The sequence below is a fragment of the Rhodococcus sp. LMD genome (genome assembly GCF_056108245.1).
In genome coordinates this window covers 1,993,293-2,107,328 of record NZ_CM148557.1, presented here as the reverse complement: position 1 = coordinate 2,107,328, position 114,036 = coordinate 1,993,293, and the positions used below count along the sequence as shown (strand labels likewise).

Annotated in this window: 104 protein-coding genes, 2 tRNA genes and 1 pseudogene (2 of these 107 running past the window's edge); 42 read left to right on the top strand and 65 right to left on the bottom strand. The window is 70.5% G+C overall.

What is annotated here, in order from left to right:
- The 7 genes from ACWPQI_RS09875 to ACWPQI_RS09845 all read right to left on the bottom strand — a co-directional run.
- Positions 1-390: the start of an ammonium transporter gene (locus tag ACWPQI_RS09875; RefSeq protein WP_010592763.1), read on the bottom strand. The gene continues 918 nt to the left of window position 1, outside the view; the window shows 390 of its 1,308 coding nt (coding positions 1-390); it begins with the start codon at positions 388-390; the stop codon falls past the left edge of the window.
- A gap of 457 nt (positions 391-847) precedes the next feature.
- The gene (gene ftsY, locus ACWPQI_RS09870; RefSeq protein ID WP_017680545.1) at positions 848-2,455 is read right to left on the bottom strand and encodes a signal recognition particle-docking protein FtsY; all 1,608 of its coding nucleotides are present in this window, start codon (positions 2,453-2,455) and stop codon (positions 848-850) included.
- Positions 2,452-6,087 (bottom strand): chromosome segregation protein SMC, encoded by a 3,636-nt coding sequence (smc, locus tag ACWPQI_RS09865; protein WP_119699707.1) that lies wholly within the window; start codon positions 6,085-6,087, stop codon positions 2,452-2,454. Before smc ends, ftsY begins: the two co-directional genes overlap by 4 nt.
- A 25-nt stretch (positions 6,088-6,112) precedes the next feature.
- Entirely contained in the window at positions 6,113-6,400 is a 288-nt protein-coding gene (locus tag ACWPQI_RS09860) for an acylphosphatase (RefSeq protein WP_003939033.1), read from the bottom strand.
- Positions 6,400-7,326, bottom strand: coding sequence for an SMP-30/gluconolactonase/LRE family protein (locus ACWPQI_RS09855; protein ID WP_017680543.1), 927 nt, complete (start codon positions 7,324-7,326; stop codon positions 6,400-6,402). Before ACWPQI_RS09855 ends, ACWPQI_RS09860 begins: the two co-directional genes overlap by 1 nt.
- 26 nt (positions 7,327-7,352) lie before the next feature.
- Positions 7,353-7,790: an OsmC family protein gene (locus ACWPQI_RS09850; RefSeq protein WP_017680542.1), complete on the bottom strand. Its 438-nt coding sequence runs from the start codon at positions 7,788-7,790 to the stop codon at positions 7,353-7,355.
- A 19-nt stretch (positions 7,791-7,809) separates the two neighbouring features.
- The gene (locus ACWPQI_RS09845) at positions 7,810-8,757 is read right to left on the bottom strand and encodes a LysR substrate-binding domain-containing protein (protein WP_017680541.1); all 948 of its coding nucleotides are present in this window, start codon (positions 8,755-8,757) and stop codon (positions 7,810-7,812) included.
- 114 nt (positions 8,758-8,871) lie between these two features.
- On the opposite strand from ACWPQI_RS09845, the gene pcaH reads away from it, so the two are divergent.
- The 9 genes from pcaH to ACWPQI_RS09800 all read left to right on the top strand — a co-directional run bounded on the left by pcaH (position 8,872) and on the right by ACWPQI_RS09800 (position 17,113).
- Positions 8,872-9,624, top strand: coding sequence for a protocatechuate 3,4-dioxygenase subunit beta (gene pcaH, locus ACWPQI_RS09840; RefSeq protein ID WP_017680540.1), 753 nt, complete (start codon positions 8,872-8,874; stop codon positions 9,622-9,624).
- Entirely contained in the window at positions 9,621-10,301 is a 681-nt protein-coding gene (gene pcaG / locus ACWPQI_RS09835; protein ID WP_102030775.1) for a protocatechuate 3,4-dioxygenase subunit alpha, read from the top strand. The genes pcaH and pcaG overlap by 4 nt, the downstream gene beginning before the upstream one ends.
- A 147-nt stretch (positions 10,302-10,448) precedes the next feature.
- A complete protein-coding gene (locus ACWPQI_RS09830; RefSeq protein WP_017680538.1) occupies positions 10,449-11,645 on the top strand; it encodes a cation:proton antiporter in 1,197 nt (398 codons plus the stop codon).
- A 76-nt stretch (positions 11,646-11,721) separates the two neighbouring features.
- Positions 11,722-12,426, top strand: coding sequence for a TetR/AcrR family transcriptional regulator (locus ACWPQI_RS09825; RefSeq protein WP_017680537.1), 705 nt, complete (start codon positions 11,722-11,724; stop codon positions 12,424-12,426).
- Positions 12,427-12,457: 31 nt separating this feature from the next.
- Positions 12,458-13,372 (top strand): ABC transporter ATP-binding protein, encoded by a 915-nt coding sequence (locus tag ACWPQI_RS09820; RefSeq protein WP_010592776.1) that lies wholly within the window; start codon positions 12,458-12,460, stop codon positions 13,370-13,372.
- Positions 13,369-14,970 carry an ABC transporter permease gene (locus ACWPQI_RS09815; protein WP_099527962.1) on the top strand — a complete coding sequence of 534 codons (1,602 nt, stop codon included), beginning with the start codon at positions 13,369-13,371 and terminating at the stop codon, positions 14,968-14,970. Before ACWPQI_RS09820 ends, ACWPQI_RS09815 begins: the two co-directional genes overlap by 4 nt.
- Positions 14,971-15,027: 57 nt before the next feature.
- Positions 15,028-15,606: a TetR/AcrR family transcriptional regulator gene (locus ACWPQI_RS09810; protein ID WP_017680535.1), complete on the top strand. Its 579-nt coding sequence runs from the start codon at positions 15,028-15,030 to the stop codon at positions 15,604-15,606.
- Positions 15,603-16,337, top strand: coding sequence for an ABC transporter ATP-binding protein (locus ACWPQI_RS09805; RefSeq protein ID WP_017680534.1), 735 nt, complete (start codon positions 15,603-15,605; stop codon positions 16,335-16,337). Before ACWPQI_RS09810 ends, ACWPQI_RS09805 begins: the two co-directional genes overlap by 4 nt.
- Positions 16,334-17,113, top strand: a complete 780-nt coding sequence (locus ACWPQI_RS09800; protein ID WP_017680533.1) for an ABC transporter permease — start codon at positions 16,334-16,336, stop codon at positions 17,111-17,113. The genes ACWPQI_RS09805 and ACWPQI_RS09800 overlap by 4 nt, the downstream gene beginning before the upstream one ends.
- Before the next feature lie 83 nt (positions 17,114-17,196).
- Here ACWPQI_RS09800 and ACWPQI_RS09795 read toward each other — a convergent pair whose 3' ends face one another.
- The 3 genes from ACWPQI_RS09795 to nhaA form a co-directional block, all read right to left on the bottom strand.
- Entirely contained in the window at positions 17,197-17,343 is a 147-nt protein-coding gene (locus ACWPQI_RS09795; RefSeq protein ID WP_017680532.1) for a hypothetical protein, read from the bottom strand.
- Positions 17,344-17,369: 26 nt separating this feature from the next.
- Complete coding sequence (locus ACWPQI_RS09790) at positions 17,370-20,372, bottom strand: UPF0182 family protein (RefSeq protein ID WP_140188530.1); 3,003 nt, start codon at positions 20,370-20,372, stop codon at positions 17,370-17,372.
- 139 nt (positions 20,373-20,511) lie between these two features.
- Entirely contained in the window at positions 20,512-21,738 is a 1,227-nt protein-coding gene (gene nhaA, locus ACWPQI_RS09785) for a Na+/H+ antiporter NhaA (protein ID WP_304434051.1), read from the bottom strand.
- A gap of 590 nt (positions 21,739-22,328) precedes the next feature.
- Between nhaA and ACWPQI_RS09780 the strand changes: the two genes are divergently transcribed.
- Both ACWPQI_RS09780 and ACWPQI_RS09775 read left to right on the top strand, forming a co-directional pair.
- Entirely contained in the window at positions 22,329-22,604 is a 276-nt protein-coding gene (locus tag ACWPQI_RS09780) for a hypothetical protein (protein ID WP_301915268.1), read from the top strand.
- Positions 22,601-23,455 (top strand): SDR family oxidoreductase, encoded by an 855-nt coding sequence (locus ACWPQI_RS09775; RefSeq protein WP_474738782.1) that lies wholly within the window; start codon positions 22,601-22,603, stop codon positions 23,453-23,455. Before ACWPQI_RS09780 ends, ACWPQI_RS09775 begins: the two co-directional genes overlap by 4 nt.
- A gap of 9 nt (positions 23,456-23,464) precedes the next feature.
- Here ACWPQI_RS09775 and ACWPQI_RS09770 read toward each other — a convergent pair whose 3' ends face one another.
- The 11 genes from ACWPQI_RS09770 to ACWPQI_RS09720 form a co-directional block, all read right to left on the bottom strand.
- On the bottom strand, positions 23,465-23,935 hold the full coding sequence (locus tag ACWPQI_RS09770; RefSeq protein WP_230831617.1) for a hypothetical protein: 471 nt from the start codon (positions 23,933-23,935) through the stop codon (positions 23,465-23,467).
- Positions 23,936-24,028: 93 nt separating this feature from the next.
- Positions 24,029-24,898 carry a bifunctional DNA-formamidopyrimidine glycosylase/DNA-(apurinic or apyrimidinic site) lyase gene (gene mutM, locus ACWPQI_RS09765; RefSeq protein ID WP_017680528.1) on the bottom strand — a complete coding sequence of 290 codons (870 nt, stop codon included), beginning with the start codon at positions 24,896-24,898 and terminating at the stop codon, positions 24,029-24,031.
- A 6-nt stretch (positions 24,899-24,904) separates the two neighbouring features.
- Positions 24,905-25,666 (bottom strand): ribonuclease III, encoded by a 762-nt coding sequence (gene rnc, locus ACWPQI_RS09760; RefSeq protein WP_010592787.1) that lies wholly within the window; start codon positions 25,664-25,666, stop codon positions 24,905-24,907.
- A gap of 20 nt (positions 25,667-25,686) precedes the next feature.
- On the bottom strand, positions 25,687-25,869 hold the full coding sequence (rpmF, locus tag ACWPQI_RS09755) for a 50S ribosomal protein L32 (RefSeq protein ID WP_003939052.1): 183 nt from the start codon (positions 25,867-25,869) through the stop codon (positions 25,687-25,689).
- Between the two features lie 2 nt (positions 25,870-25,871).
- The gene (locus ACWPQI_RS09750) at positions 25,872-26,486 is read right to left on the bottom strand and encodes a YceD family protein (protein WP_017680526.1); all 615 of its coding nucleotides are present in this window, start codon (positions 26,484-26,486) and stop codon (positions 25,872-25,874) included.
- A 117-nt stretch (positions 26,487-26,603) separates the two neighbouring features.
- A complete protein-coding gene (locus ACWPQI_RS09745) occupies positions 26,604-27,365 on the bottom strand; it encodes a DivIVA domain-containing protein (RefSeq protein ID WP_010592789.1) in 762 nt (253 codons plus the stop codon).
- Positions 27,366-27,532: 167 nt separating this feature from the next.
- A complete protein-coding gene (coaD, locus tag ACWPQI_RS09740) occupies positions 27,533-28,027 on the bottom strand; it encodes a pantetheine-phosphate adenylyltransferase (protein WP_003939055.1) in 495 nt (164 codons plus the stop codon).
- Positions 28,024-28,587, bottom strand: coding sequence for a 16S rRNA (guanine(966)-N(2))-methyltransferase RsmD (gene rsmD / locus ACWPQI_RS09735; protein ID WP_010592790.1), 564 nt, complete (start codon positions 28,585-28,587; stop codon positions 28,024-28,026). Before rsmD ends, coaD begins: the two co-directional genes overlap by 4 nt.
- A gap of 25 nt (positions 28,588-28,612) precedes the next feature.
- A complete protein-coding gene (locus ACWPQI_RS09730) occupies positions 28,613-32,014 on the bottom strand; it encodes a pyruvate carboxylase (RefSeq protein WP_010592791.1) in 3,402 nt (1,133 codons plus the stop codon).
- A 184-nt stretch (positions 32,015-32,198) separates the two neighbouring features.
- Complete coding sequence (gene recG, locus ACWPQI_RS09725; protein ID WP_010592792.1) at positions 32,199-34,502, bottom strand: ATP-dependent DNA helicase RecG; 2,304 nt, start codon at positions 34,500-34,502, stop codon at positions 32,199-32,201.
- A 59-nt stretch (positions 34,503-34,561) separates the two neighbouring features.
- Entirely contained in the window at positions 34,562-36,199 is a 1,638-nt protein-coding gene (locus ACWPQI_RS09720) for a DAK2 domain-containing protein (protein WP_017680525.1), read from the bottom strand.
- Between the two features lie 197 nt (positions 36,200-36,396).
- Here ACWPQI_RS09720 and rpmB point away from each other — a divergent pair, with 197 nt between their 5' ends.
- Positions 36,397-36,588 carry a 50S ribosomal protein L28 gene (gene rpmB / locus ACWPQI_RS09715; protein ID WP_003939060.1) on the top strand — a complete coding sequence of 64 codons (192 nt, stop codon included), beginning with the start codon at positions 36,397-36,399 and terminating at the stop codon, positions 36,586-36,588.
- 156 nt (positions 36,589-36,744) lie between these two features.
- Positions 36,745-37,536 (top strand): enoyl-CoA hydratase-related protein, encoded by a 792-nt coding sequence (locus ACWPQI_RS09710; protein ID WP_010592795.1) that lies wholly within the window; start codon positions 36,745-36,747, stop codon positions 37,534-37,536.
- A gap of 40 nt (positions 37,537-37,576) precedes the next feature.
- On the opposite strand, the gene ACWPQI_RS09705 is transcribed toward ACWPQI_RS09710, so the two are convergent.
- From ACWPQI_RS09705 to ACWPQI_RS09695, 3 genes are read right to left on the bottom strand one after another with little or no spacing between them, the layout of a single operon-like run.
- Positions 37,577-38,254, bottom strand: a complete 678-nt coding sequence (locus ACWPQI_RS09705) for a uracil-DNA glycosylase (protein WP_010592796.1) — start codon at positions 38,252-38,254, stop codon at positions 37,577-37,579.
- A gap of 18 nt (positions 38,255-38,272) precedes the next feature.
- Entirely contained in the window at positions 38,273-38,794 is a 522-nt protein-coding gene (locus tag ACWPQI_RS09700) for a gamma carbonic anhydrase family protein (RefSeq protein WP_474738781.1), read from the bottom strand.
- Positions 38,795-38,804: 10 nt separating this feature from the next.
- On the bottom strand, positions 38,805-39,716 hold the full coding sequence (locus tag ACWPQI_RS09695) for a thiamine-phosphate kinase (RefSeq protein ID WP_026137703.1): 912 nt from the start codon (positions 39,714-39,716) through the stop codon (positions 38,805-38,807).
- Positions 39,717-39,860: 144 nt separating this feature from the next.
- Here ACWPQI_RS09695 and ACWPQI_RS09690 point away from each other — a divergent pair, with 144 nt between their 5' ends.
- Complete coding sequence (locus tag ACWPQI_RS09690; protein WP_010592799.1) at positions 39,861-40,457, top strand: DUF3515 domain-containing protein; 597 nt, start codon at positions 39,861-39,863, stop codon at positions 40,455-40,457.
- Between the two features lie 23 nt (positions 40,458-40,480).
- Here the strand turns inward: ACWPQI_RS09690 and ACWPQI_RS09685 are convergent, their stop codons facing one another.
- The gene (locus tag ACWPQI_RS09685; RefSeq protein ID WP_474738780.1) at positions 40,481-42,034 is read right to left on the bottom strand and encodes an acetyl-CoA hydrolase/transferase family protein; all 1,554 of its coding nucleotides are present in this window, start codon (positions 42,032-42,034) and stop codon (positions 40,481-40,483) included.
- 404 nt (positions 42,035-42,438) lie between these two features.
- On the opposite strand from ACWPQI_RS09685, the gene ACWPQI_RS09680 reads away from it, so the two are divergent.
- From ACWPQI_RS09680 to ACWPQI_RS09655, 6 genes are all read left to right on the top strand, one after another.
- Positions 42,439-44,541: a RecQ family ATP-dependent DNA helicase gene (locus tag ACWPQI_RS09680; protein ID WP_026137702.1), complete on the top strand. Its 2,103-nt coding sequence runs from the start codon at positions 42,439-42,441 to the stop codon at positions 44,539-44,541.
- Positions 44,542-44,682: 141 nt separating this feature from the next.
- A complete protein-coding gene (gene ectA, locus ACWPQI_RS09675) occupies positions 44,683-45,222 on the top strand; it encodes a diaminobutyrate acetyltransferase (RefSeq protein ID WP_026137701.1) in 540 nt (179 codons plus the stop codon).
- Between the two features lie 43 nt (positions 45,223-45,265).
- Complete coding sequence (gene ectB, locus ACWPQI_RS09670; RefSeq protein WP_010592803.1) at positions 45,266-46,546, top strand: diaminobutyrate--2-oxoglutarate transaminase; 1,281 nt, start codon at positions 45,266-45,268, stop codon at positions 46,544-46,546.
- Between the two features lie 55 nt (positions 46,547-46,601).
- On the top strand, positions 46,602-46,997 hold the full coding sequence (locus ACWPQI_RS09665) for an ectoine synthase (protein WP_010592804.1): 396 nt from the start codon (positions 46,602-46,604) through the stop codon (positions 46,995-46,997).
- A gap of 49 nt (positions 46,998-47,046) precedes the next feature.
- On the top strand, positions 47,047-47,982 hold the full coding sequence (locus ACWPQI_RS09660) for a D-isomer specific 2-hydroxyacid dehydrogenase family protein (RefSeq protein WP_017680520.1): 936 nt from the start codon (positions 47,047-47,049) through the stop codon (positions 47,980-47,982).
- Positions 47,983-48,003: 21 nt separating this feature from the next.
- Positions 48,004-48,837, top strand: a complete 834-nt coding sequence (locus ACWPQI_RS09655; RefSeq protein ID WP_064066182.1) for an NAD-dependent protein deacetylase — start codon at positions 48,004-48,006, stop codon at positions 48,835-48,837.
- Positions 48,838-48,847: 10 nt separating this feature from the next.
- Here ACWPQI_RS09655 and proB read toward each other — a convergent pair whose 3' ends face one another.
- From proB to ACWPQI_RS09610, 9 genes are all read right to left on the bottom strand, one after another.
- A complete protein-coding gene (gene proB / locus ACWPQI_RS09650; protein ID WP_010592807.1) occupies positions 48,848-49,948 on the bottom strand; it encodes a glutamate 5-kinase in 1,101 nt (366 codons plus the stop codon).
- Between the two features lie 26 nt (positions 49,949-49,974).
- Complete coding sequence (obgE, locus tag ACWPQI_RS09645; protein ID WP_010592808.1) at positions 49,975-51,429, bottom strand: GTPase ObgE; 1,455 nt, start codon at positions 51,427-51,429, stop codon at positions 49,975-49,977.
- 200 nt (positions 51,430-51,629) lie between these two features.
- Positions 51,630-51,893, bottom strand: a complete 264-nt coding sequence (gene rpmA, locus ACWPQI_RS09640; RefSeq protein WP_003939075.1) for a 50S ribosomal protein L27 — start codon at positions 51,891-51,893, stop codon at positions 51,630-51,632.
- A gap of 36 nt (positions 51,894-51,929) precedes the next feature.
- Entirely contained in the window at positions 51,930-52,241 is a 312-nt protein-coding gene (rplU, locus tag ACWPQI_RS09635) for a 50S ribosomal protein L21 (RefSeq protein ID WP_003939076.1), read from the bottom strand.
- 202 nt (positions 52,242-52,443) lie between these two features.
- Positions 52,444-55,653 carry a translation initiation factor IF-2 N-terminal domain-containing protein gene (locus tag ACWPQI_RS09630; protein WP_474738779.1) on the bottom strand — a complete coding sequence of 1,070 codons (3,210 nt, stop codon included), beginning with the start codon at positions 55,651-55,653 and terminating at the stop codon, positions 52,444-52,446.
- Positions 55,654-56,041: 388 nt separating this feature from the next.
- Positions 56,042-56,461 (bottom strand): nucleoside-diphosphate kinase, encoded by a 420-nt coding sequence (gene ndk / locus ACWPQI_RS09625; protein ID WP_006937234.1) that lies wholly within the window; start codon positions 56,459-56,461, stop codon positions 56,042-56,044.
- A gap of 16 nt (positions 56,462-56,477) precedes the next feature.
- Positions 56,478-56,903, bottom strand: a complete 426-nt coding sequence (locus ACWPQI_RS09620) for a DUF4233 domain-containing protein (RefSeq protein WP_010592810.1) — start codon at positions 56,901-56,903, stop codon at positions 56,478-56,480.
- Entirely contained in the window at positions 56,900-58,333 is a 1,434-nt protein-coding gene (gene folC, locus ACWPQI_RS09615; RefSeq protein ID WP_474738778.1) for a bifunctional tetrahydrofolate synthase/dihydrofolate synthase, read from the bottom strand. Before folC ends, ACWPQI_RS09620 begins: the two co-directional genes overlap by 4 nt.
- Positions 58,330-61,005, bottom strand: a complete 2,676-nt coding sequence (locus ACWPQI_RS09610; RefSeq protein WP_010592812.1) for a valine--tRNA ligase — start codon at positions 61,003-61,005, stop codon at positions 58,330-58,332. The genes folC and ACWPQI_RS09610 overlap by 4 nt, the downstream gene beginning before the upstream one ends.
- Positions 61,006-61,106: 101 nt before the next feature.
- On the opposite strand from ACWPQI_RS09610, the gene ACWPQI_RS09605 reads away from it, so the two are divergent.
- Entirely contained in the window at positions 61,107-62,057 is a 951-nt protein-coding gene (locus ACWPQI_RS09605; protein ID WP_040271716.1) for a TIGR03621 family F420-dependent LLM class oxidoreductase, read from the top strand.
- 59 nt (positions 62,058-62,116) lie between these two features.
- On the opposite strand, the gene ACWPQI_RS09600 is transcribed toward ACWPQI_RS09605, so the two are convergent.
- From ACWPQI_RS09600 to ACWPQI_RS09585, 4 genes are all read right to left on the bottom strand, one after another.
- Positions 62,117-64,120 (bottom strand): S9 family peptidase, encoded by a 2,004-nt coding sequence (locus tag ACWPQI_RS09600; protein ID WP_010592814.1) that lies wholly within the window; start codon positions 64,118-64,120, stop codon positions 62,117-62,119.
- Between the two features lie 168 nt (positions 64,121-64,288).
- Positions 64,289-64,915: a maleylpyruvate isomerase N-terminal domain-containing protein gene (locus tag ACWPQI_RS09595; RefSeq protein WP_010592815.1), complete on the bottom strand. Its 627-nt coding sequence runs from the start codon at positions 64,913-64,915 to the stop codon at positions 64,289-64,291.
- Between the two features lie 17 nt (positions 64,916-64,932).
- Positions 64,933-65,349 (bottom strand): toxin-antitoxin system YwqK family antitoxin, encoded by a 417-nt coding sequence (locus ACWPQI_RS09590; protein ID WP_017680513.1) that lies wholly within the window; start codon positions 65,347-65,349, stop codon positions 64,933-64,935.
- Positions 65,350-65,474: 125 nt separating this feature from the next.
- On the bottom strand, positions 65,475-66,089 hold the full coding sequence (locus ACWPQI_RS09585) for a GNAT family N-acetyltransferase (protein WP_010592817.1): 615 nt from the start codon (positions 66,087-66,089) through the stop codon (positions 65,475-65,477).
- A gap of 149 nt (positions 66,090-66,238) precedes the next feature.
- On the opposite strand from ACWPQI_RS09585, the gene ACWPQI_RS09580 reads away from it, so the two are divergent.
- The gene (locus ACWPQI_RS09580) at positions 66,239-67,429 is read left to right on the top strand and encodes an NAD(P)/FAD-dependent oxidoreductase (protein WP_010592818.1); all 1,191 of its coding nucleotides are present in this window, start codon (positions 66,239-66,241) and stop codon (positions 67,427-67,429) included.
- 97 nt (positions 67,430-67,526) lie between these two features.
- Positions 67,527-69,537 (top strand): annotated as a pseudogene (locus ACWPQI_RS09575) (SpoIIE family protein phosphatase).
- Positions 69,538-69,578: 41 nt separating this feature from the next.
- On the opposite strand, the gene ACWPQI_RS09570 reads toward ACWPQI_RS09575, so the two are convergent.
- The 8 genes from ACWPQI_RS09570 to ACWPQI_RS09535 all read right to left on the bottom strand — a co-directional run bounded on the left by ACWPQI_RS09570 (position 69,579) and on the right by ACWPQI_RS09535 (position 75,837).
- Positions 69,579-69,818: a WhiB family transcriptional regulator gene (locus ACWPQI_RS09570; RefSeq protein ID WP_017680511.1), complete on the bottom strand. Its 240-nt coding sequence runs from the start codon at positions 69,816-69,818 to the stop codon at positions 69,579-69,581.
- A 377-nt stretch (positions 69,819-70,195) separates the two neighbouring features.
- Positions 70,196-71,362 (bottom strand): lycopene cyclase family protein, encoded by a 1,167-nt coding sequence (locus ACWPQI_RS09565; RefSeq protein ID WP_124258816.1) that lies wholly within the window; start codon positions 71,360-71,362, stop codon positions 70,196-70,198.
- Between the two features lie 70 nt (positions 71,363-71,432).
- Positions 71,433-72,440: a heme-dependent oxidative N-demethylase family protein gene (locus ACWPQI_RS09560; RefSeq protein WP_010592821.1), complete on the bottom strand. Its 1,008-nt coding sequence runs from the start codon at positions 72,438-72,440 to the stop codon at positions 71,433-71,435.
- Between the two features lie 24 nt (positions 72,441-72,464).
- Positions 72,465-72,941, bottom strand: coding sequence for a dimethylamine monooxygenase subunit DmmA family protein (locus ACWPQI_RS09555; RefSeq protein ID WP_010592822.1), 477 nt, complete (start codon positions 72,939-72,941; stop codon positions 72,465-72,467).
- Positions 72,938-73,945 carry a heme-dependent oxidative N-demethylase family protein gene (locus tag ACWPQI_RS09550; protein WP_017680509.1) on the bottom strand — a complete coding sequence of 336 codons (1,008 nt, stop codon included), beginning with the start codon at positions 73,943-73,945 and terminating at the stop codon, positions 72,938-72,940. The genes ACWPQI_RS09555 and ACWPQI_RS09550 overlap by 4 nt, the downstream gene beginning before the upstream one ends.
- Positions 73,942-74,937 (bottom strand): PDR/VanB family oxidoreductase, encoded by a 996-nt coding sequence (locus ACWPQI_RS09545; protein ID WP_010592824.1) that lies wholly within the window; start codon positions 74,935-74,937, stop codon positions 73,942-73,944. The genes ACWPQI_RS09550 and ACWPQI_RS09545 overlap by 4 nt, the downstream gene beginning before the upstream one ends.
- The gene (locus tag ACWPQI_RS09540; protein WP_225222742.1) at positions 74,937-75,449 is read right to left on the bottom strand and encodes a 50S ribosomal protein L32; all 513 of its coding nucleotides are present in this window, start codon (positions 75,447-75,449) and stop codon (positions 74,937-74,939) included. The genes ACWPQI_RS09545 and ACWPQI_RS09540 overlap by 1 nt, the downstream gene beginning before the upstream one ends.
- 10 nt (positions 75,450-75,459) lie before the next feature.
- Positions 75,460-75,837 carry a cupin domain-containing protein gene (locus ACWPQI_RS09535; RefSeq protein WP_006937276.1) on the bottom strand — a complete coding sequence of 126 codons (378 nt, stop codon included), beginning with the start codon at positions 75,835-75,837 and terminating at the stop codon, positions 75,460-75,462.
- A 301-nt stretch (positions 75,838-76,138) separates the two neighbouring features.
- Here ACWPQI_RS09535 and glnT point away from each other — a divergent pair, with 301 nt between their 5' ends.
- The 5 genes from glnT to ACWPQI_RS09510 all read left to right on the top strand — a co-directional run bounded on the left by glnT (position 76,139) and on the right by ACWPQI_RS09510 (position 81,389).
- Positions 76,139-77,515 (top strand): type III glutamate--ammonia ligase, encoded by a 1,377-nt coding sequence (gene glnT, locus ACWPQI_RS09530; protein WP_010592825.1) that lies wholly within the window; start codon positions 76,139-76,141, stop codon positions 77,513-77,515.
- A 56-nt stretch (positions 77,516-77,571) separates the two neighbouring features.
- Positions 77,572-78,459 carry a class II glutamine amidotransferase domain-containing protein gene (locus ACWPQI_RS09525; RefSeq protein ID WP_006937281.1) on the top strand — a complete coding sequence of 296 codons (888 nt, stop codon included), beginning with the start codon at positions 77,572-77,574 and terminating at the stop codon, positions 78,457-78,459.
- Positions 78,460-78,560: 101 nt separating this feature from the next.
- Complete coding sequence (locus tag ACWPQI_RS09520) at positions 78,561-79,247, top strand: GltB/FmdC/FwdC-like GXGXG domain-containing protein (RefSeq protein ID WP_029539893.1); 687 nt, start codon at positions 78,561-78,563, stop codon at positions 79,245-79,247.
- 34 nt (positions 79,248-79,281) lie between these two features.
- Positions 79,282-80,607, top strand: coding sequence for an FMN-binding glutamate synthase family protein (locus ACWPQI_RS09515; RefSeq protein ID WP_006937284.1), 1,326 nt, complete (start codon positions 79,282-79,284; stop codon positions 80,605-80,607).
- Positions 80,608-80,741: 134 nt separating this feature from the next.
- Positions 80,742-81,389 carry a helix-turn-helix domain-containing protein gene (locus ACWPQI_RS09510; RefSeq protein WP_010592827.1) on the top strand — a complete coding sequence of 216 codons (648 nt, stop codon included), beginning with the start codon at positions 80,742-80,744 and terminating at the stop codon, positions 81,387-81,389.
- A 166-nt stretch (positions 81,390-81,555) separates the two neighbouring features.
- On the opposite strand, the gene ACWPQI_RS09505 is transcribed toward ACWPQI_RS09510, so the two are convergent.
- Complete coding sequence (locus ACWPQI_RS09505) at positions 81,556-82,908, bottom strand: ammonium transporter (protein WP_010592828.1); 1,353 nt, start codon at positions 82,906-82,908, stop codon at positions 81,556-81,558.
- A 238-nt stretch (positions 82,909-83,146) separates the two neighbouring features.
- Between ACWPQI_RS09505 and ACWPQI_RS09500 the strand changes: the two genes are divergently transcribed.
- Entirely contained in the window at positions 83,147-85,456 is a 2,310-nt protein-coding gene (locus ACWPQI_RS09500) for an FdhF/YdeP family oxidoreductase (protein ID WP_017680502.1), read from the top strand.
- Entirely contained in the window at positions 85,456-86,268 is an 813-nt protein-coding gene (gene fdhD, locus ACWPQI_RS09495) for a formate dehydrogenase accessory sulfurtransferase FdhD (RefSeq protein ID WP_017680501.1), read from the top strand. The genes ACWPQI_RS09500 and fdhD overlap by 1 nt, the downstream gene beginning before the upstream one ends.
- A gap of 16 nt (positions 86,269-86,284) precedes the next feature.
- Here the strand turns inward: fdhD and ACWPQI_RS09490 are convergent, their stop codons facing one another.
- Positions 86,285-87,460, bottom strand: coding sequence for an alpha/beta hydrolase family protein (locus ACWPQI_RS09490; RefSeq protein ID WP_040271701.1), 1,176 nt, complete (start codon positions 87,458-87,460; stop codon positions 86,285-86,287).
- A 63-nt stretch (positions 87,461-87,523) separates the two neighbouring features.
- Between ACWPQI_RS09490 and ACWPQI_RS09485 the strand changes: the two genes are divergently transcribed.
- Entirely contained in the window at positions 87,524-88,165 is a 642-nt protein-coding gene (locus tag ACWPQI_RS09485) for a TetR/AcrR family transcriptional regulator (protein WP_225222741.1), read from the top strand.
- Between the two features lie 31 nt (positions 88,166-88,196).
- On the opposite strand, the gene ACWPQI_RS09480 is transcribed toward ACWPQI_RS09485, so the two are convergent.
- Positions 88,197-89,069, bottom strand: a complete 873-nt coding sequence (locus tag ACWPQI_RS09480; RefSeq protein WP_040271699.1) for a shikimate dehydrogenase — start codon at positions 89,067-89,069, stop codon at positions 88,197-88,199.
- A 101-nt stretch (positions 89,070-89,170) separates the two neighbouring features.
- On the opposite strand from ACWPQI_RS09480, the gene ACWPQI_RS09475 reads away from it, so the two are divergent.
- On the top strand, positions 89,171-89,821 hold the full coding sequence (locus tag ACWPQI_RS09475; RefSeq protein ID WP_474738777.1) for a TetR/AcrR family transcriptional regulator: 651 nt from the start codon (positions 89,171-89,173) through the stop codon (positions 89,819-89,821).
- Between the two features lie 166 nt (positions 89,822-89,987).
- Positions 89,988-91,331 (top strand): MFS transporter, encoded by a 1,344-nt coding sequence (locus tag ACWPQI_RS09470; protein ID WP_010592835.1) that lies wholly within the window; start codon positions 89,988-89,990, stop codon positions 91,329-91,331.
- Between the two features lie 133 nt (positions 91,332-91,464).
- On the opposite strand, the gene clpX is transcribed toward ACWPQI_RS09470, so the two are convergent.
- The 5 genes from clpX to ACWPQI_RS09445 form a co-directional block, all read right to left on the bottom strand.
- Positions 91,465-92,742 (bottom strand): ATP-dependent Clp protease ATP-binding subunit ClpX, encoded by a 1,278-nt coding sequence (gene clpX, locus ACWPQI_RS09465; protein WP_003938129.1) that lies wholly within the window; start codon positions 92,740-92,742, stop codon positions 91,465-91,467.
- Positions 92,743-92,970: 228 nt separating this feature from the next.
- Entirely contained in the window at positions 92,971-93,657 is a 687-nt protein-coding gene (locus ACWPQI_RS09460; RefSeq protein WP_003938128.1) for an ATP-dependent Clp protease proteolytic subunit, read from the bottom strand.
- Positions 93,658-93,706: 49 nt separating this feature from the next.
- Entirely contained in the window at positions 93,707-94,294 is a 588-nt protein-coding gene (locus tag ACWPQI_RS09455) for an ATP-dependent Clp protease proteolytic subunit (protein ID WP_017680497.1), read from the bottom strand.
- 220 nt (positions 94,295-94,514) lie between these two features.
- Complete coding sequence (tig, locus tag ACWPQI_RS09450; RefSeq protein ID WP_474738776.1) at positions 94,515-95,891, bottom strand: trigger factor; 1,377 nt, start codon at positions 95,889-95,891, stop codon at positions 94,515-94,517.
- Between the two features lie 101 nt (positions 95,892-95,992).
- Positions 95,993-96,069, bottom strand: a tRNA-Pro gene (locus tag ACWPQI_RS09445).
- A gap of 137 nt (positions 96,070-96,206) precedes the next feature.
- On the opposite strand from ACWPQI_RS09445, the gene ACWPQI_RS09440 reads away from it, so the two are divergent.
- A tRNA-Gly gene (locus ACWPQI_RS09440) sits at positions 96,207-96,280 on the top strand.
- A gap of 8 nt (positions 96,281-96,288) precedes the next feature.
- On the opposite strand, the gene ACWPQI_RS09435 is transcribed toward ACWPQI_RS09440, so the two are convergent.
- From ACWPQI_RS09435 to ACWPQI_RS09415, 5 genes are all read right to left on the bottom strand, one after another.
- Positions 96,289-96,657, bottom strand: a complete 369-nt coding sequence (locus ACWPQI_RS09435) for a carboxymuconolactone decarboxylase family protein (protein ID WP_010592839.1) — start codon at positions 96,655-96,657, stop codon at positions 96,289-96,291.
- 59 nt (positions 96,658-96,716) lie between these two features.
- Positions 96,717-98,108, bottom strand: coding sequence for a wax ester/triacylglycerol synthase family O-acyltransferase (locus ACWPQI_RS09430; RefSeq protein WP_228287164.1), 1,392 nt, complete (start codon positions 98,106-98,108; stop codon positions 96,717-96,719).
- A 169-nt stretch (positions 98,109-98,277) separates the two neighbouring features.
- Positions 98,278-98,448, bottom strand: coding sequence for a hypothetical protein (locus ACWPQI_RS09425; RefSeq protein WP_474738775.1), 171 nt, complete (start codon positions 98,446-98,448; stop codon positions 98,278-98,280).
- Positions 98,449-98,478: 30 nt separating this feature from the next.
- On the bottom strand, positions 98,479-98,853 hold the full coding sequence (trxA, locus tag ACWPQI_RS09420; RefSeq protein WP_010592841.1) for a thioredoxin: 375 nt from the start codon (positions 98,851-98,853) through the stop codon (positions 98,479-98,481).
- Between the two features lie 32 nt (positions 98,854-98,885).
- Positions 98,886-100,265, bottom strand: coding sequence for an MBL fold metallo-hydrolase (locus tag ACWPQI_RS09415; protein ID WP_102030781.1), 1,380 nt, complete (start codon positions 100,263-100,265; stop codon positions 98,886-98,888).
- Between the two features lie 257 nt (positions 100,266-100,522).
- Between ACWPQI_RS09415 and ACWPQI_RS09410 the strand changes: the two genes are divergently transcribed.
- From ACWPQI_RS09410 to ACWPQI_RS09395, 4 genes are all read left to right on the top strand, one after another.
- A complete protein-coding gene (locus tag ACWPQI_RS09410) occupies positions 100,523-101,122 on the top strand; it encodes a rhodanese-like domain-containing protein (protein WP_010596415.1) in 600 nt (199 codons plus the stop codon).
- A gap of 2 nt (positions 101,123-101,124) precedes the next feature.
- The gene (locus ACWPQI_RS09405; RefSeq protein WP_017682004.1) at positions 101,125-102,003 is read left to right on the top strand and encodes a sulfite exporter TauE/SafE family protein; all 879 of its coding nucleotides are present in this window, start codon (positions 101,125-101,127) and stop codon (positions 102,001-102,003) included.
- A 167-nt stretch (positions 102,004-102,170) separates the two neighbouring features.
- Complete coding sequence (locus ACWPQI_RS09400) at positions 102,171-103,544, top strand: wax ester/triacylglycerol synthase domain-containing protein (protein WP_010596412.1); 1,374 nt, start codon at positions 102,171-102,173, stop codon at positions 103,542-103,544.
- Between the two features lie 50 nt (positions 103,545-103,594).
- Positions 103,595-104,386, top strand: a complete 792-nt coding sequence (locus ACWPQI_RS09395; protein ID WP_010596411.1) for a hypothetical protein — start codon at positions 103,595-103,597, stop codon at positions 104,384-104,386.
- On the opposite strand, the gene ACWPQI_RS09390 is transcribed toward ACWPQI_RS09395, so the two are convergent.
- The 3 genes from ACWPQI_RS09390 to ACWPQI_RS09380 form a co-directional block, all read right to left on the bottom strand.
- A complete protein-coding gene (locus ACWPQI_RS09390; RefSeq protein WP_210062791.1) occupies positions 104,383-105,180 on the bottom strand; it encodes an Fpg/Nei family DNA glycosylase in 798 nt (265 codons plus the stop codon). The two genes, ACWPQI_RS09395 and ACWPQI_RS09390, sit on opposite strands and share 4 nt — an antisense overlap.
- Positions 105,181-105,200: 20 nt before the next feature.
- Entirely contained in the window at positions 105,201-105,680 is a 480-nt protein-coding gene (locus ACWPQI_RS09385; RefSeq protein ID WP_010596409.1) for a ribose-5-phosphate isomerase, read from the bottom strand.
- An 84-nt stretch (positions 105,681-105,764) separates the two neighbouring features.
- The gene (locus ACWPQI_RS09380) at positions 105,765-106,385 is read right to left on the bottom strand and encodes a mycothiol-dependent nitroreductase Rv2466c family protein (RefSeq protein WP_059174766.1); all 621 of its coding nucleotides are present in this window, start codon (positions 106,383-106,385) and stop codon (positions 105,765-105,767) included.
- A gap of 139 nt (positions 106,386-106,524) precedes the next feature.
- On the opposite strand from ACWPQI_RS09380, the gene ACWPQI_RS09375 reads away from it, so the two are divergent.
- Both ACWPQI_RS09375 and pepN read left to right on the top strand, forming a co-directional pair.
- Positions 106,525-107,769 carry an NAD(P)/FAD-dependent oxidoreductase gene (locus tag ACWPQI_RS09375; RefSeq protein ID WP_474738774.1) on the top strand — a complete coding sequence of 415 codons (1,245 nt, stop codon included), beginning with the start codon at positions 106,525-106,527 and terminating at the stop codon, positions 107,767-107,769.
- A 62-nt stretch (positions 107,770-107,831) separates the two neighbouring features.
- A complete protein-coding gene (gene pepN, locus ACWPQI_RS09370; RefSeq protein ID WP_203011688.1) occupies positions 107,832-110,414 on the top strand; it encodes an aminopeptidase N in 2,583 nt (860 codons plus the stop codon).
- An 82-nt stretch (positions 110,415-110,496) separates the two neighbouring features.
- Here the strand turns inward: pepN and ACWPQI_RS09365 are convergent, their stop codons facing one another.
- From ACWPQI_RS09365 to ACWPQI_RS09355, 3 genes are all read right to left on the bottom strand, one after another.
- Positions 110,497-110,973, bottom strand: a complete 477-nt coding sequence (locus ACWPQI_RS09365; RefSeq protein WP_026138056.1) for a DUF5130 family protein — start codon at positions 110,971-110,973, stop codon at positions 110,497-110,499.
- Positions 110,960-111,223, bottom strand: coding sequence for an aa3-type cytochrome oxidase subunit CtaJ (gene ctaJ, locus ACWPQI_RS09360; RefSeq protein ID WP_003937126.1), 264 nt, complete (start codon positions 111,221-111,223; stop codon positions 110,960-110,962). The genes ACWPQI_RS09365 and ctaJ overlap by 14 nt, the downstream gene beginning before the upstream one ends.
- A gap of 64 nt (positions 111,224-111,287) precedes the next feature.
- Positions 111,288-111,911, bottom strand: coding sequence for an HNH endonuclease (locus tag ACWPQI_RS09355; RefSeq protein ID WP_010596404.1), 624 nt, complete (start codon positions 111,909-111,911; stop codon positions 111,288-111,290).
- Between the two features lie 174 nt (positions 111,912-112,085).
- Between ACWPQI_RS09355 and ACWPQI_RS09350 the strand changes: the two genes are divergently transcribed.
- Both ACWPQI_RS09350 and ACWPQI_RS09345 read left to right on the top strand, forming a co-directional pair.
- On the top strand, positions 112,086-112,478 hold the full coding sequence (locus ACWPQI_RS09350) for a globin (protein WP_124259071.1): 393 nt from the start codon (positions 112,086-112,088) through the stop codon (positions 112,476-112,478).
- Between the two features lie 64 nt (positions 112,479-112,542).
- Positions 112,543-114,036 carry the 5' portion of a glycoside hydrolase family 13 protein gene (locus ACWPQI_RS09345; protein WP_017681997.1) on the top strand. Its footprint extends 96 nt past the window's final position, so only the first 1,494 of its 1,590 coding nucleotides appear in the window; its start codon is at positions 112,543-112,545; the stop codon falls past the right edge of the window.

Genomic DNA, 114,036 nt, shown 5'->3' with positions numbered 1-114,036 from the left:
GCGTTCGGCGAGGGCACCGCTGATCAGGGCGGTGGTGACGACCGCGAAGGTCACCTGGAAGGCGATGTCGATGATCTGCGGATAGTCGCCGAGACCGGGCAGGAACTCACCGGCGTCGTCGTAGATGGCGCCCTGCAGACCGAACATCTGGAACGGGTTGGCGAAGATGCCCCCGATGTCCTCGGTGCCGTAGGACATCGACCAGCCCCACAGCACGTAGATCACCGCGATGACCGCCATCGCCCCGAAGGACATCATCATCATGTTCAGGACGGCCTTCGTGCGCGACATGCCACCGTAGAAGAACGCCAGACCGGGCGTCATCAACAGCACCAGGGACGCCGATATCAGCATCCATGCCGCGTCGCCGGTGTTCACCACTTCCTCCACTTGCAACCTCCCTGTTGGCCGCGCCGGTCAGCGCGTCGTCGAGAGAAGAATGCTGTGGTGATGTTTCGGTGGGAGCGCCGCGCTGTTTCAGCGCAGTGAACGCAAATCGGACATGTGTTTCGTTCGTGTTTCGCCGCGAACCCGGCCGCCGTGGACCGTCCTCCGCGTCTCCCCGACGGTGGTCGCGGGAGGCGACGGCGGCGGGTCGGCGGGACTCGGGCCGGACGGATCCGGCGGGACCGGGTGGCCAGCGCGGCGAGCTCCCGCAGGAGCCTCTCGTCGCTGCTTCCCCGTCGCCACCCGCTCCCGCGGGATCCGTCCGGCACCTGTTTCTACCGAACCCGAGTGGCAGATGGGAACCGAGTGACGATTTGTTATCTTTCCGTGACAAAAACCGGCCACCCGGTCGGAGGCCGGGTGGCCGGGGTCGGTCGCGAGGCGGCGGGGTGCCGGGGCGTCAGCCCAGCAGGGCGTCGACGAATGCCCCCGGCTCGAACGGCGCGAGATCGTCCGCGCCCTCCCCGAGTCCGACGAGCTTCACCGGGACCCCGAGTTCGTGCTGGACCTGGAACACGATTCCGCCCTTGGCGGTGCCGTCGAGCTTGGTCAACACCACGCCGGTGATGTCGACGACCTCGGCGAACACGCGCGCCTGCATCAGGCCGTTCTGCCCGATCGTCGCGTCGAGCACCAACAGCACCTCGTCGACCGCGGCCTTCTTCTCCACGACCCTCTTGACCTTGCCGAGCTCGTCCATCAGACCGGTCTTGGTGTGCAGGCGGCCGGCGGTGTCGACGAGCACGGCGTCCACGCCCTGCTCGGTACCCCGGGCGACGGCGTCGAAGGCGATCGCGGCCGGGTCGGCCCCCTCCTTGCCGCGCACGACCTCGGCCCCGACCCGCTCGGCCCACGTCTGCAACTGGTCGGCGGCCGCCGCCCGGAAGGTGTCGGCGGCGCCCAGCAGGACGCGGCGGCCGTCGGCGACGAGGACCCGGGCGAGCTTGCCGGTGGTGGTGGTCTTCCCGGTGCCGTTGACCCCGACGACCAGCAGCACCGCCGGGTGATCCTGGTGCGGCAGGGCCCGGATCGACCGGTCCAGCTCCGGGTGCAGCGCCTCGACCAGCACGTCCCGCAGGACGGCCCGGGCCTCGGCCTCGGTGCGCACGCTGCGGGCGGCCATCTGCACGCGCAGCCGCTCGACGATCTGCGTCGTGGTCGCGGCGCCGAGGTCGGCGATCAGCAGGGTGTCCTCGATCTCCTCCCACGAGTCCTCGTCGAGGTCGCCACCGCCGAGCAGACCGAGCAGGCTCTTGCCCACGGCCGACTGCGACCGCGCGAGCCGGCCACGCAGCCGGTCCAGCCGGCCCTCGGTCGGGGCGATCTCCTCGATCGGCGGCACCTGCGGGACCGGCGCAACCTCGGGCTCGACGGCCGGTGGCGCGATGACCTCGGGTTCGGCGGCGGGAGCCGGCGGGGCTTCCTCCACCGGCGGGGCCTCCTCCACCGGCGGGGCCTCCTCCACCGGCGGGGCCTCCTCCACCGGCGCGGCTTCCTCCACCGGTGCGGTCTCCTCGACCGGCGGGACGACCTCGGACGGTGCCGGCGCCGTCTGCGGCTCGACGCCGGGGACGGGCTCGACCCGGGGTGCCGGTTCGACGGTGGGGGCGGCGCCGGCTTCCGGAGCCTGCTCGGGTTCGACCGTCGGTGCCGGAGCCTCCGAGACCTCCGCCGGCAGTGGCACGACCTTCGGTTCCGGGAGCACCGTGGATTCCGGAGCGACCGGCGGTTTGGGGGACGCCGGCGGTTCCGGGATCACCGGAGGTGTGGGGGCCGGCCGCTCGACCGGCTGCGGTGGCGCCGTCGCGGTCGCACCCTGACTGAAGCTGAATCCGCCCGCAGCCTTGTAGCCGCCGGATCGGTCCTTCTGCTCGGTGCTTTCGAGCTGCGGTGTCTGCTGCGCTGTCAGCGACACCTGCCGCCTCCGGTACAGCGTCAAGCCGACGACGAGCGCGACGAGGAGGACGGCAAGCGCCGCCGCGATGGCTATCCAGGCTCCGGTACTCACGCCCCCATACTGTCAGGCGCGGCGGCGGCGTTCAGCTCTGGGCGAGAAAGATCCTGACCGCGCATCCGCTGGGAGATGACACGGGTGATGCCGTCACCGCGCATGCTGACTCCGTACAGGGCGTCGGCGATCTCCATCGTCGGCTTCTGGTGGGTGATGACGATGAGCTGGGACTTTTCCCGCAGCTGCTCGAACAACCCGATCAGCCGGCGCAGGTTCGTGTCGTCGAGGGCGGCCTCCACCTCGTCCATCACGTAGAACGGCGACGGCCGGGCCCGGAAGATCGCCACGAGCATCGCCACCGCGGTCAGCGACTTCTCGCCTCCGGAGAGCAGCGACAGCCGCTTGACCTTCTTGCCCGGCGGCCGGGCCTCGACCTCGATGCCGGTGGTGAGCATGTCCGACGGATCCGTCAGCACGAGGCGGCCCTCGCCGCCGGGGAAGAGCTTGGCGAACACCTGCTCGAACTCGCGCTCGACGTCCGCATAGGCCTCGGTGAACACCTGCAGGATGCGGGCGTCGACGTCGGCGACCACGCCGAGCAGGTCCTTGCGGGCGTTCTTGACGTCCTCGAGCTGCGTGGCGAGAAAGTTGTACCGCTCCTCGAGGGCGGCGAACTCCTCGAGCGCCAACGGGTTGACCTTTCCCAGGGTCGCCAGGTCCTTCTCCGCGCGCTTGGCGCGCCGCTCCTGGGTGGCACGGTCGTACGGCTGCGGCTGCGGCGCGACGACCTGCTCGCCGCGCTCGCGCGCCTGCTCGAACTCGGCGATCTCGAGTTCGCTGGGCGGCAGCGGCACGTCGGGGCCGTACTCGGCGACCAGGTCGTCGGGTGCTATGGCGAACTGCTCGACGACGGCCTGCTCGAGCTGCTCGATCCGCAGCGCCGCCTGCGCGCGGGCGACCTCGTCCCGGTGTACCGCGTCGGTGAGCTGGGCGCGCTGCGCGCCGAGGTCGCGTACCCGTTCCTTGACCCGGTCGAGTTGTTCGGCGCGCTCGGCGCGCTGACGGGTCAGCTCGTCGCGGTGGGCCGATGCGGCGGCGATCACCTCGTCCAGGTGGGCGGCGACCCGGGCTCCGGACTCGGCCACGGCCGCGGCGACGGTCGCGGCCTGCCTGCGGGCCCGCTGCGCCCGCTCGGCGCGGGCCCGCGCCTCCCGTTCGGCCCGGGCGGCACGGCGCAGCGAGTCCGCCTTGCCGCGCAGCGCCTGGGCGCGTTCCTCCGCGGTGCGGGCCGCAAGCCTCGCCTCCATCTCCACCGCCCGGACCTCGGCGAGGGCGGCCGCGGCGACCTCCCGGTCGAGGGCCGTCGCGTCCGTGCCGGGGTCGGCGCCGTCGTCGCCCTGCTCCTGCTCGGCCAGCCGCAGCCGCTCCTCGAGCTCGACGACCTCCCGGCGGGCCGTGTCCCGTTCCGTCTCGGCGCGGGTGCGCTGCGCGGCGAGCCGCTCGGACTCGGCGTGGGCGGCGCGCGCGGCCTGCCCGAGCCGGCCCAGTTGCTCGTACACCGCGGACATCGCGGCGTCGGATTCGTTGAGGGCCGCGAGGGTCTGTTCGGCCACCTCGGCACGTGCCGCCTGCTCGGCCAGGGCCCCGGCGAGGGCCGCCGAGAGTTCCTCGGAGCGCCGCACCGCGCGGTCGAGGTCGGTGCGGGACGCGTCGATCGCGGCCTGCACCTCGAGCGTGCTCGGCGCGCGCCCGGAGCCGCCGACGACCCAGCCGGAGCCCGCGAGATCACCGCTGCGGGTCACGGCCCGCAGGTCGGGACGCACGTGGCACAGTTCGATCGCGGAGGGCAGGTCGTCCACGACGACGGTGCGCGCGAGCAACGCGTCGAGTCCGCCGCGCAGTTCCGGCGGGCAGTCGATCACGCCCCGCACCCAGCGTGCCCCGGCCGGCAGGCTCGCCGGCTCGGACGGTGCGGTGGTGCCGCCGGCGACGAACGCGACCCGGCCCTGGTCGGCGTCCACCAGCGCGGCGACGGCCGCGGCGGCCGCCGGGACGGAGTCCGCGGCGAGCGCATCGGCGGCCGGGCCCATCGCCGCTGCGACGGCGACCTCGTATCCGGCCTCGACGCGGACGCGTTCCGCGAGCGGCCCCGCCAGTCCGAGATCGGGACGGTGCTCGAGGAGCCAGGCGGCGCCGTCCTTGCGTTCGAGGCCCATCGACAGCGCCTCGATGCGCGCCCCGAGGGAGGCGACCTCCTTGCCCGCCGCGCGCTCGGCGTCCTGCAGTTCCTGCACGCGCGCGTCGGCGAGCCGCAGGGCCTCGAGGGCGCGTTCGTGCTGGGCGTCGGCGTCGATCTCGCCGGCGTCGAGGTCGTCGATGCGGGCCTGGGCCGTCTCGAACTCGGCCTGGGCGGCGACACCCCGCAGCCGGGCCTCCTCGATGGCGACGGTCAGCCGGGTGACCTCCGCGTCGATGGACTCGGCGCGCGTGCGCACGGTCTCGACCTGTCCGGCCAGGCGCGCGAGTCCCTCCCGCCGGTCGGCGACGGCCCGCACCGCGGCCAGGTGCGCCCGCTCGGCGGCCGCGGCGGCCTCCTCCTGGGCGGCGAGTTGCTCCTTCGCGGCTTCGAGGGTGCCGTGGGCGATCTCGACCGCCTCGAGCAGGTCGGCCTCCTCTTCGGCGATCCGGTCGGCGCGGGCCTCCATCTCGTCCGGGTCCTGGCCGTCGCGGGCCGCCGGGGCGGTGTCGAGGTGGCGGGCGCGTTCCTGGGCGATGCGCACGGTGGCACCGAGGCGTTCGGCGAGCGCGGACAGGCGGAACCAGGTCTGCGACGCGGCCTCGGCGCCGGGGGTGAGCCGAGCGACCGCCTCCTCGTGGCGTGCGAGTTCGGCGTTGGCGTCGTCCAGCTCCGCAGCGACGTGGTCGAGTCGTTCGCGCAGGACGCGTTCCTGCTCGTCCTGATCGGCGAATTCGGCGCGCCGGGTGACGAGGTCGTCGGCGGCGAGCCGCAGGCGGGCGTCGCGCAGGTCGGCCTGGATGGTCTGGGCGCGGCGCGCCACCTCGGCCTGACGGCCGAGCGGTTTGAGCTGGCGGCGCAGCTCGGCGGTGAGGTCGGTCAGGCGCGCCAGGTTGGCCTGCATCGCGTCGAGCTTGCGGACCGCCTTCTCCTTGCGCTTGCGGTGTTTGAGGACACCGGCAGCCTCCTCGATGAAGGCACGGCGGTCCTCCGGCCGGGACTCGAGGATGGCGGAGAGGCGGCCCTGACCGACGATGACGTGCATCTCCCGGCCGATGCCGGAGTCGGACAACAGTTCCTGCACGTCCATCAACCGGCACGAGGTCCCGTTGATCTCGTATTCCCCCGCGCCGTCGCGGAACATCCGCCGGGTGATGGACACCTCGGAGTACTCGATGGGCAGCGCGCCGTCGGAGTTGTCGATGGTGAGGGTGACCTCGGCCCGGCCCAGGGGCTGCCGGCCGGCGGTGCCGGCGAAGATGACGTCCTGCATCTTGCCGCCGCGCAGCGCCTTGGCGCCCTGCTCGCCCATCACCCAGGTGAGGGCGTCGACGACGTTGGACTTGCCGGAACCGTTCGGCCCCACGACACACGTGATGCCCGGTTCGAACCGCAGAGTCGTCGCGGACGCGAAAGACTTGAAGCCCTTGAGCGTCAGACCCTTCAAATACATGTGCGAGAACCTTACCGGCGGGCCGTCACCGCTCGACGAAGCCGGTCAGGTCGCCGCGCGCCGGCTCCCAGCTCTCCACCACCAGCCGCACCGTGCCCGGTGTCTCGCCCGAGCGCAGCGCGGCGAGCAGGCGTTCGAGGGCGTCGCGGGGGCCCTCGGCGATGACGAGCACGCGTCCGTCGGGGTGGTTGGTGGCGTGACCGACGACGCCGAGTTCGAGGGCGCGCGAGCGGGTCCACCAGCGGAATCCCACACCTTGGACGTACCCGTGCACCCAGGCGGTGAGCCGGACCGCATCCGGCGACGACTGCATCACGACGGCTCCCCGGCATCGCGGACCGGACGCACGGCGTGGACGGAGCCGTCGAATCCGGTGGTGTAGAGGACGTCCGGGTCCCAGCCGGGACCGTCGCCGAACGCGACGGCGGAGACGAAGGGGACCCCGGTGGCGATCGTGCAGCCGGCGCCGGTCACCGGGTCGACGCGCAGGATCCTGCCGGCGACGTTGAGCGGGACGTACAGCGCACCGTCGGGCCCCACGTCGAGGTCGTCGGCGGTTTCGAGGGGGCCGGGACCGGACGGATCCAGAGTCCGGGCCGGGCCGTCGAGATCGTCGGCGTCGAGCGCATGAATCCGGGTGGTCGGATCGAATGTTGTTGCTGCATACACGGTTTTGCCTTCGATCGCGAGTCCGTTGACGGAACCGAGGTCGGTGCGGAGCGTCTCCGGAGCGCGGCCGTCGACCGGGACGCGGGTCAGGCCCGGGGGGCTGCCCAGATTCCGACTGACGAGGAAGTCCCCGCCGGGGAGGCGGACGAGGCCGTTGGGCATCGTGAGGCCCGCCGCGACGGTGCGGCGCGCCCCGGTGCCGAGGTCGACGGCCTCCAGGGTGCCGTCGGTGCGGCCGAGCAGCCCGGAGACGGTGCCGTTGCCCGTCGTGAAGAACGCGGTGCCCTCGTCGACGACGATGCCGCCGGGCGCCGGGACCTCGGCCACCACGGTGTCGGCCCGCCCGTCGGGGGTGAGGGTCAGCAGCGACCCGCCGCCCGCCGGGGTGGACGCCGAGGCCAGCAGTCCGCCCCGACCGTCGAAGGCGAGGTTCTCGAGGATGCCGAGCCCGGACGCGACGACGTCCACCCGCCACGGCGTGCAGCTCGTCGGGGCGGACGCGGCCGCCGCCGGCGCTCCGCCCGCGAGGAGCCCGACGGCGAGCGCGAGTCCGGCCGCTTTGCGATCCATCCGCCCTCCCTGCCGATATCCGCCGCTCACGCGTCCCGAACGATGTTCAACGTCACCTTGGTGCCGGCCTCGAGGGTACGGCCGACGGTGCACACCTTGTCGACGGATCGCTCCACGAGCGCGACAAGACGCCGTTGCGCCTCCTCGTCCAGCTCGCTGAGGTCCAGCACCATCTCCTCGACGAGGTGCGGGTACACCTCGTTCTCCCGGTCCGCAGCGCCGGAGACCCGGATCGTGGCGTCGTAGTCGTCGCCGAGCCGGCGCGAGAGCGGGAAGTCCGAGCTCATCCCCGAGCAGGCCGCCAGCGCGATCTTCAGCAGCTCGCCGGGGGTGAAGACGCCGTCGACGGTCTCCGATCCGATCAGCACCTCGGCACCGCGGGAGCTGCGACCGGTGTAGCGGCGGGTGCCGGTGCGCTCGACCCACAGCTCGGTCGTCGGGGTGTCGGAAGTCTGTTCAGCCATGCGGGAGATCCTGCCATGATCACCCGACGGCCAGTTCGCGCAGGATCGCGACGAGCTCCTCGGCGGCGACGGGCGTGTCGGCGCTGGTGCGGCGCAGCAGCCCGACGGGTTCGGCGGTGCCGGGCGTGGGCACCGGCAGCCGCACGAGCGTGCCGTCGTCCAAATCGCCCTGCGGGACCCGCTCGGGGGTCAGCCACACGGCGTCGCCGGTGCGCACCAGCCCGCGCGCGACCGAGACATCGAGGGTCTCGATGATGCCGGACGGCAGCCGCAGCCCGTGCCGGGCGAGGAAGCCCTCGGTGTGGTGCCGCGGCACCGTGCCGGCGGTGGCGACGACGAGAGGATGATCCAGCACCGCCGGCACCGACACCGGACCCTCGGCCAGCGGATGATCCGGGCGCACGACCAGGGCCAGCGACTCGGCGTACAGAAGTTCGAACGAGAGCCCCCGCATGGTCTCCGGGTCGGCCGTCCGGCCGAGGACGAAGTCGAGTTCGCCCGCGCGCACCGCGCCGAGGAGGGCGGTGTTCGGGCCCGTGCGGATCTGTACGCCGACGTGTGGGCGCCGGTCCCGAAACCGGGTGATCGCGCCGGGCAGCAGGGTGCTCGCGACGGTGGGCAGGGCGCCGACCCGCACCGGGGCAACGGCCGGTTGTCCCGTTCCGGCCAGCACGCCTGCGGCGGATGCCAGCGCATCCGTGACCTCGACGGCACGACTCAGGAATTCCTCCCCGGCCCGCGTGAGCCGGGCGCCGTGCCGTCCCCGGTCCACGAGGCGCGCGCCGGAGAGCGCTTCGAGCTCGTTGAGGGTCTTGGTGACCGCCGGCTGGCTCAGGTGCAGCCGGGCGGCAGCCCGGCCGAGGTTGCCCTCCTGGGCGACGGCGACGAAACACGTCAGGTGACGTAACCGGATGCGATCGAGAAGCCGCGATGCCCGGTCACCCGGTGGGACGCCCTCACTTTGCATCACTGAAAGTTATGCAAGATCGCCGAAATCGTCAATTTACATGACTCTTGCTCACCCATAGCGTGATGCACATCCCGTCCGTCGCAGTGCGACAGTTCCCAGGAGTACCGCCTCATGATCATCGCCGCCCCCGGCGCCGCGTCCGGCGAGTTCGTCGAACGCGACCACACCCAGCACCCGCCCGCGCTGACCCCCGGATACCGCACATCGGTGTTGCGTTCCCCACGCAATGCACTGATCGCACCGCGCCCCACGCTCTCGGAAACGACCGGGCCGGTGTTCGACCCGCGCGAGCTCGGCGAGAAGGACAACGACCTCATCCTCAACTTCGCCAAGGACGGCCTGCCGATCGGTGAGCGCCTGATCGTGCACGGCTACGTACGCGACGAGTTCGGCAACCCGGTGAAGGGCGCCCTGGTCGAGGCCTGGCAGGCCAACGCCGGCGGCCGCTACCGCCACAAAAAGGACCGCTACCTCGCGCCGATCGACCCGAATTTCGGCGGTTGCGGCCGCATGATCACCGACGAGAACGGCTACTACTTCTTCCGCACCATCAAGCCCGGGCCGTACCCGTGGGCCAACAGCACCAACGCCTGGCGGCCCGCGCACATCCACTTCTCGATCAACGGCACCGGCTGGGCACAGCGCCTGATCACCCAGATGTACTTCGAGGGCGACCCGCTCATCGAGCGCTGCCCCATCGCGAAGACCGTTCCGACGCTGGACCAGCTGCGCAGCCTGATCGCACAGGAGGATCCCGCCAACAACGCTCCCTTCGACGCGCGTACCTACCGCTTCGACCTCACCCTGCGCGGCCGCCGCGCCACCTTCTTCGACAACATCACCCTTCCCGGAGCCCCCCGATGAGCCTTTCCCCGCACAGCATGATCGCGCGCCGCCCGGAGACCCCCTCGCAGACCGGCGGCCCGTACGTCCACATCGGGCTCGCGCCGCAGCAGGCCGGGTTCGACATCTTCGACCACAACTTCGGCAACGTCCTCACCACGCCGGAGACGAAGGGCGAGCACATCACCCTCGAGGGCCGCGTGTTCGACGGCACCGGCACCCCCGTGCGCGACGTGCTGATCGAGATCTGGCAGGCCAACGCCGCCGGCAGGTACGCCCACCCCGGCGATTCCCAGGACGGCCACACCCAGGGCGGCCGTACCCAGGCTCGGGAGATCGATCCGACCTTCCGCGGCTGGGGCCGCACGGGCGGCGACTTCGACACCGGCGTCTACACCTTCGAGACGATCAAGCCGGGGCCGGTGCCGGCGAACGACGGCGGGACCCAGGCCCCGCACATCCTTATGGTGCTGTTCGCCCGGGGCATCAACCTCGGCCTGCACACCCGGGTCTACTTCGACGACGAGGCCGACGCCAACGCCGCCGACCCCGTCCTGACCGGGATCGAGTGGGAGACCCGCCGCGACACGCTGATCGCGACACGCTCCGAACGCGACGGCAAGGTGATCTACACCTTCGACGTGTACCTGCAGGACACCCCGGCGGGCGGCCACGAGACCGTGTTCTTCGACATCTGAGCGGGATCCACGGGCGAGGGCGCGCGTTTCGGGGAGTGGCCGCGTGGGCATCCTTGCGCCGACCACATCGCAGCGAACGAAGGCCCGGCACTGGACACCGCGATCATCTACGTCTCCGCCGGGCTCGCGCTGCTCTTCGCCGTCACCGTGCCTCGGCTCTTCCACAACCGCGCGATCTCGGCACCCATGATCGTGCTGGTGGCCGGCGCGTTGCTCGGGCTGCTGTTCGACAATGTCGAAGCCGTCACCCCCGGCTGGCACCCGGCCGTGGCGGAGTACCTCAGCGAGGTCTGCGTGATCGTCGCGCTCATGGGAGTCGGCCTCGCGATCGACCGCCCGCTCGGGTGGCGGTCGTGGAAGTCCACCCGGCGGCTGCTGCTGGTCGCGATGCCCCTCGGCATCGTGGCCGTCGCGGTGCTGGGCTGGTGGGCCGCGGCGCTGACTCCCGCGGCCGCCGTGCTGCTCGGGGCCGCCCTCGCCCCGACCGATCCCGTCCTCGCGTCCGACGTGCAGGTCGAGGGGCCCACGTCCGGGGAGGGTTCCCACCGCGAGGACGACGAGGTGCGGTTCGCGCTCACGTCCGAGGCCGGCCTCAACGATGCGCTGGCGTTCCCCTTCGTCTACCTCGCCCTCTTCCTGTTCACGAAGGGCCCGATCGAGGACTGGATCGTGTCCTGGGTCCTGTGGGAGCTACTCGGCAAGATCGTCCTGGGCGCCGTGGTGGGCGCGCTGGCGGGCCATCTCGTCGGGCGGGCGGTGTTCCACTTCCCCGTCGCACACGTGCGGCTGGCCGACCGGGGTGAACCGATTGTCGCGCTCGCGGCCACCTTCGCGGTGTACGGAATCGCCGAACTGGTCGGCGGCTACGGCTTCCTCGCCGTCTTCGTGTGTGCGGTCGCCATGCGGCGCATCGAACGCGCACACGAGTACCACGCGGAGATGCACAGCCTCGTCGAGCAGCTCGAGCACGTCCTCACGCTTGCGGTCCTGCTCCTGCTGGGGGCCGGCCTCACCACCGGCCTGCTCGCCGAGTTGTCGTGGGGTTCGGTTCTCGTCGGGGCCGCCCTGGTCCTGGTGATCCGGCCCGTGGTCGGCTGGCTCTCGCTCCTGGGCTGTGACGAGATGGACGTCCGCGAACGCCGCGTCACGGCCTTCTTCGGCGTGCGCGGCATCGGCTCCGTCTACTACCTCGCGTACGCCGCGGCGGAGCTCGACATCGCGCAGGAGCAGGAGCTGTGGGCCGCCGTCGCCTTCACCGTCGTCTTCTCCGTTCTCGTGCACGGAGTGAGCGCGACGAGGGTGATGCGCATGCTCGACGACGCGCGCGCGCAGGGCCCGCCGTAGGCGCTCCTCGTCCTCGACAGGCGGGTTAAGCGCTCCCCTCTTGTCAGCGACTGAACACGCGTTTAACATACTGATCATGAGTTCAACGCCGGGTCGGCTCTCGGCGGCCGAGCGCCGGGATCTCACGTCCGCCGCGCGCATCCGGGAGGCCGCAATCCTCCGTTTCGCCCGCGACGGGTTCGGCGCGTCCCTGCGGACCATCGCCGCGGACGCGGGCGTGAGCGGGGCGTTGATCGTGCACCACTTCGGATCCAAGAAGGATCTGCGACGGGCGTGCGACGCGTGGGTCCTGGAACAGATCCGCGACTCCAAGCGGACGACGCTCGCGGACGGCGACTCCGGCCCGTGGCCGGCCCAACTCGGCCGGGCCGAGCGGTACGCTCCGCTCGCCGTCTACGTCGCCCGTACCTTTCAGGCCGGCGGCGAGAGCGCGGCCGAGTTCTTCGACCACTTGGTCGACGACGCGGTCGACTACCTCGCCGAGGGCGAACGCAGCGGCCTGATCCGGCCGTCCCGGGACAACCGCGCCCGGGCCCGCCTGCTCACCGCCATGAACGTGGGGTCGATGCTGCTGCAGATGACCCTGCACCCGGATCTCCTGCGGGGCGGGGACTTCACCGGGTTCTTCCGGCACCTGACCGAGACCGTCACCGCCCCGGCCCTCGAACTGTATTCCGAGGGCCTGCTCACCAGCCGCAAGCTGCTCGACGACTACCTGATGTACGTCCCGGACCCACCGGCGGGCGCCGGGGGCGGCGAATCCGCCGCTCCCCCTTCCTGATCCGGAACCCGCCTACCCTCAGGACACAGTCATGAACACGATCGTCGAGGTCCACGACCTCACCAAGACGTTCGGCGCCACGACCGCGCTGGACGGTCTCAGCTTTCAGGTCGGCCGCGGTGAGGTGGCCGGCTTCCTCGGCCCCAACGGTGCCGGCAAGTCCACGACCATCCGGATTCTGCTGGGGCTCCTGCGCGCCGACGGCGGCTCCGCAACCGTGCTCGGGTTCGATCCGTGGCGCGATGCCGTCGAGTTGCACCGGCACCTCGCGTACGTCCCGGGCGAGGTGAACCTGTGGCCGTCGCTCACCGGCGGCGAGGCCATCGACTTCCTGTGCCGACTGCGGGGAGGGGCCGACCGCGCACGTCGCACCGAGCTGGTCGAACGCTTCGAACTCGACCCTCGCAAGAAGTGCCGCGCCTATTCCAAGGGCAACCGCCAGAAGGTGGCGCTGATCTCGGCACTCGCCTCGGACGTGGATCTCCTCGTCCTCGACGAGCCGACGTCCGGCCTCGACCCGTTGATGGAGCGGGTGTTCCAGGACTGTGTTGCCGAAGCGACCCAGCGCGGGTCGTCGGTGTTGCTGTCGAGTCACATCCTCGCCGAGGTGGAAAAGCTCTGCGACACCGTGACGATCATCCGGGACGGACGGACCGTGGAATCCGGGTCGCTGGCCCAGCTGCGGCATCTCACCCGGTCGACGATCACGGTCCGCACCGACCTCGACGCGTCCGGACTGGCGCAGGTCGAAGGCGTACACGAGCTGCGAAACGAGCACGGGCACACCGTGTTCGAGGTCGACAACGGTCACCTCGAGGAGGTGGTCCGCCGGCTCGCGGAGTACGGCGTCCGCAGCCTCGAGAGCGCACCGCCGTCGCTCGAGGAGCTGTTCCTGCGCCACTACGGCAGCGATCGACAGGTCGCCGGCGTGGGCGGCGGACGATGAACGCCTTCGCCGGGACCGCCTTCCTGGTCCGCTTCGACCTGCGCCGGGACCGGATCCGGCTGCCGCTGTGGGTGATCGGCATCTCGGCCCTGGCGGCGTACTTCGTCGCGGCCCTGCGGCTGGCGTACCCGGACACCGAGGACCTCCGCAGCGTGGCCGGTTTCGCCGACAATCCAGCGGGGGTGATGATGTCGGGTCCCGGCTACGGCATGGACGACCCCACGCTCGAGGCATTCGTGGCGAACCAGTACGGGCTGTACCTGCTGGTCGCCGCCGGGTTCATGAATATCCTCCTCGTCGTCCGGCACACCCGGGGCGAGGAGGAGAACGGTCGCACCGAACTCGTCCTGGCGGGTCAGGTGGGCCGGCGCGCCCCGCTGACCGCGGCCCTGGTCACCGCGCTCGTCGCGAACGCCGCCCTCGTCGTGGCCGGCGGCGCGGCAATGACGGCGGCCGGGGTGGACGCCGGCGGGGCGGTGCTGTTCGCCGCCGGGTTCGCGGCGCTGGGGCTGTTCTTCGCCGCACTCACCGCCCTGGTGTGCCAGGTGTGCGAACACGCGCGCACCGCCACAGGACTGGCTGCAGCGGCACTGGGAACGGCCTTCGTCGTGCGGGGCGTCGGCGACGTCCTGGAGCGGCACGGCAGCGCGGTGTCCTGGCTGTCCCCCATCGCCTGGTCTCAGCAGACGCGAGCATTCGTCGATCCGCGATGGGGACCGCTGGCCTTGTCGTTCGGGTTCGCGGCGGTCGCCGCAGCGGCCGCGTACCGGGTCGTGGACCGTCGCGACCTCGGCGCCGGACTGGTGCCCCCGCGGCCGGGCCGCGACGAGGCGGCACCGGCGCTGGCGACCCCGTTCGCGCTGGCGCTACGGTTACAGCGCCGCAGCATCGCCGGGTGGGGCACGGGCCTGGCACTGACGGGATTGTTCTACGGCTCCCTGACCGGCTCGATCGCCGAGAGCTTCGCGAACCTGCCCGAGGACATTCTTGTGCTCATGGGTGGTTCGACCGCGAATCTCGTCGACGGCTTCCTGGGCCTGACCGGGTACACGATGGCCTTCCTCGCCTCCTGCTTCGCGATCCTGTCCGTCCGTCGCTTGCGGAGCGAGGAGCAGTCGGGCCAAATCGAGCCCGTCTTGGCGACCGCGACGGGCCGGGCCGGATGGATGGCAGCGGGGCTGTCCGTGACCGCCCTGGGCGTGGTGGCGCTCCTCGCACTCGCCGGCCTGGGGACCGGGCTGGGGGCTGCGGCGTCCACCGGCGAGCCGATCCGGGTGGCCGCGTCGGTATGGGCGCTTCTCGGCTACGTTCCCGCCGTGCTCGGTGTCGCGGCGATCGCAGCGGCGCTGTTCGGTCTCGTCCCTCGCGCCTTCGATCTGGTCTGGGTGCTGGTCGTCTACGGCTACCTGGTGGGCAGTTTCGGACCGATCCTGGATCTGCCCGGCAGCGCCGGCGCTCTCTCCCCGCTGAACCATGTACGGCAGATGCCGCTCGAACCGTTCGCCGCGGGTTCCTTCGTCGCACTCGTCGTTCTTGCCGCGCTCGTCACGGCGGCCGGGCTGGCCGCGTTCCGGCGGCGCGACCTCCGGAGCGCATGACCCACCCGCGGCGGACTCTCCTTGCCCCTCCGTAATGTTAGTAGCTAACATTATGGGGTGTCCAAGTCCGCGCGAACCCGTCAGCGCATCCAGGCGACGGCGGTGCACCTGTTCACCGAGGACGGCTACGACGCCGTCACCGTGGACCGGATCGCCTCCGCCGCCGGGGTGTCGCACATGACGTTCTTCCGGCACTTTCCGTCCAAGGATGCGGTCCTGCTCGACGACCCCTACGATCCGGTCATCGCGGAGGCCGTGGCCGCGCAACCGGCGGACCGGAGCCCGCTGGAACGGGCGTGCCGGGGGATCCTCGAGGCCTGGGCGCAGATTCCCGAGAGCGACCTCGGGGACGTGCGCACCCGCCTGAGAATCGTCGCGACGCATCCCCGGCTGCGCGCGCGGATGTGGGAGAACACGCTGCGCACCCAGGAGGCCGTCGCCGCCGCGCTCGCCGAACCGGGCACCCGACGACTCGAAGCCGCCGTCGCCGCCGGGGCCTGCATGGGCGCCCTCATGGCGGCGCTGACGGACTGGGCAGAGACCGGCGACGGGACGCTCGGCAACCGCATCGCGTCGGCCCTGCGCCAGCTCGTACCGCAGGCCCATCCCTCGCGGCAGTCGCGGGAGACGTCATGACGACGGTCGGCGACGTCGTGCTCGAGTGCCGCGACGTGTGCACACGCTACGGCTCCACGACGGTGCTCGAGAACGTCTCCACCGAGGTGCGTGCGGGCGAGGTGCACGCCTTCGTGGGCCTCAACGGGGCGGGCAAGACGACCCTGATGCGCCTGTTCCTCGGCATGATCGAGCCCGACGACGGAATCGTGCGCGTCCGGGGCCTGGCACCGGCGTCGATGCCGGCTCGGCACTGGACGGGGGTCGGGCACCTCGTCGAAACACCGCTTCTCTACCCCGAACTCACCGTCGTGCAGAACCTGCGCATCGCGGGGCGTCTCGCCGGCCTGTCCGCGGCGGGCGCCACCGCCGCGGCCGACCGGTGGATCGAGGAACTCGTCCTGGCCCGGTGGGCGCGGACCGGTGCCCGGAAACTGTCCCTCGGCAACCGGCAGCGACTGGGGCTGGCCGCGGCACTGATCGCGGACCCGGATGTGCTGATCCTGGACGAGCCGACCAATGCGCTGGATCCGGCCGGGATCATGCTGTTGCGCACGCTGCTGCAGCGCAGCCGGGAGCGTGGCACGGCGACGCTGGTGTCGAGTCACCACCTCGACGAGGTCGCCCGCGTGGCCGACCGCATCACAGTCGTGAACGAGGGGCGCACCGTCGGCGCCCTCGACCCTCGCGGCATCGATCTCGAGCGGCAGTTCTTCGACCTGGTGTACCGCGACAGCGAGGCGCGCCGATGACCACGTCCGAGCAGGTCCGGGCCGCACTGGCGGTGGAATGGGCCAAGTTCCGGCGGGCGCGTCCCGTGTGGGTCACCACCGTCCTCCTCACGACGGGGGTGGTGGCCATGTGCGTGCTGACCCTGCGATCCGTGCACGGCGCCGACGCCACGATGGCGGGCAAGGCGCAGGCGATCGTCGAGGACGGCGGCCGTGCGGGGCTGTTCGCCGCAGCCGATACCATCGTCTCGGTGGGCGGGCTTCTCGGGTTCGGTGTGGTCGTCGGCTGGGTCTTCGGCCGCGAGTTCACCGACGGGGCGATCAGCGGGCTGTGGGCCGCCCCGGTCTCCCGCCCGGCCGTCGCTGCAGCGAAACTGCTGATCCTGCTGACCTGGTCCGTCGCCGTCAGCGTCGCGACGGGCGCCGCGCTTGCGGTCGCGGGAACGTTCGTCGACGACGATCCCCTCGACCCCGGGACGGCTGCGCTCGTCGGCCGATTCCTCGCCGTAGCCCTGCTCACCGCGGGGCTCGCCGTTCCCTGCGCCTGGGTCGCCACCGTGGCACGGGGATACCTGCCCGCGATCGGGACGATCATCGCCGTGGTGATCGCCGCCCAGATGGCGGTCATGACGGGAGCCGGCGGCTGGTTCCCGTTCTCCGCTCCGGGTCTGTGGGCGGCGGGACCGCAGGCCGGTTCCGTGACCGCTCCGCAGCTCGTGCTGGCCCTCACCGTTCCGGTCGTCTCGGCGGGCCTGACCCTGTGGTCGTGGCGTCGGCTCAGCCTCGTGCACCAGTGACTTCAGGCGGGACCGAGGCTCCCTCGATCCGGGCCTGATGCCCGGAGTGCCGGGAAATCCGGTCGGCGATCGGTGCTCGCATTTCACGACCAGGGAGGCACCATGGGCCGTGCCGCGGTGGACGTGCCGCCCGGGACGACGTCCCGCCGTCCGAGATCGTGGTCGTCGACACCGATCCGTTGATGCGCGAGGTCGCCGCCCACGGCAGCCACGATTGCGAGCGGCTCCACGACACCGGCATCGGCCGCGGTGAACCTCAGTTGGGGCTTCCCCCGGCCGCCAGGAAGTTGTCGACGGCGCGTTGGAGCCGGTCGAGCGCGGCGCCGTACGACGTGAAGTCGCCCGTGCGCTGAGCCTCGCGCAGATCCGCCAGGGCGCTGTTCAGTTCGACGACGGCGGCGGTCAGCTGCTCCGGGGTCGGCTCCGCGGCCGGCGGGGGCGCGGTGGTCGGCGGCACCGCGGCGCCGTCCTCGGGCGGCGGCGCGGTCGCAGGATCCGGCGAGGTCGCGGCGTCTCCTCCGGGCGCGGTCGCCACCCGGCCCGTTCCCGCCCCGAAGACCTGGTCGAGGGCCTCGGCGAGGGTGGGCGCGTACCCGACACGGACGCCGCCGGCGCTGGGTTCGCGATAGCTGACCAGCACCCGCGACAACTGCGGGAACGTCGAACCGTCGGCGGTGCTCGTGAGACGTTCGGTGAACAGGGGCTCGACGTAGAGCACCCCGCCGTCCGCTATCGGCAGCGTCAGCAGATTGCCGTAGTGGATCCGGTTTGACCGCTCGAGCAGGGTGCGTTCGGAGGCCACCCGGGTGTCGGAGATCATCGAGTTCTGGGTCTGCTGCGGACCCTGGGTCTGCGTGTCGGTCGGCAGCTGCAGCACCTCCATCCGGCCGTAGTTGTCCGGGTCGGAGTCCACCGAGATGTAGGCGGAGAGGAATTCTCGGTTGAACCCCACCATCGCGCTGGCCAGACGGAAGGACGGTTCCGCGCTCTCGCGGTCACCGACCAGCACGTAGTACGGCGGCTGAGACCCCACGGCCTCGGAGGTGGGGTCGCTGGGAACGGACCAGAACGCATTGTTGGTGAAGAATTCCCGTGGGTCGTCGACGTGGTACTTCGCGAGCCGGTCCCGTTGGAGACCGAAGAGGTCCTCCGGGTAACGGAAGTGGGAGCGCAGTTCCGGGCTGATCGATTCCGGCGGTTGCACGGCGTCGGGGAAGGCGCCCATCCACGCCGCGAGGACCGGGTCGTTCGTGTCCACCTGGTAGAGGGTGACGGTGCCATCGTAGGCGTCCACCGTGGCCTTGACCGAGTTCCTGATGTAGGAGACGGCCTCACCCGGCAACAGCCGGCCGGTCTCGGTGACGCCGGCGCCGGGCAGCGCGCCGGCCTGGGAGTACGGGTAGTGCGCGAGGGTGGTGTAGCCGTCGACGATCCAGACGATCCGGCCGGCCACGACCGCCGGGTACGGGTTGCCGTCGGTGCGCAGCCACGGCGCGACCCGCTCCACGCGGGTTTTCGGATCACGATCGAAGATGATCTTCGAATCCGCCCCGATGGCGCCGGAGAACAGGATGTTGCGCTCGCCGTAGCGCACCGCGAAGGCCAGCCGGTTGATCCAGCTCCCGATCGGCACTCCCCCGCTTCCGGTGTAGGTGTACTGGGAGGTGTCCGTGTCGTACTCGCGCGGCGCCGCACCGGCGGGCCCGCCGACGATCGCGTAGTCCGGGTCCGACGCCGCGATCAGCTCACCGAAGTAGATGCGCGGTTGCTCGACCGGGATCAGTTGCCGGCCGGAGGCCTGGGAAGCGATGTCGCTGACGGTGTAGATGGGGTAACCGCTGTCGCTTCCGCTGCCGGCCGCGGCCGCGTCCCGGACGGCGGCGTTGACCCGGTTCGCCGGCGCCGCCACGAATCCGTTGCCGTGGGTGTAGACGGTGTGCCGGTTGATCCACTGGGTCTGGTTGCCGCTCAGACTGTCCGGGGAGAGTTCCCGGGCGGCGACGATGTAGTCACCGACCTTCCCGTCGATGGTGTACCGGTCGATGTCCAGCTGCGGAGTGAACCCGTAGAAGTTCTTCAGCTGCTGTTGCTGGGTGAAGGTCCTGGAGAGCACGTTCGGGTCCAGCAGCCGGGCATTGGCGATCGTGGTGACGTCGGCCGGGATCTCCCGCGGCGGCCGGGTTCCGACCCCGGGATAGTCGAGGTACTCGACGCGATCGGCCTCGATCTCGTACGCCTGCCTGGTCGCGGCGATGTTGCGCTCGATGTACGGGCTCTCGCGATCGGCCGCATTCGGGCGCACCGAGAACTGCTCCGTGAGCGCCGGGAAGACACCGCCGACGACGATCGACGACAGGACCAGGAGCGCGGTCGCCATCAACGGCACCCGCAGGTCGTCCAGCAGTATCGAGGCGAAGAACGCCGCCGCGCAGAGCACGGCGATCGCCACCAGGATCAGGCGCGCCGGCAGGACCGCGTTGATGTCGGTGAACCCGGCCCCGGTGAACGTCGGTTCCTTCCGGCCGCTCCACAACAACTCGTACCGGTCGAACCAGTACGCGACCGCCTTGAGCGCGACGAAGCTCCCGGCGAGAACCGCGATCTGGATCCGGGCCGCGCGCGTCGTCGCGCCGGTGGTACCGCGTCGGGTCTCGGAGCCGGTCGTGAAGGGCACCCGGAGTCCACCGAAGAGGTAGTGGGTAGCCGCGCAGAGCACGAGTGCCAGGAACAGCGCGACGAACGCCCACGTCAGCAGGAGCCGGTAGAAGGGCAGGTCGAAGACGTAGAACCCGATATCGTGCCCGAACTCGGCGTCGGAGCTACCGAATGCTCCGCCGTGGAGGAAGAGCTGCACTCTGGCCCACTGGCTCTGTGCGCTCAGGCCGAAGAACAGTCCCAGCAGCAGCGGGATGCCGATCGCGTACAGTTTCGGGCGCCGCAGCACCATGATCCGGTATCGCTCGATCGGATCGTCTGGACCGGTGGCGAACAGAGGGCGCGATCGGTACGCCCACACCGTCGCTCCGAAGAGCAGCCCCGTCACCACCAGCGTCACCACGGCGAACAGCACCAGCCGGGTCACGAGGACGGTGCCCCACACGTCTCGGTAGCCGACTTCCCCGAACCAGAGCCAGTCCGTGTACACCGCCACCAGCCGAGGTCCCACGACGAGCAGAGCGAAGAGGACCAGAAACGCGACGAGCGCCCGATACGCCCGGCGGGGTAGCACACGCGCGGGTTCGGAGGGATGCACGTCCACCTCCGATCACCCGCGTACACCGCGGTGGCCGGGGCGGCGCGGGATCGGGTGCCGCCGCGATGTCCGTCCGTCCATTCTAGGCGGGGTCGATCGCCTCGCCCAGGAATCGCCGATCCCTGTCACGCGACCCGGCGGAGCCTCAGCGCTGGTAGACGTCCGGGATGCCGTCGTGATCCGCGTCGACGGTCTCGAGTTCGGCGATCCTGCGGTAGGCCCGGTTCCGGGAGCGGAGCACGACCGAGGCGGCGAGCGCCGCCGTGAGGGAGCCGACGAGGACGGCGACCTTGACGTGGTCGGCCGCGACCGTGCCGGCGCCGTACGCGAGATCCCCGATGAGCAGGGAGACGGTGAAGCCGATGCCGCCGAGCAGCGCGACCCCGAGCACGTCCAGCCAGCTCAGACCCTCGTCCAGGTGGGCGCGGGTGAACCGGGCCATCAGGTAGGTGACGCCGAAGATTCCGACGACCTTGCCGAGCACGAGGCCCGCGACGACACCGATCGAGATCGGGTCGCGGAGCGCCTCACCCAGGCCGTCGAGGCCACCGATCGTCACGCCGGCGGCGAAGAACGCGAAGATCGGGACAGCCACGCCGGCCGACAGTGGCCGGAGGCGATGTTCGAACTGCTCGGCCATGGCTTCCGTGCCGGTGCGTGTCCGGCGGGCGACCGGCACGGTGAACCCGAGCAGGACGCCGGCCACGGTGGCGTGCACGCCCGATTCGTGGACGAGGAACCACGTGAGCGCCGCCAGCGGCACCAGCAGCCACCAGAACCGGATGCCTCGCTGCACCGCGAGCGCGAAGGCGAGCAGTGGCAGCAGCGCCAGTCCGAGGTATACGAAGTCGAGGTCGTCGGTGTAGAACACCGCGATCACGGTGACGGCGAGCAGGTCGTCGACGACGGCGAGCGTCAGCAGGAAGGTACGCAGGGCGGCCGGGAGGTGCGTCCCGATGACGGCGAGGATGGCCACGGCGAAGGCGATGTCGGTGGCGGTGGGCACGGCCCATCCCGCCAGGGCGTCCCCTCCGCCACGCAGATTCACCGCGACGAACACCAAGGCGGGAACCGCCATTCCCCCTACCGCGGCGGTGATCGGCACCGCGGCGCGCCGTAGATCGCGCAGGTCGCCGGCGACGAATTCGCGCTTGAGTTCCAGGCCGACGACGAAGAAGAAAATGGCCAGCAGACCGTCGGCCGCCCACGTCCCGAGAGACAGGTCCAGATGCAGGGCGGACGGGCCCACCGTCGTGTCGCGGAGGCTGTGGTAGGCGTCGGACCACGGCGTGTTGGCCCAGATCAGGGCCGCGAGCGCGCCGATGAGCAGCAGGATGCCGCCGACCGTCTCCTTACGGAGAATCTCGGTCACCCGCTTGGATTCCTCCCACGATCCACGTGAGAGCAACGGCAGGCGGGAGAAGGGTGTCGTCATCGATCGTCCTCGGATTTCGCGCAGCGGTCATCGTTTGCCGACCAGACTTCCCGGCGCACCGAGTCCACCGTATCCCACCCGGCGCCCCCGATCCGAGCCGAGAGCACCGAAGGCGACATCGCCACGCAGACGGCAATGCGGGTCTTCGGCGTCGACGATGCGGTGCACACCGGGCGTCCGCGCGAAACGCCGGACGGTCTTCCCGTCGCCCTGGCATCGCCCCCGTACCGGACCCGGCAGCTCGAGCGAGGCATTCTGCAAGCAGACGCGCGAGTGCGTGGGTCCCCGATCGCCGCGAATCAGAATGCATGCCGCACGAACGGGATACGCTCCGGAAGGTGTTCACCGTCTCCGAGGTCGAGACATATTCGAAGCCTGCCCACTTCGCCCCCCGCGCCCCTGGGGTCGTGGACGTACTGCGATGTGACCGGTGTCGCCATCCGGTACCGCACAGATCCGCAGGCCCGACGCGTCACGTCCCGGGGGGCTTCGAGATCACCGAAGCGGTCGTCGAGATCGGATACGCGATGAACCGCGGCGTGGGGTCGATGGCCGGCGGCGGCCACATCCCACACATCGGCAGGCCCGGCACGGCCCTGAGCCACCCGACGCTGTACCCGATCGATCTCACCTACACGCAGGAGGGGCAAGCGGAGGGAACGATCGACCGGCATTTGCTCACCTGGGAGGAGAACCCCACCCAGAGGCACGTCGCCGACGCTCCGGCCGGATTGCCGATCGACGACGTCACGCGCGGCCACCAGGCCCTCCAGGTCGCCTCGGCACGGAGGTTGTGGACATGAGCGGGCATTTCGAAGGAGGGGTGTGCGTCGTCACGGGCGGGGCCTCGGGGATCGGCCGCGCCGTCGGCGAGGCGCTCGCGCGCGCGGGCGCGGTCGTCGTGCTCGCCGACCGCGACTCGGAGCGGCTCGCCGCGGCACGTGAGTCCCTCGTCGAGCACGCCGGCCGCGTCGAGTGCGCAACCGTGGACGTGATGCGGCAGCAGGAGGTCCAGCACCTGATCGAGGAGGCGGCCTCCCGCCACGGCCGCCTCGACATCCTGTTCAACAACGCGGGGGTAGGCGGCACGTTGCCGATCGGTGAGGCGACGCTCGAACAGTGGCGGCGCATCGTGGATCTGAACCTGTGGGGTGTGATCTACGGGATCCATGCCGCCCTGCCGATCATGCGGAGGCAGGGCGGCGGTCACCTCGTCAACACCGCATCGGTCGCGGGGCTGGTGCCGTTCCCATATCAATCGCTCTACTGCACAACGAAATTCGGGATCGTAGGGTTGAGCGAAGCATTGCGGTACGAACTTGCCGCCGACGGCATCCGGGTCTCGGTGGTGTGCCCCGGCAACGTTGCCACCCGGATCTTCGAGACCTCGCTCATGGGAGATCCCGTCGCGGGCCGAGCCCCCGACGACTCGATCACCGCCGACGAGGCCGCGCGGACGATCCTGGACGCCGTCGCCGCGGGGGAAGGGATCATCGCCTTCCCCGAGGGCCCGAAACACCTTTGGGACGTCTACCGCACAGCCCCCGAGCAGGTCGCCGAATACATGCTGGGCCTGGCGGATCAACGCCGGTCCGCCTACGCGACGGACGACGCCGAGGCGCTGTTCCGCCCACGCCGGCTCGGAGACGGCTGAGCAGCGCCGCTACGGAGACGGATAGGTACTGATCGAGATCAGCGTCCCGTCACCACCCGACGAGACCGAGATGGAGGCGCCCTCCCCCGTCTTCCTGATCGTGAGACTCGTGCTGTACGGAGTGACACTTTCGGAGACCGTCTGCCACCCCTCCCGGCCCACGAAGTCGAGGTAGAAGGCGCCGACCTGTTCGATCGGGTCGGAGGTCGTCAGGACGGTCGAGCCGATCGATCGGCTGACGAGTGTCGACGGCTGATAGGCCGGGATCCCACCCGTCGCTTCGGTGACCTGCGGCTCGGTGCCCGGCTGCCCGGGTTCGGACCCGGCCGTCCCGGTCGGTGGGGTCGTCTCCGGGGCTGTCTCGGTGGTCGTCTGCGCCGACTCGCTCGGGTACGTGTCGTCGGTGCCGCAGCCGCCGACCGCGAGTGCCACCGCCAGCGCTGCCGCAGCCACGGGTACGGCCGTCCTCGATGTTCGCATGTGCGTCCTCCTCCGCCGCTCCCACTGTGCCTGCCCGGAGCGGGATCGTGAGGCGGATTCGCCGCTTCGACGGTTTCGGAGGTGGGCGGAAGCTCAGACTCGCCGCGCGCTCCGGGGCGGCGGCTGACAGGTCGGGCAACTGAACGACGAGCGGTTCATGAACTTCTCGCGCCGGACCGGCGTACCGCACCGTGGGCACGGCAGGTTCTCCTGGCCGTAGACGTTCAGCGACCGATCGAAGTATCCGGACTCGCCGTTGACGTTGACGTAGAGGGCATCGAACGAGGTGCCACCCTGCGCGAGTGCCTCGCCCATCACGTCGCGGGCCGCGTCGAGGAGCCGGCGCAGGGTCGGTCCCCCGAGCCGGTCGGCGGCACGGTTGCCGTGCACGCCGGCCCGCCACAGCGATTCGTCGGCGTAGATGTTGCCGATGCCCGACACGACGGTCTGGTCGAGGAGGAGGCGCTTGATCTCGGAGTGCTTGCCGCGCAGCACCTTCACCACGGCGGCCGCGTCGAACGCGGGGTCCAGGGGGTCGCGGGCGATGTGCGCGACGGGTTCCGGCAGGACGGCACCGTCGACCTCGACGAGCGGGGCGAGGGCCCAGCCGCCGAAGGTGCGCTGATCCACGAACCGCAGATCGGTGCCGTTGTCGAGAACGGCACGGATGCGCAGGTGTTTCTCGTCCGGCACCGCAGGCGGCTGGACCAGCATCTGTCCGCTCATCCCGAGATGCACGACCAGCGCGACGTCGGCGGGCTCGAGGACGAGCCACAGGTACTTGCCGCGACGCTGGACCGCGGCGACGGCCTGCCCGGTCAGCCGCAACGCGAGATCCCGCGGACCGGGTTCGTGCCGGCGCACCGCACGCGGATGCAGCACCTGGACGGACTCGATGGTGGCGCCCCGGACGTGCGCGTCCAGGCCGCGGCGGACGACCTCGACCTCGGGCAGTTCGGGCACGTCGGGTCAGTTCTGGTCGGCGGCGGCGCCGGTGGGGGCGGCGTCGCTGTCGGACAGGCTCTGCCAGGCCGCGGCGGCGGCCTTCTGCTCGGCTTCCTTCTTCGTGCGTCCCACGCCGACGCCACGGGCGTCGCCCGCGACGATCACGGTCGCGGTGAATTCCTTGTCGTGGTCCGGGCCGGTGGCGGTGATCTCGTACGCGGGCACGCCCACGCCGCGTTCCGCGGTCAGTTCCTGCAGGCTCGTCTTCCAGTCGAGGCCGGCGCCGAGGCGCGGGCCCCGCTCCAGGAGTTCGGCGAACAGGCGCAGCACGACGGTGCGTGCGACGTCGATGCCGTGCTGCAGGTGGACGGCACCGAGCAGCGACTCCATGCCGTCCGCGAGGATGCTGGGCTTGTCACGGCCCCCGGTGAGTTCCTCACCCTTGCCGAGCAGCAGGTGCGGACCGAGGCCCCCCTCCCCGAGGGAGCGCGCGACCTCGGCGAGGGCGTGCATGTTCACCACCGAAGCGCGGATCTTCGCGAGTTCACCCTCGGACTTGTCCGGGTGTGACAGGTACAGCTTCTCGGTGACGGTGAGGCCCAGGACGGCGTCACCGAGGAACTCGAGACGCTCGTTGGTCGGCAGGCCGCCGTTCTCGTAGGCGTAGGAGCGGTGCGTGAGCGCAAGCGTCAGCAGCTCCGGATCCACATCGACACCGAGGGCGGCGAGAAGGGACACGTGTTCCCCTTCGCCGCCCTCGGATGCGGTGGTCGAATCGCTCGTCACGATGTCTCAGAATTCGAGAACTAGACGGCGGCGGTCACCTGACGGCCGTTGTAGGTGCCGCACGACGGGCACGCCACGTGGGGCAGCTTCTTCTCACCGCAGCCACGGTTCGGGCAGGTGACGAGCGTCGGCGCAGTGGTGTTCCACTGGCTCCGCCGCGACCGGGTGTTCGAACGCGACATTCTGCGCTTGGGGACGGCCACGTCTACTTCTCCTCGTTGTTCTTGCTGTCGGGTGCACTGCTGGGTTCTTCGGAGCCTGCGCCGAAAGCGGCTGCCAACCCAGCCCAGCGAGGATCCATTCTCTCATGCCCGTGCCCGGATTCCGCAATCGCCAGGCGAATGCCGCATTCGGGGCACAGTCCCGCGCAGTCGTCACTACACAACGGCCGCAGCGGAAGTTCCAGTCCGACGGTGTCGACGATGACCGGCTCGAGGTCGATCGTGTCGTCCACCAGGCGGTGGACCTCGTCCTCGTCGGTGGTCTGCTCCGTGACGCTGTTCGGGTAGGCGAACAGCTCCGTCAGGTACAACTCCACCGAGTCCTCGAAGGGTTCGAGGCAGCGCGAGCACTCGCCGACTGTATCGGCACGCACGGTCCCGGTGACGAGGACCCCCTCCGAGACCGCTTCCAACCGGAGGTCGAGTTCCACATCCGTGCCTTCCGCGATCGCGATCGCGTCGAGTCCGATCCGCACCGGCGCGGGTACCACTTCGTGGACGGTGCGCATGGAGCCCGGACGGCGGCCGAGCGAGAGTACGTCCAGCACGAGACCCGAATCCCGGGCGGGATGCTGGGAGCTGTGACGGCGGGCAGACACGGGAATGCTTCTTCCTCTTTCCAGGTGGCGGATGCCGCGGGGCGGCTGGGCAACCACTCCACGATACGCGACGGACCCGGGCTCGGCGAAATCGCCCCCGCGCGGACGCCGGTGGCGTCAGCGGCGCCGCTCGGACCGGCGTTCGGCCTCCGTGTAGTCGGGCACCCCGGCGCCTGTTCGCAACTGCTGCCGGCCGCGGCCCACCGACCGCAGGGTCGTGCCGAGCACGTCCTCGAACTCGGCGAGCTTGGAGTCGACGTACTCGTCGCATTCCGACCGCAACCGATCCGACTCGGCGTGTGCGGCGTCGATGACCCGGGCCGACTCGGCGTGCGCGGCCTGGACGACCTCCGTCTGCGACACCAGCCGGGCCTGCTCGGCCTCGCCGTCGGCGACCGACCGCTCGTACGAGGCCTTGCCTGCCTCGATCATGCGGTCGGCCTCGGCCTGCGCGCGGGCCGTCACGGACTCGTACTGGTCCTTGGCGTCGGCGATCGTGTCGTCGGCTTCGGCCTGGGCGTCGCGCAGCAGATCGTCGGCGTGGGCGCGGGCCTCCTGCACCATCCGGTCCGCCTGCGCCTTCGCGTCGGCGAGCATGCGATCCGCGTCCGCGCGGGCGTTGTCGAGAGTCTCGCGGGCCTCCGCGTCGGCATCCGCGACCGTCTTGTCGGCCTGAGTCCGCGCGTCCCCGATGAGCTTGTCGCGATGGTCCAAAACGTCCTGCGCGTCGTCCAGTTCCGCCGGCAGCGCGTCGCGGACGTCGTCGAGCAGATCCAGTACGTCGCCGCGCGGGACCACGCAGCTCGCGGTCATCGGGACACTGCGTGCTTCCTCGACGATCGCGACCAGCTCGTCGAGTGCCTCGAATACGCGGTACACGCCCAACCCCAATCGTCGTCCCGGCGCGGCCGGTGCGACCGGCGCCGGATGCAAGTCTGCCGCAGGTACCGTCCGAGTCGCGCATCGCGCACCCGGTGTGTCGGCAATCGAACGGGCCGCGCCGACCCGCCCGTCGGATCCGATCAGTGCTGCGCGGCTGGGTCCGATCAGCGCTGCGCGGCTGTCCGCTCCGCGATCCGCGCCAGGAGCCGCTTGTGCACCGTTGCCGGAAGCATGTCGGCGACGTCGCCGCCGTAGGTGGCGACCTCCTTGACGAGAGAGCTCGACAGGTAGCTGTAGGCCGGGTTGGTCGCGACGAAGAGGGTGTCGACGCCGGTGAGCTTGTGGTTCATCTGCGCCATCTGCAGCTCGTAGTCGAAGTCGTTGGCCCCGCGCAGGCCCTTGACGATGGCGGTGATCCCGTGGGCGCGTGCGTAGTCCACCAGCAGGCCCTGCCAGGAGTCGACGCGCACGTTGCCGAGATGGGCGGTGGCTTCGGTGAGCATCTCGATGCGCTCGGGGACCGTGAACATTCCCTGCTTGTTGGGGTTGATCACGACGGTCACCGTCACTTCGTCGAACTGCACGGCAGTCCGCGAGATGACGTCGAGGTGGCCGTTGGTCACGGGATCGAACGAACCGGGGCAGACCGCACTGCTCATGAGTCCGAACCGTAGCAGGTGGCGATCTCGATCCGGGTCTCACCGTACTTGCGGACGCGTTCCGGTTCGAGGGCGTCCGGCCAGACCGTCTCCGGCGAGCGGGAAGAACGCTCGAGCACCACCACCGAGCCCTCCCCCACCCAGCCCCCGTCGACCAAAACGGTGAGCATCGCGGACACCGCCTGCTCGGTCACCGCATACGGCGGATCTGCGAGCACGAGGTCGTAGACCCGGTCCGGGGCACCGCCGAGCACCGCGGCCACCGGCGCCGCCCGCAGCACCGCAGGCAGCCCGAGTTCGCGGATGTTCCGGCGAATCACCGCGGCGGCCTGCGCGTCGGACTCGACGAGCAGGGCGTGGGCAGCGCCCCGGGACAACGCCTCGAGCCCGAGCGCGCCGGAGCCGGCGTACAGGTCCAGCACCGACGCGCCGTCGAGCTCCATCCGGGCCGTGAGCGAGCTGAACAGCGCCTCGCGGACCCGCTCGGAGGTGGGGCGGGTCCCGCGGGGCGGCACCTTCAGGCGCCGCCCCCCGGCCCGGCCGGCCACGATCCGGGTCATCGCACCGTCCCGGAGAACCGTCCGATCACTCCGCGCTCTCCTCGGTGGACACGACGACCAGCAGGTCACCGCCCTCCACCTGGGACACCCCGGCGAGGGCGACGCGAGTGACCACGCCGCCGCGCGGAGCGGTGATCGCGGCCTCCATCTTCATCGCCTCGATGGTGGCGACGGTGTCGCCGGCGGCGACCCGGTCACCCTCGGCGACCAGGAGGGTCACGGCGCCGGCGAAGGGCGCGGCGACGTGCCCGGGGTTGGCGCGATCGGCCTTCTCCGCGGCCGGAACCTCGCTGGCGACGGACTTGTCGCGCACCGACACCGGGCGCAGCTGCCCGTTGAGGATGCACATCACGGTCCGGAAGCCGCGCTCGTCCGGCTCGGAGATCGCCTCGAGCCCGATCAGCAGCTCGACGCCCTTGTCCAGGCGCACCCGGTGTTCCTCCCCGCGCCGCAGCCCGTAGAAGAACTGGTTGGCCGACAGCTCCGAGGTGTCGCCGTAGCGGTCCCGGTGCTCGAGGAACGCCTGGGTCGGGCCGGGGAACAGCAGCCGGTTCAAGGTGGCGCGGCGCTCGGTGGAGGTGTCGTCGAGGGCCTTCTCCTCCTCGGACGTCAGCGGCACCTCGGCCTTGGGGGCGCCCCGGCCCTCGAGGGCCTTCGAGCGGAACGGCTCGGGCCACCCGCCGGGCGGAGTGCCGAGCTCGCCGCGGAGGAATCCGATCACCGAGTCCGGGATGTCGAAGCGGGACGGATCGGCCGCGAACTCCTCGCTGGCGACGCCGGAGCCCACCAGGTGCAGAGCCAGGTCACCGACGACCTTCGACGAGGGGGTGACCTTGACCAGCCGGCCGAGCATCCGGTCGGCGGCGGCGTACTTTGCCTCGACCTCCTCGAACCGGTCACCCAGGCCCAGCGCGATGGCCTGCTGCCGCAGATTCGACAGCTGCCCGCCGGGGATCTCGTGGGTGTAGACGCGGCCCGTGGGTGCGGGCAGGCCCGACTCGAACGGCGCGTACACCTTGCGCAGCGCCTCCCAGTACGGTTCGAGGTCGCACACGGCCTGCAGGTCGAGGCCGGTGTCGTGCTCCGAGTGGGCCGCCGCGGCGACGATCGCCGACAGCGCGGGCTGACTGGTGGTGCCGGCCAGCGCGGCGGACGCCCCGTCGACGGCGTCGGCGCCGGCCTGCCACGCCGCGAGGTACGTCGCGAGCTGGCCGCCGGGGGTGTCGTGGGTGTGCACGTGCACCGGCAGGTCGAAGTTGCTGCGCAGCGCCGAGACCAGGGTGGCGGCCGCGGGGGCGCGCAGCAGTCCGGCCATGTCCTTGATCGCCAGCACGTGGGCCCCGGCCTCGACGATCTGCTCCGCCAGGCGCAGGTAGTAGTCGAGGGTGTAGAGCGTCTCTCCGGGATTCGACAGGTCCCCGGTGTAGGACATCGCGACCTCGGCCAGGGCGGTCCCGGTCTCGCGGACCGCGTCGATCGCCGGCCGCATCTGGTCGACGTTGTTCAGCGCGTCGAAGATGCGGAAGATGTCGATGCCGGTGTCGGTGGCCTCACGGACGAACGCGCGGGTGACCACCTCCGGGTACGGGGTGTAGCCGACCGTGTTCCGGCCGCGCAGCAGCATCTGCAGGTTGATGTTGGGGATGGCCTCGCGCAACGCCGCAAGACGCTCCCACGGATCCTCGTGCAGGAACCGCAGCGCGACGTCGTAGGTGGCGCCGCCCCACGCCTCGATCGACAGCAGTTGCGGGGTCATCCGCGCGACGTGACCGGCGACGGTGAGCAGGTCCTTGCTGCGCACGCGGGTCGCGAGCAGCGACTGGTGCGCGTCGCGGAAGGTGGTGTCGGTGACGGCGAGGGCCTTCTGTTCGCGCAGCGCCTTCGCGAAGCCGTCCGGGCCGAGGGCGAGCAGCCGCTGCCGCGAGCCTGCCGGCGGGGCGACGTCGAGGTCGATCTTCGGCAGCTTGTCGTGCGGGTACACCGTCGTCGGGCGCTCGCCGTGCGGCTTGTTCACCGTCACGTCGGCCAGGTACTCGACGATCTTGGTGCCGCGGTCCGCGGACGTCTTGGCGGTCAGCAACTGGGGTCGCTCGTCGATGAACGACGTGGTGACGTTGCCGGCCCGGAAGTCCGGGTCGTCGAGCACGGCCTGCAGGAAGGGGATGTTCGTCGACACGCCGCGGATGCGGAACTCGGTGACCGCGCGGCGGGCGCGGGCGACGGCGGTGGGCAGGTCGCGGCCGCGGGCCGTGAGCTTGACCAGCATCGAGTCGAAGTGGGCGGAGACCTCGGCGCCGACGGAGGTGCCGCCGTCGAGGCGGATGCCGGCGCCGCCGGGCGTGCGGTAGGCACTGATGCGGCCGGTGTCGGGCCGGAAGCCGTTGGCCGGATCCTCGGTGGTGATGCGGCACTGCAGCGCCGCGCCGCGGATGGCGACCTTGTCCTGCGACAGGCCCAGGTCGGTCAGCGACTCGCCGGAGGCGATGCGCAGCTGCGCCTGCACCAGGTCGACGTCGGTGATCTCCTCGGTGACCGTGTGCTCGACCTGGATGCGCGGGTTCATCTCGATGAAGACGTGGTTGCCGCGGGAGTCGAGGAGGAATTCGACGGTGCCGGCGCAGCTGTAGCCGATCTGCTTCGCGAACGCGACGGCGTCCGCGCAGATCCGCTCGCGCAGCTCGGGCGCGAGGTTCGGTGCCGGGGCCAGCTCGATGACCTTCTGGTGGCGGCGCTGCAGCGAGCAGTCCCGCTCGAACAGGTGCATGACGTTGCCCTGGCCGTCGGCCAGGATCTGCACCTCGATGTGCCGGGGATCGACCACGGCCTGCTCGAGGAACACCGTGGGATCGCCGAACGCCGCGTCCGCCTCTCGGGACGCCGCCTCGATCGCCTCGCGCAGCTGGCTGCGCTCGGCGACGCGCCGCATGCCGCGTCCGCCGCCGCCGGCGACGGCCTTGACGAAGATCGGGAACTCCATCGACTCGGCCGCCTCGAGCAGCTCCTCGAGGTCGGCCGACGGCTCGGACGACGCCAGCACCGGCAGGCCCGCCGCCTTCGCCGCGGCGATCGCCCGGGCCTTGTTCCCGGTCAGCTCCAGCACGTGCGCCGACGGACCGATGAAGGTGATGCCTTCCGCCGCACACGCCGCCGCCAGATCCGGGTTCTCGGACAGGAAGCCGTAGCCGGGGTAGACCGCGTCGGCCCCGGCCTTCTTGGCGGCGGCGACGATCTCAGCCACGGACAGGTACGCGCGGACCGGATGCCCCTGCTCCCCGATCTGGTAGGCCTCGTCGGCCTTGAGCCGGTGCAGGGAATTGCGGTCCTCGTACGGAAACACCGCGACGGTACCGGCACCCAGTTCGTAGGCGGCACGGAACGCGCGGATCGCGATCTCGCCTCGGTTGGCGACAAGCACTTTGGAGAACATTGGACGACGGTACCGCGACGTAACACTCCGTTCGGCGCCTGCATCCCAGATCGTGGGACGAACGGCAGTCTTCGGCCGACTGAAACGATGCAGGTCGAGAGATCTTTAACGCGCCGGAAACACGGAGGAGGCGTCCGCCGTCACCTCACGCGGGCGCCGCACCCGACGTGCGCGAAACGTAACCTCACGACTTCTCGAGGTACGCGACCCGTTCGGTGTCGAGCGCGGCCGAGACCATGCGGGCCAGACCGGGGTGGTCCTCGAGCCGCGGATCACGGTCGGTCACCGCACGGGCGAAGGCCTGCGCGGCCGAGATGACCTCGACGTCGTCGACGAGCGAGAGCATCCGCAGCGTCGACGTGGTGCCCGACTGGGCGACGCCGAGCACGTCCCCCTCGCGGCGCTGCTGCAGGTCCAGCTGGGCGAGCGCGAATCCGTCGGTCGTCGCGGCGACGGCCTCGAGGCGGGCCATGGCGGGCGCGCCCGGTTTTGAATCGGTCACGAGCAGGCAGAGCCCCGCATGCCCGCCCCGGCCCACCCGGCCGCGCAGCTGATGCAGCTGGCTGACCCCGAAGCGATCGGCATCCACGATGACCATCACCGTCGCGTTGGGCACATCCACGCCCACTTCGACGACGGTGGTGCACACCAGCACGTCGATGTCGCCCGCGGCGAAGTCGCGCATCACCGCGTCCTTCTCGTCGGCGGGCAGGCGCCCGTGCAGCAGCCCGACCCGCAGATGGGCGAGCGGCCCCCCGGCGAGCTCCTCGAACTGCTGGAGAACCGACTTCGTCTCGGGAGGCGTGCCCTTTCCCCTGCGCCCGCCGGTCGTCTCCGCCTCGTCGACGTCGACGTCGACGAGGTCGGCGTCCTCGTCGCTGTCGCCGTCGCCGATGCGCGAGCACACCACATACGCCTGCCGGCCCGCCGCGACCTCCTCGCCGATGCGTTCCCAGGCGCGCGTCACCCAGCTCGGATGCACCTTCGCCGCCACGACCCGGCTGGTGATGGGCGACCGGCCGCGGGGCAGTTCCCGCAATGTGGACACCTCGAGGTCGCCGAGGACGGTCATCGCGATGGTGCGCGGGATCGGTGTCGCCGTCATCACCAGCACGTGCGGGCTGGCACCGTCGCGGCCGCGGTTGCGCAGCACGTCGCGCTGCTCCACCCCGAAGCGGTGTTGTTCGTCGACGACGACGAGCCCGAGGTCGTGGAACTCGACGCCCTGCTGGATCAGCGCGTGGGTGCCGATCACGAGCCCCGAGTCGCCGCTCACGATGTCGAGCAGGGCCTGCCGCTTGCGGGCCGTGCCCATCGATCCCGTCACGAGGGTGACCTTCGTGGCCAGTTCGTGGGCACCGAGTTCGCCCGCCTCGGCGAGGTCGCCGAGCATCCTCGTCAGCGACCGCGCATGCTGGGCGGCGAGAACTTCGGTCGGGGCGAGCAGCGCGCACTGGTGCCCCGCGTCGATGACCTGCAGCATGGCCCGCAGCGCCACGATCGTCTTGCCCGAACCGACCTCGCCCTGCAGCAACCGATTCATCGGATGCTCGCCGGCGAGGTCGGCCGCGATCTCGCCCGCGACGGCGAGCTGGCCGGCGGTCAGTTCGAACGGCAGCCTCCGATCGAACTCGTCGGCGATACCGCCGCTGCGGCGCGGGCACGCCGGGGCGGTGCGCACCGCGACGTCGTGTCGGCGCCGGGCGAGCACGAGCTGCACCGCCGCGGCCTCGTCGAACCGCAGGCGCTCGCGGGCGGCGGTGACGTCGTCCCGGTCGTCGGGCAGGTGGATGCGGCGCAGCGCCTCGTCCAGCCCGATCAGGCCGTGCTCGCGACGCACCCAGTCGGGCAGCGGGTCGTCGACGGTCTCGAGCTGGTCGAGGATCTGCCGCACGCATCGCATCACGGTCCACGATTCGACGTCGCGGGTGGCGGGATACATCGGGATGAGGGCCCGGTCGAAGATCGACATGTCGATGCCGCCGTCGCCCTGGGCACTGCGGGCCATCCCGGCGAGGGCGCCGGCGCCACGTACCCGGGCGGGCCGGGGGGCCGCGCCGCCGATCTCGGGGCCGCGGGGCTCGGGCAGGATGATGTAGCTCGGGTGGGCCAGGCTCCACTTGTCACGGAAGTACTTGACAGTGCCGGAGAACATGCCGCGCACCCCGGGCTTGATGTTGTACTTGACCTTGTGCGGGTTGAAGAAGGTCACGTCGATCTTCTGCCGGTCCGATTCGAGCACGACAGCGAGACGGGTACCGGGGCGGCTCTTCATCCGCACCTCGTCGGCCTTGGCCACCCGCGCGATGATCGTCACGTGCTGGCCCTCGGCCGGTTGCGAGTCGCCGAGCTCGGCGCCCTGGGTGGCGTACCGGTGGGGGTAGTGGCGCAGCAGGTCCTCGACGGTGGTCATGCCGAACGACTCGGCGAGTGCCTCCGCGGTCTTGCGGCCGAGAAGATGATCGAGTCGGTCCGCGAGTGTCGCCACTGCCGTCCTCTCCGCTCCGATCGACACCGGTATCCGGCGTCCGACTGTTCCTGTGCCGGCTATTCCACGCCGAGCTGCAGCAGGTCGCTGCGCTGCCCTCCGTGGTACACCAGCACCTCCACCTCGGGGTGGCGGTCGTTGACGTGCCGGGTCAGCTGCTCGGCGAGTCCGTCGGGGGCGTCGAGACCGACGAGCATCGTCACGAGCTCTCCGCCCGCGGCGAGCACCTTGTCGAGCAGCGACGCTCCCGCCGTCACGAGATCATGCTCGATGACTACGACATCGTGACCCGACAGGCCCAGGCTGTGCCCCGGCTCGCAGGTTCCCACCCAGGTCAGGGCGCGTTCGTTCGCGATGCGCAACGAGCCCCACCGCGTCGCGGCGGCCGCCTCCGACATGGCGAAGGCGTCGTCGGCGGAATCGCGGCTCGGGTCGTGCACCGCGAGCGACGCCAGCCCCTGCACCATCGACGAACAGGGCAGGAACATCACCTCACGCCGGTGGTCGCGGGCCGCCGCACCCACGGCGACGAGTTCCTGGGCGGGCAGCGCACCGTTGGGCAGAACCATCACGTCGCGGCTGCCCAGCCGGCGGATCGCGTCGAGCAGATGCCGGCGGGTGATCGGATGGTCCGCTCGCACGATCGCGGCACCCTCGGCTTCGAACAGTTCCGCCGCTCCGTCGCCGGCCACGACGGCGAGCACCGAGCGAGTTCCGGCACCGGAACCGACCGGATCGACGCCGCTCCGCTGCCGAGCCTCCAGCGCGAAGCAGGTGACGCTGACCTGGTGCAGCCTCCCGGCCTCCAGGCCGGCCTCGACGGCGGCTCCCGCGTCGCAGCAGTGCACGTGCACGGACCAGGTGCCGGCGCCGTCACCGACGACGGCAACCGAGTCCCCCAGCGCGTCGAGACGGGCACGCAGGACGTCCATGCGGGTGGTGTCGGAGCCTTCCACGAAGTACATGACCTCGAAGTCCTGGCCGTCGTCGCGGAGGCCGCGCCCGTCGTGCCCGACATGCCGGACGGGGGCGCCGGGCCGCGACGTCGCGATCGGCGCCCGGTCCGGACGCCGGCCGGAAACCGTCTCGACGAACGCGTCCAGCAGCAGGAGCAGACCGAGTCCACCGGCATCGACGACCCCAGCCTCGGCCAGCACGTCGAGCTGTGCCGTGGTGCGTTGCACGGCCTCGGCGGCGGCATCGGCCGCCGCGGTCGCCACCGCCACGAGCGAACCGGATCCGCCGGCCGCGTGCGCGCCGTCGGCGGCCGCGTGCAGCACACTGACGATCGTGCCCTCGGCGGGGCAGCTCAGGGCGCGGGTGACGAGGTCGGCGGCATGACACCAGGCGCGCCCGAGTTCGGCGCCGTCGACCACGACGGCACCGTCGAGCGCATCGGCCAGGCCACGCAGCATCTGGGCGAGGATGACCCCGGAGTTGCCGCGGGCGCCGTGGAAGGCGCCGCGCGCCAGGGCGCCGACGATCGTGGCGACATCGTCGGCGTCGGCCGCGGAGGTGTCGAGTTCCGCTGCCGCGGAGCGCAGGGTGACGAGCAGGTTGGTGCCGGTATCGCCGTCGGGGACGGGGAAGACGTTGAGGCTGTTGATCTCGTCGCGGCGCTCGGCGAGGACCCGCAACCCGAGATCCACCCATCTGCGCAGGGCGGTCCCGTCGACTGCTTCCCCGACCTCGAGCACCTGCTTCCCCCTCTTCGCCCACCACGCAACCGGTGACGCAAGGGTAACGGTGTGCCCGCAGGCCGGCCGGTTTGGCCATTGCCACACCCACCCGCTACGCTTGCAGGGTTGCCTCGCACGGGTGGCGGACGCCTTCCCGTGTTCGCAGGCCGACGAAGACACGAAAATATCCACTACTCACCAAGGAGTTCGCGACTATGGCTGCCGTCTGCGACGTATGCGCCAAGGGCCCCGGCTTCGGTAAGTCGGTCTCGCACTCGCACCGGCGTACCAACCGTCGTTGGAACCCGAACATCCAGAGCGTTCGCGCTCAGGTTGCCCCGGGCAACACGCGCAAGGTCAACGTGTGCACCTCCTGCCTCAAGGCAGGCAAGGTCGTCCGCGGCTGATATCCGGTTCGACGAGGCCCCGGCGTTGCGACGCCGGGGCCTCGTCGTGTCCGGTCCCCCTCGCGAGGGACTCGCAACCACCCGTCACAAGAGGCTCGCCCGGACGGTAGCGACGGCCTCGCACCGACCGTCGGGGCACCCGGTAGGGTGCCCCGGGTGACCGAATCAGTACTGTCCCACGTCCGTATCGAGGACGGCGTGCTGCGCATCGCCGTGGCGACCGCCGAGCGTGGCACCTCCCTCTCCCCCGCGGGCATGGCCCAGGGGATCGAGGCCCTGCGATCCGCCGGCGCCGGGGTCGGCGCCGTTCTGCTCGTCGGTGAAGGCGCCAACTTCTGCGCGGGCGGCGACGTCCGTGCGTTCGCCGCCGCGCCGGACCGCGGCGAGTTCGTCGGCGACGTCGCACGCCTGTTCCACGACTTCGTCCGTGCCCTCGACGCGGCTCGCATGCCCGTGGTGGCCGCGGTCCAGGGCTGGGCGGCGGGCGCGGGCATGAGCATCGTGCTGCACGCAGACATCGCGCTCGGCGGTCCCTCGACGAAGCTGCGCCCGGCGTACCCGTCGATCGGGTTCACACCCGACGGCGGGATGTCGTGGACCTTGCCGCGCGTCGTGGGGGTCGCCCGCGCGCGGGAGATCATCCTGACCGACTGTGTCCTGAACGCCGACGAGGCCGTGCGGCTCGGGGTGCTCAGCCGTCTCGTGGCCGACGACGAGGTGCAGGGCGAGGCGATGCGGGTGGCTCGCACCCTCGCGAACGGTCCCACCGCCGCCTACGCCGGCATCCGGCGACTGGTGGCCGAGTCCACGGGACGGTCGTTGTCCGAGCAGCTCGACGCGGAGGCCGAGGCGATCGCCGCGGCGGCCACCACCCCCACGGGCATCGAGGGTGTCGACGCGTTCGTAGAGAAGCGGCGCCCCGACTTCGAGTCGATCGACCGGGGCTGAGCGACTGCGGCTGAGCGACCGGGGCTCAGCCGCACCCGGTTCAGGCCAGGCGCCAGTCCACCGGGTTCCCGCCCTGATCGGCCAGCAACGCGTTCGCTCGGCTGAAGGGGCGGGAACCGAAGAACCCGCGGGAGGCCGACAGCGGCGACGGGTGCGCCGACTTCACGGTGGGCACGTCGCCGAGCATCGGCTCGAGCGTGGCCGCGTCCCGACCCCACAGGATCGCGACGAGCGGTGCCGTGCGCGCGACGAGCGCTCGGATCGCCTGCTCGGTCACGCGCTCCCAGCCCTTGCCGCGGTGCGACGCGGGCTGGCCGGGCTGCACCGTCAGGACGCGGTTGAGCAGCAGCACCCCCTGCGCCGACCACGGCGTGAGGTCGCCGTTCGGTGGTGTCGGCAGGCCGAGGTCGTCGCTGTACTCGCGGTAGATGTTGGCCAGGCTGCGCGGCACCGGACGTACGTCCGGTGCGACCGAGAAGCTCAGCCCGACGGCATGACCCGGCGTCGGGTACGGGTCCTGGCCGACGATGAGCACCTTCACCCGGTCGAACGGCTCGGTGAAGGCCCGCAGCACGTTCGCGCCGGCGGGCAGGTAGCCACGTCCGGCGGCGTTCTCGGCGCGCAGGAAATCACCCATCGCGGCGATGTCGTCGGCGACGGGGGCCAGTGCCCGCGCCCAGCCCTCCTCGACGATCTCCGGCAAGGGTCGTACAGCCATCGGTGGTGCCCGGTCCTTCTAGTCGATCCGCCGCAGCGCGCCGCGGTAGTACTCGGCGTTCGCCGCGTACATCTTGGCGTTGGCGTCGATGTGCCCCTCCGGCACCTCGTATCCCTCCCGGACCTTCGCCGGGACACCCATCGCCATCGAGCGCGGCGGGACCTGGAAGCGGGGAGCCACGAGCGCACCGGCCGCGACGATCGCCCCGTCGCCGACGACGGAGCCGTTGAGCACGAGGGAGCCGGAACCGATCAGGCAGCCGTCGCCGATGGTGGAGCCCTCGATGTGGGCGTTGTGGCCGACGACGGTTCCGTCGCCGATGACGGTGGCGTCCACGGCGGTGCAGTGGATGATCGTCCCGTCCTGGATGTTGCTCTCGGCGCCGACGACGATCCGGCCGTAGTCGCCGCGCAGGACCGCGGTGGGCCACACCGAGGCGCGGGCACCGAGGGTGACGTCGCCGATGACCACCGCATCGGGATGGACCCAGGCGTCGGGATGAATATCGGGCACACGGTCGCCGAGCGCATACACAGCCATGTCCTGAAACCTATCTCGAGAAGCTCTGCCAGCCTCCGGGGCCCGGCCGGTCGTGACCGTCGACGGTGACGCCGCGGCCCTCACGCACCGTGCCGACGGGACGCCAGCCGGCGGGTAGCGACGCGTCCGGGGGAAAGCAGGCGGCCAGGGCGTGGTCCTCGCCGCCGGTGAGCACCCACTCCCACACGTCGACACCGAGTTCCGCGGCGGCGGACCGCAGCCCGGGTCCGGGCTCGAGCAGCTCGTGCGAGACGTCGATCGCGACGCCGGACGCGGCGGCGATGTGCCCGAGGTCGGCGAGCAGGCCGTCGGAGATGTCGGTTGCGGCGTGGGCCCCGGCGGCGGCCGCGGCGGGGCCCGCGGCGTACGGGGGCGACGGCACCTTGTGGGCGGCCACCAGATCCGGGTGACCGGCGAGTCCGGCGGTGAGCACGGCCAGTCCGGCGGCGGAACGCCCGGTCGGACCGGCCAGCGCGACGATGTCGCCGGGCCGGGCCGCGGACCGCAGGAGAGGCGGGTTCCCGCCGAGGTCGCCGAGGACGGTCACCGCCACGACCAGTTGCGACGCCTGCACCAGGTCGCCGCCGACGACGCCGGCGCCGAGCGCCTCGGCGGCCTCCCCGATCCCGGCGGAGACGCCGTCGAGCACGCCGACCGGGGTGTCGGGCGGGCAGCCGAGCCCGACGAGGAAGGCGGTGGGGCGAGCGCCCATCGCCGCGACGTCGGCACCGTTCTGGGCGACGGCCTTGCGCCCGACCTCGTGCGGGGTGGACCAGTCGAGGCGGAAGTGCCGGCCCTCGACGAGCATGTCGGTGGAGACGGCGACCCGTCCGTCGGCGGCGGCGACGAGAGCCGCGTCGTGCCCCGGTCCGACGAGGGTGGTGGGGGGCTGGCGGCGTCCGGCGACCGCGCGGTCGATCACGGGGAACTCGCCGAGGTCGGCGACGGTGGGGCCGGGGCGGTCGGGCGCGGTGATGCGATCCTCCCGTTCGTGGGTCGATGCGGGGCGGGCGGTGGCGGACACGGTAGTTTCGACCACGCTACCGTTCCCCGACTCCGAGAGATCATGACCGAGCCGACAGTCTCCCCCGACCCCGATCCCGACGGCACGTCCGGCGACGACGAGCACCGCCGCAGCCCCGCCCTCGTCGCCACGGCCGTCGCGCTGCCGGTGGCGTTGCTGATCGGCATCGTGGTGGCGGCGGTGCTGGCGAACCGCACCCCGGAACTGGCGCCCGTGGCGCTGGGACCGGTGGTGGCGCCGCAGGCCGAGTCACCGGAGTGCGCGGCCCTGCTGGGAGCGTTGCCCGAGGAGGTCGGCGACCTGCGCCGCGCGGAGCTGACGGACCCGGCCCCCGCGGGCGCCGCGGCGTGGCAGCCCGTCGAGGGCGAGCCGGTGGTGCTGCGGTGCGGACTGGAGCGGCCCGCGGAGTTCGATCGCGCGGCGGCGCTGCAGGTGGTCGACGGCGTCCAGTGGTTCGAGGTGTCCGGCGCCGCGGAGGGCATCGACGCGAGCACGTGGTTCGTCGTGGACCGGCCGGTGTACGTGGCGCTGACGGTGCCGAACGGTTCGGGTCCGACTCCGCTGCAGACGGTGTCGGCGGCGGTCACGCAGTCGCTGCCCCAGCAGCCGATCGATCCCGCGCCGGTCGCCGGCGGCTGACGCCGGTCGGCGACCCGCGGGATTCACTGCGCCAGCATGGATCCCGTCTCCAGGAAACGCTGGTGGAAGGACAGGGCCTCGCCGAGCAGATGCGGGGTGTGTCCCGCATCCGGCACGGCCTCGGCCCGGTCGACGTAGTCGTGCAACATGTCCCGGTAGTCCGGGTGGGCGCAGTTGTCGACGACGACCCGCGCCCGGCGCCGCGGCGACAGCCCGCGCAGGTCCGCAAGTCCCTGTTCGGTGACCAGGACCTGCACGTCGTGTTCGGTGTGGTCGACGTGCGGCACCATCGGCACGATCGACGAGATGCTCCCGCCCTTCGCGGTGGACGGACTCAGGAACATCGACAGGTAGCCGTTGCGCGCGAAGTCGCCGGATCCCCCGATCCCGTTCATGATCTTGGTGCCCATGACGTGGGTGGAGTTGACGTTGCCGTAGATGTCGGCCTCGAGCATGCCGTTCATGGCGATGATGCCGAGGCGGCGCACGATCTCGGGATGGTTGCTGATCTCCTGCGGACGCAGCACGATGTGCTCGCGGTAGAAGTCGATGTTGGACACCAGCTCGTCGATCCCGGCCTCGCTCAACGCCAGCGACGTGGCGGACGCGAAGCGGACGGTGCCGTGCTTGATCAGGTGCAGCATCCCGTCCTGGATGACCTCGGAGTAGCAGGTCAGCCCCTTGTGGGGTCCGGCGTCGAGACCCTGGAGGACCGCGTTGGCCACGTTGCCGATGCCGGACTGGAGCGGCAGGAGCGAATCCGCGGGCAGCCGTCCGCGGGAGACCTCGTGCTCGAAGAAGTCGAGCACGTGCGCGGCGATCGCCCGGCTCACCGCGTCCGGCGGGGTCAGCGGGCTGGCGCTGTCGCGGGCATGGGTCTCGACGACCGCGACGACCTTGCCGGGGTCGACGCGGAACGTGCTCTGGCCGATGCGGTCCTCGACGTCGGTGAGCATGATCGGCTTGCGGTGCGGCGGCAGCGCGGTGCCGTAGTACACGTCGTGGATGCCCGTCATCGCGGCCGGAACCCACGAGTTGACCTCGAGGATCACCTTCTCGGCGACGTCGAGCCAGGTCTTGTTGTTGCCGATCGACGCGGACGGGATCAGTTCCCCGGTCTCGGTCACGCCGGAGACCTCGACGACCGCGACGTCGACGTGTCCGTAGTAGCCCTCCCAGACCTGCTGGGCGACGTGGGACAGGTGGATGTCGACGTAGTCCATCCGGCCGTTGTTGATGTTGCGGCGGGCGGTGGGTTCGGCCTGGTACGGCATCCGCAGGGAGATGCCGGCCACCTCGGACAGCATCCGCTCGGTCTCGGCGGAGACCGACGCGCCGGTGAGGAGGTTGACCGTGAAGTCGGTGCCGGCCGCGCGGGCCGCCCCGATGCGTTCCGCGAGCGCGGGGGTGATCGCCTTCGGCGTGCCGGCGCTGGCGAAGCCGCTGATGGCGACGGTGTGGCCGGGCTGGATCCAGCGGACGGCTTCCTCCGCGGAGACGACCTTCTGCCGGAACGCCGGGTGGTCGATTCGGCTCGGGGAAGAGTCGGATGCGGGGCGGAGGAACTGCGTCTGCATAGCGAACAGGGTACGAGCATGCCCGGCGGTCGACGAAGTCTCCGTCACAGCGATCGGCCGGTTGGGGCGCGGACCACTCCCCCGCCGCAGGCCACCCCACCGGATCCACGCGGCCGCACGCCGCCCCCGCGACGGTGCCCGAAAGTGCCTGTGCGGCAGCCGGTCCTACCATCGCGACTGCACCGCTCCCGGCTCCGGGCGGCTGGGACGCCGACGGTCCCGACGCGAACGGCGTCCCGCGTCCACGCGGGGACGGGACGCGGCATCCCGACCGGCCCGACGGGTCGTTCGCCGCCGGAACGACCCCGTTCGTCGCGGAACCGGGCACGTTCGTCCCCGAAGCGGACACCACCGCCGGCCTCGCCGGCGCCCCGATGTCGTCACCGTCCGGCACGATGGGTCCCATGAGCACCGCCACCACGGATCTACGCGACGACGCCGAACGACTGCTCCGCGATCTCGCCGGACCCGGGGCCCGGTTGCGCGAGGACCAGTGGAACGCCATCGAGGCACTGGTGGTGCATCGCCGGCGAGCGCTGGTCGTCCAGCGCACGGGGTGGGGCAAGTCGGCGGTCTACTTCATCTCCGCCAAGTTGCTCCGTGCCCGCGGGCACGGGCCGACCGTGATCGTCTCCCCCCTTTTGGCCCTGATGCGCAACCAGGTGGAGGCGGCGCGGCGCGCGGGTGTCCATGCCGCCACGATCAACTCCGGCAACGTCACCGAGTGGGAAGAGATCCATCGGCAGGTCGCCGACGGCGCGGTGGACGTGCTGCTCGTCAGCCCGGAGCGACTGAACAATCCGGACTTCCGCGACCAGGTGCTGCCGTCGCTCGCCCGCGACGCCGGGCTGGTGGTGGTCGACGAGGCGCACTGCGTCTCGGACTGGGGCCACGACTTCCGCCCGGACTACCGGCGTATCCGCACCCTCGTCGCCGACCTCGGCGAGGGCATCCCGGTGCTCGCGACCACCGCGACCGCGAACGACCGCGTCGTCGCGGACGTGGCGGCACAACTCGGCGTCGGGGAGGGCCGGGGCGAGACCCTCGTACTGCGCGGGGGCCTCGACCGGCCGTCGCTGCACTTGTCGGTCCTGCGGATCGACGAGCCCGCCCGCCGGGCGGCGTGGCTCGCCCAGCACCTCGACGAGCTGCCCGGGTCCGGGATCGTCTACACCCTCACCGTGTCGGCCGCGCACGACCTGGCCGCGCTGCTGTCCGAGCACGGTCACACCGTCGCGGCATACACCGGGCAGTCGGACCCCACCGAGCGGGAACAGCTCGAGGCGGACCTGCTCGGCGACCGGGTCAAGGCGCTGATCGCCACCTCGGCCCTGGGCATGGGCTTCGACAAACCGGATCTCGGGTTCGTCGTGCACCTGGGAGCCCCGTCGTCGCCGATTTCCTACTACCAGCAGGTCGGGCGCGCGGGGCGCGCGACCGAGCGCGCGGAGGTGATTCTGCTTCCGGGTCCCGAGGACCGGCAGATCTGGAGCTGGTTCGCGTCGGTGGCCTTCCCGCGGGAGGAGGTGGTGCGGCGGGTGATCGAGGTGCTCGAGCCGGAGCGGCCGCAGTCCACGCAGGCCCTCGAGCCGCTGGTCGACCTCACCCGGTCCCGGCTGGAGATGGTGCTCAAGGTGCTCGACGTGGACGGTGCGGTGCGCCGGGTCAAGGGCGGCTGGATCGCCACCGGTGCGCCGTGGGAGTACGACGCCGACCGGTACGCCAAGCTCGAGCAGGCGCGTGCGGCCGAGCAGGAGGCGATGCTCGAGTACGAGCGGACCACCGGGTGCCGGATGGTGTTCCTGCGCACCCAGCTCGACGATCCCGGCCTGACATCCGAGACCGCGGGCTGCGGTCGGTGCGACAACTGCTGCGGGGCCCGGTGGTCGGCGGACGTCGACGACACCGAACTGGGCCGGGTGCGGGCCCGGTTGGATCGGCCGGGGGTGGACCTACCGCCGCGGCGGCAGTGGCCGACCGGAATGGCCAAGCTCGGCGTGGCGCTGTCCGGAAAGATCACCGACGGACCCGAGCCGGGGCGGGTCCTCGGCCGGCTGTCGGACCTGGGATGGGGGCCGCGGCTGCGGGCGCTGCTGGACGGCCCGGACGCGCCGGTGCCCGATGCGGTCGTGCAGGCCGCCGTGGACGTGCTCCGAGCATGGGACTGGGCGCAGCGGCCGACCGCGGTGATGGCCCTGGAGTCGGCGACCCGGCCCCTGCTGGTCGGTTCCCTCGCGACGCGCCTGGCGCAGCTGGGCCGGCTCGAGGATCTCGGCGTGCTGCGTGCCCGGCCCGGCCGGCCCGCGGTGACGGCAGCGAACTCGGCGTACCGGATCGCCGGCCTCGTGGACGCGTGGGAGAGCCCCGACCTCCACGGAAACTCTGGGCCGATCCTGCTCGTCGACGCGGTCACCGACACCGGCTGGACGCTGACGATGGCGGCCCGGACCCTGCTCCGCGCGGGTGCGTCCGCGGTGCTCCCGCTGGCTCTCGCGAGCCCGAAATAATCGCCGCGACCGGTCCGGGCGCTACATCGAGTGATCCTTCTCACACCCGCGTCTCACCTGCACGGAGGCGGGGTATCCGGTGACGGATTCCGACAAGGCGGGTGAATCCCGCCCGCGAAGTTGTTAGGTTCGAGACCGCTTATGACGCCTGTGACACCGAGAAGTACCCCGCCCACCGCGCCTGCCGAAACGGTGAACGCACCTGCCGAGCCGAATTTCCGCGCACCGCGCATTTCCGACGGAATTCGCATGTGGCAGATCGCGCGCGATTCGAAAGTGCTCGACGTCAATTCCAGTTACGCGTACGTGCTGTGGTGCCGCGACTTCGCGGCGACCTCGGTGGTCGCCACCGCTGGTGACGACGAGGCGGTCGGTTTCGTCAGCGGCTACCGCCGTCCGGAGGCACCGGACACGCTGTTCGTCTGGCAGGTGGCCGTGGACCAGGACCAACGGGGCCGCGGCGTCGCGGGCCGGATGCTCGACAGCCTGTGGGACCGACTCACCGACGCCGGTGTGACCCGGCTCGAGACGACGGTCAGCCCGGACAACGAGGCATCGATCGCGATGTTCACCGCGCTCGCCCGGCGACGCGGACTGCGCATCACCCGGAGCGAATTGTTCACCCCTTCGGATTTTCCCGATTCACACATGGCCGAGGATCTCTACACGATCGGCGAATGAATACACGACCGGCGAAAACGAATTCGCCGCAGGAGGACGAGGAATGACCATCCTGGAGCACCCCGAAACCCCCGCCAAGCACAGCATTTTCGATCACCTCGAATCCGAGGTGCGCAGCTACAGCCGTGGCTGGCCGGCCGTGTTCGAAACGGCATCCGGATCGTGGATCCGCGACGAGAACGGCAAGGACTACCTCGACTTCTTCGCCGGTGCGGGAGCCCTCAACTACGGGCACAACAACCCGATTCTGAAGACCGCGCTCGTGGACTACATCATGGGCGACGGCATCACCCACGGCCTGGACATGGCCACCCCCGCCAAGCGGGAACTGCTGGAGTCGATCGAGAGCCACATCCTGGCTCCGCGCGGCCTCGACTACAAGGTCCAGTTCCCCGGCCCCACGGGCACCAACTCGGTCGAGGCGGCCCTCAAGCTCGCCCGCAAGGTCACCGGTCGCGAGTCGATCATCAACTTCACCAACGCGTTCCACGGGATGACGCTGGGTGCGCTGTCGGTGACGGGCAACTCGATGAAGCGGGCCGGGGCCGGCGTGCCGCTGGTGCATGCCACCCCCATGCCGTTCGACAACTACTTCGACGGCGTCACCGAGGACTTCCACTGGTTCTCCCGCGTGCTCGACGACTCCGGCAGCGGCCTGAACCGCCCGGCGGCGGTCATCGTCGAGACCGTGCAGGGCGAGGGTGGCGTGAACGTCGCCCGTCCCGAGTGGCTGCGAGCCCTCGCGGACCTGTGCGCCGAGCGCGACATCCTGCTCATCGTCGACGACGTGCAGATGGGCTGCGGCCGCACCGGCCCGTTCTTCTCGTTCGAGGTCGCCGGGATCACCCCGGACATCGTGACCCTGTCGAAGTCGATCGGCGGGTACGGCCTGCCGCTCGCGCTGACGCTGTTCAAGCGTGAACTCGACGTGTGGGGCCCGGGCGAGCACAACGGCACGTTCCGCGGCAACAACCCGGCGTTCGTCACCGCGGCGAAGGCGCTGCAGCACTACTGGGCCGACGACCGTCTCGAGCGCGACACGCTGCGCAAGGGCGAGCGGATCCGGCAGACCTTCATGAACCTGTCCGACATGTTCGACGGCGTCTCCACCCGCGGCCGCGGCATGGTTCAGGGCCTGGTGTTCGACGAGCCGAGCGACGCGCAGAAGGTGTGTGCCCTGGCGTTCGAGCAGGGCCTGCTCGCGGAGACCTCCGGCCCCTCCGACGAAGTCGTCAAGCTGCTCCCGCCGCTGACGATCAGCGACGACGAGCTCGAGCACGGCCTGAACATCCTGTGCGAGGCCACCTCGGTGGTCCGGGCCTGAGCCCCGGCCACCGTCGAACCCCGCACGCGAAGACGAGCACCGGAAGGACCTGCCCATGATCGTCCGTACCACCGAAGAAATCACCGGCACCGACCGCGACATCACGTCGGACAACGGCAACTGGCGCAGCAAGCGCATCGTGCTCGGCGGCGACAAGGTCGGTTTCTCGTTCCACGAGACCACGATCGAGGCCGGCACCGTCAACGAGTTCCACTACGCCAACCACGTCGAGGCCGTGTGGCTCATCGAGGGCACCGGCACGCTCACCGACCTCGAGACCGGCACCGTGTACCCGCTCGCGCCCGGCACGATGTACCTGCTCGACGGCCACGAGCGGCACCGGGTCGAGCCCGACACCCGGATGCGCATGTTCTGCGTGTTCAACCCGCCGGTCACCGGCCGGGAGGTCCACGACGAGAACGGCGTGTACCCCCTCGTCGAGGTCGTCTGAGCGCCCGCAGCGTGTGACCGGCCGGCCCTTCGCGCCTAGAGTCGGATCCATGACCTACGAGCGACAGCCACGGATCGCCGTCGGCCCCGCCCCGGACATCGTGTTCGACCGGGCGATCGGGGCCGGCGGCGGTCGCGTATGCGGGTTCGACGACCACCCGGACGCGGTGGTCTGGACCGGCGGATCGGACGAGTTCCCCGCGGCGTTGCCGACGTCGGTGCGATGGGTCCAGCTACCCGCCGCCGGCGTGGAGGACTGGCTCGACGCCGGCATCATCCGCGCTCACCCCCAGGTGACGTGGACGTCGGCTGCCGGGGCGTTCGCCGCGACGGTCGCCGAGCATGCGCTCATGCTGCTGCTCGCCGGGGTGCGGGCGCTGCCCGACCATCTGGCCGCGACGTCGTGGACGCCGGGCGTGTTCTACCCCCAGCTGGGAACCCTGCGCGGCGCCACCGTCGGCATCATCGGCGCCGGGGGCATCGGCCGGGCCCTGATCCCCATGCTCGGCGCGCTGGGCGCGCAGGCGCTCGCGGTCACCCGTAGCGGCCGTCCGGTCCCGGGCGCCGTGGAGACCGTCCCCGTCGCACGGATCGACGAAGTATGGTCCCGCGCAGATCATTTCGTAATCGCCGCCCCGGCCACGGCTGAGACCGAGCAGCTGGTGGGGGCCGACGAACTCGCCGCGATGAAGCCCACCGCGTGGGTGATCAACGTTGCCCGCGGCAGCCTCGTCGACACCGACGCGCTGGTGGATGCTCTCAGCCGCCGTGTCATCGCGGGCGCCGGTCTGGACGTCACGGATCCCGAACCGCTGCCGGACGGGCACCCCCTGTGGTCCCTGCGCAATGCCATGATCACGCCACACGATTCCAATCCCCCGGCGCTGCGCATCCCCGCGTTCGCCGAGCACGTCACCGAGAACGTCACGCGCTTCGCGGCCGGCCTCGACCTCGCCGCGGTCGTCGACCCGAGCGCCGGGTACTGACGCACCGCTATCCTGGGCGGGGTGATCGAACCGCTGCACCACCTGCTCGACGGCCGGCGGTTGTGCGTGCTCACCGGCGCCGGGATCTCCACCGATTCCGGCATCCCGGACTACCGCAGTCCCGGCGCGCCACCCCGCAACCCGATGACCTACCAGCAGTTCGTGGGCGATCCCGAGTTCCGGCGCCGCTACTGGGCGCGCAACCACGTCGGGTGGCGGCACATGGACTCCGCGCGGCCCAACGCCGGGCACCGTGCCCTCGCCGCGCTCGAACGGCGCGGCGTCGTCCTCGGTGTCCTCACCCAGAACGTGGACCTGCTGCACACCAAGGCCGGCAGCCGGCGGGTGATCGACCTGCACGGCTGCTACGCGCAGGTGCGCTGTCTGGCGTGCAACCACCGGCTCTCGCGGTTCACCCTCGCCGAGCAACTCGCCGCCGCGAATCCGGGCTTCCTCGACCGGGTCCGGGGGACGACGGGCCTCGAGGTGGCCCCGGACGCCGATGCGGTCGTCGACGACACCGACAGCTTCCGCCCGGTGGACTGCGAGCGGTGCGGGGGAATGCTCAAACCGGACATCGTGTACTTCGGTGAATCGGTGCCTCGCGAACGTGTCGAGCGCGCGTTCGCGCTCGTCGACGAGGCGGATGCGCTGCTCGTGGTCGGCAGCTCGCTCACCGTGATGTCCGGACTGCGCTTCGTGCGGCACGCCGCGAAACTCGGCAAGCCCGTGGGCATCGTCAACCGGGGCACCACCCGGGGCGATGCGCTGGCCACGGTGAAGGTCGACGCCGGGTGCTCGGAGGTGCTCACGGCCCTCGCTGCCGGATCGCCGGCTGCCGCACCGGTCCGGTGAGCGCCCGCCTCTACAGCGTCACGAGGTCGTCGGCGTGCACCACCGGCCGCTGCAGGTCCGCCGGCAGCTGCCGGGTGGAGAACCCGATCATCCAGTCCAGTTCGGCCGCGTCGTAGGCCACTACTCCGCGCCCCACCGTCCGACCGTCGGGACCGACCAGCGCCACCACGTCCCCGCCGTGGAAGCGACCGCTCATGCCGGTGATGCCCGCCGCGAGCAGCGAACGGCGCCGTTCGACCACTGCCCGCACCGCGCCCGCGTCCAGGTGCAGGGTGCCGTGGGTGTCGGCAGCGTGCCGCACCCAGAATCGCCGCGCGGACATCCGGTCGGGCCGGGGGGCGAACGCGGTCCCCACATCCGCGGCACCGAGGGCGCGGTCGGCCTGGGACGCGGCGGTGAGCAGCACCGGCACCCCCGAGTCGGCGGCCAGTCGCGCCGCGGACAGCTTCGAGGCCATCCCGCCCGTGCCGAGGGCGCCCCCGGACCCCGCGACGACGCCGTCGAGGTCCTCCGGGCTCGTCACCTCCGCGATGAGGTGCGCATCGCCCTTGCGGGGATCGCCGTCGTAGAGGCCGTCGACATCGGAGAGCAGGATCAGCGCGTCCGCCCCGACGAGGTGCGCGACGAGCGCGGCGAGACGGTCGTTGTCACCGAAGCGCAGTTCGGCGGTCGCGACGGTGTCGTTCTCGTTGACCACCGGCACGGCGTGCAGCGCGCGCAGCCGGTCGAGGGTGCGCTGGGCGTTGCGATGCTGGGTGCGTCGCGCGATGTCGTCGGCAGTGAGCAGCACCTGCCCGACGGTGCGGCCGTACCGCGCGAAGGAGGTACCCCACGCGTGGGCGAGGGCGAGCTGCCCGACGCTGGCCGCGGCCTGCTTGGTGGCCAGGTCACGGGGCCGGACGGTCAGGCCGAGCGGGGCGAGTCCGGCACCGACCGCACCGGAGGACACCACCACGACGTCCGAGCCGCCGCGCATGCGCCCCTCGAGCGCGTCGACGAGACGGTCGAGTCGGTCCCGGTCCAGTCCGCCGACCAGGCTGGTGATGGCGGACGAGCCGATCTTCACCACGACGCGGCGTGCGCCGGCGACGGCCTCCCGGGTATCGCTCACGATCTCCTGCTTCTGGTTCGAGGTGGTCAGAACTCGTCGTCGGTCGCGAGACCGCGTCGCACCTTCTTGGCGTGGCGACGTTCGGCCGCCCCGACGCGATCGACCTGGTCGAGGCGGGCGTCGGTGCCGCGTCCGGTGGGCACGACGTCCACGCCGGCCTGCGTCTGCGGCTCCCACTCGAAGGAGACGTCGCCGATCGTGACGGACGCGCCCGGTTCGGCGCCCTGCTTGACGAGTTCGTCCTCGACACCGAGGCGGGCCAGCCGGTCCGCGAGGTAGCCGACGGCCTCGTCGTTGTCGAATGCGGTCTGCCGCACCCAGCGTTCGGGCCGGGTGCCGCGCACGATGAAGCCGCCCGGCGTCTCGGGATCGGCAACGACGCTGAACCCGGTCTCGTCGACGGCGACGGGCCGGATGACGGGCCGTCGCGGCGCCGCCGGCGGATGCGCCTTCCGGTACTCCTCCACCATTCGCGCCAGCGCGAACGTCAGTGGCCGCAACCCCTCCCGGCTGACGGCGGAGATCCTGAACACCGGCCAGCCCCGCTCCTCGAGATCCGGGGTGACGAAGTCCGCGAGTTCGGCGGCGTCGGGCACGTCGACCTTGTTCAGGATGACGATGCGGGGACGGTCGGCGAGATCACCCAGGCTGCTGTCGCCGGACAGCGCCGGCCGGTAGGCGGCCAGCTCGGCCTCGAGCGCATCGATGTCGGAGATCGGGTCGCGGCCCGGCTCGAGCGTGGCGCAGTCGACGACGTGGGCCAGCACAGCGCACCGCTCGAGGTGGCGCAGGAAGTCCAGGCCGAGCCCGCGGCCCTCGCTGGCACCGGGAATCAGGCCCGGCACGTCGGCGACGGTGAACGTGGTGTCGCCCGACTGCACGACCCCGAGGTTGGGGACGAGGGTGGTGAACGGGTAGTCGGCGATCTTCGGCTTGGCCGCGGACAGCACCGACACCAGGGACGATTTGCCCGCCGACGGGAAACCGACCAGCCCGACGTCCGCGACGGACTTGAGTTCGAGGACGAGGTCGCGCTCCTCCCCCTCCTCGCCGAGCAGGGCGAAGCCGGGGGCCTTGCGGGCCTTCGACGCCAGGGCCGCGTTGCCGAGACCTCCGCGGCCGCCGTGCGCGGCGACGAAGCGGGTGCCGGAGCCGACCAGGTCGGCCAGGATCCGGCCGTCCTTGTCGAGCACGACGGTACCGTCGGGCACCTTCAGCACGAGGTCGCCGCCGTTGGCGCCGTCGCGGTTGCTGCCCGCGCCCTGGGTGCCGTTCGTGGCCTTCGCGTGCTGGTGGAAGTGGAAGTCGAGGAGGGTGTGGACACCCTCGTCCACCTCGAGCACGACGTTGCCGCCGTTTCCGCCGTTACCCCCGTCGGGGCCGCCGAGCGGCTTGAACTTCTCCCGGTGGACGGAGGCGCAGCCGTTACCACCCTTGCCGGCGGTGACGTGCAGCACCACCCGGTCGATGAAGCGGGACATGGGTGGACCTCCGTCGAATGGTGGAACTGTTGTGTCGGCCGGTGCTCCCGCTGTGCCGGGATCACCGGAGTCGTGCCGGGACCACCGCGCTGCCGATGGTCCGAAAACAGTAGGGGCGGACCCGGGTGTGCGACCCTGGTCCGCCCCTACTGGGAGTATGTGCGAAGGAGACCTTCGCGGTGTCCGATTCGGACGGCAGATCAGGCGTCTGCCGCGACCGGAACGATGTTGACCGTCTTGCGACCACGCTTGGTGCCGAACTCGACGGCACCGGCAGCAAGCGCGAAGAGCGTGTCGTCGCCGCCACGACCGACGTTCACGCCGGGGTGGAAGTGGGTGCCACGCTGGCGCACCAGGATCTCACCGGCGCTGACGGCCTGGCCGCCGAAGCGCTTGACGCCGAGACGCTTGGCGTTCGAATCGCGACCGTTGCGGGAGCTGGATGCACCCTTCTTGTGTGCCATGACGAACCCTCCTGGGGTTTGAAGCGGAAGCCCGAATTACTTGATGCCGGTGACCTTCAGGACCGTCAGCTTCTGACGGTGACCCTGGCGCTTGTGGTAGCCGGTCTTGTTCTTGAACTTGTGGATGCGGATCTTCGGGCCCTTGGTGTGCTCGACGATCTCGCCGGTGACCGTGACCTGCGCCAGCTTGTCGGCGTCGGTGGTCAGCTCGGCTCCGTCGACGACGAGGACCGGAGCAAGCGAGACAGCAGTGCCGGGCTCACCCTCGATCTTCTCGACCTTGACGAGATCGCCCTCAGCGACCTTGTACTGCTTACCGCCGGTCTTGACGATCGCGTACGTTGCCATCGGACGGCTACCCCTTGCTAGTTCGAACGTGCTCGCGCCACGGTGTGCAACGCGACTGGTCTGGTGGTTGCTGACTCGGGGCCGCCACAATCCCGCATCGGGCGCAGCAGGGCCGTATCGCCGAGTAGCGACTGACCAAGATTACGGGAAGGTGACTGCCAGGGTCAAACCGGGCCCGGCCGCGGTCGGGCCCGGTTCGACCTCATGCCTGCGCTTCGACCGGCGGGCCGGCAGGCCGGCCGGCGGCCCGGCGACGACGTGGCCGTCGAACGGTCACCGGTTCGGCGCTGTCACCGTCCGAAACCGCCGCGGTGGTCACCGGCTCCGGGGCCGGAGCGGTGGCCACGGGCTCCGGGGTCGGAGCGGTGGCCACGGGCTCCGGGGCCGGAGCCGGCACCACGAAGACGGTGCCGGTGCCGTCGCCCGTCGGAGCCGAAGGAGCCCGCGAGACCCGGCGACGGCGACGGGCCGCCGGCTCGGCGGCCTGCTTACCGGCCTCCGGTGCTTCTGCCGGTTGCGCCTCGCCCGATTCGGCCGGCGCCTCGCGCGATTCGACCGGGCGCGCCTCGCGGGGTTCTGTCACCGGTGCCGACGCGGCTTCGGTGGGCGTCTGCGCGGGCGCTGCCTCCGCCGGCTCGGCACCGGACTCGGTCGGGTGCTCGTCGTGGTTGTCGTGGTGCGCGGCCATCGCCAGAGCGACCGGGTGGGCGCGCTTGACCGTCGCGTCCACCACCGGCGCCTCGGGGGCCGGCTGGGGTGCGGCCGTCTCGGTCGTCGCCGGTTCCGGCTGGGTGCCCCGATCACGGCCGCGGCGGCGACGGGAGCCGCTCTCGCTGCGCGCGGGCCGGCCACCGTCCTCGGCGGCGGCGACCTCGACGGGTTCGCTGTGCACGAGGATGCCGCGGCCGTGGCAGTGCTCGCAGGTGGTGGAGAACGCCTCCACGAGCCCCGTCCCGAGCCGCTTGCGCGTCATCTGCACGAGTCCCAGCGAGGTCACCTCGGAGACCTGGTGACGGGTGCGATCCCGGCCGAGCGCCTCGGTCAGGCGTCGCAGCACGAGGTCCCGGTTCGACTCGAGCACCATGTCGATGAAGTCGACGACGATCATGCCGCCGATGTCGCGCAGCCGCATCTGCCGCACGATCTCCTCGGCTGCCTCGAGGTTGTTGCGCGTGACGGTCTCTTCGAGGTTGCCTCCGGCGCCGGTGAACTTGCCGGTGTTGACGTCGACGACCGTCATCGCCTCGGTGCGATCGATGACGAGAGTGCCACCGGACGGCAGCCACACCTTGCGGTCGAGCGCCTTGGCGAGTTGCTCGTCGATGCGGTGTACGGCGAACACGTCACGCGCGCCCGACTCGGAATCGTGCCGCTCCACGCGGGGCAGCATGTCCGGGGCGACGGTCCGGATGTAGTTCTCGACAGTGTTCCAGGCGTTCTCACCCTCGATGACGAGCTTGGAGAAGTCCTCGTTGAACAGGTCGCGAATCACCTTGACCAGCAGGTCGGGCTCTTCGTAGAGGGTCTTCGGCTGTCCCGAACCGTCGGCCTCGAGCTTGGCGGCCTGCTCCTCGATCGAGGCCCACTGCGTCTGCAGGCGCTGTACGTCGCGGGCGAGTTCGTCCTCGCTCACGCCCTCCGCCGCAGTACGGATGATCACACCGGCCTCGGCCGGGACGACCTCACGCAGGATCTCCTTGAGCCGCTTGCGCTCGGTGTCGGGCAGCTTGCGGCTGATGCCGGTGGACGAGCCGCCCGGCACGTACACCAGGAATCGGCCGGCGAGACTGATCTGCGTGGTGAGCCGGGCGCCCTTGTGCCCCACCGGGTCCTTGCTGACCTGCACGAGCACCCGGTCGCCCGGCTTGAGGGCCTGCTCGATCTTGCGCGAGTTGCCACCGAGCCCGGCGGCGTCCCAGTTGACCTCGCCGGCGTAGAGGACGCCGTTGCGACCCCTGCCGATGTCGATGAACGCCGCCTCCATCGAGGGAAGCACGTTCTGGACGCGGCCGAGGAAGATGTTGCCGACCATCGAACCGGAGCCGGCGCTGGTCACGAAATGCTCGACGAGGACGCCGTCCTCGAGGACCGCGACCTGGGTGATGTTCCCGGGGTTCGCGGTGTCACCGGTCTTCTCCCGCACCACCATGACGCGGTCGACGGACTCGCGGCGGGCGAGGAACTCCGACTCCGTGAGGATCGGGGGCCGACGGCGGCCTGCGTCCCGGCCGTCGCGGCGGCGCTGGCGCTTGGCTTCGAGCCGGGTGGAACCGGTGATGCCCTGAACCTCGTCCTTGGGGGCGCGCGTCTTGGATCGCGGCTCACGTTCGTGGACGACAGTGGGGACCGAGTCGTCCTCGACGGCGGTGTCGGCTCCGTCCGCACTGCCCTTGCGACGACGACGACGACGGCGACGACGGGAAGACCCTTCCCCGGACTCGTCCTCGCCCGGCCCGGACTCCTTCTGCTCGGGCTCCGTCTGTCCGGACTCCTTCTGCCCGGACTCCTTCTGCTCGCCTTCGGCCTGGTCCGCGCTCGGCTCGGCGGTCGCGACCTCTTCCGTCGCCGGCTCCTCGGGCTTTGCTTCCGGGCCCTCGCCCTTCTCCGGCGCAGCGCCCTTCTCCGGAGCGGCGCCCTCCTCGGCAGCAGTCTCCGTGGGGGACGTCTCCTCGGCGGTGGTCTCCTCCGACGTCTCGGATTGCTCGCCACGTCCACGGCCCCGGCCGCGTCGACCACGACGGCGACGGCGCGGCTCCTCCTCGGCGGACTCCTCACCCGGCTCCGCCGCAGCGGTCTCCTCGGTGACCTCCTCGGCGACTTCCTCGACGACGGTGGGCTCGGGCGCCTCGGCCGCCCGGCGGGAACGGCGGCGGCGCGGTGCCGCCTCGGCGGGGGCGGTGACTTCCGGCTGCAGGAACAGTGGCGCGCTGACGACGGGTTCGACGGCGCCCGGTTCCGGCGCGGTGAACGCCGGGGTCTCCTGTTCCATGCCGGTGAACAGGGTCGGAGCCGCAGGTGCCGCGGTGGGTTCCTGAGCGGTGGTGTCCTCGACCGCGGTCTCCGGCTCGGCGGCCGGTTCCCCGGCGGGCCCCTCGGCGCCGGCCGGTTCTCCGAGGGGAGCCTCGGCGGTCTCGGCGGCGGGCACCTCGGGTACCTCACCCACCGGTTCCGGTGCGGCTTCCGTCCCGGTCTCGGCGGGCGCACCGAGAGCGGCGCGGATCTGTTCGGCGAGGTCGCGCTGCAGGCTCGAGTGGGCACTGCGCAATTCGGTGCCGAGGTCGGCGGCTTTGGCCATGACCTGCTTGCTCGTGAGACCGAGCAGTTTGGCGAGTGCGTGCACGCGCATCTTCGGCGGCAGCACCACGGTGCCCTCATCGATGGAAGTGTCGTTCGGCGGCGCTTGTTCGGCCACGTAGGTCTCCTCGGGCCCCCGGGCGCGTCCATCCTCGATCTCGAGCGATGTGACGCGGCCACGCGGGGGCGCTGTCTGTGTGGGCTCGCACCGGGAGGCGCGAGATGTGCGGTCTCGCATCGCACGGTCGTCCGGTGCCCGTTTTCACTGCACGGCCGAGCGGTGCCTGGCTGGATCGCGGATCGAGCGCCGGTGCATCCAGCGTGCCACCGGGCGAGGTGTCTCCTGCGTCCCGGTCACAGCGATGTCGGGCATCGATCCGTGATGTCGTTCGGTCGTTCCGCAACACTCCGAAGCGGGGCGACCTACCTCAGTATCCCACACAGAGGTCCGTGAATACGCCAACGGCGCCCCGAAGGGCGCCGTGGCACGTAGGTCGACGGACGGATCAGGACCCGGCGAGGGCCGGGAACCACAGCGCGATTTCACGCTCGGCCGACTCCACCGAGTCGGAACCGTGCACCAGGTTCTCGCCGGCGTCGAGCCCGAGATCACCGCGAATCGAGCCGGGTACGGCCTTCTCGACGGGGTCGGTGCCGCCCGCGAGCTGGCGGAATGCGGCGATGGCGCGGGGCCCTTCGAGGACCGCCGCGACCAGCGGCCGCGAGGTGATGAACTCGATCAGGCCGGGATAGAAGGGTTTGCCCTCGTGCTCGGCATAGTGGGCGGCGGCCACCTCCTCGGTGGCGGTGCGCAGCTCGAGTGCCACGATGTCGAGTCCCTTGCGCTCGATGCGCGAGAGGATCTCGCCGACATGACGACGGGCCACGCCGTCGGGCTTGATCAGTACCAGGGTCCGCTCAGTCACGCGCACAGCGTAGTGGTCAGCCCCGCTGGCCCGGTAGCAGGCCCCGCGCCTCGCGGTCCTTCATGTCCTTGCGCAGGTACAGGATGTAGCCCCACACCGCACTGAAGATCACGCCGACGATGCCGAGCGCGAGGTCGACGAAGAAGCCCAGCAGTGTCAGCACCTGCAGCGCGAGGTTGTACCGGAGCGCCCAGGGCCGGCCCTGCAGCCCGGCGCCCGCGATCATCGCGACGGCGAGGAACACGATGTAGCCACCCGAGAGCCACGTGAGTCCCCCGCCGACGACCGCGACAACCGGTAGCACCAGCAGGACCACGATGGCTTCGAGGACGAGCGTGCCGGCCATGACGCCTCGCAGCCCCTTCCACGGGTCCTTCGCGGGGGGCCGGACGGCGGAGTCCCGGTCCGGCGATGCGGCGGAGTTGTCAGCTGCCTCGCTCACGCGGGGTCCTTTCCGAAGAGAGTGCGGGCGGCGCCGGCGGTCACCACCGAGCCGGTGACCACGACACCCGCCCCCGATACTGCCTCACCCGGCTCGGCGACCTCCTCGGCGATGGCGACGGCGGTCTCGAGGGCGTCGGGCAGTGTCGGCGCGACGACCACGCGTTCGTCGCCGAACCGCGCCACGGCCAGGTCTGAGAGCTCGTCGACGTCCATCGCCCGCGGCGAGCCGTTGTGGGTCACGACGATCTCGTCGAACACCGGCTCGAGGGCGTCGAGCAGACCGGGCACGTCCTTGTCGGCCATCACCGACACCACTCCGACCAGCTTGCGGAAGTCGAACTCGTCGGCGAGGGCCGCAGCGAGAGCCTTCGCCCCGTGGGGGTTGTGGGCGGCGTCGAGGAACACCGTCGGAGCACTACGCACCCGTTCGAGCCGGCCCGGGTTGAGCACCGAGGCGAACGCCGCGCGCACCGCGTCGGCGTCGAGCTGCTGGTCGGCGCCGGCCCCGAAGAACGCCTCCACGGCGGCGAGCGCGAGCGCGGCGTTACGGGCCTGGTGCTCGCCGTGCAGCGGCAGGAAGATGTCGGTGTACACCCCGCCGAGGCCTTGCAGCTCGAGTTGCTGCCCGCCCACGGCGATGCGCCGGGCCAGGACCTGGAACTCTGCGCCTTCGCGTGCGACGGCGGCGTCCGCTTCGACGGCCCGGCGCAGCAGCACCTCCATCACCTCGGGTTCCTGCTGGGCCAGGATTGCGACGGTGTCGCGGGGCACGAGCCCGTCGTCGGGTGCCTTCTTGATGATCCCGGCCTTCTCCCCCGCGATCGTCGCGAGATCGGGACCGAGGTATTCGGTGTGGTCGAGCCCGATCGGGGTGACGACCGCGACCTGCGCGTCGACGACGTTGGTGGCGTCCCAGGTGCCACCGAGTCCCACCTCGACGACGGCGACGTCGACGGGGGCCTCGGCGAACGCGGCGAATGCCATGGCCGTGGTCACCTCGAACTTGCTCATCGCCGGGCCGCCCGCGGCCTGCGACTGCGCGTCGATCATCGCGACGTACGGCTCGAGTTCGCGATAGGTGTCGACGTAGGTGCGCGGGGAGACCGGCGCCCCGTCGATGCTGATCCGCTCCGTGGCCAGCTGCAGGTGCGGGCTCGTGGTGCGGCCGGTGCGCCGGTGCAACCGGGTCAGCAGGGCGTCGATCATGCGGCTCACCGACGTCTTACCGTTCGTGCCGGCGATCTGGATGGACGGATAGCTGCGCTGGGGGGATCCGAGCAGATCCATCAGCGCCGCGATCCGGGTCAGCGAAGGCTCGATCTTCGTTTCGGGCCAGCGCTTGTCGAGTTCGGCCTCGACCAGGGTCAGCTCGGCCAGGTCGACCGGCGACGGCGTCGCCGGGCCGGCCGCGGACCGGTCCTCGCTCACGCCGACCCCAGTTCCTGCAGGCGCGCGGTGATCCGGGCGATCTCCTCCTCCGCGATCTGCCTGCGGGCGGTGATCTTCTCCACGACCGCCGCGGGCGCCTTGGCGAGGAACGCCTCGTTGCCGAGCTTGGCGGACGTGCCCGCGAGCTCCTTCTCGGCGACCGCGAGGTCCTTGCCGAGACGGGCGCGCTCGGCCGCCACGTCGACGGTGCCGGAGGTGTCCAGTTCCACGGTGACGGTGGCACGGGACAGGCGCACCTCGATGGCGGCGGTGGCGGCGAACTCCTCCGCAGGCTCGGTCAGCCGCGCCAGGGACCGTACGGCCGGCACCTGCGCAACCAGGTCGGCGGCGTCGATCTCGGTGAGGCGTGCGGCGACCTTCTGCGACGGCTTGAGGCCCTGGTCGCTGCGGAAACGGCGGACCTCGGTCACGAGCTTCTGCAGATCCTCGACGCGACGCGCGGAGTCGGCGTCGGGCTCGGTGCCGGTGGCGTTCGGCCAGGACGCGACGACCACGGACTCGCCGCCGGTGAGGACCTTCCAGAGGGTTTCGGTGACGAACGGGATCACCGGATGCAGCAGGCGGAGCAGCTGGTCGAGGACGTTGCCGAGGACCGCCTTGGTGCCCTGCGCGTACTCGCTGCCGTCGGCCAGCTGCACCTTGGCGAGCTCGAGATACCAGTCGCACACCTCGTCCCATGCGAAGTGGTAGAGCGCCTCGCACGCCTTGGAGAACTCGAACCGCTCGAACGCCTCGTCGACTTCGGCGCGGACCTGCTCGAGCCGGTCGAGGATCCACCGGTCCGCGTCGGTGAGGGCGGTGCGCGCCGGGAGCTCGGTGACGACCGCGCCGTTCATCAGGGCGAACTTGGTCGCGTTGAACAGCTTGTTGGCGAAGTTGCGGGAGGACTGCGCGTGGTCCTCGCCCACGGCGAGGTCGCTACCCGGGTTGGCGCCGCGGGCCAGGGTGAAGCGCAGCGCGTCGGCGCCGTACCGCTCCACCCAGTCCAGCGGATCGATGCCGTTGCCGCGCGACTTGGACATCTTCTTGCCGAACTGGTCGCGCACGAGGCCGTGCAGGAACAGGTCCTTGAACGGCACCTGGACGCCGGACTTCCCGCCGGCGGTGATCGCCTCGTCGTTCGCGACGTACAGGCCGAACATCATCATCCGGGCCACCCAGAAGAACAGGATGTCGTATCCGGTGACGAGAACGCTGGTGGGATAGAACTTCTCGAGCTCCGGCGTCCTGTCCGGCCAGCCCATCGTGGAGAACGGCCACAGACCCGAGGAGAACCAGGTGTCGAGGACGTCGGGATCCTGCTCCCAGCCCTCGGGCGCGGTCTCGTCCGGTCCGAAGCACGCGACCTCGCCGTCCGGGCCGTACCAGATCGGGATGCGGTGACCCCACCACAGCTGCCGCGAGATGCACCAGTCGTGCATGTCGTCGACCCACGCGAACCAGCGCGGCTCCTGGCTGGCCGGGTGGATCACGGTGTCGCCGTTGCGGACCGCGTCGCCCGCGGCCTTGGCGAGCGCATCGACCTTGACCCACCACTGCATCGACAGCCGGGGCTCGATCGTCTCGCCGCTGCGCTCGGAATGACCGACGCTGTGCAGGTAGGGACGCTTCTCGGCGACGACCCGGCCCTGCTCGGCCAGCGCCTCGCGCACCCGGACCCGCGCCTCGAACCGGTCCATGCCGTCGAATCGTGTTCCGGTGTCGGCGATCCTGCCGGCCTTGTCCATGATGGTGGGCATCGGCAGGTTGTGCCGCACGCCCATCTCGAAGTCGTTGGGATCGTGGGCGGGGGTGATCTTCACGGCGCCGGTGCCGAATTCGGGGTCGACGTATTCGTCGGCGATCACGGGGATACGCCGGCCGGTGAGGGGATGCTCGAGGGTGGTGCCGACCAGGTGCTGGTAGCGCTCGTCGTCCGGGTGCACCGCGACGGCGGTGTCACCGAGCATGGTCTCGACCCGGGTGGTGGCGACGATCACGTGCGGCTCGTCGTCGTCCAGAGAGCCGTAGCGCAACGAGACGAGTTCGCCCTCGACCTCCTCGAACTTGACCTCGATGTCGGAGATCGCGGTCTGCAGCACGGGCGACCAGTTCACCAGTCGCTCGGCGCGGTAGATCAGCCCGTCGTCGTAGAGCCGCTTGAACATCGTCTGCACGGCCCGCGAGAGACCCTCGTCCATGGTGAACCGGTCGCGGGACCAGTCGACGCCGTCCCCGATGCGGCGCATCTGCCCCTGGATGGTGCCGCCGGATTCGCGCTTCCAGTCCCAGACCTTCTCGACGAACAGTTCGCGACCGAAGTCCTCCTTGGTCTTCCCGTCCACCGCGAGTTGCTTCTCGACGACGGTCTGGGTGGCGATGCCGGCGTGGTCCATGCCGGGCAGCCACAGCACCTCGTAGCCCTGCATGCGTCTACGGCGCGAGAGCGCGTCCATGAGGGTGTGGTCGAGTGCGTGACCCATGTGCAGGCTGCCGGTCACGTTCGGCGGTGGCAGCACGATCGAGTAACCGGGCTTGTCGCTGGACGGATCGGCGGCGAAGTAACCGGCGTCCACCCAGCCCTGGTACAGCTCGTCCTCTACGGCGCTGGGGTCCCAGCTCTTGGGGAGGGCGTCGGCGGGGTTCTGGTGGTTCTCTGGCGCACTGGTCACCCCGCAATCGTAGTCAGCGGAGGCAAACCGCCTGCACACGCCCCACGTGCCCGGATCGGGCCTGCTGGACTGCGGATCACGGGTACGGCACCGTGGCAGACGTGAACGAGTTCCGCTTCGCCACGAACGTCTTCACCCTGGAGTCGGCCGGCGCGTTCGCCGGCCGATGCCGCCGCATCGAGGCGCTCGGGTACGACACGCTGTTCGCCGCGGACCACCTGGGGGTCGTCGCGCCGTTTCCCACGCTCGTCGCCGCGGCGCAGGCGACCGAGCGGTTGCGAGTGGGCACGCTCGTCCTCAACGCTCCGTTCTGGAACTCGGAGCTGTTGGCCCGCGACGTCGCGACCACCGACGTCCTCACCGGTGGCCGGCTCGAACTCGGCCTCGGCGCCGGGCACATGAAGTGGGAATTCGACGAGGCCGGCATCGGCTGGGATCCGATCGGCCGCCGCGTCGATCGGCTCGAGGCCCTGATCGAGGGTCTGGGGCGCCGCTTCGCGGAGGGCGGGTACCCACAACAGGCCGAGCTGCGCGCCGGCCTGGACCTGGCACCGCTGCAGCCGGTCCAGCGGTGCGGGTTCGGCGGCACCGGTCCCCCGCTGCTGATCGGCGGTACCGGGGACCGGGTGCTGCAGCTGGCGGCCGAGCGCGCCGACATCGTGGGGGTGGCCGGTGCCGTGCAGGTGCCGGGACAGGCGCCCGGGGTGCTGCGCATCGCGACGGCCGCCGAGGCCGACGAACGCGTGCGGTTCGCCCGCGAGCGCGCCGGCGCCCGCGCGGACCGCCTCGAGTGGCAGGTGCTGGTCCAGGCGGTCGTGGTGACCGACGACCGAGAGGCCGCGGCGCGGGCACTGCTCGAGCGCTTCGGTCCGATGACGAGCGTCGAGGAACTGCTGGACACGCCGTTCGCACTGATCGGCACGGTGGAACGGATGGCCGATCAGGTCCTGCGCGACCGCGACCGCTACGGCTTCACCTACTACACCGTCCACGGGCCGTACCTCGAGGCGTTCGCCCCGGTGCTCGAGCGGGTGCGGACGCTGGGCGGGTGAGCGTCGCCCCCGACGGAGATGCCGTTCGACTCCCGCGCCGCGCACCGCCGGGATCCGCGTCAGCCGAGCACCTCGGGCAGTTCCCGGGGACGCGCGAGCACGTGCTCCGCGAGGAACGCCTCGACCACCTCGTACCAGATCTTCGCGTGCTGGGGGCCGAGCACCCAGTGGTTCTCGTCGGGGAAGTAGAGGAAGCGATGCACGGTGGAGCCGTCCTCGGCGGCGGGTGCCCCCGACTCGGAGAGCAGTTCGTACCACAGTCGCAGCCCCTCCCCGATCGGCACGCGATAGTCCTTGTCGCCGTGGATCACCAGCATGGGAGTGACGATGTCGGCGACATACAGGTGCGGTGAGTTCTCCACCGCCATCTCGGGGGTCATCTCCCGCGCCCAGTACCAGGCCGAATCCGTGGTGGGTCCGAACTGGTCGAGAGCCCACAGGCTCGCGTGGGTGACGATCGCCCGGAACCGGTCGGTGTGCCCGGCCACCCAGTTGGCCATGTACCCGCCGAAGGAGCCGCCCATCGCGGCGGTGCGGTCGGCGTCGATCTCGGGGAGCTCGATCGCGGCATCGGTCAGCGCCATCAGGTCGGTGTAGGGCTCCTTGCCCCATCTGCCCCACCCGCGCCGGACGAAGTCCTGCCCGTAGCCGGAGGACAGGGCGGGGTCCGGGAGCAGCACGGCGTAGCCGCGGGCGACGAGAAGCCACGGGTTCCATCGCCACGACCAGGTGTTCCAGGAGCTGAGGGGGCCACCGTGGATCCACAGCAGCAGCGGTGCGGGGGCGTCGGGGTCGGCGGTGGCCGGCAGGGCCAGCCAGGCCCGCAGCGGGGTGCCGTCGGCGGCGGCAGTGGTCAGTTCCGTGAGGCGGCCGGGGAGGTCCGGCAGCTCGGCGGGAGCGCGCAGAACGGTGACGGCGCCGGAGCCGTCCAGCGGGATCCGCACCGGGTGCGGCGGAGCGTCGTAGGCCGCACGCAGGGCGTAGACGCACGTTCCGTCGGGTGCGACGCGCAGGTCGGTGTAGGCGGCCGGGTCGGTGGTCAACGGGGTGGGGACGTCGGCCCACAACGCGACCTGGAAGATCGGCGCGCGGCCGTGCTCGTCGGCGGTCACGAGCAGCGCCCCGGAGTCGGGACGCCAGACGACCGACGTCGGCCACCGGTCCCATCCGGGCACCAGAACCGTCGTGTCTCCCGATCGAAGATCGAACAGCCGCAACGTGATTGTCGGCGCGGTCTCGGGGTCGGAGTGTGTCTCGTGCAGGAATGCGATCCGGGTGCCGTCCGGCGAGATCGCGGGGGCGAACACGTCGGCGGTCTCGTCGTCGACGAGGACCGTGCGCAGTCCGGTGTCCGTGTCGATGCGCACCAGGGTGGTGCGGCGGGAGGCGAGCGGCCCGGGGACCGACCAGGTGGTGACGACGAACGTGCCGTCCGGGGCGAGGTCGAGGGTGGCCTCGCGCAGCGCGCCCCCGGGTCCGGGAGTCAGGTCCGACAGGGGCGGGTGGAGGCCGTCCGCGAGGGCGAGCAGGTGCGGCTCGGCCGGGCCGAGGTCGTGATCCCAGTGCCGGATCGGGTATCCGGTGTGCAGCACGGCGGAGATCTTGTGCTTCCTGCGGGCGTCCCGGATCCGTTCGTCGTCGCCGTCGGTACGGCCGAGCACGTCCGCCGTCACCACGATCCGGTCGGCGGCCCGCGCGGCGTGCACTGCGCGTACCCCGCCCTTGCGGGACACGACGCGCTGCGCTTCGCCACCGGCCGCCGGCAGCCGCCACAGTGCGACGGGGGCATCGTCGCCGTCCGTCCCGTCGGCCCGGGCCGCGGTGAACAGCAGGTCACCGGTGGCGGTGAAGACCGGGTTCGACTCGCCCTTCGCACCCCACGTGAGCCGCCGGGCGGGCTCCTGTCCGTGCGGGTCGACCTCCCACAAGGCCCCGACGTACCCGGTCCCCTCCTCGTCCAGGGTGGACTGGGCGATCACGACACGGGTCCCGTCCGGCGACAGCGCGAGCGCGGTGACGCGCGGGAGAGCGAGATAGTCGTCGAGGTCGTCGAATGCGGTCATGGTGCCCGAGGGTAGTGCGCGCCGGGGGCGTCACCGGGGAGCCGACACGGCCGTTTCGGACGGCGAATGCCCCTGCCGACCGGCACTGTGGTCTGCGCCGTCGCCGGCGCCGCGTGGGCGCTGCCCCCACGGTCGGACTCCTGGCGCCGCGTCACATGCGCGGTTGCCTCATCGCATCACCGGCAGGATCCGCGCGCCCGACCGGCCCGATGCCGCTTCGATGAAGTCCCGCGCGTCCGGGACGGCGGCGAGCACGTTGCGGGTGCGTTCGAGTGCCTCCGATTCGGGCGGCGGTCCGCCGACCGTGTCGACGACGTCGAGCAGGTGGACGGTCGTTTCGAGGATGGCCAGGTCGAGGAGTGCGCCGAGCGTCACCGAGCCCAGCAGAGGGTGTGGGACGACGGTCTCACGATCGAGGCCGGTCAGGCGATCGAACGCCTGCGGCAGTTCGACGGCGAATCGCTCGACGAGCGTCTCCCGGCCGGCGTCGGTGGCGGCGTGGCGGACCATCTCGGCGATCCGTCGGTGCATCGGTTCGGCGGCGACCGGGTCGGCGTTGAAGACGCGGAGCATCTCCGCGGCGCTGGTGACCTTTGCCGTGCCCTCGGGCGCGGGGTCGGCGATCAGGGCGATCAGGGCGTCGGGTGCGACGTGGACGTACAGGTCCCGAACGGTCCAGCCCGGCAGCCGGGTCGGGGCCGTCCACTGCTCGTCGCTCAATGCCCGGGCCCGTTCGGCCCAGGAGCGCCACAGCCGGATCAGCAGGGCTCGATCCCGGTCGAAGGTCGATGTCACCGCTCCCCCTCGTTCGGTCACCCGCGCGGCGGCCTCGGCCGGTGGGTGGTCGTCTTCCTGATGCTCCCGTCGGTGTCGTAGTAGGTCCACTCACCGGTCTTCCTGCCGTGCTCCCAGTGTCCGCTGTCGACGAGTGTCCCCGCCGCCGTCCAGCGTTCCCAGTAGCCGTGCTTGTCACCGTGGGCGAACCCGCCGCGCTGCAGCAGACCACCGGTGGCGCGGTACCAGGTCCAGGGACCGTGCAGGACGCCGCGGTCGTAACCACCCTCGGAACGTAGCGCCCCACCGGCGGAGAAGTGCCGCCACGTTCCGTGACGCTCGCCGTCGACGTAGGTGCCCACCATCAGCCCGCCGTGCGGGTCGGGCTCCGCCCATTCGCCGGTCTTGCGGCCGTGACCGTCCACGGCGTTCGGGCGCTCGAGGGGCGCGCTCACGTCGTGCCCCCGACCCGGGCCGGGGCTTCGCATACGCCGCTCGGTCCTGTGGCTGTCCGCGAGACATCACTCACAGATACCGACTATATGCAAGCAACTGCTTGCATATCAAGGGATCGGCCGATTCATCGCGTCACGGGTTCGCGCCACATCTTCCACAGGGTCGGCCCTCCGTTCGGGACGGCGATCTCGCCGGTGACCCGGAACCCGAACCGCTCGTAGTAGGAGATGTTCTTCTCCTTGCTCGATTCGAGATACGCGGGCATCCCGTCGGCGTCACAGCGGTCCAGCCGCGACCGCAGCAGGGCCTTCCCGAAACCTCCGCCACGCGCCGCGTTTCCGGTTCCGATGGCGGAGAGGTACCAGTGCGGCTCGGCCGGATGCGCCTCGTCGAGCGCGCCGTCGACCTCGGCGCCGACGCGGGCCCGGCGCCCGAGCGCGCGGATCATCCCCGCAGTGACCAGCACGGACCGCCACCCCGGGGCTTTCCAGCGACCCGGCGGCGCCCACATGGTCGCGCCTCCGGCGGAACCGTCCGGCCCCTCGGCGAGCTCGAGTCCGCCGTGCGACAGCAGATGATGCTGCGCCTCGGCGGCGAACATGCGTGGCAGACCTCGGCGCCGGCGCTCGTCGTCGGGCCACATCCACATCATCACCGGATCGTCGAAGAACGCGTCGGCGAGGGTGCGGGCGAAGACCGGTATGTCCCGTCGGGTGGCCGGGCGGACGACAGGGGTCATGCGGACGAGGCTACCGGCCTCGACGGAGCATCGTTGCCGCCCAGCAGGTTTTACGTCGTTGTCACACAGCGAGAACCGCGCGTGTTTCGTTTTATGCAACACTGTTTCCCTGTAAGAAACAACCGAAGTGCGAGCTGTGAGGAAATGCGATGACCGAAACCGCGAACATCGTCATCGTCGGCGGCGGACTCGAGGGCCTGGCTGCGGCCTGGTCCCTCGCCGAGCGCGGCGAAACGGATGTCCTCGTCCTGGAACGCGGGACGATGTGTTCCGGCATGACCGGCAAGTCCAGCGGCATCGTCCGCTGCCACTACGGCGTTCCGTCGCTGGCCGCGATGGCCTGGCACGGCGTGCAGGTGTTCTCCGAAGCCGAGGAGATCTTCGGGGCCGACATCGGCTTCCGGCAGACCGGATACGTCGTCGGCGTCGGGCCCCAGAACACCGCCCCGCTCGCCGCGAACGTCGAGATGCACCGGGCCCTCGGAGTGCCCGTCGAGACGATCGACGCCGGCGAGGTCCGCCGCCTGCTACCGGGGATAGCCCTCGATCCCTTCGCGGCCTTCGCGTACGAGCCCCTCGGCGGCCACGGCGACGCCTACATGACCGGAATGGCCTACGGCACCCGCGCCCGAGCCCTCGGCGTGCGAGTGCGCCAGGGCACCCCCGTCGCCTCCCTCCTGCAGCGCGAGGGCGGCGAGGTCTACGGGGTGCGGCTCGCGGACGGCTCCGAAATCCACGCGGGCACCGTCGTGCTCGCAACCGGCGTGTGGTCACCGGCACTCGGCGCGACCGCCGGCGTGGACCTCCCGATCCGGGCCCAGCGGGAACAACTCCTGCTCGTCGACCAGGGCGAACCCACCCCCGACATCCCCACCTTCTCCGACCTGGTGAACCTCCAGTACATCCGCCGCGAGCCCAACGGAGAGCTGCTGGTGGGCAACAGCGATCACTCCGCGCCGGAGTGGGCGGACCCGGACGACTACGCCAATCGCGCCGACGACCCGTTCGTGGAAACCGCCGTCGCGAAGCTCGACCGGTTGCTGCCGGCCATGCCCGATCCGCGGCTCGCCTCGTCGTACGCGGGATGCTACGACACCACACCCGACTACAACCCGATCATCGGCCCGTCCCCGGCGCCGGGACTGTTCCTGCTCGTGGGCTTCAGCGGCCACGGTTACAAGATCTCCCCTGCCGTGGGCCGGCTCGCCGCCGACCTCCTGCTCGACGGCATCAGCAGCGACCCCGCCGTGGACGGCACCGACTTCCGGTACTCGCGCTTCGCCGAAGGCAAGCCCCTCGCCAGCCTGAACCCGTACGTCGGGGCCGGGGAGATGCGCTGACGAAACGAACCGCCGGACACGCCGCTGTACCGAGGCCCGGGCGGGGTATAGAACAGAAGGTGAGGCTTCGGCGCGGAAACCGGAGAAGGTACACGTCATGCCGGACGACGAGGATCTGTTCTCGGCCACGGGAGAGCCGGACACGGTTCTCCGCGTGTTCGAGGCGCTGCCGTTCGCACTCGGAGCGTGGCAGGGACACGACCACGTGTACGTCGCGACCAACGCCGCCTACCGTGCGCTGCTCGGACGGGGCGATCTCCTGGGCCGGCCGGTGCGCGAGGCCGTCCCGGAACTCGAGGGTCAGCAGTTCTTCGAGCTGCTCGACCGGGTGGCGGCGACCGGCGTCGCCGAGACCGCCAAGGAATGGCGCATGCAGATCGACACCGACGGCAGCGGCGTGGTCCGCGAGCGCTACTTCGACTTCACCGTCGCCCCCTGCCGCGACCCCGGCTGCGGCGTCGCCGGACTGCTCTTCTTCGCCTCCGACGTGACCGACAGTGTCCTGGCGCGGCACGTCGCCGAGGCCCGGGCCCAGCTGATGTCGGAGAAGTACGAACAGGCCCGCGACGCGGTGACGGTGATGCAGCAGACCCTGCTGGCGCCGTCCGTTCCGGTCGTGCCGGGAGCCGAGGTGGCGGCGGCCTACCTGGTCGCCGCGGAGGACACGGCCGCCGGCGGTGACTGGTTCGACGCGTTGGCCCTCCCCGGCGGCGAGCTCGCGCTCATCACCGGAGACGTCGTCGGGCACGGCGTCGAGGCCGCCGCCGTGATGGGACAACTCCGGGCGGTTCTGCGCCAGCAGATCCTCGCGGGTGCAGACGTCGCCGGCGCCCTGTCCACGCTCGACGCCTTCTCGGCGCACGTCCCCGGCGCCCGCACCGCGACGGTGTGTGTCGCCGTCCTCGACACCGGAAGCGGCCGAGTCCGCTACTGCACGGGCGGGCATCCCCCGCCGCTGGTGGCGAGCCCGGTCGGGACGGTCCGCTACCTGCCTCCCTCGGGCGCGACGCCGATCGGAACCGGCTCGACGTTCCCCGTCGCCACCGACGCCCTCGCCACCGGCGACGTCGTGCTGCTCTACACGGACGGATTGATCGAGCGTCCCGGCCGGCCGCCCCCGGCGAGCACCGCCGAACTCGCCGAGCGGGCGGCTCTGAGCGTGGCCGGCCGCTCGTTCCCGATCCCGGACACACGCGCCCGGACGGTGGATCGGGTGTGCGGGGAGGTCCTCGAATTCCTGCTTCGGGAAACCGGATACAGCGACGACGTGACCATCGTCGCGGCTCAGCGGACGGCGATGCCGGATCCCCTGCACGTGCACCTGCACGCCGACCGGGAGGCGCCGAAGGCGGCGCGGTCGGCGCTGTGGCAGTGGCTCGTGCGTATCGGGGCCGACCATGCGGGGACCGTGGCCGTCGAACACGCGGTCTCCGAACTGGTGTCCAACGTCGTCGAGCACGCCTATCCCGGCACCGACGCCGAGCACAGCCCGGTCGAGATCGGCGGAGTTCTCGACGCCGACGGCTGCCTCCGGATCCGCGTACGGGACCGGGGCCGCTGGAAGACCCCCGCGACAACCCCGGAGTCCCACCGGTTGACGGACAGCCGCGGCCGCGGACTGACGATGGTCCGGCTCTTCGCCGACGATCTCCGCATCGACTGCGACGACACGGGCACGACTGCGACGGTCACGTTCCGGCTCACCCGGAGCGCCCGCGTCGTCACCGAGTTCACCGACGGCGCGATCGTCGGCCGTCCCGAGTCCTCGCGCGACTTCGCCGTCGACGAGACCGCACCCGGCCGCCTCGCGGTGCGGGGCGATGTCGACATCGACACCGCCCCCATCCTCAAGGGTCACCTCGACGTGGCGTCACGCGGCGGAACACTCTCGGTGACAGTGGATCTGAGCGAGGTCACCCATCTCGGCTCCGCCGGGGTCTCGTTGCTCTCGACGGCCCGTGAGCGTGCGGCCGGGCAGCACACCGCCGTGACCCTGGTGGCGCCGCCGGGCACCACCGCGCACCACGTGCTCACCCTGGTCGGACTCCACGGCCGGGCCGCACCCCGCGGGTGGCATCGCCGAACCCTCAGGCGACCCGGAGACGTGAACCCGGCACCGACGAAATGTCGATGCCGGGCGAAATCCTCGTCAGCTCGCGATCTTCCGTCTCCGGGACTGCACGTACTTCTCCCGCTCGGCGACCGACATCCCACCCCACACCCCGTAGGGTTCGCCCATCGTGAGCGCGTGCTCGCGGCACTGCTCGATGACCGGGCACCGATGGCACATCTCCTTGGCCTTCGACTCCCGCTGGTAACGCGCTCGGCCCCGTTCACCGTCGGGCGAGAAGAACACCGAGGAGTCGACACCGCGGCACAAGCCCTGCATCTGCCAGTTCCAGACATCGACGGTCGGCCGGAGGGGGTGAGGTGACAATGGCACGGGGCTCTCCTTGACAGCAGGCTCGCACGCAGTGCGAGCGGACCGGACGAAAGTCTGCGACCTTTCGTTCACTTCGATCCACGCGCCGCGACCCCCGCGAAGGGCCGGGTCTCGGTTCGTCGATCTCATGGACCGGGGAGTACCCCACGCCGCCGGAATTCATGCCAACAGAAAGAGAGATTTGTCGAAGATCCACGAAACTGGGGGCCGGACCGACCGCCCGCCCGGTCCCCGACCCGCATACCGCCTGTTCGCGGGGCGACGCGGCGGTGCCCTCCTCGGACCCGGACCCGCGTCCGGTCGCGCGGAGCCGCCGGGGACGGTCAGCGGCCGGCCATCGCCCGGAGCAGTGGGGCGGCGGGCAGCGACGCGAAGAGCGCCGCCTCGTCGCGCCACGACGACTCCTCGTCGAGGAACCGCAGGATCGGCTCCGCGGAGGACCGGTCGAACAGGCCCGCGAAGGCGCGCTCGAGCACGGCGGGCCGCTCGACGACGGCCCGCAACAGCCCCTGGTCGTACCGGGCGAACCGGGACGGGGCAGGGCGCACGTCGAAAGGATGCCCGTGCCGGGCGAGCGACCGCGCGAGGGCCTCACTGTCGCGCTGGATCCGCTGATAGGCATATCCGCTGCTGCCCTTGAGCATCCCGCCCGCGGCGCCGATCCGCACGATGTTGCCGCGGCGCCGCGCGGGCGGCTGTGAGGCCAACGGCATCCGCGCGGACTCGTCCGCCTCGACCACGTAGGCGTCCTCGTCGGCGCCGAGCACCGTCGCCAGGTACTCCCGGAGTGCCTCGTCGTGGACGGCGGTGCCGACGGGCCCGGCGTCGGGACGCGCGAAACACGTGTGCTCGACGAGGGCGCGACGGTCGTCGGTGGGCAGCACGTACACGAAGGACGCGGCCCGGCTCTGATCGGTGCGGAAGTCGAACAGGGTGGGGACGCCGGGATCGAACAGGGGTGCATCGGCGCGGATCCGCCACCCCCGGAAGTCCAGCCACGCATCGGGGCCCGTCCCGTCGCGCGGGTCACCGCTGTCGGGGCCGCGGCCGTCGAAGACCCACTCGGGGTGCAGTTCCGTGCCGTCGGACAGGCCGACGCGCGGACGGGCCCCGTCGTGCACCCGCGTCACATGCCCGGTGCGGAACCCGATGTCGCCGACTGCATCCGTGATCTCGTCGACCACCGGCACCAGATCGGCGCCGCGGACGACGCCGTACCGGTACCGGCCGAGACCGAGGGTGCGGGACCGTCCGCCGACGTGAACCCGGATCCGGGCGAACCGCGCGGAGACGGCGGCGTCGAGGAGTCCGGGCCGGCGGGACCAGAACGCCCATCCGGCTTCTCGGATGTCGCGGGCGCCGTCGTCGACGAGCACCACCGGACCGGGTCGCGCCGGGGCGGTGGCGAGATGGGCCGCCAGCGACAGCCCGCTCAGGCCCGCCCCCAGGACGGCGATACCGCCGTCGACCGGTTCGTTCCAGGCTCGCACGCTCGACCCTCCCCTCGCCGGAGACCCTCCCTCCGTCACCGTACCGGCCGCCGGTGAATCCGGTGCGCCACTACGCGGCCCGGGCGCGCGTCCGCTCGCGCAGCCAGGCCATCGCCGGCATGCGGTAGGAGTCGATGCCCTTGTACGCGGCGATCTCGGCGGGCAGTTCCTCGACGATGTCGGCGAGTTGCTCGGCCCACGCCGGGACCTGCGCGATCTCCTCGAGCGGTGCCATGTAGGTGCGGATGTTGAACACCAGCGCCCCCGTCATCGGCAGGCGGATCAGGTGCTCGAGTTCGATGCGCAGCTGGATGCGGCCCCAGTCGCGTTCGGCGATCAGCCGCGGCATGTCGTCCATCCACTCGGGCATCGTCTCGAGGCTGGTGTCCCGGCGCCGCGAACCGACCGCGGAGAAGGTCCAGTTCACCCGCCGGTACGGCCGCTCGGTGGTGAGGCGCCGCATGAACTGCTCGGCGCGGTCGGTCACCCCGTTCGGGGTCAGGCCGGGAACGGGCCGGTGGATCTCGTGCAGGCTCATGCCGATGTCGAACTTGACGGACCAGTCGGCGGACGACGTGACCAGCGCCGCGTCGAACCACAGGTGCCCGTCGCGCTCGGTCACCAGCAGCACGTCGTCGGGCAGCTGACACCCGATGAACACCAGCGGATGCTCCGGCAGGGTGCCCGAATCCCCCGGCACGAGCCATTGATCGATTCCGAGAAGGTCGTTGCGCCAGCGGTATCCGCCGTTCTCGACGTCGAGGTGCATGACGTCGGGAAACGAGGCCGCCATGTCGCGCATGTAGTAAAGCATCAGGTCCCAGCACGCCGGCGTCATGTGCGGCAGCATCTGCACGCGCCCGGGGTCGGCCTCGACGATCGAGCGACGCAACCGCATCATCTCGACGTACTCGTCGTGGCTCTTGCCCAGGTCGACGATGTGCTCGCCCCAGGCCCCGGCGGCGGTCTCGGTGCGGCGCGGCGCCGGTTCGACGTTCACGGCGTAACGGAACGTCCTGTCGCCCTCGGGGAAAGGCCACGGCAGGCAGGACAGGTCGCTGGCGACGGAGGTGGTCACGAAGGTTCCTTTCCGGATGGCGGGTCAGGCCACGGCGCCGAGGTAGGTGCCGTGATGTCCCGACAGATGAGGACGGATCTCGAGGTCCAGGCCGCACGAACCGCAGGCGACGACCGCCCCGGGAGCGGCGTCGACGGACTGGGTGGTGGCGCAGTGCGGGCAGAACAGCGACACTCCGTCGGCGGCGGTGACGTAGGTGGTCGTCTCACACGGCAGCAGGCCGGCGGTGCGCGCCGCAGCCGTCGCTGCCATCGCTTCCCGCCGCGGTCCGGCGATCAGCACGCGGGTACCGGCGCGAGCCTCGCGCACGAGCCGCGCCACCTCCGCAGCGCTCGCGTCCGGAACCACGGTGGCGACGCGGCCGGCGGCGAGCGCCTGCGCCGCCCAGGCCGTCACCGCGGCCCGCGCGTCGGCGCAGTCGCCGAGGCTGAACAGCAGGTGGATGCGCCCGCCCGGATCGATCGGGGGCACCGCACCGGTGACGAATCCCGAGTTCTTCACGGCCGCACACCTCCGAACTCGCGCAACCACTTCAGACCGGGTTCGCGGGTGCGCGTGATGCCCTTGTAGTCGGCCATGTCCTCGGGCAGTTCCTCGAGCACCCGGTAGAGCCGGTCGGCCCATTCCGGCACCAGCGCGATCTCCTCGAAGGGCAGCAGGTAGGTGCGGATGAGGAACATGATCGCGCCGGACGCGCCGAGACGGATCAGGTGCTGCACCTCGACCCGCAGGTGCAGGCGACGGCCGACGTCGTCGAGTGGGCCCTCGGCGAGCAGGCGCCGATCGCGTCCCCATTCGGGATACGTCTCGGTGGCCGTGTCGAGCCGGCGGTCCACGGTGAGGGTCCAGTTGGTGCGCCGATACCGTTGCCCGGCGTGCAGTCCCATGAGGAAGGACTGGGCGCGGGTGATCACCCCTTCGGCGTGGATGCGGGGCACGGGACCGTGGATCTGCAGGAAGCTCATCCCGACGTCGAAGCGCAGCGACCAGTCCGCGGCGAACGTCACCAGGCCCGCGTCACCCCACAGGGCGCCGTCGCGCTGATCGAGCAGCACGACGTCCTCCTGGATCTGCCGGCCGATGTACAGCAGCGGCGGCTCGGGCAGGGTGGCGGACTGCCCGTAGACGAACGCCTGCTCGAGGTCGAGGGCGCGGTTGCTCCACCGCCGGACGGTGCCGTCACGGTCGAGCGCGAACGTCTGCGGGTATGCCTCGGCCAGCATCTTCATGAGGGTGAGCATCGCGTCCCACTGCGCGACCTCCATGTGCCCGAGCGCCTGGAAGCGGCTCGGGTCGGCGTCGAGCACGCGCCGTCGTTCGGCGAGGTCGTCGAGAAGGAAGCCGTCCATGTCGACCGGGTGCTCGCCCCAGCCGCCGGCCGCCGTGTCCGCGCGGGTCCCGGCCGGCTCGACGTTGGTGCTGTACCGGTAGGTGTCCCGCGGGAAGGGGAACGGGAACCGCGCGACGCGTTCCGGGAGCACCTCGAATTCGGTTGCGGCAGTCACAGGTCCAGCTCCAATCGCTCGCCGCCGGCGCGGGAGACGCACGGCATCATGCAGTCGCCGGCGTGCTTCTCCGCGTCGGTCAGGTACAGGTCGCGGTGCTCGATCGCGCCGTCCGCCACCGGGATCCGGCACTCGCCGCACACCCCCTGCCGGCACAGGTTGGGCACCGGTACCCCGCGCGCCTCGAGCGCTTCGAGCAGGCTCACGCCGGAGTTCACGGCGATGTCGACCCCGGTGCGGCGCAGATGCGCGGTGAACGGGGTTCCGGGCTCGAGGTCGCCGACACCGAAGTGCTCGTAGTGGATGCGGGCGTCCGGCCAGCCCGCGCCGCGGGCGCGACGGGTGAGTTCGTCGATGAGACCGGAGGGCCCGCACACGTACAGGTGGGTGCCGAGCGGCTGATCGAGCAGGGCCGGGCCGAGTGCGGCCCAGAACTCTTCGGGGGTGTGGTAGGTGTGCAGGCGGTCTCCGCACAGTTCGCGCAACTCGCCGAGGTGCGGGCCGTCGCCCTCGCGGAAGGTGTAGTGGACCTCGAAGGAGCGGCCCCACTGAGCGGCGGCGCGGGCGTGCGAGAGGATGGGTGTGACGCCGATACCGCCGGCCACGAGCATGTGGTGACGCGCGGTGAGGATCGGCGCGAAGGCACTTCGGGGCCTGCTGACCTCCACGACGTCCCCGACCTCGAGGGCGTGGATCCAGCGGGAGCCGCCCCGGCCGGTCTCGTCGAGCCGCACGGAGATCGAGTAGCTCTGCGGTTCGAGCTCCGGACCGGTCAGGGAGTAGGAGTTGCGGCGGGGCCGGCCGTCGTCGTGGGCGCCGCAGGAGAGCACGACGTGGCTGCCCGGGGTGAACGACGGCAGCGGCGCACCGGTGGGGTCGACGAACCGCACGTGCCGCACTCCGGTGGCGACGGTGGCCACCTCGGCGACGGTGAGGGCGAGGGTCGCGTCGCTGCGCCGGACGGCCGTTCCGGCATCGGATACGAGGGTCATCAGCTTTCCTCCGCGTCGAGCTGGTAGCCGAGATATGCGCCGTGGTGGCGCGAAACGTGGTGGTACACGACGAGTTCCGCCGAACACGCGGGGCACGTGCTGGTCTGCCCGATCGCGGCGGTGGCGTCGTGGGTGTGTCGGCAGTGGGCGCAGTACACCGTGCGCGTGTCCGTGGTCAGCACCTCGGGCAGGATCTCGTCGTCGAGCGCCCCCGCGGCGACGGCCACGGCCCGGGCGGCGAGGACGGCGGCCTCGTCGCCCACCAGCACGAGCCGCCAGCCGACGCGGGCCGCGGAGAGCTGGCGCTGCAGCACCTCCGCGGCCGCGTCGCCCCAGGTGGCGGGCGCCCGTAGCCAGCTCACTCGCCGGCCTTCGAAGGAGGTCACCAGGCGGCGGGCGTGGTCGGTGGCGGCGTCGCCGAACGACAGGACGGTGACCGTCCTGCCGCCGTCGGCCACGGTCCGCTCCTCGTCCCAGCGCGGCACGCTGGTGGTCTCCATACAGACACTCATGGCCGGATCCTTACGGCGCGAACGTGCGCTGGCCGACGTAGAACGCCAGGGCGCCGTGGGGGGTGGTGAAGCGGATCCGCGAGCCCTTGGGGAAGAAGATCGCGTCCTTGGCGCGGGCGATCTCCACCTGGCCGGTATCCAGGTTCTCCAGGCGGAACTCCCCTTCGAGGACGACCTTCATCTCGTCGTACTCGTACAGATAGTCCAGCGGGGCGTCGGTGTGCGCGAGCTTGAAGTAGCCCGCGGCCATCTCCGACCCCTCGGGGTTGGGATAGACGTCGTCGATGAAGCCCTCGGTGCCCGGGAATTCCTCGGTGGACATCTGGGGCAGGGTCTTCCAGAAGTCGGCGGTGACGCGGAATGCGGGAACCGTGGTGGTTTCTGCCATGAGTGCTCCTAGGAACGAGGCCGGCTGCACCGGCCGTGGGCGGGAGGACGGAACGTCGATCGCTGACGTGAAACAGACAGTAATGAGATGAAACGCACCGACGGTTGCCGACGCGTTAACGCGTGTAACCGAATCCTCTCAGCGTCAGGAACATTCGTTTCTCCCCCGAGCGGCACGGGCCGAGTCGGACCGTCACCACAAACTCACGGCGGCGTAACACGCCCGTCATGCATGCTATGTTTCATTGCATTCGACAGCGATTCACCTTATGAAACTTCGCAGCCGAACCCCAGGAGTCCCCATGACGCTCGAAGCCACCGACCTCCCCGTGATGCGTCTGCCCTCCACGGACGCCCCCGCCGATGCCGCCGGCTCCGCCGATCTCGCCGCACTCGCCCGCGCCACCGACACCCGCTTCATCCTCGCGGTGTTCACTAACCTCGCCGGCAAGCCCTGCGCCAAGCTCGTCCCGGTCGAGGCGGTCGACGAGCTGCAGTCCGACGGGGTCGGCTTCGCGGGCTACGCCGCCGGAGCCATGGGTCAGGTCCCCAGGGATCCCGACCTCGTCGCTATCCCGGATCCCACCTCCTTCACGCCGATCCCGTTCGTGCGCCCGGGCCTTGCGCTGGTGCACTGTGATCCCCACGTCGAGGGCAAGCCCTGGCCCTACGCCCCGCGGGTGATCCTGAAGGAGGTTCTCGGCAAGGCGGCCGAACGGGGCCTGTCCGTCAAGGTCGGCGCCGAGATCGAGTACTTCCTCGTCCAGCGCGACGAGGACGGGACGCTGCGCACCGCCGACGTGCTCGACACCTCCCGGCAGCCCTGCTACGACGCCCGTGACGTCACCCGCATGTACGAGCACCTGACCTCGATCTCCGCGGCGATGAACTCCCTCGGCTGGGGCAACTACGCCAACGACCACGAGGACGGCAACGGGCAGTTCGAGCAGAACTTCCAGTACGCCGACGCGATGACCACCGCCGACCGCGTCGTCACCCTGCGCTACCTGATCTCGGTGCTCGCCGAGCAGCGCGGCATGACCGCGACCTTCATGCCCAAGCCGTTCGCCGACCGCACCGGCTCGGGCATGCACATGCACCTGTCGCTGTGGCGGGAGGACGGCTCCGCCTTCCCCGACGCCGAGGACCCCCGCGGTCTCGGCCTGTCCGAGACCGCCTACGCGTTCATCGCCGGCATCCTCGACCATGCCTGCGCCCTGCAGGGCGTGATCGCCCCGACCGTCAACTCCTACAAGCGGACCGGCGCCACCGCGACCAGCTCCGGCGCGACGTGGTCGCCGCGGCACGCCACCTACGGCGGCAACGACCGCACCCACTACCTCCGCGTTCCGGACGGCAACCGCGTCGAGCTGCGCGGCGGGGACGGCTCCGCCAACCCGTACCTCGCTGCCGCCGCGACCGTCGCGGCGGGCCTCGACGGCATCGACCGCAAGCTCGATCCCGGCGCACCCGGCGGCACCCCGAACTCGGAGACGCTGCCGATGACCCTGCTGCACGCGATGGACGCGCTCACCGCCGACCCCGTCGTCACCGGCGCCCTCGACGCCGCCGGCCCGGGCGTCGCCGAGTACTTCGCCTCCCTCAAGCGGGAGGAGTTCTTCCACTGGCACAACACCGTGACCTCGTGGGAGATCGACAGCTACCTGACCGCCTTCTGACCCGTTCGGTCCGAACGGGCCACCGCGAACGACGACCTGTAAAGGAGAGACGACCCATGTGCGGAATCGTCGGGCTTCACCTGCGTGACGCCTCCCTCGCCCCCCGGCTGGGTGGCCTGCTGACCGGCATGCTCGGCCAGATGGTCGACCGGGGACCGGATTCGGCCGGAGTCGCCCTCTACGGCGACCCCACCTTCTCCCCCGCCGGCCACGCGTCGGTGTCCCTGCTCGGCGCCGCCCCGGACGTCGCCGCCACCGCCGGTGCCGCACTCGGCGTGACCGTGACCGCGATCGACCTGGCCCCCACCACCGTGCTCCACGCGCCGGTCCCGGCCCAGTTGCTCGCCGACACCGTCCGCGCCGTCGACCCCGGTGCAACGATCATCGGCTTCGGCGACGACGTGACCGTCCTCAAGGGCATGGGCGATCCGGTGGCGCTGGCCGAGCGCTTCGGGATCCCGGCCGCCTCCGGCTGGCAGGGCGTCGGCCACACCCGCATGGCCACCGAATCGGCCGTCACCGCCGCCGGCTCGCACCCGTTCGCCGTCGGCCCGGACCAGTGCCTGGTGCACAACGGCTCGTTCTCCAACCACCTGTCGGTCAAGCGCGAACTCGAGGCCGAGGGTGTGGCATTCGACAGCGAGAACGACACCGAGGTCGGGGCACGGTTCGTCGCCAAGCACCTCGCCGAGGGCGCCGACCTGGAGAAGGCCCTGCGTTTGCTCGGGGAGCGCTTCGACGGGTTCTACACCCTCCTCGTGTCGACGTCCGACTCGTTCGCCGTCGTACGCGACCCGATCGCCTGCAAGCCGGCGATCGTCGCCGAGACCGACGCGTACGTCGCGATGGCCTCCGAGTTCCGGGCCCTCGCCGGCCTGCCCGGCATCGCGGACGCTCACATCTTCGAGCCCGAGCCGGAGCGGGTCTACGTATGGCACCGCTGACCAGCACCGACGCTTCCCCCATCTCTTCGACGCCGGAGACGACCATGCCTGCCGAGACCCTGCCTTCCGAGACCCTGCCCACCGACACGCTTCCCGCCGACATGCTTCCCGCCGGCACGACGTACGACCTCGACGTCACCACCACGCGCGAACTCAACGCCGCACTGCAGGCCACCGAAGCCCCGGCCGCGGTGACCGTGACCAATCCCCAGGGCAAGCACGCCCTCGCGTGCGGGCTCGACCGGCCGATCGACGTGCGCATCGAAGGCCACGTCGGCTACTACGCCGCCGGGATGAACAAGCATGCGACCGTCACCGTCGCGGGCAACGCCGGGGTCGGGGTCGCCGAGAACATGATGTCGGGCACCGTGCGCGTCACCGGGGACGCCTCCCAGTCCGCCGGCGCCACGGCCCACGGCGGGCTGCTGGTGATCGAGGGCAATGCCGCCGCCCGCTGCGGCATCTCCATGAAGGGCGTCGACATCGTCGTCGGCGGCAGCATCGGCCACATGAGCGCCTTCATGGGACAGGCCGGACGGCTCGTCGTCCTCGGCGACGCCGGCGAGGCCCTCGGCGATTCGTTGTACGAGGCGCGCATCTACGTCCGCGGCACCGTCGCCTCCCTCGGTGCGGACTGCGTCAAGAAGGAGATGCGGCCCGAGCACCTCGAGGAACTGCGCGAACTCCTCCGGGCGGCCGGCTTCGACGCCGACCCCGCCGAGTTCACCCGCTACGGCTCCGCCCGCGGGCTCTACCACTTCCACGTCGACAACGCCTCGGCGTACTGATCGCACCGCCCGCACCGCATCCCAGGAGACTCCCATGACCTTCCAGCCCGGACTTCGTGAGTCGGCCACCTTCGACCGCAACGTCATCCACGAGATCCAGCGTGCCGCCGAGACCGGCATCTACGACATCCGCGGATGGGGCGCCAAGCGCAAGCTTCCGCACTTCGACGACCTGCTGTTCCTCGGCGCGTCGATGTCGCGGTACCCGCTCGAGGGTTACCGCGAGAAGTGCGAGACCGACGTGGTCCTCGGCGACCGGCACGCGAAGTACCCGCTGCACCTCGACATCCCGGTCACCATCGCCGGCATGAGCTTCGGGGCGCTGTCCGGGCGGGCGAAGGAGGCTCTCGGGCGCGGCGCCAGCGAGGTCGGCACGTCCACCACCACCGGCGACGGCGGCATGACGCCGGAGGAACGCGGTCAGTCCAAGCACCTCGTCTACCAGTACCTGCCGTCGCGCTACGGGATGAACCCCGACGACCTGCGCAAGGCCGACGCGATCGAGGTCGTCCTCGGCCAGGGCGCCAAGCCCGGCGGCGGCGGCATGCTGCTCGGGCAGAAGATCACCGAGCGCGTCGCCGGAATGCGCACCCTGCCCGTCGGTATCGACCAGCGCAGCGCGTGCCGGCACCCCGACTGGACCGGCCCGGACGACCTCGCCGTCAAGATCATCGAACTGCGCGAGATCACCGGCTGGGAGAAGCCGATCTACGTCAAGGTCGGCGCGACCCGCACCTACTACGACGTCAAGCTCGCCGTGAAGGCCGGGGCCGACGTCGTCGTGGTCGACGGCATGCAGGGTGGCACGGCCGCCACGCAGGACGTGTTCATCGAGCACGTCGGCATTCCCACCCTCGCCGCGATCCCCCAGGCCGTGCAGGCGCTGCAGGAGATGGGAATGCACCGCACCCCCGGTGGCGTGCAGCTCGTCGTCTCCGGCGGCATCCGGTCCGGCGCCGACGTCGCCAAGGCCATGGCCCTCGGCGCGGACGCCGTCGCCATCGGCACCGCGGCGCTGATCGCGTTGGGCGACAACAACCCCCGGTACCAGGCGGAGTACGAGAAGCTCGGCTCGGCCGCCGGGTTCTACGACGACTTCCAGGACGGCAAGGACCCCGCCGGCATCACCACGCAGGATCCGGACCTGCAGGCCCGGTTCGATCCGGTCGAGGGCGGCCGCCGCCTCGCGAACTACCTGCGCGTGCTCACCATGGAGGCCCAGACCATCGCACGCGCCTGCGGCAAGTCGCACCTGCGCAACCTCGAGCCGCAGGACCTCGTGGCCCTGACCATCGAGTCGGCCGCCATGGCGCGGGTGCCACTGGCCGGCACCAACTGGGTGCCCGGCCAGGGCTTCTGAGCCGCTGCCCGCCTTCCACCGAGCGAATGTGCCTTACCGTCGGCCTGTCCGACGGTAAGGCACATTCGCTCGTTCCGTGTGCCTGCCCCTCGCACGATCGTCCACTGTCGGGAAACAGCACGTACAGTGAGGACATGAGCAGCCCCGAGCGCCCCGTACTGTACGACGCGCCGGGCCGGGAGGTCCCGCGGGACACCCCGACCGGGGTGGACCTGGAACGCGCCATCGCACAGGAGGTCCGCAAGTTGCGGATCGCCAGCGGGCTCTCCGTGGGCGACATGGCCGCGAAGGTGGGCATCTCCAAGGCGATGCTGTCGAAGATCGAGAACGCCCAGACGTCGTGCAGCCTCTCGACCCTCGCCCGCCTGGCCGCAGGTCTCGACGTACCGGTGACGTCGCTGTTCCGCGGCGCCGACGCGCAGCGCGAGGCGGTGTTCGTCAGGGCCGGCCAGGGCGCGGAGATCGTCGGCCGCGGCACCCGCGTCGGACACCACTACGAGTTGCTCGGCACGCTGCGGGGCCAGCACAAGCGGCTCGAGCCCGTGCTGGTGACGCTCACCGACGCGAGCGAGGTCTTCCCGCTGTTCCAGCATCCGGGGACCGAGCTGCTCTACATGCTCGAGGGCGAGATGGTCTACGGGCACGGCGAATCCGAGTACCGGCTCCAACCCGGCGACGCCCTGCTGCTCGACGGCGAGGGCATCCACGGGCCGAACGAGCTCGTCACCCTGCCCATCCGGTTCCTCGCGGTCACCGCGTACCCGGACAAACACCAGGACTGATCCCGCTCTCCACCACGAGCGGGGGGTTTCCGCGTCGAGAGGGACACCGCCGCGGTGCATCGCGGGTGCAGGCAGCGGTAACCGCCCCCTCGTCGCGAGAATCTCCCGCTCGACGACGAACGAGGCCCCCGCCGTAGCGGGGGCCTCACCCGTTGTCGGTCCTCGGTCAGAGCTTCTCGGCTGCCGCCTTGGACGTGAGTGCCGTCGCCGCCTCCGCGACCGACGCCGCCTCCGTACGGGACGTGCCGGTGAAGCCCACCGCGTCGAGCACGTACGCGGTTTCGCCGTGCACGACGACGTCGAGGCCTTCGTATTCGGTCTCCGGGTCGACGCGCAGGCCCATGACCAGGTCCAGACCCTTGGCGATGATCCAGGTGACCGCGAAGGAATAGGCCAGCACCGCGAGCACGGCGACGGTCTGGGTGCCCAGCAGACCGAATCCGCCGCCGTAGAAGAGCCCGGTGGCACCGCTCGGCGCCGCCGGCACGGCCAGGAATCCGATGAGAATCGTACCCAGGACACCGCCGACGAGGTGGATGCCCACGACGTCGAGCGCGTCGTCGTAGCCCAGGCGGAACTTCAACGAGATCGCGAAGCAGCACAACGCGCCGGCCAGGGCGCCGACGACGAGCGCGCCGATCGGCGAGACGGCACCACAGGCCGGGGTGATCGCGACGAGGGCGGCGATGAGGCCGGACGCCGCACCGAGTGTGGTGGCGTGGCCCTCCCGCAGCCTTTCGACGATCAGCCAGCCACAGATGCCGGCACACGCCGCGGCGAGGGTGTTGAGCACCACGACGGAGGCGCTGTTGTTCGCGGCGAGCGCGGAACCGCCGTTGAAGCCGAACCAGCCGAAGAACAGGATGCCGGCACCGAGAACGGTCAGCGGAAGGCTGTGCGGCCGAGGCGGATTGAGGAACGATCGGCGCTTGCCGAGCACGAGGATCACCGCGAGAGCCGCGATGCCGGCGTTGATGTGCACGGCGGTGCCGCCGGCGAAGTCGACCGCGCCGAGGGTGTTGGCGATCCAACCGCCGACGACGGACCCGTCCTCCGAGTCGAACGCGAACACCCAGTGCGCGACGGGGAAGTACACCAGCACTGCCCACAGCCCGGCGAACACCATCCAGGCCGAGAATTTCATGCGGTCCGCAAGGGCGCCGCACACGAGGGCGACGGTGATGCCTGCGAACAGCAGCTGGAATCCTGCTATCAGGGCCGGGGGCAGCCCCGGTTCGGCCGGCGCCGCGAGCAGCTGGCCGAGCCCGAGATACTCGAGGGGGTTGCCGAGCAGTCCGGCACCGCCGAGCGAGTCTCCGAGCACGGCCGAGTAGCCGAACAGCACCCACAGGACTCCGACCAGTGCGAATCCTGCGAACGTCATCATGATCATGTTGAGCGTGCTGCGGACGCTCACCATGCCGCCGTAGAACAGCGCGAGCCCGGGAACCATCAGCGAGACCGCCGTGAAGGCCGCGAGAATCCAGGCGGTATCGGCGGCAGCGATTGCCTCTTCCATAGGTGTCCACCTTGTCCAGTCCCGAGGGATCGCCCCTCGTCCGTGTCGCGGTGACTGTCTTATGTTGTTAATCACCGTCACCTGAGAGTGAACTCGCTGTGTAATGTGCGTGGGAGCCGCCGGTGAACTTCGTGTAACGGCAGCTCGCGCCCGGAACTGCCACCCCCGATCGCTCGCTCGGCGGCAACCGGTAGCGTTCGAACTGGTATGCGCATCTCCCGCGGGTGAGGATGGACACATGACTCGACACGGTCCGCTGCACGACATCGTGGAATCCGACCTGGAGGTCACCGGGCCGAAGGACCACGCCGCCGGTGTCCCGGCGGTCCTGGTGTCGCTGAAGCGCGCCTACGAACAGATGGGCGTCGCCCGCACCGCCGCGACGCTGCCGCGTCTGAACCAGCGGCACGGCTTCGACTGCCCGGGCTGCGCCTGGCCCGAGACTCCCGGTCACCGCAAACCCGCGGAGTTCTGCGAGAACGGCGCCAAGGCCGTCGCCGAGGAAGCCACCCTGCGCACGGTCACGCCCGAATTCTTCGCCCGGCACTCCGTCGCCGAGTTGTCGCAGAAGACCGACTACTGGCTCGGACAGCAGGGCCGGCTGACCCATCCGATGGTGCTGCGCCCGGACGCGAGCCACTACGCCCCGATCGAGTGGGACGACGCGTACCGGCTGATCGCCGACCACCTGCGCGACCTGCCCACCCCGGACCACGCCGTCTTCTACACCTCGGGCCGCACCAGCAACGAGGCCGCGTTCCTCTACCAGCTGCTGATCCGCAGCTACGGCACCAACAACATGCCCGACTGCTCCAACATGTGCCACGAATCGTCGGGCAGCGCACTCGTCGAGAGCATCGGAATCGGCAAGGGCTCGGTGTCGGTGCCCGACCTCGAACAGGCCGACCTGATCCTCATCGCCGGACAGAACCCCGGCACCAACCATCCGCGCATGCTCTCCACCCTGGTGAAGGCCAAGGAGAACGGCGCGAGGATCATCGCGATCAATCCCCTGCCCGAGGCCGGGCTGCTCCGGTTCAAGGACCCGCAGCGCGTCGACGGCGTGCTCGGGCACGGCACCGACATCGCGGACGAATTCCTGCAGATCCGCCTCGGCGGCGACCTGGCCCTGTTCCAGGGACTCGGCAGGCTCCTGTTCGAGGCGGAGGACGCGGCCCCCGGCACCGTGATCGACCGGGCTTTCGTCGACGCCCACTGCGCGGGCTTCGACGCGTACGAGCGGCACATCCGCGCGGTGGATCTCGGCACGGTCGTCGAGGCCACCGGGCTGAGCGAGGAGCAGCTGCGCGCCACCGCCGCGGACCTGGCGCGCTCGCAGCGCACCGTCGCGTGCTGGGCGATGGGACTGACCCAGCACACCCATGCCGTCGCCACCATCGCCGAGGCCGTCAATCTCCTGCTGCTGCGGGGAATGATCGGCAAGCCCGGCGCGGGTGTGTGCCCGGTGCGGGGACACTCCAACGTGCAGGGCGACCGGACCATGGGCATCTGGGAGAAGATGCCCGAGTCGTTCCTCGCCGCGCTCGACCGCGAGTTCGGCATCACGAGTCCCCGCGCACACGGGTACGACACCGTCGACGCGATCCGTGCGATGCGCGACGGACGGGCGAGCTTCTTCATGGCGATGGGCGGCAACTTCGTCGCCGCGACCCCGGATACCCGTGCCACCGAGGAAGCGCTCCGGCGCTGCGACCTGACGGTGCAGATCTCGACCAAGCTCAATCGCAGCCACCTCGTGCACGGCCGCACCGCACTGATCCTGCCCACTCTCGGCCGGACCGACCTCGACGTGCAGAAGAGCGGCAGACAGCTGGTCTCCGTGGAGGATTCGATGTCCATGGTGCACCTGTCCCGCGGCCGGCTGCACCCCGTCAGCGACGAACTGCGCAGCGAGGTCGCAATCGTGTGCCGGCTCGCGCGCGAGTTGTTCGGCCCCGACCACTCCGTCCGGTGGTCGGCGTTCGAGGGCGACTACGACCTGATCCGCGACTCGATCGGGCGCGTCGTGCCCGGCTGCGAGGACTACAACACGAAGGTCCGCCGACGCGACGGGTTCCAGCTGCCGCACCCGCCGCGCGACAACCGCGAGTTCGACACCCCCACCGGCAAAGCCAACTTCAGCGTCAACGACCTCGTCTGGGTGCCCACTCCCCCGGGCCGGCTCGTCCTGCAGACCCTGCGCAGCCACGATCAGTACAACACCACGATCTACGGACTCGACGACCGCTACCGCGGCGTGAAGAACGGCCGCAAGGTCGTCTTCGTCAACGCCGAGGACATCACCGAACTGGGCCTGACCGACGGCGATCTCGTCGATGTCGTGTCGGAGTGGCAGACCGGGGACACGGTCGAAGAACGCCGGGTGAAGAGCTTCCGGGTCGTCGCCTACGACACCCCGCGCGGCAACGCCGCCGCCTACTACCCGGAGACCAACCCGCTGGTGCCGCTCGACCACGTCGCCGAGAAGTCCAACACCCCGGTCTCCAAGGCGATCGTCGTGCGGCTCGAACCGGCCGGGACGGACTGATGGGCCGAGTCACCGCCCGCCGGCCCGTCCTGCGGATCACCGCGGACGGGCAGGCGCGCCGGCCGGACAGCCTCGCGGTGGAGGAACCGCTCGAGATCCGCCTGGACGGCCGCGCCCTCACGGTGACCATGCGGACCCCGGGACACGACGTGGAACTCACCCACGGCTTCCTCCTCGCGGAGGGCATCATCGGCGGCCGCGAGGACGTCGCCGTGGTGCGCTACTGCGACGGGGTCGACGACACCGGCGCCAACACGTACAACGTGCTCGACGTGCAGCTCGCGCCCGGGGTCGCGGTGCCGGACGGGGCGGGCGCACGCAACTTCGTCACGAGTTCCGCATGCGGGGTGTGCGGGAAGGAGTCCCTCGATCAGGTGCGCACCCGTACCCGGTTCCCGCTGACCGACGGTTTCGCGGTCTCCGCCCGCGCCCTCACCGGAATGCCCCCACGGATGCGTCAGCGGCAGAAGGTCTTCCAGAGCACCGGGGGCCTCCACGCCGCAGCGCTGTTCACCCCCGACGGCACCCTGCTGGCGCTACGGGAGGACGTGGGCCGGCACAACGCGGTCGACAAGGTGCTCGGCTGGGCGCTGACCGAGAACCGGATCCCGTTGTCGGACAGCGTGCTCGTCGTCAGCGGGCGGGCGTCCTTCGAGCTGGTGCAGAAGGCCGTGATGGCGGGAGTACCGGCGCTCGGCGCGGTTTCGGCCCCGTCGTCGCTCGCGGTCGATCTCGCCGCGGAGGCGGGCCTGACACTGGTCGGCTTCCTCCGCGGCGACTCGATGAACGTCTACACCGGCACCGTCGCGTGAATCGACGGTCCGGACCTCAGCTGCAGACGGCCGCCGGCGCCTCGCCGGAGCTCACCTCCTCGACGAACGAGCGCACGTCGTCGTGGGCGGCCTCGAGCACGCCGCGGTGGTCGGCGCCGTCGTAGACCTCGTACGAGACAGGGGATCCATTGCTGCACAACGAGTTCGTGACCTCGTCGGTGATCTGGCGGGAGACGAGCACGTCGGTCGTCCCTTGCACGACGAGCGTCGGCACGGTCAGCGTCAGGGCTTCGGGTTCCTGCGTGGCGAAGTACTCGGTCAGGCGACCGACGTCGGCGCCGGGCGCGAACACCTGGTCCACGGGCACGGTTGCGGCCGCGGCGCGCACGTCGTCCATGCACCCGGTGCGCGCCGCCGCGAGCAGCGGCCGGGAGGCGTCGGTGAGCATCGCGTCGGCCGCGATGTCCGGGTCGGCGGCCTCGGCGCCGAGCAGCAGGACGGGCAGGAAGCTCAGCGCCTGCGCGATGCCCGGACCGCCGGTTTCGAAGTAGGCGGCCGTCTCGCTGGTGCGGCTGCCCGGCGCATAGGCGACCGCTCCCTGCAGTTCGAGCTCGGGGGCGCGCTCGGCGCCGTGCGCGGCGGTGAACAGCGCGGCGTGCCCGCCCTGACTGTGGCCCATCGCCGTCCACCGGGTGCCGACCCCGGGATCGGCTTCGCGTGCCGCCCGCACGATGTCGACGACGGTGTTCGCGGCGCTGTCGCCGTTCATGTACGGGTGGCCGCCGGGCGTGCCGAGCCCCTCGTAGTCGGTCTGCACGACGACGTAGCCGTCCGCGACCCACCGATCGAGCATGGCGGTGGTGCGGGACAGGTAGCCGTGGGCGGGCCCGCCGACCGTGTCGGCGGACGGTGCGCAGGCGTCCCCGACACCGGTGGTGCCGTGGGCCCAGCTGATCACCGGCCACCCACCGTCGGGCGCATCGCCCCGGGGGATTGCGACCGTCCCGGATACGAGGATCGTGCGGCCGGCCGCATCCTCGGACAGGTAGGTGATCAGGTCGGTACGCGCCGCACTGGGCAGTGCCGCAGCGGTGGTCAGGGGGCGGGAGCTGACGAGTGCACCGGGTGCGCGCTCGGACGGCGGCGGATTCGACTCCGAACACGCCGATGCAGCCACTACCGAGGACAGAGCGAGCGCGACGACGATGCGCCTGCCGGAAAGTCGGGTCACGAGTTCCTCCGTTAAGATGCTCGTATTAAATGGAAAGTTGAGCTTCTTAGTACAGTGGACGTCATGGTCGTGTCAACGGGTCGTCTCGCCCTGCTCGATGCCGCGGAGGAACTGATCGCGCACCGCGGCATTCACGGCGTCTCGGCGCGGGAGGTGGTCAAAGCCGCCGGTCAGCGCAACAATTCGGCCGTCGCGTACCACTTCGGGTCGTGGCACGGACTGCTCGACGCGGTGTGGACCCGGCACGCACCGCGAGTCAACGCGGAACGGGCCGCCCTCGTGGACGCCGCCCGCCTCGACACGCCGCCGCGCCTGGAACGGCTGGTCTTCGCCTACGTCCACCCCCTCACGACCGAGGTCGCCCGCGGCCGGCCCAGCTACTGGGCCCGCTTCAACGAGCAGTGGCTCGCCGTGGCGCCCCTGGAGTTCCTGACGATCCCCGCCTCCGGCGCGTCCCGTGCCGACTACTACCCGACCGACGAGTCGCTCACGGTGCTCACGTCGCTGTTCGAGGCGATCGTGCACAGTCTCGAGCTGGCCGAGGCCGAGGCCCGGCGCCGGGTCGGCCTGACGGTGCGGTTCGTCATCGGCTCCTACGCCGCCTGGGAACGCGCCCACGACGTGGGGGAAGCGCCCGAACTGGGAGCGTTCGAGTCGGAGATCGTCGATCTGGCCTGCGCGATGCTCCGCGTGCCCAAACGGTAGACGCCCCGGAGGACGCACCCGGACGTGCCGGTCAGACGGCGACCTTCTCCGCTTCGATCAGGGCGGTCATGTGCGCGAGCATCCGCTCCGCATCGGGCTCCACGCCGGTGAAGATGCGGAATGCGTCGACGGCCTGGAAGACGGCCATCCCCGCCCCGGTCAGCGTCGGGGCGCCGAGCGCCCGAGCCCGCAGGACGAGCTCGGTCTCGATGGGCCGGTAGACGACCTCGGCGACCCACAGGTCGGGCCGCAGCAGCGCCGGGTCGAAGGCCGTCCCGGGGTGGGTGGCCATGCCGACGGGCGTCGCGTGGACGAGGCCGTCGGCGGCGGCCAACAATCGGGGCAGCTCGTCCGGCGTCGCCGAACCGACAGCGGCGCCCGGGAACAACACGGTCAGCTTGTCGCGCAGTGCGGTGGCTCGCGCGAGATCGGCGTCGACGACGGTGAATTCGCGCACGCCGCGGGTGAGCACCGCATAGGCGACCGCCGCACCGGCTCCCCCGGCCCCGAGCTGGACCACCCTGTCGAGGGCGACACCGCCCAGACCCCGGTCGAAGTTGCGACCGAATCCCGACCAGTCGGTGTTGTGCCCGATCGCCCGGCCTCCGTCGAAGAGGACGGTGTTGACGGCACCGAGCCGGCTCGCCTCCGGGGAGAGGTCGTCGAGGTGCTCGATGACCGCCTGCTTGCACGGATGGGTGATATTCAGGCCACGGAAGCCCAGGTCGTGCGCGGAGCGGAGCAGCCGCGGCAGATCGGCCACCGCCAGACCCAGCACGTCGAGGTCGACGATCTTGTAGACGTAGCGCATACCCTGTCGCGCGCCCTCCGCCTCGTGCATGGGCGGGGTCAACGACGCACCGATGCCGGTTCCGATGAGGCCGCAGAGGATGGAGTCGGTCATGGCGGGCCTTTCCCAGCGCAATGTACGAACTAGTGAGTTACAAGACACAGCGTACGGCCACGGAGGGCGCCGGCACAACACCCGGTCGATAGGGTGGCGCCATGGCAACCGAGCAGACCACCGGCCGACGCCGCCGCAACAGCGACCTCACCAGGGAGAACATCCTCGAGGTGGCCACGGCGGAGTTCGCGGACAAGGGGCTGTCCGGAGCCCGGGTCGACGAGATCGCCGAGCGCACGCAGACCACCAAGCGGATGATCTACTACTACTTCGGCGACAAGGAGGGCCTCTACCGGGCCGTCCTCGAGAACTCGTACGGAACGATCCGCGCCCAGGAGCGGGAGCTGGACCTCGCGGACCTCGGCCCCGTGGAAGCCATCCGCACGCTGGCCGAGGCCACGTTCGACCATCACGACCAGCACCCCGACTTCATTCGCATCGTCGCCAACGAGAACATGCTCCGCGGCGAGCACATGCGCCGGTCGACCCGGCTCGCCGGCCTGGGGGCGCCCGCCGTCGACGTGCTCACCGGCATCCTCGAACGCGGCCGGGCCGACGGAATCTTCCGCGACGGCGTGGACGCTCTCGACATCCACCTGGTGATCAGCAGTTTCTGTGTCTTCCGCACCGCCAACCGGTACACCTGGAAGGCACTGTTCGACCAGGATCTCGCCACGGACGAACTGCGGACCCGGCACCGGCGGATGCTGGGCGATCTCGTGGTCGCCTACCTGACGACCGCGCCCGACTGAGCGACCCCGACGCCACGGCACACCGGCACGCCTCCCGAAAATTTATGAACTATCTAGTTCATACATCTTGCGGTGGGCGTGTGATGGCGCCTACATTCGGAACGACGCAGAACGAACCCGGGTTCGTATCTCGAACATCCCCCATCTTTTCCGCACAGGAGACGCGATGACCGCGCACACCCTCGACACGCCGGAGAATTCCGGTATGACGACCGCTGCCCGCCCGCACGACACCACCAAGGTCAAGCGCGCGGCGTCGTCGGCCTTTCTCGGCAGCATGCTCGAGTACTACGACTTCTACATCTACGCCTCCGCCGCTGCCCTGATCTTCCCGACGGTGTTCTTCCCCGACAGCGGGCACGCGGCACTGCTGTCCCTGTCGACCTTCGGCGTCGCCTACGTCGCGCGTCCCCTCGGCGCCGTGGTCCTCGGCCACTTCGGTGACCGGGTCGGGCGCAAGAACGTCATGCTGTTCACCCTCATCCTGATGGGTGTCGCCACCTTCGGCATCGGCCTGATCCCCAGCGCCGAGTCGATCGGCGTGCTCGCCCCCGCCCTGCTCGTACTGATGCGCATCTTCCAGGGCATCTCCGCCGCCGGCGAGCAGTCCGGCGCCAGCTCCCTGACCCTCGAGCACGCCCCGCAGAACCGTCGCGCATTCTTCGCGAGCTGGACGCTCAACGGCACCCAAGCCGGCTTCATCCTCGCCAGCCTGGTGTTCCTGCCCGTCGCGGCCATGCCCGACGACATCCTCTACAGCTGGGGCTGGCGCGTCCCGTTCTGGGGCAGCCTGCTCGTGCTCGTCGCCGCGTACGTCATGCGGCGCAAGCTCGAGGAGCCTGAGGAGTTCGCGGAGACCAAGAAGGCCGACGACGTCGCCAAGCTGCCGGTGGCCGACCTGCTGCGAACCCACTCCGCCAACCTGGCTCGCGTGGTCTTCTGCGCCTTCGTCGCGGTCGTGAGCACGATCTTCGCCGTCTTCGGCCTGGCGTTCGCGACCAGCGACGAAGTGGGCATCGCCAAGTCGACGATGCTCGCGGTCGCGATCGCCGCCAACGCCGTCGCCCTGTTCAGTCAGCCCGCCCTCGCCGCCCTGTCGGATCGCGTCGGCCGTAAGCCCGTCTTCGTCACCGGCGTCCTCGGCTCGGCGGTGTTCGTCTTCGTGTACTTCCAAGCCATCTCGACCGGTAACGTCGCGCTGATCTTCGCCGCCGGCATCGCCCTGATGGGTCTGCTCTACGCCGCACCCAATGCGATCTGGCCGTCGTTCTACGCCGAGATGTTCAACACGAAGGTCCGCTACTCCGGTATGGCGATCGGAACCCAGCTCGGCTTCGCCATCGCCGGCTTCGCCCCCGCCATCGGCACCGCGCTCATGGGCGGCGACCCGACGAACTGGCTGCCCGTCGCCATCCTGACCTCCGGCGCCTGCCTGGTGTGTGCGGTCTCCGCGCTGTCCGCGAAGGAGACCTTCCGCACCCCGTTGCGCGAGCTCGGCAACCGGATCTGACCCTCCCCCTCAGGGACCGAATGTCACATCGCGTCGATCACATCGATGCGATGTGACATTCGGTCACACAGGTTCCGGCCATACGAGTAGGCCCCGGCACGTCGTGTGCCGGGGCCTACTCCGTGTTCCGCGATCAGGCGGTCTTGTCGCGACGCTCGCGCTCGGGCTTGCGCGGCACGATCGTGGGAAGCACGTTGTCGTTGACGGTTTCGGCGGTGACGACCACCTTGGCGACGTCGTCGCGGCTCGGGATGTCGTACATCACCGGCAGCAGGACCTCCTCCATGATGGCGCGCAGACCGCGGGCGCCGGTACCACGCAGAATCGCCTGGTCGGCGACGGCTTCCAGGCCGTCCTGGGTGAACTCGAGTTCCACCCCGTCCATTTCGAAGAGCCGGACGTACTGCTTGACGAGCGCGTTCTTCGGCTCCGACAGGATCTGCACGAGCGAATCCTTGTCGAGGTTCGTCACCGAGGCGACGACGGGCAAGCGACCGATGAACTCGGGGATGAGCCCGAACTTGATCAGGTCTTCGGGCATGACCTCGGCGAAGTGATCGGTGGTATCGATCTCGGCCTTCGACTTCACCTCGGCGCCGAAGCCGATCCCGCGCTTGCCCACCCGGTCCGAGACGATCCGCTCGAGTCCGGCGAAGGCACCGGCGACGATGAACAGCACGTTGGTGGTGTCGATCTGGATGAACTCCTGGTGCGGGTGCTTGCGCCCGCCCTGCGGCGGTACCGACGCCTGGGTGCCCTCGAGGATCTTCAGCAACGCCTGCTGGACGCCCTCACCGGACACGTCGCGGGTGATGGACGGGTTCTCGCTCTTGCGGGCGATCTTGTCGACCTCGTCGATGTAGATGATCCCGGTCTCGGCGCGCTTGACGTCGTAGTCGGCCGCCTGGATGAGCTTGAGGAGGATGTTCTCGACGTCCTCACCGACGTAGCCGGCCTCGGTCAGGGCGGTGGCGTCGGCGATCGCGAACGGCACGTTCAGCATCTTCGCCAGGGTCTGCGCCAGGTACGTCTTGCCGCAGCCGGTGGGTCCGAGCAGCAGGATGTTCGACTTGGCCAGCTCGACCGACTCGCCACGCGTATCGCGCGCCTTCTCGCCCGCCTGGATGCGCTTGTAATGGTTGTAGACCGCCACCGCCAGGGTCCGCTTCGCGGAGTCCTGCCCGATGACGTAGTTGTCGAGGAACTCGCGGATCTCGGCCGGCTTGGGCAACTCGTCGAGCTTGACCTCGTTGGACTCGGCCAGCTCTTCCTCGATGATCTCGTTGCACAGGTCGATGCACTCGTCGCAGATGTAGACCCCTGGGCCCGCAATGAGCTTCTTGACCTGCTTCTGGCTCTTTCCGCAGAAAGAACATTTGAGCAGGTCGCCCCCGTCACCGATACGTGCCATCTGTCAGGTCCCTACTTCCTCGTGAGCGTGCAACCGATCCCGCGACCGCCGACAGCGCCGGTCCGGGGAGCGGGCCCTTGGAACGACCGTACCCGGAGACAGCGACGGCGGTCGACCGGTTCCGGGCGATTCGGGCCATTATTTGTGCGCCGCAGCGGCAACGCCGCTCGAGCACACCGGCCCGGTCCCGGAGGCGCGCGGGGCGCACTCCGGGCCGGGCCGAGGCGGTTACTTCTGAGCCGAGAGCTTGCGGTACTCGAGCACGTTGTCGATCAGACCGTAGTCGACGGCCTCCGCGGCGGTGAGGATCTTGTCGCGGTCGGTGTCCTTGCGAATCTGGTCGGGATCCTTGCCGGTGTGCTTGGCCAGCGTCGTCTCCATCAGGCGGCGCATGCGCTCGATCTCCGCTGCCTGGATCTCCAGGTCGGACACCTGGCCCTGGATGCCGCCGGTGGCGGGCTGGTGGATGAGCACGCGGGCGTTGGGCAGGGCGAGCCGCTTGCCGGGGGTGCCGGCAGCGAGCAGCACCGCCGCCGCCGATGCGGCCTGGCCGAGGCAGACGGTGGTGATGTCGGCACGCACGTACTGCATGGTGTCGTAGATCGCCATCAGTGACGTGAAGGAGCCGCCGGGCGAGTTGATGTACATCGTGATGTCGCGGTCCGGGTCCAGCGACTCGAGCACCAGCAGCTGAGCCATGACGTCGTTCGCGGAGGCGTCGTCCACCTGCACGCCGAGGAAGATGATGCGTTCCTCGAAGAGCTTGTTGTACGGGTTGGACTCCTTGACGCCGTAACTCGAATGCTCGATGAACGAAGGCAGGATGTAGCGGCTCGCCGGGGATGCGGGGGCGGTGCCCCCAGGTGCGGCAGCAGCTTGGCCGCCGAGCTGGCGCGGATCGAACAGGTTGGTCATCGCTTCTCCAGGAATTCGTGGGGCGTAGAGCGGATCGGGGGGCTCGGAACTAGTTGCCGGTGCCGCCGGCCTGCTGCGCCCGCGAGACGACGTGATCGACGAAGCCGTACTCGAGCGCTTCCTTGGCGGTGAACCAGCGGTCGCGGTCCGAGTCCTTCGTGATCTGCTCGACGGTCTGGCCGGTGTGCTCGGCGATCAGTTCCGCCATTTCCCGCTTGGTGTGCGCGAACTGTTCCGCCATGATCGCGATGTCACTCGCGGTACCGCCGATACCGGCGGACGGCTGGTGCATCATGATCCGCGCGTGCGGCAGGGCGTACCGCTTGCCCCGCGTGCCGGCCGAGAGCAGGAACTGCCCCATGGAGGCAGCCAGACCCATCGCGAAGGTCGCCACGTCGCACTCGACGAACTTCATGGTGTCGTAGATCGCCATGCCGGCTGTGACGGATCCACCCGGGGAGTTGATGTAGAGCGAGATGTCGCGAGTCGGATCCTCCGCGGACAGCAGCAGGATCTGCGCGCAGAGCTTGTTCGCGATGTCGTCGTCGACCTGGGTACCGAGGAAGATGATCCGCTCGCGCAGCAGCCGCTCGTAGACCGAGTCGCTGAGGTTGAGCCCAGCGGTGGCCGAGGTCATCGTGGGACCGATGGATGTCGCCGGATTCTGAGGAGTCACGGTACCTGCCTTCTCGTCAATCGTGGATTGCTGACACTGACAGTAACGAAGTGGGGCGGCACCGGATGCCCGGTGCCGCCCCACTTCGCTCAAAGCGGAAATTTCCACTCGGCGTACCCGGCGGAGGACCGTTGCCACGCCCCGCATGCAATCGCGCGGTGCGGCAACGGATCTCGACCGACTACTCGGATTCGCCCTCGCCGGCCGGAGCCTCGGCGTCCTCGGACTCGTCGTTGCTCTTCGTGCCGAACAGCTCGGAGGTGTCGACCGTGGCGCCACTGGTGTCGGTGACGGTCGCGCGGTCGACGACGCTGCCGAGGGCCTTGCCGCGACGGACGTCCGCGTAGACGGCGCCCAGCTGGTTCGCCTGGCCGATCTGCTGGATGAACTGCTCCGGCGGAATCCCGTAGCGCTGCGCCTGGAAGAAGATGCGCTCGGTGAGCTCTTCCTGCTCGACGGTGGTGCCTTCGGCCTCGGCAATCGCGTCGAGCAGCAGCTGCACCTTCACGGCGCGCTCGGCGGACTCACGGGTGTCCTTGTCGAACTCCTCGCGGCTCGAGCCCTGCTCTTCGAGGAGCTCGTCGAGCTTGGTCTCGTCGTGATCGAGCGCGTGGATGGCGTCGTGCAGGGCGCCGTCGATCTCGGCCTGGACGACGGCCTCGGGCAGCGGCACCTCGACCGTCTCGAGCAGCACGTCGAGAACCTTGTCGCGGATCTGACCGGCCTGCTCGACCTTCTTGACCCGGGAGACCCGCTCGCGCAGGTCCGCCTTGAGCTCGTCGAGGGTGTCGAACTCGCTCGCGAGCTGGGCGAACTCGTCGTCCTCGGCGGGCAGCTCGCGCTCCTTGACACTGTTCACCGTGACGGTGACGACGGCCTCGTCGCCGGCATGGTCACCGGCGACCAGCGTGGTGGTGAACTCCTTCGACTCGCCCGCGGACATGCCGACGAGCGCCTCGTCGAGGCCGTCGATGAGCTGACCCGAACCCACCTCGTGGGACAGACCGGTGGTGGAGGCCTCGGGGACCGCCTCGCCGCCGACGGTCGCGGACAGATCGATGGACACGAAGTCACCGTCCTGCACCGGACGCTCGACACCGGTGAGGGTGCCGAAACGCTGACGCAGCGACAGCAGCTGCTCCTCGACCGCCTCGTCGGTGATCTCCACGGGATCGACGGTGACCTCGATGGTGGAGAAGTCGGGCAGGGCGATCTCGGGCCGGACATCCACCTCGGCGGTGAAGACGAGCTCGACGTTGTCCTCGAGCTTGGTGACGTCGACCTCGGGCTGGCCGAGGACCTTGACCTCGTTGGCGGTCACTGCCTCGCTGTAGCGGGCCGGGATGGCGTCGTTGACGACCTGCTCGAGCACGGCGCCCCGCCCGACGCGGGCCTCGAGCAGCTTGCGCGGAGCCTTACCCGGCCGGAAGCCGGGCAGTCGGATCTGGCTGGCGAGTGCCTTGAACGCGCGGTCGAAATCAGGCTGGAGCTCCTCGAAGGGCACCTCAACGTTGATACGGACTCGCGTCGGGCTGAGCTGCTCGACGGTGCTCTTCACGGACATGCTCCTTCTGTCGTGCTCGTGTGTCGTTCTGTTCGTGCTCGTGTGTCGTTCGATCAAGCTGTCACCGGGTGCGCGGTCTTCCACCCGGTTCTTCCTGGTCGGGATGACAGGATTCGAACCTGCGACCCTCCGCTCCCAAAGCGGATGCGCTACCAAGCTGCGCCACATCCCGTCAACACCGGCACCCGGAACCTTCCGGGGACCCGCGGGAGAATCCTACGGCCCCCCGATTATGAAATCCAAAGCGAGGTTCGGTACAGTCTGTTCCTGCACGCGGCGGACCCGGAAACCCGGGTCGATCGCATGCATGGGGATGTAGCTCAATGGTAGAGCCCCAGTCTTCCAAACTGGCTACGCGGGTTCGATTCCCGTCATCCCCTCCACCGGACCGTCACCGGTCCCGCCGCTCCTCGGCGTCGGCGAATTCGCAGAACGCGGTGTACGCCCGCGAACCGTAGATCGTCGCGGGCCCTCCCTGCATGAGGAATGCGACGCCGATCGCCTCGGCCGCCTCCTGCCTGCTCGCTCCGGCACGGACGGCGCTGCGCGCATGGGAGGCGATGCAGCCGTCGCATTCGTCGACGACGCCGATCGCGAGGGCGATCAGTTCCTTGGTCCTGGTATCCAGGGCTCCGGGAGCGAAGGCGGCCTTGCTCAGTGCGTTGAAACCCTGATAGACCTCGGGGATCGCCGCACGCAGCGCCCGGTGCTGCGGATTCAGTACGTTGAGGATTTCCTGGTAGTGCCCGTGCTCGCTCATGAGCCGACGGTAGACATCCACCCCCGGCGCGGGCATCGAATCGGCGGATTCGGGGCGTGTCACACAGCGTGCGAGAGCCGCAGCAGCCCGTCGATCTCGTCGGTGAAGGCGCGGACGAGATTCTCGGGATCGGGCACCCGGTCCGCGTCCGCCTTGAAGCCGACCCGGACCCTGCCGCTGTAGCTGAAGATCGAGACACCCAGGGTCTGCTCGCCTGCGCCGGGCACCCAGGCGAGCACACCGCGGATCTTCGTTCCTCCCAGGTACCGGTCGCCCGTCGGGCCGGGGACGTTGGTGGTGACCCCGATCGCCTTGTCGGAGAAGAAGTCCACGAAGAACCTCTCCAGTTCCGGGCCGGTACGCCCGATCGCCTTGATCAGGCCGAAGGTGAGGGTCACCTCCGGTGAGTGCTTGATGACCTCCATGCGCCGGTGGGTCTCGACGATGCGTTCGAGCGGAGTCGCCAGCGCCGACGGGTATTTGAAGAGCACCAGTGCGAACTGGTTCCCGAGTTCCTTCGGGAGGGGCTGGTCGAGGGGGCGAACGTTGACGGGCACCATCGTGGGTACGTCCTGCGGCTCGCCGCCGTGCTCACGGATGTACGTCGCGAGTGCGCCGGCGACGGCTCCCATGAGCACGTCGTTGACGGTGGTGCCGGTCTCGTGACCGATGTGCTTGATGTCGTCGAGCGGAAAGGGCTCGCACCACACCGCGCGCTTGGCCGTTCCCGGTCGGCCACTGAGCGGCGTGTGCGGCTTGGGACCGAGCACGAGCTTGTCCGCGATCCCGCCGGTGCGTTCGACCTGGGTGAAGGCGTCGCCCAGGACATGCGGGTCGAGCAGTTTGGGCAGGTCCCACAGCATGTGGGCGACTCCGGACGCGGCACCGGCGGTGGTCGCTATCGCGGTGCCGGCCAGTTTGGCCGCGCCCTCGAGGAGACCGGCACGGTGCTCGGGCTCGGTAGCCCCGGGGGCGTCGAGGTCACTGTCCGGAGTCTCGCCGGTCATCGAGAGCATCACCTGGTTGAGCGCGATGCCGTCGGCGATGCAGTGGTGGAGCCGGGTGTAGACGACGGCTCCGTGCCGGTATCCGTCGACGAGGTGCATCTCCCACAGCGGGCGGTGACGATCGAACGGCACCGGCATCCGCTGCTCGATGTACCGCTGCAGCGTCGCGTCGTCACTGCGGGGCAGGGTCGTCCGGATCAGGTGGTTGTCGAGATCGAACGCCGGGTCGTCCTCCCAGTGCGGCGACCCGATGTGGGTGCGCGGTTGCACCGGGCGTTGCCGGAAAGCGGGGTAGGCGTCGACGAAGCGGCGTTGCACGAGGGACACCACGCGCGACCAGTCCACGGGCCCCTCGAAGAACATCAGCGAGTCGATGATCATGAGGTTCTCGGGCCGGTCCATGTTGAGCCAGATGGTGTCCACCGGCCCCATCGCTCTGTTCACCACGGATGTCCCTTCTCGAGTGGGCGTCTACGAGTTTTTCACCGGCACGCGGACCGCGGAAGGGTCATTGGCCCTCGGACCGCGACGCGAACACCCCGCCCAGCTCGCGCAGGGCGGGGTGTTGCCGCGGCGGAGAATGCGGTGGAGGCGCAGTCTCGTCGAGGTGCGGTCAGCGGCGAAAGAGTCCGCCGAGGGTGTGTGCCTGCGCATCGGGGGTGGTGTCCTGGCCGCAGGTGCAGCGCTCGGGTGCGGGCACGGAACGCATGACGGCATCGACATGCTGGCCGCAGCCGCCCCAGCCGGTCTTCCCACAGTTCGGGCAGGTGACGGGGTAACACATGGGGTCCTCCTAGGGGTGACAGGGTCGGCGTCAGGCGCCGGCGGCGGCCTTCTGGTCGGCGATCCGGGCGTGGACCTCGGTCATGTCCAGCGCCTCGATCTGCCCGATGAGGTCTTCGAGGGCGGCCGCGGGCAGGGCGCCGGGCTGGGAGAAGACCAGGACGCCCTCTCGGAACGCCATGATCGTCGGAATCGAGCGGATGTCGGCCATCGCGGCGAGCTGCTGCTCGGCCTCGGTGTCGACCTTGGCGTGCACGATGTCCGGGTGCGCCTGTGACGACTTCTCGAACACCGGGGCGAAGGCGCGGCACGGACCGCACCACGACGCCCAGAAGTCGACGAGGACGATGTCGTTGCCGAGGATTGTGGACTCGAAGTCCGCGAGGGTGAGATTCTTCGTTGCCATCGGATGGTTCCTTTCGTTCTCGTCGGCGCCGGTCAGGCGGGGACGTGGGCCTCGGCCCAGGCGTTGTACCCGCCGAGCAGGTCCGACACGTTCTCGAAGCCCTGCGCCCGCAGCAGCGACGCGGCCACACTCGACCGCCACCCGCCGGCACAGTGCACCACGATCGGCTTGCCGGTGGGCACCTGCTCGAGCCGCGCCCGCAGCTGCGCCAACGGAATCGGCACCGCCCCCGGAATCGTCCCGAACTCCCGCTCCCCCGGATTGCGGATGTCGACCAACGCCACCGCCTCCGCGGCGAGCATCTCGTCGAGCTCGGCGACCGTGGTGCGCGGCGCGCTCTGCACCAGCTCCGCCAGCTCCGCCGGGAACACCCCGTCGTGATCGACCGTCAGGTACCCCAGCGCGTTGTCCGACCCGATCCGGGCCAGCCGCACCGCCGCGTCCTGCTCCTCCCCCGGATAGGTGATCAACACGATCGGCTCCCCCACCTCGGCGACCATGCCGCCGGTCTCGGCGAACCGCCCGTCGAACCCGACGTTGACCGACCCGCGCAGATGCCCCGCCGCGAACTCGTCCACGCTGCGCGCATCGAGCACCCGGGTCCCGGCGGCCAGCTCCGCGCGCACCCGCTCCGGGCCCAGCGCCGGGATGGCCCGGCCCTGATCGAGCAGCGGATGCAGGCTCTTGTTCAACCCGGCATCGACCGAGAAGTACGACGGCGCCGCGGGCTGGCCCTCGGTGACCAGCGCGACGAACGCCTCCTCGCTCATCGGCTGCACCGACGGGTTGCTCACCCGCTGCTCCCCGATCGTCGAGGTCAGCTCCGCCGACAGGTTCTTCCCGCACGACGAGCCGGCGCCGTGCGCGGGCATCACGGTGACCTGATCGGGCAGGGTCAGCAGCTTCTCGTGCACCGTGTGGTACATCGCCCGGGCCAGGTCCTCGGTCGACGAATCCCCCAGGTTCACCAGATCCGGCCGGCCCACGTCCCCGATGAACAGCGAATCCCCGGTCAGCACCGCCGTCGGCGTCGCGCCCGGATGCTCGCGCACCAGCACCGAGATCGACTCCCAGGTGTGCCCCGGGGTGGACAGGATCTCGAGGTCCACCTCCCCGAGCGAGAGGTGCTCGCCGTCGCGCAGCCGGCGGATCGGGTAGTCCGCCTCGGCGGCCTCGCCGAACCCGATCCACGCCCCGGTCGCCTCGAGCAGCTCGAGGTGCCCGGAGACGAAGTCGGCGTGGAAATGGGTGTTGATCACACCCTCGATGCTCAGCCCGTGCCTGCGCGCGTCGTCGAGGTACTCGGTGACGTCCCGGCGCGGATCGACCACGATCGCCCGGCCGGTGCCCTCGTCACCGATCAGGTACGACGCGTGCGACAGGCACTCGATGTAGTACTGCTCGAGAATCATTCGGTTCTCCCTCTCCTCGGCCGCGAAGACCGGTCGCGTTCTGCGTTGACCCCATCCTGACATATACCCCCCTGGGTATGTCAAGTACCCCCTGGGGTATGCGGGTGGAGTGCGTCACGAAGGCGACCCACGGCCTGTGTCCGCCTTGCATATACCCCCTCCCGTATGCTTATCATTGTCGCCGACATACCCCCCGGGGTTTATTGCCCACGGCGATCGCCCCTCGCGCGTTCGCGCCACCGACCCGAAAGGCCCCCATGACCGAGCCGAGCCCCGCAACCCTCGATCCCGCCGCCCTGCGCGAGCTCCTCGACTCCGGCAAGAACGTCCGCGTCGTGGACGTCCGCACACCCGGCGAGTTCGAGTCCGTGCACATCCCCGGCGCCTACAACGTCCCCCTGGACCTGCTGCGCGAGCACCGGGACGAGTTCCTCGCCCACCTCGACGAGAACGTCGTCCTCGTGTGCCGGTCGGGCCAGCGCGCCACCCAGGCCGAAGAGACCCTCCGCACGGCCGGGCTGTTCAACGTGCACATCCTCGAGGGCGGCATGACGGGCTGGGAAGCCAACGGCTTCTCCGTCAATCGCGGCGTCGAGCGCTGGGACCTCGAACGGCAGGTCCGCCTCGTCGCCGGCTCCCTCGTGCTGACCTCCGTCCTGGGCAGCATCGCGGTCCCCAAGCTCAAGTGGCTCGCCGCCGGTGTCGGCGGCGGCCTCACCTTCGCCGCGCTGTCCAACACCTGCGCGATGGGGATGCTGCTCTCCAAGCTGCCCTACAACCGCGGCGCCTCGTGTGATCCGCAGACCATCGTCGCCCAGCTGGTCGATTCGAAGACCGCTCCGGCCGAAAGGAACTGATCATGATCGCGCTGACCGTTGCGCTGGCGGTCCTCGTCGGCGTCACCCTCGGACTGCTCGGCGGCGGTGGATCGATCCTCACCGTCCCGCTGTTGGCGTACGTCGCCGGTATGGACGCCAAGGAGGCCATCGCCACCTCGCTGCTCGTCGTCGGCGTCACCAGCGCGGTCGGCGCGATCTCCCACGCGCGGGCAGGCCGCGTCCAGTGGCGCACCGGCATCCTGTTCGGCCTGGCCGGCATGGTCGGCGCCTACGCCGGCGGCCTGCTCTCGCGCTTCGTTCCCGGCAGCATCCTGCTGCTCGCCTTCGCCGCGATGATGATCGCCACCGCCATCGCGATGCTCCGCGGCCGCAAGAACAAGACCGCGGCTTCGGACGGCACCCACTCGATGCCGGTCGGCAAGATCCTCCTCGACGGCGTGGTCGTCGGCCTGGTCACCGGCCTCGTCGGCGCCGGCGGCGGGTTCCTCGTCGTGCCGGCCCTCGCCCTGCTCGGCGGACTGCCCATGCCCGTCGCCGTCGGCACCTCGCTGATCGTGATCGCCATGAAGTCCTTCGCCGGACTCGGCGGCTACCTGTCCACCGTGCAGATCGACTGGCGCCTGGCGGCGATGGTCACCGCCGCCGCCGTCGTCGGCAGCCTCATCGGCGGACGCCTGACCTCCATGGTCGACCCGGACTCGCTGCGCAAGGGCTTCGGCTGGTTCGTCCTGATCATGTCCTCGGTCATCCTCGCCCAGGAGATTCATCCTCTGGTCGGCATCGCCGCAGCGGTACTCACCCTCGTCGCCGCCGGCACCACCTTCGCCTGCAGCCGCAGTACCCACTGCCCCCTGCAGCGACTCGGACGACGGACGGAAGCCGCCACCTCGGCCGCCTGACGGCCGCACAACCCGGACGAAAGTCACTATCGATACCACGGCCCGGCGCCTAGAGTTCGGAGTATCCGCTCCGGATTCCGCGCCGGGCCGTGGTGCCGTCCCCGGTCCGACGGTGCGGACGGAGCGAAACCCGATCGTCCCGGCGGCCCGTGTGAGAAGTTACCGAGATGAGCAACGCAGCCGACCGTCACATGCAGCAGACGGACTACCTCACCTGGAGCATGGAGCGCGACCCCGCGCTGCGCTCGACGATCGTGGCCGTCGTCCTGCTCGACGCCTCACCCGACTGGGACCGTCTGTGCGAGATGATGGACCGCGGCACCCGCGAGGTGCCCAGCTTCCGCCATCGCGTGGTCGAGGTGCCCTTCGGGCTCGCGCCGCCACGATGGGTCGCGGATGCGAACTTCGACCTGTCCTGGCACATGCGCCGGGTCTCGCTGCCCGGGCCGGCAAACTTCGACGACGTCCTGGAGTTCGCTCGGACCACGGCCATGGCCGCGTTCGACAAGGACCGGCCGCTGTGGGAGATGACGGTGGTCGACGGACTCGCCGGCGGTCAGGCCGCGCTGCTGATCAAGGTGCACCACGCGCTCACCGACGGAATCGGCGGTATGCAGATCACTGCGCGGCTGGTCGACTTCGACCGCGACGGCACGCCCCGCGAACCCGCCCCGGAACCGCCCGCCCCGGAGTCCCCGGACAGCCTGGACCTGGCCGCCGAGGCGATCGGCTGGGACTGGTCGCAGCTCCGCGGACTGGCGGGACGTGGGCTGGCCTCGATCTGGCCGACCACCCGGGCCGTCGTGACGAACCCGATCGGTTCCGCCCGTAGTGCCGCGGGGGTCGCGGTGTCCGTCGCCCGTTACCTGCGCCCGATCCTGCGACTGGAATCCCCGGTCATGACGCAACGCAGCCTCAGCCGCCGGCTCCACGTGATCGACGTGCCGCTCGACCGGCTGCGCGATGCCGCTCACCGCGGCGGCGCCACCCTCAACAGCGCCTTCCTCACCGCAGTCCTCGTCGGCCTCGCCGACTACCACCGCCGCCACGGGACCGACGTCGACGAGCTACGGGTCACGATGCCGCTGAGCATCCGCACCGAGCAGGACACCCTCGGCGGCAACCGGATCAACCTCGCGCGTTTCCCGCTGCCCGTGCGTTCCGACGATCCCCTCACGCTCATGCAGGAGGTGAACAAGATCGTCGAGGGCTGGCGGCACGAGCCTGCGGTGCCGATGGCGCAGGCCCTCGCCACCCCTCTCAATCTGCTCCCCCCGGCTGTCGTCGGCGAGATGCTCAAGCACGTCGACTTCCTCGCCTCGAACGTGCCGGGGTCGCCGGTGCCGCTCTACATGGCCGGCGCGAAGGTCGAACGGTACTACGCGTTCGGTCCCACCCTCGGCTCGGCGTTCAACGTCACCCTGATGTCGTATCTGCACACGTGCTGCGTCGGATTCACTCTCGACACGGGCGCGGTTCCCGACCTCGAGGTGTTCGACGACTGCATGCGCGGCGGATTCCACGCCGTCCTCGACGCCTGAGCCGCCGGTAGGCTGGACGTCGACCGTCCAGTCCGCCGGAAGGGACCGCCGTGGAACTCCTACTGATCGTCGCCGTCCTCGTCGCCGTCGTGTTCCTGGTGTCCGCGGCGCAACGGAACAAGTCGGGGCGCGGAGCCCACGAACTCGACGACGCGAAGGCCGATGCCCGCCAGGCCATCGAACGGCTCGGCGGGCAGATCTACAACCTCTCCGGCACGGACGCCGCATCCAAGCAGGCGCTCGCCGATGCGTCCGAGCGCTACACCGCCGCCGGATCACAGATCGAGCAGGCCCGGACGCCGGTGCAGGCGCGGCTGGCCAAGCAGACCGCTCTCGAGGGGCTGTACTACATCCGCGCCGCTCGTCTCGCGATGGGCATGGATCCCGGTCCCGAGATCCCCACGCTGGACGGCCAGCAGACGGCCGGCCGGGTGACCGAGAACCGAGAGATCGATTTCGAGGGACGCAAGGTGGCGGCCTCACCGGCCCCGTCGTCGCGCACCCCGAACTACTTCCCGGGCGGTCGCGTCGCGGGCCGGCCGGTACCGGCCGGCTGGTACTCCGAGCCCTGGTGGAAGCCCGCCCTCGTCGCGGGGGCGTGGGGCGTCGGATCGATGCTGCTGTTCTCGGCGATGTTCTCCGGCATGGCCGGGGTGCCCTACGACGCACAGGCGTTCGAGCAGGGCTTCGACTCCGGATACGACCAGGGCCTCGAGGCCGGCCAGGACGGCGGGGACTACGGCGACGCCGGTGGTGACTACGGCGGTGGTGACTACGGCGGCGGTGACTACGGTGGCGGCGACTTCGGGGCCGGCGGCGACTTCGGCGGTTTCGACTTCTAGCCCGTCTGGCAGACGGGGCACCAGAACAGGTTGCGGCCCTGCATGATCGAGTGCAGGACGGGTGTGGTGCACAACCGGCAGGGCTCACCGGCACGCCGGTAGACGTAGGTCCGGGGACGGCCCTTCGCGTAGGCCGGTGCCCCGCGGTCGTGTTCGCGTCGCACGACGTGGATCGCGCCGCGTCGCACTCCCGTCCGCATCAGCACGACGAGATCGTCCCAGATGCCGTCGAACTCGGCTCGGGTGAGATCACGTCCGGGGCGCTGCGGATGGATGCCGTGCCGGAACAGGACTTCGGCCCGGTAGATGTTGCCCACCCCCGAGATCACCGACTGATCCATGAGCAGCGACCCGATGGTACTGCGGGACTTGCAGATTCGCGCCCACGCCCGCTCGGGGTCGGAGTCCTTCCGCAACGGGTCGGGGCCGATCCGCGCGGCGATCGCCGCCACCTCGTCCGGGGTGAGGACCTCGCACGCGGTCGGACCGCGCAGGTCGGTGCCGTACTCGGCGCCGACCATGCGCATCCGTACCTGCCCGACCGGGTCCGGCATCGGAACCGGCGCCTCCGTGAACGAGCCGTACAGACCCAGGTGCACGTGCACCGTCAGGCCGTTGTCGTAGTGGTGCCACAGATGCTTGCCGAGAGCCTCGGCCCGGAGCAGCACCCGGCCGTCGACGAGCGCCGCATCGCCGGCGAAGCGCCCCTGCGGGCTCGACACCCGCAGGGGCGCACCCGAGAAACGCCGCTGGTGCAACCGGGCGAGCCGGTGCAGGGATGGTCCCTCCGGCACGGTCGATCAGGCTCCGTTCGTCAGGACGGCGCGCCGGGAACTTCCGGGGCCTGCCCGGTCTTCTCGTACTCGCTCAGGATGTCGATGCGCCGCTGGTGCCGTTCCTCCCCCGACCACGGGGTGGCGACGAACGCGTCGACGATGGCCAAGGCGTCCTCGAGGCTGTGCATGCGCCCACCGATGCCGATGAGCTGCGCGTTGTTGTGCTCGCGGGCCAGCTTGGCGGTCTCCACGCTCCACGCGAGGGCACAGCGGGCACCCGGCACCTTGTTCGCCGCGATCTGCTCGCCGTTGCCGCTGCCGCCGAGAACGATGCCGAGGCTGCCTTCGTCGGCGACGACGCGGCGCGCGGCCTCGATGCAGAACGCCGGGTAGTCGTCGAGGGCGTCGTACTCGTACGCGCCACAGTCGACGGCCTCGTGGCCGTTGGCGGTGAGGTGTTCGATGATCTGGTTCTTACGTTCGAAGCCGGCGTGGTCGGCACCCAGGTAAACGCGCATGGCGTCGAGAATAGGCGGCTGCGCCGCCGGTGTGTCCTTTGGGCGGCTGTAGCCGCCCAAAGGACACACCGGCGCCGAAGGCGCCTACTCGAAGCTCGGGTCCTCGGTGCGCGTGCGCTTGAGTTCGAAGAAGTGCGGGTACGACGCCATGGCCACCACCCCGTCCCACATCCGCCCTGCCTCCTCGCCGCGCGGGATCCGCGAGAGGACCGGACCGAAGAATGCCACGCCGTTGACGTGGATGGTCGGCGTGCCGACATCCGGACCGACCGCGTCCATGCCGGCGGCGTGGCTGGTGCGCAGCGCCTCGTCGTAGGCGTCGGTCTCGGCCGCTCGCGCGAGGTCCGGATCCAGGCCCAGGTCGGCGAGGGACTTGGCGATCACCGCCGGGAAGTCCTTGTTGCCCTCGTCGTGGATCTGCGTGCCCATCGCCGTGTACAGCGGTTCGAGGACCTCGTCGCCGTACTTCTGCGCCGCGGCGATCGCCACGCGCACCGGGCCCCATGCCCTGGTCATCAGTTCCCGGTAGTTCTCGGGCAGGTCGTCGTTGCCCTCGTTGAGCACGGCAAGGCTCATCACGTGGAACTTCGCCTCGATGTCGCGGACCTGCGCCACCTCCAGGATCCAGCGCGAGGTGATCCAGCACCAGGGGCACAACGGGTCGAACCAGAAGTCGGCGGTGTCCTTCGAGATCGGGTCGCTCACGGGGTCTCCTCGCTGCAGAAATTCGGACTACGGTCCGATTCAACGCCGGTCGTCGTCGGATTCTTCCCGAACCGCCGGTTCCCGCGCCTCCACCGACGTACCGTCGAAGGACCGGTGCCGCACGGAACGGGGATGCGCGATGTCCAACGAGAAGCTCTTCGTCATCGTCGGTGGTGGGCTCGCCGGAGCCAAGACGGCCGAGCAGCTGCGCGCCCGGGACTTCCCCGGCCGGATCCTTCTCCTGGGTGCGGAGGAGCACCTCCCCTACGAGCGGCCTCCGCTGTCGAAGGAGTATTTCGCCGGTACGAAACGGCTCGAAGACTTCACCGTGCAGCACGGTGACTGGTACCGCGACCACCGGGTCGAGGTCGAACTCGGCGTCACCGTCACCGCCCTCGACCCGGGAGCCCACACCGTCACCCTGCCCGACGGTTCCACCGTGCGCTACGACAAGCTCGCCCTCGCGACGGGTTCGCGCCCGCGACGGATCCTGCTGCCAGGCATCGACGCCGCGGGCGTGCATATGCTGCGCACCGTCGAGCAGTCCGACGCGCTGCTCGCGGCCGTCCGCCGCGACGAGGGTCCGGCGCCGCGCCTGGCGATCGTCGGCGCCGGCTGGATCGGTCTCGAGATCGCTGCCGGGGCGCGCGGACACGGCGCCGACGTGACCGTCGTCGAAGCCGCCGCCCAGCCGCTGTCCGGCGCACTCGGCGAGCAGATGGGCGCCGTGTTCGCGGACCTGCACCGGAGCCACGGTGTGGACCTGCGTCTGTCGACGACGGTGTCGGAGATCCTCACCGTCGAAGGCCGTGCCACCGGCCTGCGCCTCGGCGACGGCACCGAGATCCGGGCCGACGCGGTCCTCGTCGCCGTGGGGGCGCAGCCCAACGTCGAACTCGCCCGCGACGCGGGACTGACCGTGGCGAGCGACGGCGTGGCAGTCGATGCGTCTCTCGCGACGAGCGATCCCGACATCGTCGCGGTCGGCGACATCGCCGCCGCCGAGCATCCGCTGCTGCGGACCCGGATCCGGGTCGAACACTGGGCCAACGCGCTCAACCAGCCCGACGTGGCGGCCGCCACCATGCTGGGCCGGCCCGCCTCCTACGACCGCCTGCCCTACTTCTTCACCGACCAGTACGACCTGGGCATGGAGTACGTCGGGCACGCACCCGCCGAGGCGCGGGTGATCACCCGCGGCGACGTCGGCTCCCGGCAGTTCCTCGCGTTCTGGCTCGACGCGGCCGGCCGGGTCCGCGCCGGGATGAACGTCAACATCTGGGACGCGGGCGACGACATCCGCGCGCTGATCTCCTCCGGCGAATCCGTCGACCCGCACCGACTCTCCGATCCGCAGGTGCCCCTCGCGGAGGTCGCCGGGTGAACCGGTCCCTCACATGATGGGATGGCACCCGAGTCGCATCCCGTCTTGAGAAGGAGTCTTCCGTGGCACCACCGAATCTGACCCGCGAGCAGGCGGCCGAGCGGTCCGCGGTCCTGACCGTCGACAACTACCGCATCGAGCTGGATCTGACCGACGGCGCGGGCGCTGCGGGAACGACCACGTTCCGTTCGACCACCACCATCACATTCGACGCCACGGACGGTGCGTCGACCTTCGTCGACCTGATCGCGCAGTCCGTGCACTCGGCCACCCTCAACGGCAAGTCCGTCGACGTCTCCGGATACACCGAGGAGAACGGGATCGCGCTGAGCGGACTGGCCGCGCGCAACGAACTCACCGTCGAGGCGGACTGCCTCTACACGAACACCGGCGAGGGCCTGCACCGGTTCGTCGACCCCACCGACGACGCGGTCTACCTGTACTCGCAGTTCGAGACCGCCGACGCGAAGCGGATGTTCGCGTGCTTCGACCAGCCGGACCTGAAAGCCACGTTCGACATCGCGGTGACCGCGCCGGCGGACTGGTCGGTGATCTCCAACTCCGAGACCGTGCACAACGTCACCGCGGAGCCGGGCCGGCACGTCTTCCGTACCACCCCGCGGATGAGCACCTACCTCGTCGCGCTGATCGCCGGGCCGTACGCGCAGTGGACCGACGTCTACACCGACGAACACGGCACCATCCCCCTCGGCATCTACTGCCGCGCCTCGCTGGCGGAGTTCATGGACGCCGACCGGCTGTTCACCGAAACCAAGCAGGGCTTCGCGTTCTACCACGAGAACTTCGGCCTGCCCTACGCGTTCGGCAAGTACGACCAGCTGTTCGTCCCCGAGTTCAATGCCGGCGCGATGGAGAACGCCGGCGCGGTGACGTTCCTCGAGGACTACGTCTTCCGCTCCAAGGTCACCCGCTACTCGTACGAACGCCGCGCCGAGACCGTACTCCACGAGATGGCGCACATGTGGTTCGGCGACCTGGTGACCATGCGCTGGTGGGACGACCTGTGGCTCAACGAGTCGTTCGCGACCTTCGCGTCGGTGCTGTGCCAGTCGCGGGCCACCGAGTACACGAACGCGTGGACCACGTTCGCGAACGTCGAGAAGTCGTGGGCCTACCGCCAGGACCAGCTGCCCTCGACCCATCCGATCGCCGCGGACATCCCCGACCTCGCGGCGGTGGAGGTCAACTTCGACGGCATCACCTACGCCAAGGGCGCGTCCGTGCTCAAGCAGCTCGTCGCTTACGTCGGGGAGGAACCGTTCCTGGCGGGCCTGCGGGAGTACTTCCGCGAGCACGCCTTCGCCAATGCCACGTTCGACGACCTGCTCGCGGCGCTGGAGAAGTCGTCCGGCCGGGACCTGTCGGGATGGGGCGCGCAGTGGCTCAAGACCACCGGCCTGAACATCCTGCGTCCCGACTTCGACGTCGACGACGACGGGCGGTTCACCCGTTTCGCGGTGATCCAGGAGGGTGCCGATCCGGGCGCCGGGGAACATCGGGTGCACCGGCTCGCGATCGGGGTCTACGACGACGACGGCTCGGGCAAGCTGCTCCGCACGCACCGCGTCGAGATCGATCTCGACGCCACCGAGCGCACCGAGGTGCCGGAACTCGTCGGCGTGGACCGCGGCCGGCTCGTGCTCGTCAACGACGACGACCTCACCTACTGCTCGGTGCGTCTCGATCCCCGGTCGCTCGAGGTGCTGACGGACCGGATCGGCGACATCGCCGAGCCGTTGCCACGCACCTTGGCATGGTCCGCCGCATGGGAGATGACCCGGCAGGCCGAGATGAAGGCCCGCGACTTCGTGGCGCTGGTGCAGCGCGGTATCGCGACCGAGACGGAGGTCGGCGTGGTGCAGCGGTTGCTGATGCAGGCGCACACCGCGCTCGGCAGCTACGCCGACCCCGGCTGGGCGACCGAGCGGGGCTGGAACGACTACGCGAACCGGCTGCTGGAACTGGCCCGCGAGGCGCAGCCGGGCTCGGATCATCAGCTCGCGTTCGTCAACGCGTTGACCACGGCCCGGCTCGCGCCGTGGCACACCGAGGTGCTCGGCGAGCTGCTCGGTGCCGATCCGGCGAACGTCGGGCTGGCCGGACTGGTCGTCGACACGGATCTGCGGTGGCGGATCGTGCAGGCGCTGGCCGCGGCCGGCGAGATCGACGCCGAGGGGGTGGAGTCGCCGTTCATCGATGCCGAGGCCGAGCGAGATCCGACGGCTGCCGGCGCGCGGCAGGCCGCCACCGCGCGGGCGGCGCGGCCGCAGGAGGCCGTCAAGGAGCAGGTGTGGGAGACGGTGGTGGGCGACGATTCGATTCCGAACATCACCGCTCGCGCGATCATCGGCGGCTTCGCGCCGGCCGGACAGGGTGAGCTGCTCGAACGGTACGTCGCGCGGTACTTCGCCGACGTGCCGGGCGTGTGGGAGCGCCGCTCCAGCGAGGTCGCGCAGACCGTCGTCGTGGGGCTGTACCCGTCGTGGTCGATCAGCGAGTCGTCGGTGGCGGCGGCCGACGAGTTCCTCGCCGGTGATCACCCGCCGGCCCTGCGCCGGCTGATCAGCGAGGGTCGCGCGGGGATCGTCCGGTCGCTGAAGGCCCGGGCGTTCGACGCGTCCTAGCCGCCCTACGCGTGTGGCCGAATGTCACATCCGGTCGACGGAATCGACCCGATGTGACATTCGGCCACAGCAACGAGGGGCTCTACGGCGCGGTGATCGCGTTCGCCATCACGCGGATCGCACTGACGATGCCGTCGATCAGGTCGCCCTGGCCGAACGACGAGATCGCCGCGGTCACGCCGAGCTGCGCGATCCGGTTGTCGACGCGGTCGGCGACGCCGCGTCCGCTGCGGATCTCGATGGCGCGCTGGTTCGGGTACACGGCGATGAGCACCGAGTTCGACGATTCCGGCGTGGTCGGGAACACCGCGTCGGTCGTGATCGCGGGATCTGCGGCGTCCGCGACGTACACGTTGAAGCGCACCTTCGTCGCCCGGGTGGCCTCGGTGAGCGCATCGTCGAGAGCGATCATGTCGCGGTCGCTGAACGGCGGGCCCTCGAACAGGCCGTCGAGGACACGGGTCCGGGAGATACGGCCGCTCGACGTCAGGGCCGCACCGTACGGCAGCTCCGCGGGAGCGACCGCCGTCCGGCTGTGCATCACGTCACCACTTGCCACTTGCCCTACCTCCGATCGGGTCGACCGGCGCGCCGGCGACGAGTTCATGATGCCCACCGTGATGGCCGTGCGTGGTGACCTCGTCGACCGCGCTCCACAGCATCGGCTCGTGGTCCCACTTCTCCCCGAGCTTGTACTCGGCGGGCCGCGTGCCCGGAATCGGCTTCGTGAAGACGGAGAAGACCCCGAATATCACGATGATCGCCACCGGGATGGCAACGAATATGAGGGTTGTCTCGAGAATGCTCACACAGCAAACGGTAGCCCAGCATGTCCGATCCCGGCGCGCTTGCCCCGACTTGCGGCGACGTCGGTCAGGCCGCGCCCTCGCCGAGGTACGGCAACCAGGTCGGATGCAGCTCCGGCAGCGTCGCCAGCAGCCGCCAGTGCCTGCCCTTGGGGGGCACGAGCGCGGCGCGCAGCGTCCAGCCGAGTTCGCTGAGCAGCTTGTCGGCCTTGCGGTGATTGCACGACGCGCAGCACGCCACACAGTTCTCCCACGAGTGTTCCCCACCGCGGCTGCGTGGCACCACGTGGTCGATGGTCTCGGCCTTGGCGCCGCAGTAGGCGCACCGATTCCGGTCGCGGTGCATGAGCGCGGCACGCGTCATCGGCACCCGCGCGTGGTACGGCACGTGCACGAAGGTCCGCAGGCGGATCACCCACGGGATCTGCACGGCCCACTCCGCGGAGCGCACCAACGGGCCGAGCGGGTCGTCGTGCACGGTGTCGGCCTTGCCGCCGGCCATGAGCACGACCGCACGACGGGCGGGCAACGCGGTGAGCGGCTCGTAGGTGGCATTGAGCAGAAGTACGCGGCGTTTGACCCAATCCGGGACGGCGTCGTCGCGTACGACACACAGGGAGTTGGCCCCCGGCGCCCCGGTGGGGGCGTCGGCGGGCGGGAGTTGTCGATGTGCGCTGCGTCGGTGCTTCATACGACCTCCGGAAGACTGCTCACAAGTTGACCACGGATCTACGCACGTCGCACCCCGATTCTGCGGACTTTCCGGGTCGCGGAGGTGAACATCCGGTACCGGCGACATGCGGCTCGGGCGCGTCCCCACCGAACCGGCACAATGGACGAGCGAGAGGAACGGTGAGCAGAACCCATGAGTGACGAGCAGACCTTCTACGACGCGGTCGGCGGCGCCGAGACCTTCCACAAGCTCACGGCGCGGTTCTACGAGGAAGTGGCCAAGGACGAGATCGTCCGCCCGCTGTACCCCGAGGAGGACCTCGGGCCCGCGGAACGTCGCATGCGGATGTTCCTCGAGCAGTACTGGGGCGGACCGCGCACCTACTCGGACGAGCGCGGGCACCCGCGGCTGCGGATGCGCCACCACCCGTTCCGGATCGGTCCGCTCGAACGCGACGCCTGGTTGCGCTGCATGCACACCGCCATCGCCTCGATCGATTCGCAGACGCTCGACGAGGCGCACCGCAGCCAGTTGATCGCGTACATGGAGATGGCGGCGGACTCGATGATGAACTCGCCGATCTGACGACGGGCCGGGGCGGCGACATTCGAGTCGTGGCCCACCTGTCGGTTTGGCACTATGGGTGGCTGTGAGCACTCCCCCCGGCACCCCTGAACAACGCTGGTGGGCGGACGCCGTCTTCTACCAGGTGTACCCCCGCTCGTTCGCCGACTCCGACGGAGACGGCGTCGGCGACCTCGACGGGATCCGCGACAAGCTCGGATACCTGGAGCTGCTGGGAGTCGACGCGATCTGGCTGAACCCGGTGATGCGCTCCCCGATGGCCGACCACGGCTACGACGTGTCCGATCCGCGCGACGTCGACCCCCTGTTCGGCGACCTGGCCGCCCTCGACGCCCTGATCGAGGCCGCGCACGCGCGCCGGATCCGTGTCGTGATGGACCTGGTCCCCAACCACACGAGCTCCGAACATCCCTGGTTCCGGGAGGCCCTGGCCGCCGCGCCCGGCAGCCCCGCGCGGGCCCGCTACCACTTCCGGGACGGACGCGGGCCGAACGGCGACCTGCCGCCGAACAACTGGCCGAGTGTGTTCGGCGGCCCCGCATGGTCCCGCGTGACCGACCCCGACGGCGCGCCCGGCCAGTGGTACCTGCACCTGTTCGCGCCGGAGCAGCCGGACCTGAACTGGCGCAACGACGAGGTGTTCGAGGACCTGGAGAAGACCCTGCGCTTCTGGCTCGACCGCGGCGTCGACGGCTTCCGCATCGACGTCGCGCACGGCATGGCCAAACCCGGCGGGCTGCCCGACTTCGACCACTGGGAACAGAACCGGCTGCTGCGGCACTTCGACGACGATCCCCGCTTCAACAACGCCGAGGTCCACGACATCCACCGCCGGATCCGCACGGTGCTCGACGAGTACCCGGACGCGGTGGCCGTCGGCGAGATCTGGGTGCACGACCATGTGCTGTTCTCGGAGTACCTGCGCCCCGACGAACTGCACCTGGCATTCAACTTCCATCTGGCACTCGCGAGCTGGGACGCCGCCCGGATCCGGGAGGCGATCGACACGTCGCTCGCCGCGGTCGCACCCATCGGTGGGGTCGCGACGTGGACGCTGTCCAATCACGACATCGAGCGTGAGGTGACCCGCTACGGCGGCGGGCCGCTCGGGCGCGACCGCGCGCGGGCGATGATCCTCGTCGAGCTGGCACTGCCCGGCGCGGCCTTCCTCTACAACGGTGCCGAACTCGGTCTGCCCAACGTCGACGACCTGCCCGAGGAGGTGCTGCAGGACCCGGTGTGGGAGCGGTCGGGGCACACCGACCGCGGCCGGGACGGGTGCCGGGTGCCGATGCCGTGGGAGGGCGCCCGGCCGCCGTTCGGCTTCACCACCGCAGCACAGACGTGGCTGCCGCAACCGGACGAGTGGTCCGAGCTGACCGTCGAGGCGCAACTCGAGGATGTCTCGTCCACCCTGTCGCTGTACCGGGCGGCGCTCGAGGCGCGACGGCGACGGCCGGAGTTCGACGGCCCCGACGTGGAGTGGTACGGCAGCCCACCCGGATGCCTGGCCTTCCGCCGGCCCGGGGGGCTGATCTGCGCCCTCAACACCACCGAG

Excerpts from the sequence above, each read along its gene's own strand:
- coaD (WP_003939055.1), bottom strand. The coding sequence starts at position 28,027 with ATGAGCAGTGCGGTCTGCCCCGGTTCGTTCGATCCCGTGACCAACGGC.
- ACWPQI_RS09700 (WP_474738781.1), bottom strand. The coding sequence starts at position 38,794 with ATGGCTGTGTATGCGCTCGGCGACCGTGTGCCCGATATTCATCCCGAC.
- clpX (WP_003938129.1), bottom strand. The coding sequence starts at position 92,742 with ATGGCACGTATCGGTGACGGGGGCGACCTGCTCAAATGTTCTTTCTGC.
- ACWPQI_RS09405 (WP_017682004.1), top strand. The coding sequence starts at position 101,125 with ATGATCGCGCTGACCGTTGCGCTGGCGGTCCTCGTCGGCGTCACCCTC.
- ectB (WP_010592803.1), top strand. The coding sequence starts at position 45,266 with ATGACCATCCTGGAGCACCCCGAAACCCCCGCCAAGCACAGCATTTTC.
- ACWPQI_RS09800 (WP_017680533.1), top strand. The coding sequence starts at position 16,334 with ATGACCACGTCCGAGCAGGTCCGGGCCGCACTGGCGGTGGAATGGGCC.
- ACWPQI_RS09480 (WP_040271699.1), bottom strand. The coding sequence starts at position 89,069 with ATGACCGACTCCATCCTCTGCGGCCTCATCGGAACCGGCATCGGTGCG.
- ACWPQI_RS09510 (WP_010592827.1), top strand. The coding sequence starts at position 80,742 with ATGAGCAGCCCCGAGCGCCCCGTACTGTACGACGCGCCGGGCCGGGAG.
- ACWPQI_RS09520 (WP_029539893.1), top strand. The coding sequence starts at position 78,561 with ATGCTTCCCGCCGGCACGACGTACGACCTCGACGTCACCACCACGCGC.
- ACWPQI_RS09460 (WP_003938128.1), bottom strand. The coding sequence starts at position 93,657 with ATGACCAACCTGTTCGATCCGCGCCAGCTCGGCGGCCAAGCTGCTGCC.
- ACWPQI_RS09425 (WP_474738775.1), bottom strand. The coding sequence starts at position 98,448 with ATGTGTTACCCCGTCACCTGCCCGAACTGTGGGAAGACCGGCTGGGGC.
- ACWPQI_RS09855 (WP_017680543.1), bottom strand. The coding sequence starts at position 7,326 with ATGGATCGCAAAGCGGCCGGACTCGCGCTCGCCGTCGGGCTCCTCGCG.
- ACWPQI_RS09525 (WP_006937281.1), top strand. The coding sequence starts at position 77,572 with ATGTGCGGAATCGTCGGGCTTCACCTGCGTGACGCCTCCCTCGCCCCC.
- ACWPQI_RS09540 (WP_225222742.1), bottom strand. The coding sequence starts at position 75,449 with ATGAGTGTCTGTATGGAGACCACCAGCGTGCCGCGCTGGGACGAGGAG.
- ACWPQI_RS09375 (WP_474738774.1), top strand. The coding sequence starts at position 106,525 with ATGTCCAACGAGAAGCTCTTCGTCATCGTCGGTGGTGGGCTCGCCGGA.
- rsmD (WP_010592790.1), bottom strand. The coding sequence starts at position 28,587 with ATGACCCGGATCGTGGCCGGCCGGGCCGGGGGGCGGCGCCTGAAGGTG.
- ACWPQI_RS09355 (WP_010596404.1), bottom strand. The coding sequence starts at position 111,911 with ATGAAGCACCGACGCAGCGCACATCGACAACTCCCGCCCGCCGACGCC.
- ACWPQI_RS09680 (WP_026137702.1), top strand. The coding sequence starts at position 42,439 with ATGAGCACCGCCACCACGGATCTACGCGACGACGCCGAACGACTGCTC.
- ectA (WP_026137701.1), top strand. The coding sequence starts at position 44,683 with ATGACGCCTGTGACACCGAGAAGTACCCCGCCCACCGCGCCTGCCGAA.
- ACWPQI_RS09805 (WP_017680534.1), top strand. The coding sequence starts at position 15,603 with ATGACGACGGTCGGCGACGTCGTGCTCGAGTGCCGCGACGTGTGCACA.
- smc (WP_119699707.1), bottom strand. The coding sequence starts at position 6,087 with ATGTATTTGAAGGGTCTGACGCTCAAGGGCTTCAAGTCTTTCGCGTCC.
- rpmB (WP_003939060.1), top strand. The coding sequence starts at position 36,397 with ATGGCTGCCGTCTGCGACGTATGCGCCAAGGGCCCCGGCTTCGGTAAG.
- ACWPQI_RS09730 (WP_010592791.1), bottom strand. The coding sequence starts at position 32,014 with ATGTTCTCCAAAGTGCTTGTCGCCAACCGAGGCGAGATCGCGATCCGC.
- ACWPQI_RS09470 (WP_010592835.1), top strand. The coding sequence starts at position 89,988 with ATGACCGCGCACACCCTCGACACGCCGGAGAATTCCGGTATGACGACC.
- ACWPQI_RS09475 (WP_474738777.1), top strand. The coding sequence starts at position 89,171 with ATGGCAACCGAGCAGACCACCGGCCGACGCCGCCGCAACAGCGACCTC.
- ACWPQI_RS09770 (WP_230831617.1), bottom strand. The coding sequence starts at position 23,935 with ATGCGAACATCGAGGACGGCCGTACCCGTGGCTGCGGCAGCGCTGGCG.
- ACWPQI_RS09455 (WP_017680497.1), bottom strand. The coding sequence starts at position 94,294 with ATGACCTCGGCCACCGCTGGGCTCAACCTCAGCGACTCGGTCTACGAG.
- ACWPQI_RS09705 (WP_010592796.1), bottom strand. The coding sequence starts at position 38,254 with ATGGCTGTACGACCCTTGCCGGAGATCGTCGAGGAGGGCTGGGCGCGG.
- ACWPQI_RS09400 (WP_010596412.1), top strand. The coding sequence starts at position 102,171 with ATGAGCAACGCAGCCGACCGTCACATGCAGCAGACGGACTACCTCACC.
- ACWPQI_RS09515 (WP_006937284.1), top strand. The coding sequence starts at position 79,282 with ATGACCTTCCAGCCCGGACTTCGTGAGTCGGCCACCTTCGACCGCAAC.
- ACWPQI_RS09660 (WP_017680520.1), top strand. The coding sequence starts at position 47,047 with ATGACCTACGAGCGACAGCCACGGATCGCCGTCGGCCCCGCCCCGGAC.
- ACWPQI_RS09350 (WP_124259071.1), top strand. The coding sequence starts at position 112,086 with ATGAGTGACGAGCAGACCTTCTACGACGCGGTCGGCGGCGCCGAGACC.
- ACWPQI_RS09775 (WP_474738782.1), top strand. The coding sequence starts at position 22,601 with ATGAGCGGGCATTTCGAAGGAGGGGTGTGCGTCGTCACGGGCGGGGCC.
- ACWPQI_RS09385 (WP_010596409.1), bottom strand. The coding sequence starts at position 105,680 with ATGCGCGTTTACCTGGGTGCCGACCACGCCGGCTTCGAACGTAAGAAC.
- ACWPQI_RS09585 (WP_010592817.1), bottom strand. The coding sequence starts at position 66,089 with ATGACCCCTGTCGTCCGCCCGGCCACCCGACGGGACATACCGGTCTTC.
- ACWPQI_RS09535 (WP_006937276.1), bottom strand. The coding sequence starts at position 75,837 with ATGGCAGAAACCACCACGGTTCCCGCATTCCGCGTCACCGCCGACTTC.
- rpmA (WP_003939075.1), bottom strand. The coding sequence starts at position 51,893 with ATGGCACACAAGAAGGGTGCATCCAGCTCCCGCAACGGTCGCGATTCG.
- pcaG (WP_102030775.1), top strand. The coding sequence starts at position 9,621 with ATGAGCCTTTCCCCGCACAGCATGATCGCGCGCCGCCCGGAGACCCCC.
- ACWPQI_RS09545 (WP_010592824.1), bottom strand. The coding sequence starts at position 74,937 with ATGACCCTCGTATCCGATGCCGGAACGGCCGTCCGGCGCAGCGACGCG.
- ACWPQI_RS09815 (WP_099527962.1), top strand. The coding sequence starts at position 13,369 with ATGAACGCCTTCGCCGGGACCGCCTTCCTGGTCCGCTTCGACCTGCGC.
- rplU (WP_003939076.1), bottom strand. The coding sequence starts at position 52,241 with ATGGCAACGTACGCGATCGTCAAGACCGGCGGTAAGCAGTACAAGGTC.
- fdhD (WP_017680501.1), top strand. The coding sequence starts at position 85,456 with ATGGGCCGAGTCACCGCCCGCCGGCCCGTCCTGCGGATCACCGCGGAC.
- ACWPQI_RS09690 (WP_010592799.1), top strand. The coding sequence starts at position 39,861 with ATGACCGAGCCGACAGTCTCCCCCGACCCCGATCCCGACGGCACGTCC.
- ACWPQI_RS09850 (WP_017680542.1), bottom strand. The coding sequence starts at position 7,790 with ATGGCTGAACAGACTTCCGACACCCCGACGACCGAGCTGTGGGTCGAG.
- obgE (WP_010592808.1), bottom strand. The coding sequence starts at position 51,429 with ATGTCCCGCTTCATCGACCGGGTGGTGCTGCACGTCACCGCCGGCAAG.
- ACWPQI_RS09825 (WP_017680537.1), top strand. The coding sequence starts at position 11,722 with ATGAGTTCAACGCCGGGTCGGCTCTCGGCGGCCGAGCGCCGGGATCTC.
- ACWPQI_RS09485 (WP_225222741.1), top strand. The coding sequence starts at position 87,524 with ATGGTCGTGTCAACGGGTCGTCTCGCCCTGCTCGATGCCGCGGAGGAA.
- ACWPQI_RS09860 (WP_003939033.1), bottom strand. The coding sequence starts at position 6,400 with ATGCAGTCGTCGCCGGATGCGGTCCGGCTCACCGCCTGGGTGCACGGG.
- ACWPQI_RS09415 (WP_102030781.1), bottom strand. The coding sequence starts at position 100,265 with ATGATTCTCGAGCAGTACTACATCGAGTGCCTGTCGCACGCGTCGTAC.
- pcaH (WP_017680540.1), top strand. The coding sequence starts at position 8,872 with ATGATCATCGCCGCCCCCGGCGCCGCGTCCGGCGAGTTCGTCGAACGC.
- ACWPQI_RS09685 (WP_474738780.1), bottom strand. The coding sequence starts at position 42,034 with ATGCAGACGCAGTTCCTCCGCCCCGCATCCGACTCTTCCCCGAGCCGA.
- ACWPQI_RS09820 (WP_010592776.1), top strand. The coding sequence starts at position 12,458 with ATGAACACGATCGTCGAGGTCCACGACCTCACCAAGACGTTCGGCGCC.
- trxA (WP_010592841.1), bottom strand. The coding sequence starts at position 98,853 with ATGGCAACGAAGAATCTCACCCTCGCGGACTTCGAGTCCACAATCCTC.
- ACWPQI_RS09410 (WP_010596415.1), top strand. The coding sequence starts at position 100,523 with ATGACCGAGCCGAGCCCCGCAACCCTCGATCCCGCCGCCCTGCGCGAG.
- ACWPQI_RS09845 (WP_017680541.1), bottom strand. The coding sequence starts at position 8,757 with ATGCAAAGTGAGGGCGTCCCACCGGGTGACCGGGCATCGCGGCTTCTC.
- ACWPQI_RS09580 (WP_010592818.1), top strand. The coding sequence starts at position 66,239 with ATGACCGAAACCGCGAACATCGTCATCGTCGGCGGCGGACTCGAGGGC.
- ACWPQI_RS09435 (WP_010592839.1), bottom strand. The coding sequence starts at position 96,657 with ATGAGCGAGCACGGGCACTACCAGGAAATCCTCAACGTACTGAATCCG.
- ACWPQI_RS09500 (WP_017680502.1), top strand. The coding sequence starts at position 83,147 with ATGACTCGACACGGTCCGCTGCACGACATCGTGGAATCCGACCTGGAG.
- ACWPQI_RS09780 (WP_301915268.1), top strand. The coding sequence starts at position 22,329 with ATGAACCGCGGCGTGGGGTCGATGGCCGGCGGCGGCCACATCCCACAC.
- glnT (WP_010592825.1), top strand. The coding sequence starts at position 76,139 with ATGACGCTCGAAGCCACCGACCTCCCCGTGATGCGTCTGCCCTCCACG.
- ACWPQI_RS09505 (WP_010592828.1), bottom strand. The coding sequence starts at position 82,908 with ATGGAAGAGGCAATCGCTGCCGCCGATACCGCCTGGATTCTCGCGGCC.
- ACWPQI_RS09600 (WP_010592814.1), bottom strand. The coding sequence starts at position 64,120 with ATGACCGCATTCGACGACCTCGACGACTATCTCGCTCTCCCGCGCGTC.
- ACWPQI_RS09665 (WP_010592804.1), top strand. The coding sequence starts at position 46,602 with ATGATCGTCCGTACCACCGAAGAAATCACCGGCACCGACCGCGACATC.
- ACWPQI_RS09570 (WP_017680511.1), bottom strand. The coding sequence starts at position 69,818 with ATGCAGGGCTTGTGCCGCGGTGTCGACTCCTCGGTGTTCTTCTCGCCC.